114 protein-coding genes and 1 pseudogene (2 of these 115 only partly in view) are annotated in these 114,939 nt (G+C 51.9%); 60 read left to right on the top strand and 55 right to left on the bottom strand.

Translation table 11 applies throughout. The features are described 5' to 3' along the window. The 3 genes in view from GFB57_RS14775 to ycgZ are tightly spaced (at most 41 nt apart) and all read right to left on the bottom strand, a layout consistent with a single transcriptional unit that may run on beyond the window. Positions 1-64 carry the 5' portion of a biofilm development regulator YmgB/AriR family protein gene (locus GFB57_RS14775; protein ID WP_003020849.1) on the bottom strand. The gene continues 203 nt to the left of window position 1, outside the view, so the window shows 64 of its 267 coding nt (coding positions 1-64); it begins with the start codon at positions 62-64; its stop codon lies beyond the left edge, outside the window. A gap of 34 nt (positions 65-98) precedes the next feature. After that, complete coding sequence (locus GFB57_RS14770) at positions 99-371, bottom strand: hypothetical protein (RefSeq protein ID WP_290366826.1); 273 nt, start codon at positions 369-371, stop codon at positions 99-101. Positions 372-412: 41 nt separating this feature from the next. Then, positions 413-649, bottom strand: coding sequence for a regulatory protein YcgZ (ycgZ, locus tag GFB57_RS14765; protein ID WP_003020856.1), 237 nt, complete (start codon positions 647-649; stop codon positions 413-415). Between the two features lie 317 nt (positions 650-966). Between ycgZ and GFB57_RS14760 the strand changes: the two genes are divergently transcribed. The 17 genes from GFB57_RS14760 to GFB57_RS14680 all read left to right on the top strand — a co-directional run bounded on the left by GFB57_RS14760 (position 967) and on the right by GFB57_RS14680 (position 21,635). Then, positions 967-2,196 carry a diguanylate phosphodiesterase gene (locus GFB57_RS14760; RefSeq protein WP_003020858.1) on the top strand — a complete coding sequence of 410 codons (1,230 nt, stop codon included), beginning with the start codon at positions 967-969 and terminating at the stop codon, positions 2,194-2,196. 203 nt (positions 2,197-2,399) lie between these two features. Further along, a complete protein-coding gene (locus GFB57_RS14755) occupies positions 2,400-3,131 on the top strand; it encodes a MerR family transcriptional regulator (RefSeq protein WP_003020862.1) in 732 nt (243 codons plus the stop codon). A gap of 309 nt (positions 3,132-3,440) precedes the next feature. Further along, positions 3,441-3,971, top strand: coding sequence for a spore coat protein U domain-containing protein (locus GFB57_RS14750; RefSeq protein ID WP_290366825.1), 531 nt, complete (start codon positions 3,441-3,443; stop codon positions 3,969-3,971). Between the two features lie 14 nt (positions 3,972-3,985). Beyond that, positions 3,986-4,708 (top strand): molecular chaperone, encoded by a 723-nt coding sequence (locus GFB57_RS14745; RefSeq protein ID WP_003020869.1) that lies wholly within the window; start codon positions 3,986-3,988, stop codon positions 4,706-4,708. Positions 4,709-4,763: 55 nt separating this feature from the next. Continuing rightward, positions 4,764-7,049, top strand: coding sequence for a fimbria/pilus outer membrane usher protein (locus GFB57_RS14740; RefSeq protein ID WP_003020872.1), 2,286 nt, complete (start codon positions 4,764-4,766; stop codon positions 7,047-7,049). Between the two features lie 13 nt (positions 7,050-7,062). Beyond that, positions 7,063-8,031: a spore coat protein U domain-containing protein gene (locus tag GFB57_RS14735; RefSeq protein ID WP_290366824.1), complete on the top strand. Its 969-nt coding sequence runs from the start codon at positions 7,063-7,065 to the stop codon at positions 8,029-8,031. Between the two features lie 321 nt (positions 8,032-8,352). Then, positions 8,353-9,627: a Glu/Leu/Phe/Val dehydrogenase gene (locus GFB57_RS14730; protein ID WP_003020877.1), complete on the top strand. Its 1,275-nt coding sequence runs from the start codon at positions 8,353-8,355 to the stop codon at positions 9,625-9,627. A gap of 325 nt (positions 9,628-9,952) precedes the next feature. Beyond that, complete coding sequence (gene dhaK, locus GFB57_RS14725; protein ID WP_003020880.1) at positions 9,953-11,023, top strand: dihydroxyacetone kinase subunit DhaK; 1,071 nt, start codon at positions 9,953-9,955, stop codon at positions 11,021-11,023. 11 nt (positions 11,024-11,034) lie between these two features. After that, positions 11,035-11,667, top strand: a complete 633-nt coding sequence (dhaL, locus tag GFB57_RS14720) for a dihydroxyacetone kinase subunit DhaL (protein WP_003020881.1) — start codon at positions 11,035-11,037, stop codon at positions 11,665-11,667. Between the two features lie 10 nt (positions 11,668-11,677). After that, a complete protein-coding gene (gene dhaM / locus GFB57_RS14715; protein WP_003020885.1) occupies positions 11,678-13,108 on the top strand; it encodes a dihydroxyacetone kinase phosphoryl donor subunit DhaM in 1,431 nt (476 codons plus the stop codon). 170 nt (positions 13,109-13,278) lie between these two features. Beyond that, a complete protein-coding gene (locus GFB57_RS14710) occupies positions 13,279-14,991 on the top strand; it encodes an alpha,alpha-trehalase (RefSeq protein ID WP_003020888.1) in 1,713 nt (570 codons plus the stop codon). Between the two features lie 207 nt (positions 14,992-15,198). Then, positions 15,199-16,221, top strand: a complete 1,023-nt coding sequence (locus GFB57_RS14705; RefSeq protein WP_003020890.1) for an ABC transporter substrate-binding protein — start codon at positions 15,199-15,201, stop codon at positions 16,219-16,221. After that, positions 16,221-17,207, top strand: coding sequence for an iron ABC transporter permease (locus GFB57_RS14700; RefSeq protein WP_003020893.1), 987 nt, complete (start codon positions 16,221-16,223; stop codon positions 17,205-17,207). Before GFB57_RS14705 ends, GFB57_RS14700 begins: the two co-directional genes overlap by 1 nt. Further along, the gene (locus GFB57_RS14695) at positions 17,204-17,965 is read left to right on the top strand and encodes an ABC transporter ATP-binding protein (RefSeq protein ID WP_003020896.1); all 762 of its coding nucleotides are present in this window, start codon (positions 17,204-17,206) and stop codon (positions 17,963-17,965) included. Before GFB57_RS14700 ends, GFB57_RS14695 begins: the two co-directional genes overlap by 4 nt. 9 nt (positions 17,966-17,974) lie before the next feature. Continuing rightward, complete coding sequence (locus tag GFB57_RS14690) at positions 17,975-18,787, top strand: class I SAM-dependent methyltransferase (protein WP_003020899.1); 813 nt, start codon at positions 17,975-17,977, stop codon at positions 18,785-18,787. Further along, the gene (gene modD / locus GFB57_RS14685; protein WP_008322600.1) at positions 18,784-19,641 is read left to right on the top strand and encodes a ModD protein; all 858 of its coding nucleotides are present in this window, start codon (positions 18,784-18,786) and stop codon (positions 19,639-19,641) included. Before GFB57_RS14690 ends, modD begins: the two co-directional genes overlap by 4 nt. A gap of 23 nt (positions 19,642-19,664) precedes the next feature. Next, positions 19,665-21,635: a TonB-dependent receptor gene (locus tag GFB57_RS14680; RefSeq protein WP_003020905.1), complete on the top strand. Its 1,971-nt coding sequence runs from the start codon at positions 19,665-19,667 to the stop codon at positions 21,633-21,635. A gap of 41 nt (positions 21,636-21,676) precedes the next feature. Here the strand turns inward: GFB57_RS14680 and GFB57_RS14675 are convergent, their stop codons facing one another. After that, positions 21,677-21,931, bottom strand: a complete 255-nt coding sequence (locus GFB57_RS14675) for a GlsB/YeaQ/YmgE family stress response membrane protein (RefSeq protein WP_003020908.1) — start codon at positions 21,929-21,931, stop codon at positions 21,677-21,679. A gap of 201 nt (positions 21,932-22,132) precedes the next feature. Here GFB57_RS14675 and GFB57_RS14670 point away from each other — a divergent pair, with 201 nt between their 5' ends. Further along, a complete protein-coding gene (locus GFB57_RS14670; protein WP_003020911.1) occupies positions 22,133-22,867 on the top strand; it encodes a flagellar brake protein in 735 nt (244 codons plus the stop codon). An 11-nt stretch (positions 22,868-22,878) separates the two neighbouring features. Here the strand turns inward: GFB57_RS14670 and emtA are convergent, their stop codons facing one another. Continuing rightward, positions 22,879-23,490, bottom strand: coding sequence for a membrane-bound lytic murein transglycosylase EmtA (gene emtA, locus GFB57_RS14665; RefSeq protein WP_003020914.1), 612 nt, complete (start codon positions 23,488-23,490; stop codon positions 22,879-22,881). 98 nt (positions 23,491-23,588) lie between these two features. Here emtA and ldcA point away from each other — a divergent pair, with 98 nt between their 5' ends. Continuing rightward, complete coding sequence (gene ldcA, locus GFB57_RS14660; RefSeq protein WP_003020916.1) at positions 23,589-24,503, top strand: muramoyltetrapeptide carboxypeptidase; 915 nt, start codon at positions 23,589-23,591, stop codon at positions 24,501-24,503. A gap of 97 nt (positions 24,504-24,600) precedes the next feature. Further along, entirely contained in the window at positions 24,601-26,334 is a 1,734-nt protein-coding gene (locus tag GFB57_RS14655) for a potassium/proton antiporter (RefSeq protein ID WP_003020918.1), read from the top strand. A gap of 105 nt (positions 26,335-26,439) precedes the next feature. On the opposite strand, the gene dadX is transcribed toward GFB57_RS14655, so the two are convergent. Together dadX and GFB57_RS14645 are read right to left on the bottom strand one after the other, a co-directional pair. Continuing rightward, complete coding sequence (gene dadX / locus GFB57_RS14650; RefSeq protein WP_003020922.1) at positions 26,440-27,510, bottom strand: catabolic alanine racemase DadX; 1,071 nt, start codon at positions 27,508-27,510, stop codon at positions 26,440-26,442. A 12-nt stretch (positions 27,511-27,522) separates the two neighbouring features. Continuing rightward, on the bottom strand, positions 27,523-28,821 hold the full coding sequence (locus GFB57_RS14645) for a D-amino acid dehydrogenase (RefSeq protein WP_003020925.1): 1,299 nt from the start codon (positions 28,819-28,821) through the stop codon (positions 27,523-27,525). 322 nt (positions 28,822-29,143) lie between these two features. Here GFB57_RS14645 and GFB57_RS14640 point away from each other — a divergent pair, with 322 nt between their 5' ends. Further along, positions 29,144-30,676, top strand: coding sequence for a SpoVR family protein (locus tag GFB57_RS14640; protein ID WP_003020928.1), 1,533 nt, complete (start codon positions 29,144-29,146; stop codon positions 30,674-30,676). 102 nt (positions 30,677-30,778) lie between these two features. Here the strand turns inward: GFB57_RS14640 and fadR are convergent, their stop codons facing one another. After that, positions 30,779-31,498, bottom strand: a complete 720-nt coding sequence (gene fadR / locus GFB57_RS14635) for a fatty acid metabolism transcriptional regulator FadR (protein ID WP_003020931.1) — start codon at positions 31,496-31,498, stop codon at positions 30,779-30,781. A gap of 236 nt (positions 31,499-31,734) precedes the next feature. Between fadR and nhaB the strand changes: the two genes are divergently transcribed. The 3 genes from nhaB to GFB57_RS14620 all read left to right on the top strand — a co-directional run bounded on the left by nhaB (position 31,735) and on the right by GFB57_RS14620 (position 34,403). Then, complete coding sequence (gene nhaB, locus GFB57_RS14630) at positions 31,735-33,279, top strand: Na(+)/H(+) antiporter NhaB (protein WP_003020934.1); 1,545 nt, start codon at positions 31,735-31,737, stop codon at positions 33,277-33,279. Between the two features lie 141 nt (positions 33,280-33,420). Further along, positions 33,421-33,951 carry a disulfide bond formation protein DsbB gene (gene dsbB / locus GFB57_RS14625; RefSeq protein ID WP_003020937.1) on the top strand — a complete coding sequence of 177 codons (531 nt, stop codon included), beginning with the start codon at positions 33,421-33,423 and terminating at the stop codon, positions 33,949-33,951. A 110-nt stretch (positions 33,952-34,061) separates the two neighbouring features. Then, positions 34,062-34,403: a DUF1971 domain-containing protein gene (locus GFB57_RS14620; protein WP_003020940.1), complete on the top strand. Its 342-nt coding sequence runs from the start codon at positions 34,062-34,064 to the stop codon at positions 34,401-34,403. 29 nt (positions 34,404-34,432) lie between these two features. Here GFB57_RS14620 and GFB57_RS14615 read toward each other — a convergent pair whose 3' ends face one another. The 3 genes from GFB57_RS14615 to GFB57_RS14605 form a co-directional block, all read right to left on the bottom strand. Then, entirely contained in the window at positions 34,433-34,879 is a 447-nt protein-coding gene (locus GFB57_RS14615) for a YcgN family cysteine cluster protein (protein WP_003020944.1), read from the bottom strand. Between the two features lie 92 nt (positions 34,880-34,971). Then, complete coding sequence (locus GFB57_RS14610; protein WP_003020947.1) at positions 34,972-35,631, bottom strand: fumarylacetoacetate hydrolase family protein; 660 nt, start codon at positions 35,629-35,631, stop codon at positions 34,972-34,974. A 69-nt stretch (positions 35,632-35,700) separates the two neighbouring features. Beyond that, positions 35,701-35,994: a YcgL domain-containing protein gene (locus tag GFB57_RS14605; RefSeq protein ID WP_003020949.1), complete on the bottom strand. Its 294-nt coding sequence runs from the start codon at positions 35,992-35,994 to the stop codon at positions 35,701-35,703. Positions 35,995-36,120: 126 nt separating this feature from the next. Between GFB57_RS14605 and minC the strand changes: the two genes are divergently transcribed. The 3 genes from minC to minE are packed head-to-tail and all read left to right on the top strand — an operon-like array spanning position 36,121 to position 37,934. Beyond that, on the top strand, positions 36,121-36,828 hold the full coding sequence (gene minC / locus GFB57_RS14600) for a septum site-determining protein MinC (RefSeq protein ID WP_003020951.1): 708 nt from the start codon (positions 36,121-36,123) through the stop codon (positions 36,826-36,828). Positions 36,829-36,851: 23 nt separating this feature from the next. After that, a complete protein-coding gene (gene minD / locus GFB57_RS14595; RefSeq protein WP_003020956.1) occupies positions 36,852-37,664 on the top strand; it encodes a septum site-determining protein MinD in 813 nt (270 codons plus the stop codon). 3 nt (positions 37,665-37,667) lie between these two features. Next, a complete protein-coding gene (gene minE, locus GFB57_RS14590) occupies positions 37,668-37,934 on the top strand; it encodes a cell division topological specificity factor MinE (protein ID WP_001185666.1) in 267 nt (88 codons plus the stop codon). A gap of 86 nt (positions 37,935-38,020) precedes the next feature. Here minE and GFB57_RS14585 read toward each other — a convergent pair whose 3' ends face one another. After that, a complete protein-coding gene (locus tag GFB57_RS14585) occupies positions 38,021-38,938 on the bottom strand; it encodes a LysR family transcriptional regulator (RefSeq protein ID WP_003020959.1) in 918 nt (305 codons plus the stop codon). A 103-nt stretch (positions 38,939-39,041) separates the two neighbouring features. Between GFB57_RS14585 and GFB57_RS14580 the strand changes: the two genes are divergently transcribed. Then, positions 39,042-40,127 carry a tartrate dehydrogenase gene (locus tag GFB57_RS14580; RefSeq protein WP_290366823.1) on the top strand — a complete coding sequence of 362 codons (1,086 nt, stop codon included), beginning with the start codon at positions 39,042-39,044 and terminating at the stop codon, positions 40,125-40,127. Between the two features lie 50 nt (positions 40,128-40,177). Here GFB57_RS14580 and rnd read toward each other — a convergent pair whose 3' ends face one another. The 5 genes from rnd to GFB57_RS14555 form a co-directional block, all read right to left on the bottom strand. After that, on the bottom strand, positions 40,178-41,293 hold the full coding sequence (rnd, locus tag GFB57_RS14575; RefSeq protein WP_008322612.1) for a ribonuclease D: 1,116 nt from the start codon (positions 41,291-41,293) through the stop codon (positions 40,178-40,180). An 84-nt stretch (positions 41,294-41,377) separates the two neighbouring features. Continuing rightward, positions 41,378-43,063 (bottom strand): long-chain-fatty-acid--CoA ligase FadD, encoded by a 1,686-nt coding sequence (fadD, locus tag GFB57_RS14570; protein ID WP_003020970.1) that lies wholly within the window; start codon positions 43,061-43,063, stop codon positions 41,378-41,380. 204 nt (positions 43,064-43,267) lie between these two features. After that, complete coding sequence (locus GFB57_RS14565) at positions 43,268-43,852, bottom strand: Slp family lipoprotein (protein ID WP_003020975.1); 585 nt, start codon at positions 43,850-43,852, stop codon at positions 43,268-43,270. Between the two features lie 94 nt (positions 43,853-43,946). Then, positions 43,947-44,642: a tRNA (adenosine(37)-N6)-threonylcarbamoyltransferase complex dimerization subunit type 1 TsaB gene (gene tsaB, locus GFB57_RS14560; RefSeq protein ID WP_003020977.1), complete on the bottom strand. Its 696-nt coding sequence runs from the start codon at positions 44,640-44,642 to the stop codon at positions 43,947-43,949. A gap of 58 nt (positions 44,643-44,700) precedes the next feature. Beyond that, on the bottom strand, positions 44,701-46,611 hold the full coding sequence (locus GFB57_RS14555) for an ATP-dependent DNA helicase (protein ID WP_003020980.1): 1,911 nt from the start codon (positions 46,609-46,611) through the stop codon (positions 44,701-44,703). Between the two features lie 140 nt (positions 46,612-46,751). On the opposite strand from GFB57_RS14555, the gene GFB57_RS14550 reads away from it, so the two are divergent. Further along, a complete protein-coding gene (locus GFB57_RS14550; protein ID WP_003020984.1) occupies positions 46,752-47,096 on the top strand; it encodes a RidA family protein in 345 nt (114 codons plus the stop codon). A gap of 6 nt (positions 47,097-47,102) precedes the next feature. Here the strand turns inward: GFB57_RS14550 and GFB57_RS14545 are convergent, their stop codons facing one another. Then, positions 47,103-47,282 (bottom strand): YoaH family protein, encoded by a 180-nt coding sequence (locus GFB57_RS14545; protein ID WP_003020986.1) that lies wholly within the window; start codon positions 47,280-47,282, stop codon positions 47,103-47,105. An 83-nt stretch (positions 47,283-47,365) separates the two neighbouring features. Between GFB57_RS14545 and pabB the strand changes: the two genes are divergently transcribed. The 4 genes from pabB to GFB57_RS14525 all read left to right on the top strand — a co-directional run bounded on the left by pabB (position 47,366) and on the right by GFB57_RS14525 (position 52,589). Continuing rightward, positions 47,366-48,727 carry an aminodeoxychorismate synthase component 1 gene (gene pabB, locus GFB57_RS14540; protein ID WP_003020988.1) on the top strand — a complete coding sequence of 454 codons (1,362 nt, stop codon included), beginning with the start codon at positions 47,366-47,368 and terminating at the stop codon, positions 48,725-48,727. A gap of 3 nt (positions 48,728-48,730) precedes the next feature. Beyond that, positions 48,731-49,309, top strand: coding sequence for a CoA pyrophosphatase (locus tag GFB57_RS14535; protein WP_003020991.1), 579 nt, complete (start codon positions 48,731-48,733; stop codon positions 49,307-49,309). A gap of 183 nt (positions 49,310-49,492) precedes the next feature. Then, the gene (gene sdaA / locus GFB57_RS14530) at positions 49,493-50,857 is read left to right on the top strand and encodes an L-serine ammonia-lyase (RefSeq protein ID WP_003020994.1); all 1,365 of its coding nucleotides are present in this window, start codon (positions 49,493-49,495) and stop codon (positions 50,855-50,857) included. A 130-nt stretch (positions 50,858-50,987) separates the two neighbouring features. Next, on the top strand, positions 50,988-52,589 hold the full coding sequence (locus GFB57_RS14525; RefSeq protein WP_003020996.1) for an EAL domain-containing protein: 1,602 nt from the start codon (positions 50,988-50,990) through the stop codon (positions 52,587-52,589). Between the two features lie 6 nt (positions 52,590-52,595). On the opposite strand, the gene yoaE is transcribed toward GFB57_RS14525, so the two are convergent. Next, a complete protein-coding gene (gene yoaE, locus GFB57_RS14520; RefSeq protein ID WP_003020999.1) occupies positions 52,596-54,155 on the bottom strand; it encodes a CNNM family cation transport protein YoaE in 1,560 nt (519 codons plus the stop codon). Positions 54,156-54,614: 459 nt separating this feature from the next. Between yoaE and manX the strand changes: the two genes are divergently transcribed. The 5 genes from manX to mntP all read left to right on the top strand — a co-directional run bounded on the left by manX (position 54,615) and on the right by mntP (position 58,818). Continuing rightward, positions 54,615-55,577, top strand: a complete 963-nt coding sequence (manX, locus tag GFB57_RS14515) for a PTS mannose transporter subunit IIAB (protein ID WP_003021002.1) — start codon at positions 54,615-54,617, stop codon at positions 55,575-55,577. Between the two features lie 58 nt (positions 55,578-55,635). Continuing rightward, positions 55,636-56,436 carry a PTS mannose/fructose/sorbose transporter subunit IIC gene (locus GFB57_RS14510; protein ID WP_003021004.1) on the top strand — a complete coding sequence of 267 codons (801 nt, stop codon included), beginning with the start codon at positions 55,636-55,638 and terminating at the stop codon, positions 56,434-56,436. A 12-nt stretch (positions 56,437-56,448) separates the two neighbouring features. After that, positions 56,449-57,300 (top strand): PTS mannose transporter subunit IID, encoded by an 852-nt coding sequence (locus tag GFB57_RS14505; RefSeq protein ID WP_008322630.1) that lies wholly within the window; start codon positions 56,449-56,451, stop codon positions 57,298-57,300. 60 nt (positions 57,301-57,360) lie between these two features. After that, positions 57,361-57,819 (top strand): DUF986 family protein, encoded by a 459-nt coding sequence (locus tag GFB57_RS14500; protein ID WP_003021010.1) that lies wholly within the window; start codon positions 57,361-57,363, stop codon positions 57,817-57,819. A 432-nt stretch (positions 57,820-58,251) separates the two neighbouring features. Next, the gene (mntP, locus tag GFB57_RS14495) at positions 58,252-58,818 is read left to right on the top strand and encodes a manganese efflux pump MntP (protein WP_003021013.1); all 567 of its coding nucleotides are present in this window, start codon (positions 58,252-58,254) and stop codon (positions 58,816-58,818) included. Here the strand turns inward: mntP and rlmA are convergent. From rlmA to mgrB, 6 genes are all read right to left on the bottom strand, one after another. Beyond that, positions 58,815-59,624, bottom strand: a complete 810-nt coding sequence (gene rlmA, locus GFB57_RS14490; RefSeq protein ID WP_003021015.1) for a 23S rRNA (guanine(745)-N(1))-methyltransferase — start codon at positions 59,622-59,624, stop codon at positions 58,815-58,817. The genes mntP and rlmA overlap by 4 nt on opposite strands. 63 nt (positions 59,625-59,687) lie before the next feature. Then, complete coding sequence (gene ftsI, locus GFB57_RS14485; RefSeq protein ID WP_003021017.1) at positions 59,688-61,433, bottom strand: peptidoglycan glycosyltransferase FtsI; 1,746 nt, start codon at positions 61,431-61,433, stop codon at positions 59,688-59,690. Between the two features lie 219 nt (positions 61,434-61,652). Continuing rightward, positions 61,653-61,862, bottom strand: coding sequence for a transcription antiterminator/RNA stability regulator CspE (gene cspE, locus GFB57_RS14480; protein ID WP_001062678.1), 210 nt, complete (start codon positions 61,860-61,862; stop codon positions 61,653-61,655). A 12-nt stretch (positions 61,863-61,874) separates the two neighbouring features. Then, positions 61,875-62,018 carry a DUF2627 domain-containing protein gene (locus tag GFB57_RS14475; RefSeq protein WP_003034983.1) on the bottom strand — a complete coding sequence of 48 codons (144 nt, stop codon included), beginning with the start codon at positions 62,016-62,018 and terminating at the stop codon, positions 61,875-61,877. A gap of 636 nt (positions 62,019-62,654) precedes the next feature. After that, the gene (locus GFB57_RS14470) at positions 62,655-62,939 is read right to left on the bottom strand and encodes a YebO family protein (RefSeq protein ID WP_003034980.1); all 285 of its coding nucleotides are present in this window, start codon (positions 62,937-62,939) and stop codon (positions 62,655-62,657) included. A gap of 74 nt (positions 62,940-63,013) precedes the next feature. After that, positions 63,014-63,157 (bottom strand): PhoP/PhoQ regulator MgrB, encoded by a 144-nt coding sequence (gene mgrB, locus GFB57_RS14465; protein WP_003034977.1) that lies wholly within the window; start codon positions 63,155-63,157, stop codon positions 63,014-63,016. Positions 63,158-63,321: 164 nt separating this feature from the next. Between mgrB and GFB57_RS14460 the strand changes: the two genes are divergently transcribed. Then, positions 63,322-63,561, top strand: a complete 240-nt coding sequence (locus tag GFB57_RS14460) for a YobH family protein (RefSeq protein WP_003034975.1) — start codon at positions 63,322-63,324, stop codon at positions 63,559-63,561. Between the two features lie 111 nt (positions 63,562-63,672). Here GFB57_RS14460 and kdgR read toward each other — a convergent pair whose 3' ends face one another. Then, positions 63,673-64,464, bottom strand: coding sequence for a DNA-binding transcriptional regulator KdgR (kdgR, locus tag GFB57_RS14455; RefSeq protein WP_003034971.1), 792 nt, complete (start codon positions 64,462-64,464; stop codon positions 63,673-63,675). 174 nt (positions 64,465-64,638) lie between these two features. Here kdgR and GFB57_RS14450 point away from each other — a divergent pair, with 174 nt between their 5' ends. Further along, positions 64,639-66,012, top strand: coding sequence for an MFS transporter (locus tag GFB57_RS14450; RefSeq protein ID WP_003034968.1), 1,374 nt, complete (start codon positions 64,639-64,641; stop codon positions 66,010-66,012). A gap of 46 nt (positions 66,013-66,058) precedes the next feature. Here GFB57_RS14450 and htpX read toward each other — a convergent pair whose 3' ends face one another. From htpX to GFB57_RS14430, 4 genes are all read right to left on the bottom strand, one after another. Next, positions 66,059-66,940, bottom strand: coding sequence for a protease HtpX (gene htpX / locus GFB57_RS14445; protein ID WP_003034964.1), 882 nt, complete (start codon positions 66,938-66,940; stop codon positions 66,059-66,061). A 192-nt stretch (positions 66,941-67,132) separates the two neighbouring features. Then, positions 67,133-69,181, bottom strand: coding sequence for a carboxy terminal-processing peptidase (gene prc / locus GFB57_RS14440; RefSeq protein WP_003034960.1), 2,049 nt, complete (start codon positions 69,179-69,181; stop codon positions 67,133-67,135). A gap of 19 nt (positions 69,182-69,200) precedes the next feature. After that, positions 69,201-69,887, bottom strand: a complete 687-nt coding sequence (gene proQ / locus GFB57_RS14435; RefSeq protein ID WP_003034957.1) for an RNA chaperone ProQ — start codon at positions 69,885-69,887, stop codon at positions 69,201-69,203. 96 nt (positions 69,888-69,983) lie between these two features. After that, the gene (locus tag GFB57_RS14430; protein WP_003034953.1) at positions 69,984-70,481 is read right to left on the bottom strand and encodes a GAF domain-containing protein; all 498 of its coding nucleotides are present in this window, start codon (positions 70,479-70,481) and stop codon (positions 69,984-69,986) included. Between the two features lie 128 nt (positions 70,482-70,609). On the opposite strand from GFB57_RS14430, the gene yebS reads away from it, so the two are divergent. The 5 genes from yebS to GFB57_RS14405 all read left to right on the top strand — a co-directional run bounded on the left by yebS (position 70,610) and on the right by GFB57_RS14405 (position 76,627). Then, the gene (gene yebS / locus GFB57_RS14425) at positions 70,610-71,893 is read left to right on the top strand and encodes a membrane integrity lipid transport subunit YebS (RefSeq protein ID WP_003034950.1); all 1,284 of its coding nucleotides are present in this window, start codon (positions 70,610-70,612) and stop codon (positions 71,891-71,893) included. Then, complete coding sequence (locus GFB57_RS14420) at positions 71,862-74,495, top strand: PqiB family protein (protein ID WP_003034947.1); 2,634 nt, start codon at positions 71,862-71,864, stop codon at positions 74,493-74,495. Before yebS ends, GFB57_RS14420 begins: the two co-directional genes overlap by 32 nt. A 79-nt stretch (positions 74,496-74,574) precedes the next feature. Further along, the gene (gene rsmF / locus GFB57_RS14415; protein WP_008322657.1) at positions 74,575-75,996 is read left to right on the top strand and encodes a 16S rRNA (cytosine(1407)-C(5))-methyltransferase RsmF; all 1,422 of its coding nucleotides are present in this window, start codon (positions 74,575-74,577) and stop codon (positions 75,994-75,996) included. A gap of 100 nt (positions 75,997-76,096) precedes the next feature. Then, the gene (locus tag GFB57_RS14410) at positions 76,097-76,333 is read left to right on the top strand and encodes a YebV family protein (RefSeq protein WP_029139506.1); all 237 of its coding nucleotides are present in this window, start codon (positions 76,097-76,099) and stop codon (positions 76,331-76,333) included. A 102-nt stretch (positions 76,334-76,435) separates the two neighbouring features. Next, entirely contained in the window at positions 76,436-76,627 is a 192-nt protein-coding gene (locus GFB57_RS14405) for a YebW family protein (protein WP_003034941.1), read from the top strand. Here GFB57_RS14405 and pphA read toward each other — a convergent pair whose 3' ends face one another. The 4 genes from pphA to yobA form a co-directional block, all read right to left on the bottom strand. Continuing rightward, entirely contained in the window at positions 76,628-77,269 is a 642-nt protein-coding gene (gene pphA, locus GFB57_RS14400) for a protein-serine/threonine phosphatase (RefSeq protein ID WP_003034937.1), read from the bottom strand. It lies immediately after the preceding gene. 412 nt (positions 77,270-77,681) lie between these two features. Further along, positions 77,682-78,020, bottom strand: coding sequence for a YebY family protein (locus tag GFB57_RS14395; protein WP_003034934.1), 339 nt, complete (start codon positions 78,018-78,020; stop codon positions 77,682-77,684). A gap of 20 nt (positions 78,021-78,040) precedes the next feature. Then, positions 78,041-78,913 carry a copper homeostasis membrane protein CopD gene (copD, locus tag GFB57_RS14390; RefSeq protein ID WP_003034931.1) on the bottom strand — a complete coding sequence of 291 codons (873 nt, stop codon included), beginning with the start codon at positions 78,911-78,913 and terminating at the stop codon, positions 78,041-78,043. Between the two features lie 3 nt (positions 78,914-78,916). After that, the gene (yobA, locus tag GFB57_RS14385; RefSeq protein ID WP_003034928.1) at positions 78,917-79,291 is read right to left on the bottom strand and encodes a CopC domain-containing protein YobA; all 375 of its coding nucleotides are present in this window, start codon (positions 79,289-79,291) and stop codon (positions 78,917-78,919) included. Positions 79,292-79,434: 143 nt separating this feature from the next. Here yobA and GFB57_RS14380 point away from each other — a divergent pair, with 143 nt between their 5' ends. The 3 genes from GFB57_RS14380 to exoX all read left to right on the top strand — a co-directional run bounded on the left by GFB57_RS14380 (position 79,435) and on the right by exoX (position 81,114). Further along, positions 79,435-79,665 carry a DNA polymerase III subunit theta gene (locus GFB57_RS14380; protein ID WP_003034925.1) on the top strand — a complete coding sequence of 77 codons (231 nt, stop codon included), beginning with the start codon at positions 79,435-79,437 and terminating at the stop codon, positions 79,663-79,665. Positions 79,666-79,771: 106 nt separating this feature from the next. Next, a complete protein-coding gene (locus tag GFB57_RS14375; RefSeq protein WP_003034921.1) occupies positions 79,772-80,428 on the top strand; it encodes a carbon-nitrogen hydrolase family protein in 657 nt (218 codons plus the stop codon). Between the two features lie 23 nt (positions 80,429-80,451). Beyond that, complete coding sequence (exoX, locus tag GFB57_RS14370) at positions 80,452-81,114, top strand: exodeoxyribonuclease X (RefSeq protein WP_003034918.1); 663 nt, start codon at positions 80,452-80,454, stop codon at positions 81,112-81,114. On the opposite strand, the gene ptrB is transcribed toward exoX, so the two are convergent. The 4 genes from ptrB to yebG form a co-directional block, all read right to left on the bottom strand. After that, positions 81,105-83,159 carry an oligopeptidase B gene (gene ptrB, locus GFB57_RS14365; protein WP_003034916.1) on the bottom strand — a complete coding sequence of 685 codons (2,055 nt, stop codon included), beginning with the start codon at positions 83,157-83,159 and terminating at the stop codon, positions 81,105-81,107. The two genes, exoX and ptrB, sit on opposite strands and share 10 nt — an antisense overlap. Positions 83,160-83,245: 86 nt before the next feature. Continuing rightward, on the bottom strand, positions 83,246-83,905 hold the full coding sequence (locus GFB57_RS14360) for a tellurite resistance TerB family protein (protein ID WP_003034913.1): 660 nt from the start codon (positions 83,903-83,905) through the stop codon (positions 83,246-83,248). A 94-nt stretch (positions 83,906-83,999) separates the two neighbouring features. Further along, positions 84,000-84,353, bottom strand: a complete 354-nt coding sequence (gene yebF / locus GFB57_RS14355) for a protein YebF (protein WP_003034909.1) — start codon at positions 84,351-84,353, stop codon at positions 84,000-84,002. Positions 84,354-84,474: 121 nt separating this feature from the next. Next, a complete protein-coding gene (gene yebG, locus GFB57_RS14350; RefSeq protein ID WP_003034906.1) occupies positions 84,475-84,765 on the bottom strand; it encodes a DNA damage-inducible protein YebG in 291 nt (96 codons plus the stop codon). Between the two features lie 131 nt (positions 84,766-84,896). Between yebG and purT the strand changes: the two genes are divergently transcribed. Beyond that, the gene (purT, locus tag GFB57_RS14345) at positions 84,897-86,075 is read left to right on the top strand and encodes a formate-dependent phosphoribosylglycinamide formyltransferase (protein ID WP_003034904.1); all 1,179 of its coding nucleotides are present in this window, start codon (positions 84,897-84,899) and stop codon (positions 86,073-86,075) included. Positions 86,076-86,141: 66 nt separating this feature from the next. Here purT and kdgA read toward each other — a convergent pair whose 3' ends face one another. The 3 genes from kdgA to zwf form a co-directional block, all read right to left on the bottom strand. Beyond that, entirely contained in the window at positions 86,142-86,783 is a 642-nt protein-coding gene (kdgA, locus tag GFB57_RS14340; RefSeq protein WP_003034901.1) for a bifunctional 4-hydroxy-2-oxoglutarate aldolase/2-dehydro-3-deoxy-phosphogluconate aldolase, read from the bottom strand. 34 nt (positions 86,784-86,817) lie between these two features. Beyond that, positions 86,818-88,629 carry a phosphogluconate dehydratase gene (edd, locus tag GFB57_RS14335; RefSeq protein WP_003034898.1) on the bottom strand — a complete coding sequence of 604 codons (1,812 nt, stop codon included), beginning with the start codon at positions 88,627-88,629 and terminating at the stop codon, positions 86,818-86,820. A gap of 233 nt (positions 88,630-88,862) precedes the next feature. Continuing rightward, positions 88,863-90,338 (bottom strand): glucose-6-phosphate dehydrogenase, encoded by a 1,476-nt coding sequence (gene zwf, locus GFB57_RS14330; RefSeq protein WP_003034896.1) that lies wholly within the window; start codon positions 90,336-90,338, stop codon positions 88,863-88,865. Between the two features lie 367 nt (positions 90,339-90,705). Between zwf and GFB57_RS14325 the strand changes: the two genes are divergently transcribed. Both GFB57_RS14325 and pyk read left to right on the top strand, forming a co-directional pair. Further along, a complete protein-coding gene (locus GFB57_RS14325; protein ID WP_003034893.1) occupies positions 90,706-91,575 on the top strand; it encodes a MurR/RpiR family transcriptional regulator in 870 nt (289 codons plus the stop codon). 118 nt (positions 91,576-91,693) lie between these two features. Then, positions 91,694-93,136 carry a pyruvate kinase gene (pyk, locus tag GFB57_RS14320; RefSeq protein WP_003034890.1) on the top strand — a complete coding sequence of 481 codons (1,443 nt, stop codon included), beginning with the start codon at positions 91,694-91,696 and terminating at the stop codon, positions 93,134-93,136. Between the two features lie 44 nt (positions 93,137-93,180). Here the strand turns inward: pyk and lpxM are convergent, their stop codons facing one another. From lpxM to znuA, 3 genes are all read right to left on the bottom strand, one after another. Beyond that, a complete protein-coding gene (gene lpxM / locus GFB57_RS14315) occupies positions 93,181-94,152 on the bottom strand; it encodes a lauroyl-Kdo(2)-lipid IV(A) myristoyltransferase (protein WP_003034887.1) in 972 nt (323 codons plus the stop codon). 119 nt (positions 94,153-94,271) lie between these two features. Then, complete coding sequence (gene mepM, locus GFB57_RS14310) at positions 94,272-95,591, bottom strand: murein DD-endopeptidase MepM (RefSeq protein WP_003034883.1); 1,320 nt, start codon at positions 95,589-95,591, stop codon at positions 94,272-94,274. A 15-nt stretch (positions 95,592-95,606) separates the two neighbouring features. Further along, the gene (znuA, locus tag GFB57_RS14305; RefSeq protein ID WP_003844151.1) at positions 95,607-96,551 is read right to left on the bottom strand and encodes a zinc ABC transporter substrate-binding protein ZnuA; all 945 of its coding nucleotides are present in this window, start codon (positions 96,549-96,551) and stop codon (positions 95,607-95,609) included. Positions 96,552-96,629: 78 nt separating this feature from the next. Between znuA and znuC the strand changes: the two genes are divergently transcribed. Together znuC and znuB are read left to right on the top strand one after the other, a co-directional pair. Further along, entirely contained in the window at positions 96,630-97,385 is a 756-nt protein-coding gene (gene znuC, locus GFB57_RS14300; protein WP_003034877.1) for a zinc ABC transporter ATP-binding protein ZnuC, read from the top strand. Continuing rightward, entirely contained in the window at positions 97,382-98,167 is a 786-nt protein-coding gene (gene znuB, locus GFB57_RS14295; protein ID WP_003034874.1) for a zinc ABC transporter permease subunit ZnuB, read from the top strand. Before znuC ends, znuB begins: the two co-directional genes overlap by 4 nt. A gap of 78 nt (positions 98,168-98,245) precedes the next feature. Here znuB and ruvB read toward each other — a convergent pair whose 3' ends face one another. The 6 genes from ruvB to aspS all read right to left on the bottom strand — a co-directional run bounded on the left by ruvB (position 98,246) and on the right by aspS (position 103,502). Then, on the bottom strand, positions 98,246-99,256 hold the full coding sequence (gene ruvB, locus GFB57_RS14290) for a Holliday junction branch migration DNA helicase RuvB (RefSeq protein ID WP_003034872.1): 1,011 nt from the start codon (positions 99,254-99,256) through the stop codon (positions 98,246-98,248). 8 nt (positions 99,257-99,264) lie between these two features. After that, positions 99,265-99,876, bottom strand: a complete 612-nt coding sequence (ruvA, locus tag GFB57_RS14285; protein ID WP_003034869.1) for a Holliday junction branch migration protein RuvA — start codon at positions 99,874-99,876, stop codon at positions 99,265-99,267. Between the two features lie 80 nt (positions 99,877-99,956). After that, positions 99,957-100,478, bottom strand: a complete 522-nt coding sequence (ruvC, locus tag GFB57_RS14280; protein WP_003034867.1) for a crossover junction endodeoxyribonuclease RuvC — start codon at positions 100,476-100,478, stop codon at positions 99,957-99,959. Between the two features lie 34 nt (positions 100,479-100,512). Continuing rightward, positions 100,513-101,256, bottom strand: coding sequence for a YebC/PmpR family DNA-binding transcriptional regulator (locus tag GFB57_RS14275; RefSeq protein WP_003034865.1), 744 nt, complete (start codon positions 101,254-101,256; stop codon positions 100,513-100,515). A 28-nt stretch (positions 101,257-101,284) separates the two neighbouring features. Then, on the bottom strand, positions 101,285-101,728 hold the full coding sequence (gene nudB, locus GFB57_RS14270; protein ID WP_003034863.1) for a dihydroneopterin triphosphate diphosphatase: 444 nt from the start codon (positions 101,726-101,728) through the stop codon (positions 101,285-101,287). Between the two features lies 1 nt (position 101,729). After that, positions 101,730-103,502: an aspartate--tRNA ligase gene (aspS, locus tag GFB57_RS14265; protein ID WP_003034862.1), complete on the bottom strand. Its 1,773-nt coding sequence runs from the start codon at positions 103,500-103,502 to the stop codon at positions 101,730-101,732. Between the two features lie 288 nt (positions 103,503-103,790). On the opposite strand from aspS, the gene GFB57_RS14260 reads away from it, so the two are divergent. The 5 genes from GFB57_RS14260 to cmoB are packed head-to-tail and all read left to right on the top strand — an operon-like array spanning position 103,791 to position 107,369. Further along, positions 103,791-104,357, top strand: coding sequence for a hydrolase (locus tag GFB57_RS14260; protein WP_003034861.1), 567 nt, complete (start codon positions 103,791-103,793; stop codon positions 104,355-104,357). After that, the gene (locus tag GFB57_RS14255) at positions 104,354-105,172 is read left to right on the top strand and encodes a DUF72 domain-containing protein (RefSeq protein ID WP_008323693.1); all 819 of its coding nucleotides are present in this window, start codon (positions 104,354-104,356) and stop codon (positions 105,170-105,172) included. Before GFB57_RS14260 ends, GFB57_RS14255 begins: the two co-directional genes overlap by 4 nt. Positions 105,173-105,224: 52 nt before the next feature. Then, positions 105,225-105,620 (top strand): MAPEG family protein, encoded by a 396-nt coding sequence (locus GFB57_RS14250; protein WP_003034689.1) that lies wholly within the window; start codon positions 105,225-105,227, stop codon positions 105,618-105,620. A 40-nt stretch (positions 105,621-105,660) separates the two neighbouring features. After that, complete coding sequence (gene cmoA / locus GFB57_RS14245) at positions 105,661-106,404, top strand: carboxy-S-adenosyl-L-methionine synthase CmoA (protein ID WP_003034686.1); 744 nt, start codon at positions 105,661-105,663, stop codon at positions 106,402-106,404. Continuing rightward, positions 106,401-107,369 carry a tRNA 5-methoxyuridine(34)/uridine 5-oxyacetic acid(34) synthase CmoB gene (gene cmoB, locus GFB57_RS14240; RefSeq protein WP_003034682.1) on the top strand — a complete coding sequence of 323 codons (969 nt, stop codon included), beginning with the start codon at positions 106,401-106,403 and terminating at the stop codon, positions 107,367-107,369. Before cmoA ends, cmoB begins: the two co-directional genes overlap by 4 nt. 243 nt (positions 107,370-107,612) lie before the next feature. Here cmoB and cutC read toward each other — a convergent pair whose 3' ends face one another. Together cutC and GFB57_RS14230 are read right to left on the bottom strand one after the other, a co-directional pair. Next, the gene (gene cutC, locus GFB57_RS14235) at positions 107,613-108,359 is read right to left on the bottom strand and encodes a copper homeostasis protein CutC (protein WP_003034680.1); all 747 of its coding nucleotides are present in this window, start codon (positions 108,357-108,359) and stop codon (positions 107,613-107,615) included. 2 nt (positions 108,360-108,361) lie between these two features. Continuing rightward, a complete protein-coding gene (locus GFB57_RS14230) occupies positions 108,362-108,928 on the bottom strand; it encodes a VOC family protein (RefSeq protein ID WP_003034677.1) in 567 nt (188 codons plus the stop codon). Positions 108,929-109,166: 238 nt separating this feature from the next. Between GFB57_RS14230 and argS the strand changes: the two genes are divergently transcribed. Both argS and mrdA read left to right on the top strand, forming a co-directional pair. Continuing rightward, positions 109,167-110,900: an arginine--tRNA ligase gene (argS, locus tag GFB57_RS14225; RefSeq protein ID WP_003034673.1), complete on the top strand. Its 1,734-nt coding sequence runs from the start codon at positions 109,167-109,169 to the stop codon at positions 110,898-110,900. Positions 110,901-111,128: 228 nt separating this feature from the next. After that, positions 111,129-113,067 (top strand): annotated as a pseudogene (mrdA, locus tag GFB57_RS14220) (penicillin-binding protein 2). On the opposite strand, the gene GFB57_RS14215 reads toward mrdA, so the two are convergent. From GFB57_RS14215 to flhA, 3 genes are all read right to left on the bottom strand, one after another. Further along, a complete protein-coding gene (locus GFB57_RS14215; RefSeq protein ID WP_003034669.1) occupies positions 113,039-114,178 on the bottom strand; it encodes a glycoside hydrolase family 105 protein in 1,140 nt (379 codons plus the stop codon). The pseudogene mrdA and the gene GFB57_RS14215 overlap by 29 nt on opposite strands. A 308-nt stretch (positions 114,179-114,486) precedes the next feature. Beyond that, a complete protein-coding gene (flhe, locus tag GFB57_RS14210; protein ID WP_003034667.1) occupies positions 114,487-114,879 on the bottom strand; it encodes a flagellar protein FlhE in 393 nt (130 codons plus the stop codon). Further along, positions 114,879-114,939, bottom strand: the end of a protein-coding gene (gene flhA / locus GFB57_RS14205; protein ID WP_003034666.1) for a flagellar biosynthesis protein FlhA. Its footprint extends 2,018 nt past the window's final position; 61 of the gene's 2,079 nt are visible here — the last part of the coding sequence; its start codon lies off the right edge, out of view; its stop codon occupies positions 114,879-114,881. The genes flhe and flhA overlap by 1 nt, the downstream gene beginning before the upstream one ends.

Raw genomic sequence — 114,939 nt, 5'->3', positions numbered from 1 at the left:
TATGGAAGTAACTTGATAAAGCTTTATCCGTCATTACGTTGTGGACATTAATTTCATGGAGCATGGTAACCTCGCTTGTATAGTCTGGAAGATTATCTTTAATGTAATTTAAGGTTTTTGCTGGCACTGAATGCACTCTCATCTCTGGTTTTATCCGGTTTTCTGCTTATTTTCCCCGGATTAATGTTTGTAAAGTCATTGATAGCGCTGTCAATTAATTGCTTTCGTGTGCCATCTATTTCACTGGCCTGCATAAGTCGCAATTGCTTAATCACTGCAGCTAACGAAACGTCTCTATGCATTCGCAGAATTTCTAGCACAGCCAAACCTGTAATTTCATGTTTCAAGCGTTCACTATCAGTTTTCTTCATAACGCCTTCACTACTTACCCCTATCATATAAGGGGTTTATTTTATTCAAAGAGCAGGCCAATTAACGCATTGTAATGTTTTTGTTCTTTCTCCCCTGATGCTTTTTCAAGACGACACAAAAGCTTAGTGCAAAGTGATTTGCGGTTCAGATTACGTCCATCTTTGAGTATCTCAGTGACGATTTCTCCCAATGTTTCCTGTTGAGTTGGCAGATGCGCCTTTGCAAAGTAACGAGAAATCGCGCTTGCAGTATCAGTGCGAACGTTATGCTGCTGCATGTCATGCTCCTGTATCAAAATGCTGGTGAATATTAAGTTTTATAACAGTAGCAAAGTTGTACCAAAAATGTGTACAACAAGATTAATTTGTTTTTACCAAAATGTGCTAAATGATACAAATCAATTACCTACAATTGTATCGATTGATATAAACATTAGGATCACTGTACAAATCACGTCGTAACATGGCTAAATTTCATCTTAATCAGACCGTTCAATTGTGAAGTTAAAGTTAGAATAATGTATTAAAATCAGGACATAACCTGGGTTGTCTGATACTGTCATATATCTTCCTCTCCCTTATTCCCGGACTGTCCATGCTCACGACCATTATTTACCGCAGCCATCTACGTGATGACGCCCCCCTCAAAGCGCTTGAGGATATGGTGACAGCTGCAAATATCAAAAACAGGCGATCTGATGTTACGGGAATCTTACTCTTTAACGGTCACCACTTTTTCCAACTGCTTGAAGGCCCTGAGGAGCAGGTAAAAGAGATTTATTGTTGTATTTGTAACGATCCACGGCACCACAATATCGTTGAGCTGATGTGTGATTACGCTCCTGCGAGAAGATTCGGAAAAGTGGGAATGGAGTTATTTGATCTACAAAAACATGAACGCAATGACGTTCTGCAAGCTGTGCTGAATAAGGGAACATCAAAATTTCAGCTCACCTATGATGACAGGGCGTTACAGTTTTTCCGCACATTTGTCCTTGCGACGGAAAAATCGAGCTATTTTGAAATACCAGCGCCGGATTGCTGGAGTTTTATTGCCGACAACTCTTGTACTCTCCTGGATGAAAACACACTCCCATCCGATATAGATTTCAGCTTTGCTTTTCAACCAATTATCGATCCTATGTCGCAACGCGTCATTGCTCTGGAAGCACTTATTCGTGGTAGAGACGGTGAAACGCCCGCAACTTATTTTGACAACTTAAATCCTGAGGAACTGTATACCGCGGATCTGCAGAGCAAAAAGACTGCTTTTGCAATGGCAAGCGCGCTGGGACTTAACGACAAAATGCTGTCAGTCAATCTGCTCCCCATGACCCTGGTAAACAAACCCAATGCAGTCAGCTTTCTTATAAACGAAATCGCTGCGCACGGGCTAGTGCCTGAACAAATCATTGTAGAGTTTACCGAAAGTGAAGTTATTTCTCGCTTTGATACGTTCGCGCAGGCCGTGAAGTCACTCAAGGCTGCGGGGATCTGTGTGGCGATAGACCATTTTGGGGCAGGTTTTGCCGGGCTTCAGCTTCTGTCTCGTTTTCAACCCGACCGAATTAAGATAAGCCGCGAGCTGATCACGGATGTGCATAAAAGTGGACCGCGGCAGGCTATCATTCAGGCAATTATCAAATGCTGCGCGTCACTGGAAATTATGATTTCCGCAGTCGGCGTTGAAAAACCCGAAGAGTGGATGTGGCTTGAATCCGCGGGCATTGAAATCTTCCAGGGTAACCTTTTTGCACAAGCCTGCCTGAATGGTATTCCATCTGTTGCATGGCCAGAGAAAAATGATTTCTCAGCGTCAAAATAACTAACGCATTGTTATAAATCAACAATCACCACAACCGCCCTCATGCTGAACATAAAAAAACAGCATTTACTCCTTGCATGATAGTAAAGTAAATCTTAATTTTGCTAGAATCTTATATATGTTTTGTACAATTTGATGAATGTTGTACAAAGTAGCAGGAACCGCATATCGGTGACGGAGAATCAGGAGTGTCCGGGGGAACTATGGCTTATTACAGCATTGGGGATGTCGCAGAACGTTGCGGGATAAATCCTGTCACCCTTCGGGCATGGCAACGACGTTACGGTTTACTCAAACCCCAACGCAGTGAAGGTGGCCACCGACTCTTTGATGAAGAAGATATTCAGCGTATTGAAGAAATAAAACGTTGGATTAGCAATGGCATACCTGTTGGTAAAGTTAAGGCATTGCTGGAAACCAGTACCCGTCAAGCTGACGACGACTGGAATCAATTACAAGAAGAGATGATGAGCATTCTTCGCATGGCACATCCACCGAAGCTGCGAGCCAAAATTACCGCACTCGGTCGCGTTCACCCCGTAGATGCGCTGATTGATCACGTTTATCTTCCCGTACGTCAACGGCTGATACTTGACCATAATACATCCCGCATAATGAACAGCATGCTTGATGGCGCATTGATTGAATATGTTGCAACACTGCTGTCTGAAACGCGGCGCAAGTCAGGAAAGGATGCTCTCCTGATGGCCTGGGATGTTGAAGACAGAACCCGTCTGTGGCTCGAAGCCTGGCGTTTATCGCAATCTGGTTGGCATATTGCCGTTCTGGCTGAACCCATTGAATCGCCAAGACCTGAACTTTTCCCTGGGCAAACGCTTTTTGTCTGGACCGGTATCGCGCCAACCCGCAGACAAAATGAACTGCTACAACACTGGAATGAGCAAGGTTATAAGGTCATTTTCCACAGCCCGTAGCCAACACGTAATACGTGTAAGATAAATCATACGACTCTCATTTTTTGGATGGTTATTTTGAGTACCATCCAAGGAATATGTTGCCCCCTATTCTCCTGACTTAACACCCGCTATAGCATAAAAACAAAACAACATACTCACCCGTTGGTATTATTTTTTTGTCGACGACATCACCTTTTTCCTAAGTAAAATTCATTAGATCAACTGGCGTACACCTAATACTTATTCTAGGGTTAAATTATGTCTTCTTGTGCCACATTATTGTTTTTCTAAAGTAATAAATGTGGTTATTTGAAAAAGGTAAAGGATATGGCTCTAGTCTTAGACAAACGCTTAATTCTTTGTTGCTGCGCCTTTTCCATTATCTCTGTGGCAAATGCAGCAACCGTTAACGGAACATTTCAGGTGCTGATGACGATTCAAAAGGCCTGTACCGTGACTGCGGGTTCGGCTTCAAATATCACACTTGGTCCGGTGAATACCACGGCGACAAATACCAGTGCAAGCAACACTATTTCAATTAATTGCTCAAAAACCACGCCCTATTTTATCGGGCTGGCGCCGTCGGCCGCTAATGGAGGGACGACGACGGGCTCGGGCGCCATGTCCTCTGTGGCTAACGCTGCTACCAATACCGATAAAGTGCCCTATCAGCTAAATCGCACGTCAGCAACAGGTCCGGTATGGGGAAATACCGCCACCGACACCGCACCTGGGAATGGCGTAGCAGCGACAGGGACCGGCCTGGTGCAAACTTTTACTGTTTATGCCACCGCACCGAGCGCCAACTTCACTCCTGACGACTGTGCCGACACGGTAACGGTTAACGTTAACTACTAACTTCAGGAAGCTATATGAGAGTAAAACTGCCTGTTAAGCAGTGTGCCTGCGCATGCCTGCTAGGGATGGTTGCGAGCGCCAACCTTGCCACTGCCAGTGGGCTGCAAATAGCCCCGGTCACGTTAACGTTGCAAGCGACGCAAAATGCCGATGGTATCTGGTTGAGTAACGCGGGTGAAAATGTGCTCAATGCCCAGGTTCGGGTTTTTCGCTGGAGTCAAAGTGCTTATGACAACAAACTTTCCCCCTCTCAGGGGCTGGTGATAAGCCCGCCGATGTTGGCATTAGCCCCTGGAGAACGTCAGTTGATTCGAGTTATTCGCACAAGCCCTCCCTCGGCACATGCAGAAGACGCTTATCGTTTGTCGATAGATGAGTTACCTCCTGCAAAAGTAGAAAAAAATAAGCTTCAGTTTGTGCTGCATTATTCCGTTCCCGTTTTCATTCAACCAACATCAGCGGCACAAACGCAGGCAAAACTGCAATGGAAATTACAACAACTGGATGGCAAAAAATTTATTGAAGTCAGTAATCAGGGAAATGGGCATGCACAGTTATCTGCTGCAACATTTATAAGCCCTGACGGTACTAAAAAAGTCATTACACCCGGACTATTAGGCTACGTTTTACCAGGCTCAACAATGCGCTGGATAGTCTCCCCGTCGGCCAGTAATAATCATTATGGCGGGAAAATTGAAGTCACAATCAATGGCCAAAAAACAGTACAAGATCTGTAACAGATTCTGGCTTCTGGTGAAATTTTGCTTTCTCAATGGAGTATTAATATCGGGAATGGTTTGCGCACAAACGCTGAATAATAACCAGGGTGAGAATGGTGTTATTAATAGCACATCACAAATTACGGGAGTCGATTTGTATCTCGATGTCACCTTAAATGGGAATCCCGTTGGGCTGGTACATTTTGGCTACGATAATGGAAAGCTTTATGCGGGAGCTAATACCCTGAGTAAAATGGGCTTTCGCTTTGCTCCAGACGCCACTAACGCCGTCTGCCTGAACGATATCCCCCAGTTAACCATTGACTACAACGTTCAGTTGCAAACGCTCTCGCTTACTGCGCCACTTAGTTCACTCGATCTTGCCACCACGCAGCTTAACTCGCCTACCGAAACCGCGCCAACGGCGACAACATCACGCGGAGCGCTGCTCAATTATGATATCTATACCCAGCAGGGGGATGAGAGCGTAATAAATACCTTCAGTGAACTTCGCGCCTTCAATGCTGCCGGCGTGCTCAGCACCACCCAGTTGACGCAGTACTCCACCGAGGAATACGCCGATAACAGCTTTGAGCGCCTTGATACCAGCTGGCGTACCTCATTTCCTGATACGATGTTGGCGTTAACCGTTGGCGATACCCTGACAAGCTCACTCATCTGGTCCCGACCTACGCGTATTGGCGGCATTCAGATAGGCACCGATTTTGGTTTACAGCCCTATATGCCAACCACCCCGCTCCCTGCATATCTGGGATCCGCGACGTTGCCATCAAACGTTGAGCTGTACGTGGACGGTGTCAGGTACTACAACGGAGAAGTCCCCGCAGGTAGTTTTCAGATCAACACCATGCCTAACATCAGCGGCGCGGGAACGGGTCAGGTGATGATGACAGACGCGCTGGGCAGAACGAGCGTACAAAATTTCTCGTTCTACAACGATCAGCAACTCCTGCGGGAAGGATTAACCGCCTGGTCGGCAGAATTGGGCACGGTACGCGAAAATTATGGTTATTCCTCTTTTGACTATGCCAGCGCACCGGTATTGAGCGCTACGTGGCGTCGCGGGTTTAGCAATACGTTGACCGCCGGGGCTCACGCAGAAACCAGCGATGGACTAATTAACGCAGGCTTCAGTAACGACTGGATCCCGGGAACCCGCAGCGGCACATTTTCGACATCACTTGCCGCAAGTAGCGATTCAGGGCAGAACGGATTTCTGTATAGCTTTGGTTATCGTTGGTCCGGCGAACGGTTTAATTTCAGTACCAGCACCACGGCAACTTCTGGCGATTACCGCGATGTCGCCACCCATTATGGTGAGCCGCCCCCAACGCTTAACAGCAACACGGTCATTGGTTATTCGCTGGAATCTGCCGGAAATGTCAGCCTGAGTTACCTGCATTTTCGTTATCCACACGAAAATGCGGTGCGCTACGCCAACGCCAGCTGGTTCAAATCCGTTACAGACAACATCTCACTGAATGCCGGATTCAACCAGAACATTGACGATAACCGCGATCGCAGTCTCTATCTGATGGTAACGATTACCACTGATAACAATCTGAGCGCCAGCAGCACGCTACAACGCACCAACGATGAAACCGGCTATCAGCTCAACGCCAGCAAGACGCCGCCTGCCGACGGCGGTTGGGGCTGGAATCTGGCCGCCAGTCAGCAGGCTTCCCGACAAAGTGGCCAGGGAGAAGTAGGATATCTGGGGCGTTATGGTAAAGCGTACGCGGGATTCAGCCGTTTACCAGATAACCATTACGGCTACGCAGGCGCAACCGGATCGCTGGTGACCATGGGAGGCGGCTTGTTTGCAGCAAGGGAAATCAACAATGGTTTTGCCGTCGTCTCAACTGACGGCGTGCCTGATGTTCCAGTCAAACTGCAAAATAACCTGATTGGTCGCAGCGATGACCAGGGACTACTGCTGGTCACGCCGCTCAACAGTTATCAAAAAAACCTGATCAGTATTGACCCGATGGATCTCCCCACCAATATGCGGATCGCACGCGTTGAGACGAATGCCACGCCTGCAGATCGTTCCGGTACTTTGGTTAGTTTTGGCATCACCCCCGTACGTGCTGCACAGGTTATCCTCGTCGACAATCAGGGTAAGCCAATTCCTGAAGGCAGCATGGCTTACGCCATCAACAGAAAAAGACAATCTTCTGTCGTTGGCTTTGATGGGATGACCTGGTTCGACACACTGGAGCAGCACAACACGCTGCGCGTTGAGACGGACACCGGTAGTTGTCGCGTGCAATTTGACTATCCCGTGTCAGCAAAGGGGATTGTGCAAATAGGCCCGCTGGTTTGTCGCCCACACTAACAGGAGTGCGCTCATGAGGTTAAGACATCTGCTACTCATTGCTGCCGTACTTTTTTGTCCGGCAATTAGCCATGCGGTAACCTGTTCGGTGAGCAATGTGCAACCCATAAATTTAGGTTCGGTCAATCCACTGTCTGCGACAGGCGCAACGTCATCAATGACGTTCAGTTACACCTGCACCAAAGAGCTTGGTGACGCGCTGGCAGGGATCAATCTCTGTTTTAATATTGGCGCCTCGGCCGTCAGTGGCCAGGTGACACCGCGAAATATGTCATTAAGCGGAACGCCTGCCAGAACACTGGCATACCAGCTTTACCAGGATAGCGGGCGCACCAAAGTCTGGGGCAGCCAGTATCAGTCGGGAACCACTTTTCCCATGGTACAGCTTAACCTGCTGAATCTGACGCCAGTGACGGGTTCACTCACGGTATCGGCGCAGATCGTCACACCACAAACCGCAGCCGTCCCCGGAAATTATCAGGATAGCTATACGACGGCAACAGCCCTTGTCACTCTCAATCCCGGATTGCTTTTCCCGCCAACAACCTGTGGCGATACGGTTGCCGCCAGGCTGCCTTTCACCGTATCGGCGACCGTAAGCAAACAGTGCAATATCACCTCTGCAACCGATATTAGCTTTGCGCCAGCCAGGGCGACCGGGCGTAACCTTACGGCGTCAAATACCGTGGGTGTAGCCTGTTCCAATAACACACCTTACACCATCGGACTTCAGCCCTCTAACGGCAATACGGCAGGCAGCGGCGTGATGGTGGGCACGGGGTCAAATACGGATAAAGTCCCCTACCAGCTTAGTTCGACGCCAGGTCCTTCCGGTACGGTCTGGGGCAATACATCACTCAATACCGTCGCGGGCAACGGTACGGGAACAACAACTACCTACCCGGTTTACGCCACCGTCCCCAGCGCGAACTACACGCCAGACAACTATGCCGATACCGTTACCATCGCCGTAACCTACTGACCTCATCTTAACCGCAATAAAGCAAATACATTTTGTTATCAAATTATTTACTTTTAGAGGTGCGTCATAAATCTAACAAATTACGATTTTTATATATTCTGCATATTAAATTACTCACCCTGCAAAACAACCCAATTACAAGCAAAGACACAGAATAACTATTCAATCGCAAGTTAAAGCCCATACTAATCATGGCGATAATTCGTGCTGGTCGGGCAGGCCCTTCTATGAAAAAAATGTTAAATTTAGGTTTATATGGTGAGATTCACTGTATACCACGGCCAAATTAAGAACATATTACTTTTATAACTAAGGTTTATCATGGATAAGTTATCTTACGCTTCAGATAGCAGCACATCTGCCTGGAATACCTACCTGCAACAAATCGAGCGTGTGGCCCCTTACCTGGGCGAACTTTCCCATTGGGTGGATACCCTGCGCCACCCAAAACGCGCGCTGATTGTCGATATCCCGGTGCAGATGGATGACGGCACTATCCGTCATTTTGAAGGGTATCGCGTGCAACATAACCTCTCCCGCGGGCCGGGCAAAGGCGGTGTGCGTTATCATCCTGATGTTGATCTTAATGAAGTGATGGCCCTGTCCGCATGGATGACCATCAAATGCGCAGCGTTGAACCTGCCGTACGGCGGTGCCAAAGGTGGAGTGCGCGTCGATCCGTTCTCGCTGTCTGAAGGCGAACTGGAGCGTTTAACTCGTCGTTATACCAGCGAAATCGGCATTATCATTGGGCCGCAGAAAGACATTCCTGCGCCGGATGTAGGTACTAACGGAAAAGTCATGGCCTGGATGATGGATACCTACTCCATGAACCACGGCACCACCGTGACCAGCGTGGTCACCGGTAAACCTATTCACCTTGGCGGTTCATTAGGTCGTGATAAAGCCACCGGTCGCGGCGTTTTCGTCAGCGGTCTGGAAGTCGCGCGCCGTGCCAACATCGAAGTTGAAGGTGCTCGCGTTGCAGTGCAAGGTTTTGGTAACGTCGGCAGCGAAGCCGCCCGACTGTTCGCGGCAGCTGGTGCACGCGTGGTCGCGATTCAGGATCACACCGCTACGCTGTTTAACCCCACAGGTATCGACATGACCGCGTTGTCTGCCTGGCAGTTAGAGCACAAACAGATTGCCGGTTTCCCGGGCGCTGAAACCATCGCCAGCGAGGCCTTCTGGAGCCTGGATATGGATATTCTTATTCCGGCCGCGCTTGAGGGTCAGATCACCCGTCACCGTGCGGAAACCTTGACCTGTAAACTGGTACTTGAAGGCGCTAACGGCCCAACCTATCCGGATGCCGATGATGTGCTGGCAAGCCGTGGTATCGTGGTTGTGCCTGACGTGGTCTGTAACGCCGGCGGCGTAACCGTCAGCTACTTCGAATGGGTTCAGGATATGGCAAGCTTCTTCTGGAGTGAAGAAGAGATCAACAATCGCATGGACAAAATCATGACTGATGCGATGGTGCATGTATGGGAAAAAGCAGCTGAGAAATCCTGCTCCCTGCGTACCGCAGCCTACATCGTTGCCTGCGAACGCATTCTGCTGGCACGAAAAGATCGCGGAATTTATCCGGGCTAACGCCGAAATCGACCATGCCTACAAACCACCTGTTCTGCAGGTGGTTTGTTTTCCATAAAAAATCGTTCAAAAACTTTCCGCACAAATACCGCCCGACCTCTCACTTTCGCTGTTTTATGCACCATGACGTTCCAATACGGAACATTATTATGCTGCTATGTTTCGTATTGAAACGCTCTTCACAGCAATTTTCTTTTGCAAACCCGTGTGCAAAATTACCTTATCGGCAGCGAGCGGTCGCCGTGGCGTTGTACAAACCGATACCCTACATCAGATGCCTGCCCGAATTTGGCAGCCATCCAGGACTGTCTGCGGAGCATAAATAATGAAAAAATTGATCAACCGTGTTGAAGACGTACTGAATGAACAACTCGCCGGACTGGCGAAAGCGTATCCTTCCCTGGCACTGCATCAGGACCCAGTGTATGTCACCCGCGCAGATGCACCGGTGATGGGCAAAGTGGCGCTGCTTTCCGGCGGCGGCAGCGGGCACGAACCTATGCATTGCGGCTACATTGGTCAGGGCATGCTCTCCGGCGCCTGCCCGGGTGAGATTTTTACCTCCCCCACGCCGGATAAAATGTTCGAATGCGCCATGCAAATTGATGGCGGCGAAGGCGTGCTGCTGATAATCAAAAATTACACCGGCGACATTCTTAATTTCGAAACCGCTACCGAGCTGCTGCACGAAAGCGGCGTCAAAGTCACCACCATGGTGGTGGATGACGATGTGGCGGTGAAAGACAGTTTGTATACCGCCGGACGTCGTGGTGTGGCTAATACCGTATTGATCGAAAAACTGGTCGGCGCGGCCGCCGAACGCGGTGACTCGCTGGAAGCCTGTGCGGCGCTGGGTCGTAAGCTGAATAACCAGGGCCACTCCATTGGCATAGCCATTGGCGCCTGTACCGTTCCGGCAGCCGGACAACCGTCGTTCACGTTACAGGATAACGAGATGGAGTTTGGCGTAGGTATCCACGGGGAACCGGGCATTGACCGCCGCACCTTCACCTCTCTCGATCAGACCGTTGATGAAATGTTCGATACCCTGCTGGAAAACGGTAACTACAGCCGTACGCTCCGCCACTGGGACAACGTCCAGGGCGCGTGGCATGAAGGTAAAGAAAGCAAGCGTGCGTTACAAAGTGGCGATCGGGTTATTGCGCTGGTCAATAATCTCGGTGCGACGCCGTTGTCTGAACTCTTCGGCGTGTATAACCGCCTCGAAAGCCGTTGCCAGGATGCAGGCATCGTCATTGAGCGCAACCTGATCGGTTCTTACTGTACCTCTCTGGATATGACCGGCTTCTCCATCACCCTGTTACAGGTGGATGACGAAACGCTGAACTTATGGGATGCACCGGTTCACACCCCTGCCCTCAACTGGGGTAAATAAGGAGATTCATGATGTCCCTCAACAGAACACAGATTGTTAACTGGCTCTATCGCTGCGGTGAAATATTCACCACTGAAAGTGATTTTCTCACCGGACTTGACCGGGAGATCGGCGATGCCGACCACGGTCTGAACATGCATCGTGGTTTCAGCAAAGTCGTTGAAAAGCTGCCGTCCATCGCGGACAAGGACATCGGCTTTATTTTGAAAAACACCGGTATGGTACTGCTCTCAAGCGTCGGCGGGGCCAGTGGACCGCTGTTTGGCACGTTTTTTATCCGCGCCGCCCAGGTGACTCAGGCTCATCAAAGCCTGACGCTTGAAGAGCTGTATCAAATGATTCGTGATGGCGCAGAAGGTGTGATTAGCCGCGGTAAGGCTGAACCTGGCGATAAAACCATGTGCGATGTCTGGCTGCCGGTAGTGGAGTCTTTACGCCAGTCATGCGAACAGAAGCTGAGCGTCCAGGCGGCTCTGGAAGCGGCAAGCCAACAAGCGGAAGTCGCAGCGCAAAGCACCATCACCATGCAGGCTCGCAAAGGCCGCGCCAGCTATCTAGGTGAGCGCAGCATTGGGCATCAGGATCCCGGCGCAACGTCGGTCATGTTTATGATGCAAATGCTGGCTCAGGCGTCCAGAGAGTAAGGATAAAGCGATGGTAAACCTGGTTATTGTTTCTCACAGCGCCCAACTGGGCGAAGGCGTCGGCGTGCTGGCCCGGCAGATGTTAATGGGTGATGGTTGCAAAATCGCCATTGCCGCAGGCATTGACGATCCTGAGAATCCGATTGGCACCGATCCGATTAAGGTGATGGAAGCCATCGAGTCCGTGGCCGATACGGACCACGTGCTGGTGATGATGGATATCGGTAGTGCATTACTGAGTGCGGAAACCGCGCTGGAACTGCTCGACCCTAACATTGCCGCCAAAGTGCGTTTGTGCGCAGCACCACTGGTTGAAGGCACACTGGCCGCGACGGTTAGCGCCGCCGCAGGTGCTGATATCGATCGGGTCATCCGTGATGCCATGAACGCCCTCGACGCCAAATGTGAACAACTGGGTTTACCTTCGCCATCCGCAGCGAAACCCGCATCCGCTGAACTGTCTCCCGACGCTGATGCCCGTTCTGTTGCCATTGTGGTGAAAAACCCTAACGGCATCCACGTCCGCCCGGCTTCGCGGCTGGTTTCTGCGTTGTCTGGTTTTAACGCCGACATGTGGCTGGAGAAAAACGGCAAGTGTGTGGTCCCTGATAGCCTGAATCAAATAGCCCTGCTGCAGGTACGCTGTAATGACACGCTACGCCTGATTGCTAAGGGCGAACAGGCAGAGGATGCGCTGGCCGCATTTAAACAGTTGGCGGCAGAGAATTTTGGTGAATCGCTCGAGCCCGCGCATACTGATAACAAGGCAACTCTGGCTCCCTCAAAAGTCACGGGGACGGCATTTTGTCACACGCCGTTCTCGCCAAAGGTAAACCCGCAGTCCGCCGCATCACTGCAGGCTGAGCAGCAGCGATTACAGACCGCCATCCAAAGTACGCTGAACGATCTGAGCAAACTCACCGCTCTTGCTGAAGAACGATATTCCGCAGATGTCGCCGCCATCTTCTCCGGTCACCACACGCTGTTGGACGATCCTGAACTGTTTGAAATGGCCTGCGATGTAATGCGTGAAAAACAATGCAGCGCCGCCTGGGCCTGGCATCAGGTGCTGAGCGATCTCAGCCAGCAGTATTTACAGCTCGATGATCCTTATCTGCAGGCGCGATACATTGATATTGAAGATTTGCTGTCTCGTTCACTGCAACATTTGACGGGAGAGAGCGCACAAATTCCCGCGTTCTTGCGCCCCACTATCCTGGTCGCTGATGTCATTTATCCGTCTACGGTACTGCAACTCGATCCGAAGACCATCAAAGGTATCTGCCTGCGGGACGGCAGCGAAGCCTCTCATCCGGCGATTATCGCTCGTGAAATGGGTCTGTGCTGGATGTGTCAGCAAGGCGCTGCTCTCGATAGCATAAAGATGGGCGATACTCTGACCATTGACTGTGTCACACAGCGGATAACCCGCGCAAACTGATACCGAAGCACACCCTTTTCGACAAAGGGTGTGCTTCTTCCCTATTCGCGTCGGGAAATGTCTGTTTGTTCGCAAAATGGGGTGTCGATCACGCGCAACGGTCGATCCTGAACTAAGGTTTTCTCATGGTAAATGCCGCTACTTCGGCACACCGCTAAGGAGATTAACCGATGATAACGCCTGCAACTCGCCATCCAGGCCTGCTTTCTGTTGCAATAAAACTGACTCTCGCCAGTACCTTTTTTGCCCTTTCCTCTTTTGCCGTCAATGCAGAAGACGCGCCAGCCGCTACACCGCAGCCGCCAGATATCCTGCTTGGACCTCTGTTTAACGATGTACAAACGGCTAAACTGTTTCCAGACCAGAAAACCTTTGCTGACGCAGTTCCTAACAGCGATCCTCTCATGATCCTTGCCGATTACCGGATGCAGAAAAATCAGTCCGGATTCGACTTACGCCATTTTGTGGAGGTGAATTTCACCTTACCGAAAGAAGGCGAGAAATACGTTCCCCCGGCCGGGCAATCATTACGCGAACATATTGACGGACTGTGGCCGGTCCTCACCCGCTCGACAACTGACGCTGAAAAATGGGACTCGCTACTGCCACTTCCAGAGCCGTATGTGGTGCCTGGCGGGCGTTTTCGCGAAATATATTATTGGGACAGCTATTTCACCATGCTGGGGCTTGCCGAAAGCAATCACTGGGATAAGGTCTCGGACATGGTGGCAAACTTCGCTTACGAGATTGATTCCTGGGGACACATTCCTAACGGCAACCGCACCTACTACCTGAGCCGTTCGCAACCGCCGTTCTTTGCCTTTATGGTTGAACTGCTGGCGCAGCACGACGGGAATGACGCGCTGAAAAAATACCTCCCGCAGATGCTCAAAGAGTACAGTTACTGGATGGAAGGCGTCGAAACACTCCAGCCCGGTCAGCAAAATAAGCGCGTGGTTAAACTGGATGACGGTACCATTTTGAACCGCTACTGGGATGACCGCGATACGCCGAGGCCAGAGTCCTGGGTCGAGGATATCGCCACCGCTAAAAGCAACCCCAATCGCCCTGCCACAGAAATCTACCGCGACCTGCGTTCAGCGGCTGCGTCCGGCTGGGATTTTAGCTCCCGCTGGATGGACAATCCTAATCAGCTGGGCACTCTGCGCACCACCAGCATCGTTCCGGTCGATCTCAATGCGTTGATGTACAAAATGGAAAAAATGATCGCCCTCGCCAGCAAGGCTGCCGGTGATGATGCCAAAGCGGCGCAGTACGATGGCTTCGCTAATGCCCGACAAAAAGGGATCGAAAAGTACCTGTGGAACGACAAAGAAGGCTGGTATGCCGACTACGATCTGAAAAGCCATAAAGTACGCAATCAGCTCACGGCCGCCGCCCTGTTCCCGCTGTATGTCAATGCGGCGGCAAAAGATCGCGCCAGTAAAGTCGCCACAGCCACCCAGGCACATCTGCTGCAACCGGGCGGCCTTGCTACCACGTCGGTGAAAAGCGGCCAGCAGTGGGATGCCCCCAACGGCTGGGCCCCGCTCCAGTGGGTCGCAGCATCCGGGTTACAGAATTACGGTCAGGATAACGTTGCGATGGATGTGACCTGGCGATTCCTTACCAATGTGCAGCACACCTACGATCGAGAGAAAAAGCTGGTTGAAAAATATGACGTGAGCACCACCGGCACCGGCGGTGGTGGCGGGGAATATCCATTGCAGGATGGTTTTGGCTGGACCAACGGCGTCACGCTAAAAATGCTTGACCTGATCTGCGCCAAAGAGAAGCCCTGTGACAGCGTACCCGCATCGCGGCCAACACCGACAAGTACACCACCAGCCGAGCCTAAAAAACAGACTCAACCGACGCCATAACGTCATTACCTGAGCCGTTTTACTCCCCAAATCCGCGCTTCGTCGCGGATTTTTCTGTCATATTTTTCGCTATTTAAGCTGCCTCTATCCCCTCTAGCCCTTATGGGGTATCCGGTGTTTTCATCCGTGAGAATTTGATTCTGAACATGTTTTTATTCGCTGTATATGTAAATATATAGCGAATTTGTAACCTTCAGGATACTGATAATGGCACTGACAAGACGGATGTTTGCCCAACTCGTGGCATCTGCACTGCTGCTACGCCATCTTCCCGCATTGGCGCAAACGCCGCTAACCGTTGCCGTTGGAGGCTCGCCAGGGCCGAATATAACCCAACGCGTGGTCAGCGCGGGGGCGCCCGCTGACATGCTGCTGCTGGCCGTCGCGCCGGAAAAACTGGTAGGGCTTTCCTCCTTTGATTTATCTCGCCAGACCGCCATCCCGTTCCACGATGATATTCGGGCATTGCCGAAACTGGGCAGGCTGGCAGGACGCGCCAGTACCCTATCACTTGAAGCGTTACTGGCGCTTAAACCCGACCTGGTTGTTGACTGCGGCAATGCCGATGAAACCTGGCTTTCTCAGGCCAGACAAGTGAGCGCACAAACTCACATTCCCTGGCTGCTGATTAACGGCGAACTGCGCCATACCCCAGAACAGTTGCGCGCAGCCGGTGAAGCATTGGGCGTCGTCTCGCGTACCGCAATGCAGGCCGCGCTGGCCCGTCGATTTATCGATAATGCAATAGCTTTCTCGCATACAGCTGCAGCGAATCTGCGTTTTTATGCCGCGCGCGGTGCCAGAGGACTGGAGACAGGTTTACAAGGTTCTTTGCATACCGAAGCGGCAGAACTGCTGGGGCTACAGAATGTGGCGCACATCCCCGGAAGACAGGGGCTCACACAGGTTTCAATGGAAAATCTGCTCAGCTGGCAGCCCGATATTATTTTGGTGCAGGATGCGATGACAGCGCAGCACCTACGAGAAGATCCGGTCTGGCAAGGAGTCAAAGCGGTTGCTGACCGGCGCATTCTGTTTCTCAGCGGTCTGCCGTTTGGCTGGTTGGATGCACCTCCTGGCATCAACCGCTTACTGGGATTACGCCGCCTGCACGCCTGGCTTGATCCGCAGGTTAACGCGAGCTTTAAAGCCGATATGCAGCACTACAGCGAACTGTTCTGGCATACCACGCTAAGCGATGCACAGTATCAACGTCTGGTGGCAGTCTGATGAAAACATCTACCCTCGGTTTTCTGATGATTGCTGCGGTGGTGCTTTGCGCGAGCGTCGCTGCGGTATCGGGCGCGTACCGCCTGGATGCGCAACAGGTTGTGAATCTTATTACAGGTACTGATGACGTCCCGATGCAGGACAAAATCGTCTTCTGGCAAATCCGCCTGCCGCGCATTCTGGCTGCATTGCTGCTCGGCGCGGCGCTGGCAGGCGCAGGAACCACCTATCAGGGCATGTTCCGCAACCCGCTAGTCTCGCCGGATATCCTCGGCGTGGCGGCGGGTGCCGGTTTAGGTGCCTGTACGGCAATCCTGTTTGGATTACCGATCCTGTTCATTCAGCTGTATGCGTTCACCGGCGGTTTATTCGTGGTCGCCGGTGTCTGGTTGATTACCCGGCGAGTCAAGCGCCACGACCCGGTGTTAACGCTGGTTCTGGTCGGGATTGCGCTGGGTACGGTATGTGGCGCGGGGATTTCACTCATCAAAACGCTGGCCGACCCGTATACCCAACTCCCGTCTATCACCTTCTGGCTGCTGGGCGGTTTATCAACGATTACGCTGCACGATCTGTGGTTCTCAGCACCGCTGATCTTCACTGGACTGGTCCCGCTATTGCTGCTGCGCTGGCGCATGAACCTGCTCACCCTGTCGGATGATGAAGCACGATCGCTTGGCATCAACGTCTCCCGACTACGGCTGGGATTGATCGTCTGCGCAACATTAATCACCGCCTGCACCGTCGCCATCGCGGGCATCATCGGCTGGATTGGGCTGGTTGTGCCGCATATCGGCCGACTCCTCAGTGGCAATAACCACCAGCAGCTACTGCCGGTTTCCATGGGGGTCGGCGCCATTTTGCTGCTGCTCACCGATACCCTCGCCCGTACGCTGAGCAGCACGGAAATTCCGCTAGGGATCCTGACTGCATTTATTGGCGCACCGTTCTTTTTGCTGCTTTTGCTACGGGGAAATCGCCCATGACGCTACTGACCGTCCGCCATGCGTCGTTGGGATACCACAGTAACCAGCCCGTGCTACGCGATGTCTCATTTCAGGTTTCGCCCGGCTCCGTTTGTTGTCTGCTTGGTGCCAACGGTTGCGGAAAAACCACTCTGATGCGCACCATTCTCGGCGTTCTTTCGCCACTTCACGGTGACATTCTTCTTGATGGCATCGCCATAAATCATCTCAACGATCGGCAACGCGCCGCCGCTATCGCCTGGGTTCCTCAGGCGCATGACGGTGCGTTTGCCTTCACTGCGCTGGACATGGTGATGATGGGGCTGGCCCCGCAACTGGCGGCATTTGCGGTTCCCGGGGCTAAAGAACACGAAATTGCTCATCAACAACTGGCGATGCTGGGGATCTCTCACCTGGCGCCCCGGCGCTGGAACACTCTGAGCGGCGGAGAGCGCCAACTGGTATTGATTGCCCGCGCTCTGGCGCAACGTCCGCGCCTTTTGTTGCTGGATGAACCCGCTTCCAGCCTGGATTTTGGGCATCAGATCCGTCTGCTCGACACGCTGGTGACGCTGAAAAATTCGGGTATGGCCCTGCTGATGTCGACGCATCATCCGTTGCACGCCCGGGCAATCGCCGACAGCGTGGTACGCGTTGAACCGAACGGTGAGGTTTCGCAGGGGCTTCCTGAACACCAGCTCGCCACCAATCGCCTGGCTGCGCTGTATCACGTTACACCGTCACAAATTGCCCACCACCTCTTTGGCTCTCACAATTAAGGAATAAGAATGCTCATTGACGACATTGATTTTGCCGATCTTTACCGTAAACAGTTACAACTGGCGAACAGAACCGAGAAAAAGCCGGAGCACTGGGATAAACGTGCGGAAAAAATGGCAGAGAATTGCGCCTCATTAACCGACAGCTATTTGCTACAGCTATTGGGGAAAATCGACCTGCAAGGAGCGGAGTCGCTGTTTGATATGGGCTGCGGTCCCGGTACAGTCTCGCTGGCGCTGGCTAAAAAGATACCAATAATTTACGGCGTAGATTACAGCCAGGGAATGCTGAGCGTTGCTGCCCGCCGCGCTGTGCAAATGAACGCCCGTCACGTACAGTGGGTGCAGCGGGCCTGGGAAGAACACTGGGATGATTTACCCCAGTGCGATATCGCCGTCGCCTCGCGCTCTACGCTGGTTGCCGATATGCGCCAGGCGATGACCAAACTGAATAATCAGGCCCGGCTGCGGGTTTACACCACCCATCTCGTCAGTTCATCTTTCGTTTCCCCCACCATTCAACGTGCGCTGGGCCGCGAGGTGATTGAACTTCCCAACTATATCTATGCGCTTAATGTCCTGTATCAGATGGGGATCCACGCGCACGTTGATTTTATCCGCGGGCCCAACTGTCAGCAGGACAATAGTACCTGGATGCGCTTTCTGGAAAACGTGTGCTGGAGTATGGGCGAACTAAGCGCCGACGAGGTCGAACGTCTGGAAACCTGGTATCAGCAGCAGGATCCACGCGCGATTGCCCCTGCCAGCCGTGACTGGGCGCTTATCTGGTGGGACAGCGTCCCACGGGAGGCGCTGCGATGATCTACTTTTCGCAGGCGCAAACCGACGCGCTGCTGCTGGAAGATATTCAGGGCGGCGATCTGACTACCCGCGCGTTGGGAATTGGCGCACAGCCGGGCGTTATGGCGTTTTACCATCGCCAGGGCGGGTGTGTTAGCGGCACCGCCGTTGCCAGACAAATGCTGACGTCATTAGGGCTGACAGTCAGCGACATGGTGGCCGATGGTGAACAGGTAAGTGCAGGACAGCGATTGATTTGTGCGCATGGGAATGCGGCGGCGCTGCACCAGGGCTGGAAAGCGGTACAAAATGTCCTGGAGTGGAGCTGCGGAGTTTCGGGCTATCTTGAGAGCATGTTGAGCCAACTGCGCCAACGCTATCCTGATGGGCAGATTGCCTGCACCCGCAAAGCCATTCCCGGCACGCGTTCGTTGGCGACTCAGGCAATACTCGCCGCCGGGGGCATTATTCATCGCGGAGGATGCGCCGAAACGGTGCTGCTGTTCGCTAATCACCGCCGTTTTCTTACCAACCCAAACGACTGGACAAACGCGGTTGCGCGCTTACGCAGCCATGCGCCAGAAAAAAAGATCGTCGTCGAGGCGGATACGCCAGATGAAGCATTAGCCGCGCTACGCGCCGCGCCCGATATTCTGCAACTCGACAAATTCACCCCTGAGCAGGCGACAGACATTGCCCGCCTGGCACCTTCACTGGCCCCTCATTGCACGCTGGCGCTGACTGGCGGCATTACCCTCGCCTCGCTGGCGAGTTATCTCGACTGTGGCATCAGGCTCTTTATCACTTCCGCACCTTATTACGCTCCACCTGCGGATATCAAAGTTAGCCTGAGCCCGGACGCACGTGGCATATAACATTAAAAAATGGACTAACAATAATGAATTTCAACAAAAGTTGTCTTTACACAGCCCTGTCGTTTGCTTTCGCGCACAGTGCTTTTGCTGGGCAAGAAAGCGAAACCATGACCGTCTGGTCAAGCCCGGCCTCCGCGGCAACAACTACGGTTCTCGGTCAGGAAACGATGCAGCAACTGGATAAGCAAAACGTGGCGCAGGCGCTAAGCGTCGTCCCCGGCGTGGTGCTGCAAAAGTCGGGCAACCGCAATGAGCAGCAGGTGAAAGTACGCGGTTTTGACAGCCGTCAGGTTCCCGTCTTTTTTGACGGTGTGCCGGTGTACATCCCCTATGACGGCAACCTCGATTTAGGCCGTTTTCTGACATCCGATATCGCTTCAGTTGAAGTATCCAAAGGCTACTCATCTCTGCTACAAGGGCCTAACCAGATGGGCGGTGCCATTAATATCACCACCAAAAAGCCCACCAAACCAATTGAAGGCAGCATCGGTTATCGCCAGGGCTGGAGTCGTAGCAAAGACAACGCTCACGATATGCACGCTTCATTTGGCGCCAGTAACGATCTGGGGTACATTCAGCTCAGCGGCAGCCAGTTGAAGCAGGATTTCCTTGGCTTACCGCACGGCGTGGACAATCCGGTTGCGGGTAGTCACGGCAAGATTGCCAACTCGTCCGCCGATGATAAACGCGGCATCGTGAAGCTGGGCTTTACCCCTCGCGGCGATGATGAATATGTCCTGACCTATATTAATCAGGACGGTGAAAAAGATAACCCACCATATGCCGGAACCAGCAGTCAGAAATCACGCTACTGGCAATGGCCACAGTACGATAAAGAGAGCTATTACTATCAGGGCACCACCCATCTGGGCGATCGTTTCACTCTGAAAAGCCGTCTGTATCGCGATACCTTTGAAAATACGTTGATGATGTACAACTCGCTCGCCGATCTGAAAAACAAAAAAGGCAACTACAGTCATTATTCAGACTATAGCGATGGAGCTGGCCTGCAGCTCGCTGCGGATATGCGTGAAAACGACCTGCTCTCTTTCGCCGTTAACTGGAAGGATGATGTTCACCGCGAGAAAGGCGCACCGAATGCGGCTTACGACCGTTACGAAGACCGCACCTGGTCTGTTGCTAGTGAATATCAGTGGGCGGCGGCGGATAATGTCGATGTAGTGGCGGGAATAAGCTATGACTGGCGCGACAGTCTGGAAGGCATGAAGCACGAAAAAAATGGTAGCGTCACCCACTATGATGACAACAATCAGTCGGCCTTCAACTGGCAGATGATGACCAAATATCACTTCGAAAATGCAGACACATTAGCGCTGTCCTATTCTGACAGAACGCGTTTCCCTACGTTGAAAGAACGCTACACGACCTCAAAACCGGCCTATAACCAGGTGGCGCTGGTCAATCCGCAGCTTAAACCTGAACGCGCCCGCAGCGTGGATCTGACCTGGAATGGGTCACTTAGTCAGAGCTGGGGATTCGAAGCCAGCGTGTATTACAACCGCATCAGCGACGCCATCCTTTCACACAATATTGATGCCGACACCATCCAGAATCAGAACAGTGGCCGGGTGGATTACACCGGTCTGGATGCAGGCGTTAAAGGTAAAGTCTTTGATATGCTGGATGTCGGTCTGAGCTACGGCCTTATTCATGCAGACGTCAAACGCAGCGACATCGGCAAGATTACCGACCTGCCAACGCAAACCCTGACTGCCTGGATGACGCTGAAGCCATGGGATCCGCTCAGTATTACGCTGTCAGAAGAGGCCCGTTCGTCGAGCTATAGCAATAGCGACGGCTCACAGAAAGCCGCTGGTTTCGCCATTACCCATTTACGCGCTGACTACGCCATCGGTCACGGATTCAGCGTTAACGCGTCGGTCAATAACCTGTTCGATACGCAGTACGTTTATAGTGAAGGATTTATTGAAGAAGGCCGTAATTACTGGGCGGGGATTGAGTATCAGTTCTGACTTAGCAATACAGAGAAACGGCCCCCGCGGGGGCCGTTCGATTAATCTCGCCGCACCAGTCGGAAGACACCCAGCACAACAATCGCGCCGACCACGGCCACCAGGAAGCTGTGGAGATTAAACCCGCTGACATCGCCGCCGATACCAAACATCGTTGCCAGCCATCCACCGACCACAGCACCGACAACACCGAGAATACAGGTCAGGATAAATCCACCGCCATCGCGCCCCGGCATAATCAGTTTGGCGATAACCCCCGCAATCAGACCAAAAATAATCCAGGCAATAATTCCCATTTTCAGGCCCTCTTTCCAGTGAACGCACGCGCAAGACATTCTTGCGCCAGCCTTTAAAGTATAGGCAAACCATCGCTATATGCTGTTTTCACGCAGACTTAATTCATTGGCGTTGGTAAAAAATTTCATCCATTTGTATTAAGTTCCGTTGATTGATGCCGATAATCCAACGACAAACCAGGCATCCGGGAGTCATTAGGTGTGAGTAACTACAATGAGCAGTTCCTGAAGCAAAATCCGTTAGCGGTGTTAGGTGTACTTCGGGACTTAAAATCGCAGCAGGTTCCACTGCGTATCTCCTGGTCGGGCGGCCAGTTCATCAGCAAAGTTCTGGCCGTCAGCCCGGACGAGCTGGTCATGGATTTTGGTAGCCAGGAATATGAAAACCAGGCCGTACAGCGGGCCAGTCAGATCTCGATTATCGCCGAAACGCAGGGAGCCAAAGTAGAATTCACCCTGCCACAGTTAAAAAAAGGTGAGTATCAGCAACTGCCAGCGTTTATTTCATCCTTGCCGCCTTCCCTGTGGTTTGTTCAGCGTCGGGAATATTTCCGCATCGGCGCTCCGCTGCATCCTCCCTATCGCTGCACGGCAAAAATGCCGGACAACAGCACGCTGTGCTTTCGCTTATTCGATTTGTCGCTTGGCGGTATGGGCGGGCTGTTAGAAACGGCAAAACCAGAAGGACTGGTAGAAGGTATACGCTTCGCGCAGGTTGAACTGAACATGGAACAATGGGGAGTGTATCACGTTGACGCCCAGCTTATTTCCATTAGCGAACGCAAAGTTATCGACAGTAAAAACGAAACCATTACCACTCCCCGCCTGAGCTTTCGTTTTCTCAACGTCGGCCCGGCGGTGGAGCGGAACTTACAGCGGATTATTTTTTCCCTTGAGCGCGAGGCCCGGGAAAAGTCGAACAAAGTGCGCGATTAACATCACCTGAATTACATTACATCCAGCGCTTGCTGAAGCTTCCAGATATAGCGCGGAGCTTGCGGCGCCGGATGATTGTCCGCAACATGTTCAATAAATTCATCCGGGCTGAGATCGTTGATCTTATTGATGGCTTTCTTCCTGTCGGAAGAGAACGTTCGCAGCAATGCTCCCGCTCCGTTAGCGTACGATACTACCAGCGCATACTGCATCACCTGTGGATCCTCAATCCCTGCCAGCGGCCCGGTCTCCAGAATGCTCAGGTATGCGGCCCCCATGGAGATATTGCGTTCGGGGTTTTTCAACTCGCTGGTCGACGGCTCTCCGCTCCATCCCATGCGACGATAAACATCGCGGCCTGAAGTCGAGGCTTTTAACTGCATCAGACCAATCGCATTAGACTTACTGACCGCATTCGGATTACCGCCTGATTCAATGGCAATAATAGCGGTAATCAATTGTGGACTGACACCCCAGGCCGCACCGGCTTTTTCACTGATCGGCATCCATTGCATTGCGCGTTTAACCGGAACTTCAGCATTCCACGGCGGGTTTTTGTAATCATGTTTTGAACTACAGCCCGCAAGTAATACAACCAAAAAAGCAAACCATCTCAATTTCACGTCATCTATCCTTATAGCCGGAACCTGTCGCTGAGGTGACAACGACATACCTACGCGGCATGATATACATTTGGTTTTAGTTGTAGCAAGGAAATGCCATGTCCCGGTTTCACTTAATTGCCCCGTCGGGCTACTGTATCAATCAGCAGGCTGCATTACGTGGGCTTGCACGTCTTACTGAGGCCGGTCATCAGGTCGATAATTCAGCGGTCATTGCGCGCCGCTGCCAGCGTTTTGCGGGTACAGAGGCAGAAAGGCTTGCTGATGTGAACTCGCTCGTTAATCTGAAAACCCCCAATACCATTGTGATGGCGGTACGTGGCGGCTATGGCGCGAGCCGTTTACTGGAAGATATTGACTGGCAAGGGCTGGCAGCCCGCCAGCAACAAGATCCGCTGCTGCTGTGCGGGCACAGCGATTTTACGGCGATCCAGTGTGGTCTACTGGCTCAAGGGAATGTGATTAGCTTCAGCGGCCCGATGCTGGCGGCCAACTTCGGTGCCGAGGAGATGAACACATTCACCGAGCACCATTTCTGGCAAGCATTGCGTAATGCCCAATTTACCCTCGAATGGCAGGGTGACGGTCCGCAGTGCGCGACTGAAGGTACACTGTGGGGCGGAAATCTGGCGATGATCATTTCGCTGATGGGTACACCGTGGATGCCGGCCATCAAAAACGGCATTTTGGTGCTGGAAGACATTAACGAGCATCCATTCCGTGTCGAGCGCATGCTGCTGCAACTGTACCACGCGGGAATACTGGCCCAGCAAAACGCCATTATCCTCGGCAGTTTTAGCGGCAGCGCGCCGAATGATTACGACGCTGGTTACAATCTTGATTCAGTTTGTGATTTTCTGCGCACCAGGCTGTCCGTTCCGTTGATCGGCGGCCTCGATTTTGGCCATGAACAACGCACCGTCACCCTGCCGCTGGGAGCCAAAGCGGTGCTGAAAAACGATAAAAACAGCACTCAGCTCACCTTAAGTGGGCATCCGGTACTAAAATCGTAAAAAAAGCGGCTAATGGGGCTAAGTAAAACGCTGTTTCTGTCGTTATTATGGTAGGGTTTATTAATACGAAACAGCGTAATTCAGGAGTAACCGAACGTTGGATGCCGCAGCAATTATTAGCCTTTTTATTTTGGGTTCCGTTCTCGTCACCTGCAGTATCTTACTCAGTTCATTCTCATCACGTCTCGGTATCCCAATTCTGGTGATATTTCTCGCTATCGGTATGTTAGCGGGTGTGGATGGTATTGGCGGCATACCTTTCGATAACTATCCTTTCGCCTACATGGTGAGCAACCTGGCACTGGCGGTTATCCTACTCGACGGTGGCATGCGCACTCAGGCCAGCTCTTTTCGCGTTGCGTTAGGCCCGGCGCTATCGTTGGCGACGGTCGGTGTGCTGATTACTTCCGGACTCACTGGCATGATGGCCGCGTGGCTGTTTCATCTGGATCTTATCGAAGGGCTGCTGATTGGCGCGATTGTTGGTTCAACTGACGCCGCGGCGGTCTTTTCCCTGCTTGGCGGTAAGGGACTTAACGAACGCGTTGGCTCTACGCTGGAAATTGAATCCGGTAGTAATGACCCGATGGCCGTGTTTTTGACCATCACACTCATCGCCATGATCCAAAATCACGAGACCGGCTTAAGCTGGATGTTCGCGGTGCACATTATCCAGCAGTTTGGCTTAGGAATCGCTATCGGTCTTGGCGGTGGATATATGCTCCAGCAGATGATTAACCGCATTTCTCTGCCTGCCGGACTGTATCCACTCTTGGCGTTAAGCGGTGGGATCCTGATTTTTGCCCTGACCACTGCGCTGGAAGGCAGCGGTATTCTGGCGGTTTATCTGTGTGGTTTCCTGCTGGGGAATCGCCCCATCCGCAACCGATTTGGTATCCTGCAAAACTTCGACGGTCTGGCCTGGCTGGCGCAAATCGCCATGTTCCTGGTGCTTGGACTGCTGGTTACGCCGTCCGACCTGCTGCCTATCGCAATCCCTGCGCTGATTTTGTCTGCGTGGATGATATTCATTGCCCGCCCGCTTTCGGTCTTCGCCGGACTGCTGCCGTTTCGTGGCTTTAATCTGCGCGAGCGTATTTTCATCAGTTGGGTGGGTTTGCGCGGCGCGGTGCCGATCATCCTCGCCGTCTTCCCAATGATGGCGGGCCTGGAGAACGCGCGCCTGTTCTTTAACGTCGCCTTCTTCGTGGTACTGATCTCGTTGCTGTTTCAGGGAACGTCACTTTCATGGGCCGCGAAAAAAGCCAAGGTGGTGGTCCCTCCCGTCGGCTGGCCCGTTTCGCGCATTGGTCTCGATATTCACCCAGATAACCCATGGGAGCAGTTTGTTTATCAGCTCAGCGCAGATAAGTGGTGTGTGGGTGCCGCGCTGCGCGACCTGCATATGCCGGAAGAAACGCGAATAGCCGCCCTGTTTCGTGACAACGTGCTGTTTCACCCCTCCGGCAGCACGCGTCTGCGCGAAGGCGACGTATTGTGTGTTATTGGTCGCGAGCGCGATCTCCCAGCTCTCGGCAAGCTATTCAGCCAGTCGCCACCGGTGTCGTTAGACCAGCGCTTCTTCGGTGATTTTATTCTGGAAGCCAGCGCGAAATATGCCGATGTGGCGCTGATTTATGGCCTGGATGATGGCACAGAGTATCGTGAAAAGCAGCAAACGCTGGGTGAAATTGTCCAGCATCTGCTTGGTGCCGCGCCGGTCGTCGGTGACCAGGTGGAATTCGCTGGCATGATCTGGACGGTGGCCGAGAAGGAAGATAATGCAGTGCTGAAGGTCGGTGTTCGCGTTGCTGAAGACGAGGATGAGTAAAGAGGATGTTGTTTGCCGGGTGGCGGCAGCGCCTTACCCGGCCTGTAAAATGCACTGAATCTACAGGCCGGATCAGTGCAGCGCCATCAGGCAGCCCCGTAAATGTTACACCGTCACAACCGGTACGCGCAGCGCCAAAGAACACATTAACTCGTAGCCCACCGTTCCTGCTGAGGTAGCTACATCGTCAATTTTAATCTCTTTGCCCCACAGCTCTACCGGTGTCCCGATCCCTGCCTGCGGGCACGGTGTCAGATCTACCGCCAGCATATCCATTGAGACTGTCCCCACCGTCCCGGTACGTACACCGTCCACCAGCACAGGCGTTCCGCTTGGCGCATGGCGCGGATAACCGTCTGCATAGCCGGTCGCCACTATTCCAATGCGCTGCTCGCCGCTGGCGGTGTAACGGCCACCGTAACCCACCCGATCGCCAGCTTTCAGCGTTTGTATGCCGATTATCTCGCTGCTCAGAGTCATCACTGGCTTCAGGCCGGTGTTGGCGATGTCCCGCCATTGTCCCGAAGGCGACGCGCCATACAAAATAATGCCCGGACGAACCCAGTCATAATGCGCTTCAGGGTGCCACAGCGTGGCGGCCGAATTCGACAGTGACCGTCTGCACTCCAGTCCTTCTGTTGCCAGCGCAATACGCGCCATTGCTTCCTGGATACCTTCCGGGTGCTCTGCATCTGCAAAATGCGACATCAGCGTCATTTCGCCGACGTTGGGCATCGCCCGCAGCTGTTGCCAGACCGTTGGAACTCTTTCCGGTAAAAACCCAAGCCGGTTCATACCGCTGTTCACCTTCAGGTAAACATCGAGCGGTGCTTTGAGGCGGGCATTCTGCAATGCTTTTAGCTGCCAGTTACTGTGTACACAGGTGGTCAGTCGATAATTGTCATATACCGTCAGGTCTTCAGCGTGGAAAAAACCCTCCAGCATGAGTATCGGGCCTTTCCATCCGCGCTCGCGCAGGGTTATCGCCTCTTCAAGATTGAGCATGGCAAAACCATCGGTTGTGCCCAGCGCATTCCAGACGCGTTCAATGCCGTGTCCATATGCATTGGCTTTCACCACCGACCAGACGCGAGCGTCCGGCGCTGCCTGGCGTGTAATGGTCAGATTTTGTTTCAACGCCTGCAGGTCAATGCTGGCCAGTATCGGGCGGGTCATCTCACGTCCTTATCAGTTATGTGCGCCATGTAAATGTCGTGGACGAGAGGGGGTAAACCCCGGACTGTAACGCGCCACGCTCAGATCGTCATAAGGTATGGCTGGCGTACGGCCAGAAAGGATATCGCTCAGCAACTGACCGGAACCGCAGGCCATGGTCCAGCCCAGCGTGCCGTGGCCGGTATTGAGCAGCAGATTCTTAAAGCGGGTGCGCCCCACCACCGGCGTACCGTCCGGCGTCATCGGACGCAGTCCGGTCCAGAAGGTTGCCTGCTCCACATGACCACCGCACGGGAAGAGATCGCGTACGACCATTTCCAGCGTTTCACGACGAGGTTGTAGCAGCTCTGTATTAAAACCGACAATCTCCGCCATGCCGCCAACCCGAATACGATTGTCAAAGCGGGTAATAGCGATTTTGTAAGTTTCATCAAGGATAGTAGAAACCGGCGCACCGTCGTCTTGCGCTACCGGAATAGTCAACGAATAGCCTTTGAGCGGATAGACCGGGATATCAACGATCCCTTTCAGCATCGCCGTGGAATACGAACCAAACGCCATCACATAGGCATCGGCTTTGATAATCTCTTCGCCGCACTGGACGCCATAAATCTGCTCACCATCGCTCAGCAGCTTATCGACCGGGGTGTTAAAGCGAAACTTAACGCCCGCCTGCTCCGCCATCTGCGCCAGACGCTGGGTAAACAACTGGCAGTCGCCGGTTTCATCATTCGGTAAACGCAGACCGCCGGTCAGTTTGTGCGCCACTTCTGCCAGTGCCGGTTCGACTTCCGCCAGACGATTTGCTTCCAGGAGCTGATATGGCACGCCAGCGTCTTCGAGCACGGCGATGTCGCGTGTGGCGTTCTCATACTGTTGAGCGGTACGGAACAGTTGCAGGGTTCCGCCCTGACGTCCTTCATACTCAATACCGGTAGAGGCGCGCAGCGCTTTCAGACAATCACGGCTGTATTCCGCCAGTCGCACCATGCGTCCTTTATTTTCCATGTAGTGGCTGGTGTCGCAGTTGCGCAGCATCTGCCACATCCATTTCAACTGGAACTGGGTTCCGTCAAGACGAACGGCCAACGGAGCGTGGCGCTGAAACATCCATTTGATTGCTTTAAGCGGTACGCCTGGTGCCGCCCATGGTGCCGCATAACCTGGAGATATTTGCCCCGCGTTCGCCGCACTGGTTTCCAGTGCCGGACCGGGCTCACGATCAATGACGGTGACATCGTGTCCAGCCTGACTTAAGTACCAGGCGCTGGTCACGCCAACGACACCACTTCCCAGTATGACAACTCGCATAGCCACTCCGTTAACAGTAAAAGAACAATCTTCTAATTACATCTTGATAACTCAGTTGAAAATATTATTCAACATATGGCTTTTTTATGGTGACTTATCTCACATATAGCGGTGATGGCGGGGAACTCTCTGCTTTGGCATCTCCTGCTGTGCGTTATTTTTATCCAGCATAAAATTTTGCGGCAATGCCGTTTTTCAACGCCTCGCTAACGAGAAATCGCAAAGAAAAAATTTCTGCCGCAGCACGTTTTTTAACACCATGATCTATGCTTGAAATGAGGTACTCCAGACAGAGAGTGCCGCCAACAATGAGGGTGCGCGAATGGCTACGATTGATTCCATGAACAAGGACAGCACACGGTTAAGCGATGGACCCGACTGGACGTTTGATCTGCTGGATGTCTATCTGGCAGAGATAGACCGCGTGGCGAAACTCTACAGACTGGATACCTACCCGCACCAAATCGAGGTGATCACCTCCGAACAGATGATGGACGCTTACTCCAGCGTCGGGATGCCGATCAACTATCCTCACTGGTCGTTTGGTAAAAAGTTTATTGAAACCGAGCGCTTGTATAAGCATGGTCAGCAGGGACTGGCCTATGAGATTGTTATCAACTCCAATCCGTGTATCGCGTATCTGATGGAGGAGAACACCATCACCATGCAGGCGCTGGTGATGGCGCATGCCTGCTACGGACACAACTCCTTCTTCAAAAACAACTACCTGTTTCGTAGCTGGACGGATGCCAGTTCCATCGTCGATTACCTAATCTTCGCACGAAACTATATAACCCAGTGTGAAGAACGCTACGGGGTCGATGAAGTCGAAAAGCTCCTCGACTCCTGCCATGCGCTGATGAACTACGGCGTTGACCGTTACAAACGCCCGCAAAAAATCTCCCTACAGGAAGAGAAAGCCCGGCAGAAAAGTCGTGAAGAGTATCTGCAAAGTCAGGTCAATATGTTGTGGCGCACGCTACCGAAGAAAGAGGAAGAGAAAAGCGTGGCGGAAGCCCGGCGTTATCCCTCTGAGCCACAGGAAAACCTGCTGTACTTCATGGAGAAGAACGCCCCGCTGCTGGAGTCCTGGCAACGCGAAGTGCTGCGCATTGTACGCAAGGTCAGCCAGTATTTTTATCCGCAGAAACAGACGCAGGTGATGAACGAGGGCTGGGCCACTTTCTGGCATTACACCATCCTGAACCACCTTTATGATGAAGGTAAAGTCACCGAACGGTTTATGCTGGAGTTTCTGCATAGCCATACCAATGTGGTATTTCAGCCACCCTACAACAGCCCGTGGTATAGCGGGATAAACCCTTATGCCCTGGGGTTTGCCATGTTCCAGGATATCAAACGTATTTGTCAGTCGCCGACCGAGGAGGACAAATACTGGTTCCCGGATATAGCGGGTTCCGACTGGCTGGAAACCCTGCATTTCGGGATGCGCGATTTCAAAGATGAGAGTTTTATCAGCCAGTTCCTGTCGCCGAAGGTAATGCGCGATTTCCGCCTGTTCACCGTGCTGGATGACGATCGTCACAACTATCTGGAGATTTCTGCGATTCATAACGAGGAAGGATATCGTGAGATCCGCAACAGGTTGTCGTCGCAATACAACCTGAGCAACCTGGAGCCGAATATTCAAATCTGGAATGTCGATCTGCGTGGCGACCGTTCGCTCACCTTGCGCTATATTCCGCATAACCGCGCACCGTTGGATAAAGGACGCAAAGAAGTGCTCAAGCATGTACACCGGCTTTGGGGTTTTGATGTGATGCTGGAGCAGCAGAATGAAGATGGCAGCGTGGAGCTGTTGGAGCGTTGTCCGCCAAGGATGAACGGTCTGTAAATCTTATTGCCGGAGGCGGTGTAAACACCTTATCCGGCCTACGAAGTGCATGCATTCCAGGCCGGATAAGACGCTTTGGCGTCGCCATCCGGCTTTGAGCGATTAACGGCCCTGAATCGCCAAATCGCCCGGCAGATTCTTCTGCATACGATGCCAAATCTCGCCACTGTCGTGACCGTAGCGGCGCACCGTTTCATACACCTGCTCATGAGCACCCTGCTCGCAGAGTTCTGACAGCTTGTGGTAGAAGCTCAGCGCCAGCGCGCGCGCTTCCGGGTTGGCAAAATAATGGCGGCCAATGCGGGTATATAATCCTTTCATACCGTTGAGGATCAAACCGTAAATCGGATTGCCGGAGGCAAATGCCAGACCGCGGAAAATGTTATAGTCCAGATCGGCAAATGCGTCAGCGTGGTCAGCCACCTGATTTGCCGTCGCCAGAACCTCCTGTGCTTTATCAGGATGCTGGCGAAACGCAGTACGAACAAAGATCGTCGAAATATTGGTACGCACAGACAGCAGATTATCAATCAGCTGCGGAACACTCTCGTGATCGAGGCGCGCCAGCGTTTCAAGAATATTCAGCCCGGAGGTTTCCCAGAAGTTATTTACCTTCGTCGGTTTGCCGTGTTGAATGGTCAACCAGCCATCTCGCGCCAGACGCTGCAATACTTCGCGTAGCGTGGTACGTGTCACCCCAATAAGTTCGGAGAGTTCACGTTCAGCGGGCAAAATAGTGCCAGGTGGGAAGCGGTTATTCCAGATACTTTCAATGATGTACTCTTCCGCGAACCCAGCCGGGCTTTGCGCCTTAATGACCATAGTAAAAATTCCATTACACAGCAAAACATAGTTACACACATCATACCAGATGGGTATCTTAGCTGATAGCTGACGCAATGAAGAAAAAGTGGATCAAGGCTTCATTTTCCAAATAACGCTACAGTACAGCCAACCTTGCCAGTCTTGTGAATAGCTTGCCTGTACTCCCTCCTCCCGCTAAGCTTTGCGGTCAAACATAAAAATATGATTTCATTTTTAAAGGTAGGGAAATCACCATGGAGCTATCATGGGGCCGCGCGATGTGGCGCAATTTTTTAGGTCAATCACCAGACTGGTACAAACTTGCACTGCTTGTCTTCTTAGTCGTTAACCCGATTATTTTTTTCATCAACCCCTTTATCGCCGGCTGGTTGCTGGTGGCCGAGTTCATTTTCACGCTGGCGATGGCGTTAAAATGCTACCCACTGCTGCCTGGCGGGCTGTTGGCTATCGAAGCTGTCATTATTGGTATGACCAGCGCAACGCATGTTCGTGAAGAGGTTGCCGCAAACCTTGAGGTGTTATTGCTGCTGATGTTTATGGTGGCAGGCATCTACTTTATGAAGCAGCTGCTACTGTTTATTTTCACGCGTCTGCTACTCACTATTCGCTCCAAAACGCTGCTGTCGCTGGCATTTTGTGTTGCGGCCGCTTTCCTCTCGGCGTTCCTTGATGCGCTGACCGTCGTGGCCGTGGTAATCAGCGTTGCGGTCGGTTTTTATGGCATCTACCATCGCGTTGCCTCTTCCCGCGCGGAAGACAACAACATGCTCGATGACAGCCATATCGATCAGCACAATAAGGTCGTTCTTGAGCAGTTCCGTGGTTTTCTGCGTAGCCTGATGATGCACGCGGGTGTCGGTACGGCGTTAGGCGGCGTGATGACCATGGTGGGCGAGCCACAAAACCTGATTATCGCCAAAGCGGCTGGCTGGCATTTTGGCGACTTCTTCCTGCGCATGTCGCCGGTTACCGTCCCGGTACTGATTTGCGGCCTGTTAACCTGTGTACTGGTCGAGAAATTGCGCTGGTTTGGCTATGGCGAAACGCTGCCGGAGACCGTCCGTGATGTCCTGCAACAGTTTGACGATCAGAGCCGCCAGCAACGTACCCGCCAGGACAAAATCAAACTGATTGTCCAGGCGATTATTGGCGTCTGGCTGGTAGTTGCGTTGGCCCTGCATCTGGCAGAAGTAGGATTGATCGGTTTGTCGGTCATCATTCTGGCAACCTCCTTGACAGGAGTCACCGACGAACATGCGATAGGTAAAGCCTTTACCGAGTCGCTGCCCTTCACCGCCCTGCTGACCGTGTTCTTCTCTGTTGTTGCGGTGATTATCGATCAACAGCTCTTTTCGCCGATCATTCAGTTCGTATTGCAATCCTCAGAACATGCCCAACTGACGCTGTTCTATCTCTTCAATGGCCTGCTGTCTTCTATTTCTGATAACGTATTTGTCGGTACCATTTACATTAACGAGGCCAAAGCCGCGCTGGAACAGGGGACCATCAGCCTCAATCAGTATGAGCTGTTAGCGGTGGCGATCAATACCGGGACCAACCTGCCTTCGGTAGCCACGCCAAACGGCCAGGCTGCATTCCTGTTCCTGCTGACCTCTGCACTGGCGCCGTTAATTCGCCTCTCGTATGGTCGCATGGTGTGGATGGCTCTGCCTTATACTCTCGTCCTGACGCTCGTCGGTCTGCTTTGCGTCGAGTTCACGCTTGTCCCGGTGACCGAGTGGATGACCCAAACGGGCTGGTTAGCTACACTTTCATAACAATTAACCGGGCAAATCACTGCCCGGTTTGACTTTTTGCATGATAATTATCCGATTACGCAAATTTTCAATTCCCGCTAGTGGCGCATAAAGTGAATTGGTTTAAACTGCGGTCTCTACGCATGTTGCAGGGAAATGATTATGTTGCGATTTTTAAACCAGTGCTCCCGAGGTCGTGGGGCATGGTTATTGTTGGCGTTAACCGCCTTTGCGCTGGAGCTCGTTGCGCTGTGGTTCCAGCACGTCATGCTGCTAAAACCTTGCGTGTTGTGTATTTACGAACGTAGCGCATTATTTGGCGTGATGGGTGCAGGGCTGGTGGGTGCTATTGCACCAAAAACACCGCTGCGTTATGTGGCGATGATAATCTGGATTTACAGTGCCTGGCGCGGACTTCAGTTAGCATATGAGCACACCATGATTCAGCTGCACCCGTCCCCGTTTATGACCTGTGATTTTGCCGCACGCTTCCCAAGCTGGCTGCCACTGGACAAATGGCTGCCGCAGGTGTTTTTAGCGTCCGGTGACTGTGCTGAGCGCCAGTGGTCTTTTTTAACCCTGGAAATGCCGCAGTGGCTGTTGGGGATCTTCGCCGCCTACATGGTAGTCGCCGTGCTGGTGGTGATAGCACAGCCGTTCAAACCGAAAAAACGTGACCTCTTCGGTCGCTAACAGAGACGCTCCTTCGGGAGCGTTTTTTTTGGCTTAAATTCATTGCCTGCTGGCATCTATAAGATGTATATTAAATACATCTTATAGATGCCACACCAAGGAGATGTCTTATGTCCCATTTACGCATCCCGGCAAACTGGAAAGTTAAACGCTCTACTCCCTTCTTTACCAAAGACAATGTCCCCGCAGCACTTCTTTCTCACCATAACACTGCAGCAGGCGTTTTTGGCCAGCTTTGTGTGATGGAAGGTACGGTAACGTATTACGGTTTTGCCAATGAAGACGCAAAAGAGCCTGAAGTAAAAGTGGTGATTAATGCCGGTCAGTTCGCGACCAGCCCGCCGCAGTACTGGCATCGCGTTGAATTAAGCGACGACGCCCAATTCAACATCAATTTCTGGGTTGAAGATGACAACCATGGAGATGAGATGTATCAGGCGAAAAAGTCTTAAGCCCTTACGCCTGCTAATTGATGGGCGGCTTAGTCCGCCCATGAAGGTTTGTTCAAAATATGGTCCTGCCAGTCACGCACTTCCGATTCTTTCACCGCAATATGACGTACTGAAATACGCTCGCCGTGCATTGCCGCTTTGGACCCCGTCAGCAGTGGATGCCACTCCGGCAGCCCTTTACCTTCCGCTAACAGACGATAAGCACAGGTCATCGGCAGCCATTCAAAGGTAGGCAGATTATCGCGCGTCAGTTTGATACAGTCAGGCTCGTATTCGAATCGGCGTTCGTAATTACGGCATTGACAGGTTTTGATATTGAGCTGCTTACACGCGACGTTGGTAAAATAAATTTCGTCGGTGTCTTCATCCATCAGCTTATGCAGGCAGCATTGACCACACCCATCACATAATGACTCCCACTCGGCATCGGTCATTTCATCCAGGGTTTTACTTTGCCAGAAAGGTATGTCGCTCATCAGGGTATCCGCTATTGCAATAAAGCTGCACCTTATAACCAGTCTGGCACGCTGTTGCAAGTTTTGCCGCCCGAAAAGGCGGCAAGAAGAGATTACAGCACGCGTGTCGTCAGCGTTTGACCATGAAAACTGATGGCCAGCTCATCACCGCTGTTTAACGGCCCAACACCTGCTGGCGTCCCCGTCAACACAACATCGCCCGCTTTGAGGGTAAAGAAACGACTCATATAGGCAATCAAAGGAACGATTTGATGGATCATATCCGCCGTGGAGCCGTGCTGGCGTGTTTCACCGTTGACCGTTAACCCCAGCATCGTATCCTGCGGATCGCCGTTAAACTCGGCCACCGGAATAAACCCCGACAGCGGACAAGAGTTATCAAAACCCTTCGCTTTTTCCCACGGCTGCCCCGCTTTCTTCATTTTGCCCTGAATATCACGCAGGGTCAGATCCAACGCGACGCCATAGCCCGCGATGGCTTTGCGCACATGTTCTTCCGTCGCCTGACGTAGGGTCGCGCCAATCAGTACCGCCAGCTCAACTTCATGGTGAACTGAACCCATATCAGATGGGATCACCAGCGGCTGGCGCAAATCGCACAGCGCAGTTTCCGGTTTGATAAACAACACCGGCTCTTCCGGAGGGGTTCCGCCCATCTCTTTAATGTGGTTGGCATAGTTACTCCCTACGCAAACCACCTTACTCACCGGATAATCCAGCAGAGCACCATGCCAGTTATGATGTTGATACATTATTTTCCCCTAACGTAGTTATCGATTTCAGGTACTGCATCGATGGGGCGTGCTGCTGCCGGATGCAGTTTAACGTTTAGCGTCTGGTGTATTTTGTTTCGCCGCAGCCAGATGCTGTTTAAGTAAATCTTCTGGCGGTGGTGGTATTTGTAAATAATAGCCCTGCTCGGTGAGTGCCTGTTTTACTTTTTCCAGATCAGCATTAACGAGCTTTTTACGGCCATCAAGCGGCAACATCATTGCCAGCGTCGGCTGACCAAATCCTTTCATCAGTTCTTCAGGAACTCGCGAGAAATCGTCTTTTTTTTCGACATATAAATAGGTCTGGTCACGTTTACTGCTTCGGTAGATCACACAAAACATATCTTTTACTCTGAATTCACGGAATGGTGGCTTGCCTCAATATAATACTGACTATAACATGCCTTATAGTCTTCGGAATATCACCCCGCGCTGGGGATGATAAATAGCAAATTGAGTAAGGCCAGGATGTCAAACACGCCAATCGAGCTTAAAGGCAGTAGCTTCACCTTATCAGTGGTTCACTTACATGAAGCAGAACCCGAGGTTATTCGTCAGGCGTTGGAAGACAAAATCGCGCAGGCACCTGCTTTTTTAAAACATGCTCCCGTCGTGGTTAACGTGAGTGGTCTTGAAAGCCCAGTAAACTGGTCAGCGTTGCAGAAAGTTGTCGCGTCTACTGGATTGCGCATTATCGGCGTTAGCGGATGCAAAGACGCCAGACTCAAGGCTGAAATCGACGAAATGGGTCTTCCTTTACTGACTGAAGGTAAAGAAAAAGCTATTCGTCCTGCGCCCGTTGAGGCCCCGACTCACGTTGCTCCGCCGCAAAACGTTACTCCCATCACAAAAACACGATTAATAAATGTGCCGGTTCGTTCCGGTCAGCGCATTTATGCACCACAATGTGATCTGATTGTTACAAGCCACGTCAGTGCAGGCGCAGAGCTTATCGCTGATGGCAATATTCATGTTTATGGAATGATGAGAGGCCGTGCGTTGGCAGGCGCTAGCGGTGATCGGGAAGCGCAAATTTTTTGTACCCATCTGACGGCAGAACTGGTGTCTATCGCAGGTGTTTATTGGCTGAGTGATAAAATCCCAGCAGAATTTTATGGCAAAGCGGCACGTCTGCAATTAGCAGAGAACGCTTTGACAGTTCAACCGTTGAATTGATCCCTTTTTAACAAGGAATTTCTATGGCACGCATTATTGTTGTTACTTCGGGTAAAGGGGGCGTTGGCAAAACCACCTCCAGCGCGGCCATCGCTACAGGTTTGGCCCAGAAGGGAAAGAAAACTGTCGTTATTGATTTTGATATCGGCCTGCGTAACCTCGATCTGATTATGGGTTGTGAACGCCGCGTCGTTTATGACTTCGTCAACGTTATTCAGGGCGATGCGTCGTTAAATCAGGCGTTAATCAAAGATAAGCGTACCGAAAATCTCTTTATTCTTCCGGCCTCACAGACTCGCGATAAAGACGCGCTAACGCGTGAAGGCGTCGCGAAAGTTCTGGACGACCTGAAAACGATGGAATTCGACTTCATTGTCTGCGACTCTCCGGCGGGTATTGAAACCGGTGCGCTGATGGCCCTGTATTTTGCCGATGAAGCGATAATCACCACTAACCCGGAAGTTTCCTCTGTACGTGACTCTGACCGTATTCTGGGTATTCTGGCGTCGAAATCTCGTCGTGCGGAAAACGGTGAAGATCCGATTAAAGAGCATTTGTTGCTGACGCGCTACAACCCTGGCCGCGTAAATAAAGGTGACATGCTGAGCATGGAAGACGTACTGGAAATTCTGCGAATCAAGCTGGTTGGCGTGATTCCTGAAGATCAGTCAGTCCTGCGCGCGTCTAACCAGGGTGAGCCGGTTATTCTCGACATCAATGCTGATGCCGGTAAAGCCTATGCTGATACCGTAGACCGTCTGTTGGGAGAAGAACGTCCTTTCCGCTTCATTGAAGAAGAGAAGAAAGGTTTCCTCAAACGCCTGTTCGGAGGATAAGTTATGGCATTACTGGATTTTTTTCTCTCGCGGAAAAAGAGCACAGCGAACATCGCTAAAGAGCGACTGCAGATTATTGTTGCGGAACGCCGTCGTAGTGACGCCGAGCCACATTATTTACCGCAGTTGAGGAAAGATATTCTCGAGGTTATCTGCAAGTATGTACAAATTGATCCTGAAATGGTCACCGTACAGCTTGAGCAAAAAGACGGCGATATTTCTATCCTCGAACTTAACGTGACATTACCTGAAGCCGAAGAATCTAAATAACGGCTTTACTCAGAGAGTCATCGTTACAAAAAAGGCAGATTATTCTGCCTTTTTTATTTTCTGTTTCTTGCCAACCTGTTGCACTTTTATTCCAAAGTAAACTTTGGATAGTTTTCGGTAAAATAGCGGCGCAAATACTCGACCGTAATACGGATTTTTGCAGACGTCGCCAGCCGGGAAACATACACCGCCCAAATATTTGCTGGTTGATAATACTCGGGCAATATGTGTATCAGGTTTCCGCTGGCAATGTTGTCGCAAACGTCCCACCATGACCGCAGGGCTATTCCCTGCCCATCAAGGCACCACTGATGTACCACTTCGCCATGATTAGACGACAGAGGTCCCGTAACTTTAATCGAATGCGCGCCCTCTTTATTGCGCATTTGCCAGATACCAAACGGATGGTCGCGCTCTTTGATGACCAGACAAGGAAGAGTGGCAAGATCGTTGAGTTGCTTCGGCGTCCCATGCTGCGTCAAAAATTCCGGCGAGGCGCACAAAATACGGTAGTTAGTCGCCAGCTTGCGGGCAATCAGGTTCGGCGCGATATCATCCCCGATACGAATATCAAGATCGATGCCCTCATTCACCATATCCACCAGACGATCTTCCACATCGAACCTCAGTTCTAACTGCGGGTACTCTTTTGCCAGTGCCGACAGCGCCGGAGCGACCACCCGGCGGCCAAAACCAAAGCTACTAATAATACGTAGCATCCCCCGCGGGACCTGCCTGGCATCAGAAAGCTCGTCCATCATTTGATCGACATCCTGTAGGATCCGCTGCGCCCATTCGTAGATCCGCTCCCCCTCTTCCGTGATGGTTACGCGCCGCGTTGTTCGATGCAGCAGCACTACATTCAGCGTTTGCTCCAGCAGGGCAACGCGCTTACTTATAAAAGCCGGTGATACGCCCAGTTCCTCGGCAACAGCGGCAAATCCTGCACGACGGGCAACCAGCATAAAGACGCGTAAATCTTTTAGCAGCGGCAGATTATTCATGATCTGTGTTTTATGTTTCACCAGTTAGGGGGATTAACTATTAATCAGTCAATTATAGGATAAGGGGAAAGTCAATTTTGATGGCGCACAAGTGAGAGCTGCTATGAAGAAAACCTGGCGTATCGCCGCTATCCCCGGAGATGGCATTGGTAAAGAAGTCCTGCCTGAGGGCATTCATGTTTTGCAGGCAGCCGCCGAGCGTTGGGGGTTGTCGCTCAGCTTTGAGCAAATGGAATGGGCCAGCTGCGAATACTACGCCCATCACGGCAAAATGATGCCCGATGACTGGCATGAGCAGTTGCAATCCTTCGATGCTATCTATTTTGGCGCGGTTGGCTGGCCGGACACCGTGCCTGACCACATCTCATTATGGGGTTCGCTGCTTAAGTTTCGCCGCGAATTTGACCAGTACGTCAACCTGCGACCGGTGCGCCTGTTTCCGGGAGTTCCTTGCCCACTGGTTGGCAAGCAGCCTGGCGACATTGATTTCTACGTCGTACGCGAAAACACCGAGGGAGAATACTCTGCCCTCGGCGGACGCGTGAGCGAAGGTACTGAACACGAGATGGTGATCCAGGAGTCGGTCTTCACCCGCCGTGGCGTCGACCGAATTTTGCGTTATGCCTTTGAACTGGCACAAGGTCGACCACGCAAAACGTTGACTTCGGCGACCAAATCCAATGGGCTGGCCATCAGCATGCCCTACTGGGATGAACGCGTCGAAGCGATGGCGTCACACTATCCTGAGATCCGCTGGGATAAACAGCATATTGATATTCTGCGCGCCCGCTTTGTCATGCAGCCTGAGCGATTTGACGTCGTGGTTGCTTCCAACCTGTTTGGTGACATCCTCTCCGATCTCGGTCCAGCCTGTACCGGAACGATTGGTATTGCGCCTTCTGCCAACTTAAATCCGGAACGCACCTTCCCGTCCCTGTTCGAGCCGGTACACGGTTCGGCCCCGGATATCTACGGTCAGAATATCGCCAACCCTATAGCGACTATCTGGGCTGGAGCCATGATGCTCGACTTCCTTGGCAACGGTGATGCCAACTATAAAGCCGCCCACGACGGTATTCTGGCGGCAATTGAGCAGGTCATTGCCAGCGGCCCGAAAACGCCAGATATGAAAGGCAGCGCCACCACCCAACAGGTAGGTGAAGCCATTCGTCAGGCACTGTGTCGCTAACTCAAATCCGATTAAAAACGGGAGCGCCAGCTCCCGTTTTTTTAGGTTTTCTACTGTGGGTATTCCTGCAGCAGCGCGTTGAGTCGTTCTGCCATCAACTCGCCACGCCAACCGGAAATCAGTTCCGGCAGGGACTGCTGCGGCTTTAATTTCCAGTGCCAGTTGAGCAACTGGTTAATCTGACGACGCGAAGCAAGCAGCTCGACGCTAAGATTATGTTCCGCACTCACTTCAGTAACCAGCGTCTTAATGGCTTTGAACGCCTTGCGATAGCCTGGCATATCCATCAAATTCAGCAGCGGCTGCGGCAGCGACTCTTCCGGTAAGGCCTGTGCCTTCTCTACCAGGGAGATCAGCGTCTTGCCGTGGAAGCGAATTTCACTGCCGGAAAGTCCCAGACTATCCAGCTCACCCAGACTCCCTGGCATATAACGAGCGACCGACCACAGGTGTTCTTCACGCACCACAAAGTTCACCGCCAGATCGCGCTCACGAGCTTTACGCAGTCGCCAGTCGGCAAGCAGTTGCAGGCAGGCCAACTGGCGGGTACGCAGTTGCCAGGCGTTGGTGATGTCGCGCCATGCGTCTTCAGGTGCCAGAACCTCCTGGCGACGCTGCTGCATTAAGCGACATTCGTCCAGTGCGGCTGGCAGCCAGCCGCTGGCTTCAGTTTCGACCATCAGTTTTGTGGTGATCGGTAATAGATACCAGACATCAGCCGCCGCGTACTCACACTGACGCTCGGTCAGCGGTCTGGCCAGCCAGTCGGTACGCGACTCGCTTTTGTCGAGCGCCACGCCCGTAAACTCTTCCACCATCGCGGCAAAGCCCCACGACAGCGGACGACCGCAAAAAGCAGCCAGAATTTGCGTATCAATCAACGGCTGCGGCAGTTCGCCAAAAGTGTTGAGAAACACTTCCAGATCTTCGCTACCTGCATGTAGGAATTTGGTGATGGCAGTATCACGCAGAATATCGCGCAGCGGCGACCAGTCGGTGATCCCCTGCGGATCAATCAGAGCAACGTGTTTGCCATCAAACAGCTGGATCAGCCCCAACTGCGGATAATAGGTACGCGTGCGAACAAATTCTGTATCCAGGGCTATCGCCGGAAATTCACGGACGGCCTCGCACAGCGTGGCCAACGCGTCGTCCGTGGTGATCATTTGATAATTCAAATCGTGCTCTCTTAGGTTTGCGCCAAAAAAAACGCCGGATTACCCGGCGTTTTCTGCTGGCTGACTTAACGCTCAGCCTTTATTGTCCACTTTGGCGCGCGCTTCGTCACGTAATTCTCGTCGCAAAATTTTACCGACGTTAGATTTCGGCAACTCATCGCGAAACTCCACCAGCTTCGGTACTTTATAGCCCGTCAGGTGACGACGACAGAAAGTGACCAGCGCTTCATCGGTTAACGAGGCGTCTTTCTTCACCACGAAAATTTTTACCGCTTCACCGCTGCTGCCGGACGGAACACCAACCGCAGCCACTTCCTGCACGCCAGGATGTTGCATAACCACGTCTTCAATTTCGTTCGGATAGACGTTAAAGCCGGACACGAGGATCATGTCCTTCTTACGATCGACAATACGCAGGAAGCCTTCATCATCCATCACTGCAATATCGCCGGTGTGCAGCCAGCCGTCTTTGACGATTTCGTCAGTGGCGTCTGGTCGCTGCCAGTAGCCCAGCATCACCTGCGGGCCTTTCACGCAGAGCTCCCCCGGTTCTCCCGGCGGAACTTCGTTGTCGTCGTCGTCCACCAGCTTGACCTCGGTGGAAGGCACCGGTAACCCGATACTGCCGCTGTGGTAGTCGATATCGTGAGGGTTGACGCTTACCAACGGCGCGCACTCCGTCAGGCCGTAGCCTTCCAGCAGATACTGACCTGTCAGCTTCACCCAACGTTCAGCTACCGCCTGTTGAACCGGCATTCCGCCACCTGCCGAGAGGTGCAGTGAAGAGAAATCCAGTTGCTGGAACTCTTTGTTATTCAGCAGCGCGTTAAACAGAGTATTGACGCCGGTCATCGCGGTAAATGGATACTTCGCCAGCTCTTTTACCAGCCCCGGAATATCACGCGGGTTAGTAATCAGCAGGTTTTGACCACCTAGCTCAATAAACAGCAGGCAGTTCATCGTTAGCGCAAAAATGTGATACAGCGGTAGGGCCGTCACCACCAGTTCTTTACCCGGATGCAGCAACGGGCCATAGGTGGCATTAACCTGCTCCAGGTTAGCCAGCATGTTGCGGTGTGTAAGCATCGCGCCTTTCGCCACGCCGGTTGTCCCGCCAGTATATTGCAGGAACGCCAAATCTTCCGACACGACTTCGGGCTTCACATACTGCATGCGATAACCGTTTTGCAGCGCACTGCGAAACGAGATGGCATCCGGCAGGTGATATTTCGGCACCAGACGCTTGATATACTTGACGACGAAGTTAACCAGCGTCCCTTTGGCGGTGGACAGCTGATCGCCCATACGCGTCAGGATCACGTGTTGCACAGACGTTTTGTCGACTACTTTTTCCAGCGTGTGGGCAAAGTTAGATACGATGACAATCGCCGACGCGCCGCTATCGTTGAGCTGATGTTCCAGCTCGCGAGGCGTGTACAGCGGGTTTACGTTCACGACGATCATGCCGGCACGTAAAATCCCAAACAGTGCGACCGGATATTGCAGCAGATTCGGCATCATCAGCGCGACGCGATCGCCCTTTTTCAGCCCGAGCCCCTGTTGCAAATAAGCGGCAAACGCACGACTACGCTCTTCAAGCTTGCGGAAGGTCATCACCTCCCCCATGTTTACGAACGCGGGCTGATCGGCATACCGTCTTACTGAGTGTTCAAAGAGTTCCACCAGGGATTGATAACGGTCAGGATTGATCTCCGCAGGAACACCAGCGGGATAACGGTTAAGCCAAACCTTTTTCAATACATCACCTCTAAAATGCGTATTCGTCGTCATCACAACCCCAGACAATAAACAAACTGTTAACATAATATTAACTCAGCGTACCAGTTTGTTTATTACACAACGACAAGGTTGCGAAGCACGTCACTATTTATTTTTCTTATATCCACGTTAATGCAGAAACAGCGGACGAGCCGCTGTTTCTTTTACCAATAAAACAAAGAGTTACTCTGTTACTATGGTCTGAACCTGTGCCGGGCCGGGATTGTACCAGCCCCATCCGCCATAGCCACCGTAAGGCCAGCCACGCGCACCGTAGAACCAGGGGTCGATAGGCTGAGGCGGCATGACAATCTGCTGAGTAATATGCCAGCGTTTATAACCGGTTACTTGCATCAGCATGAATTTATACGGCGTATTACCGATTTTTCCGTCCACCGTACCGCTAATCGGGCCGACGACGGTGACCAGTTGCCCGCGAAAGTCCACCGGGTCGAGGAAGCCATTTACATCAGCATATATCCGCCCGCGAGAGGCTTCACCCAGCACAGGACGCGCACCACTATCGAGCGGAACGGTGGCAATTTCCAGACGGGATTTTCCCTGCTGGTTCTGAATATCCACCACTTTGCCACCAAAACGCGCTTCCTGGCCGACATACAGCTGCGGCGCATTCATCACCCGCACCAGATCCTGCTGCGGCATCGGGCTCGAACCTTTAATCGCATCCGGGATGGTGACGCAGCCGCTAAGCATTAACGCTAAGGCCCCCGCCAATACACCTTTCAATAACTGCTTTTGCACCGCCATATTGCGACTCCCTTTTCTTAGCTTCTGCCCCGGCCTGTTCACAACGCTGTGCACCGACGTCTATGAAAATAAACCGGGGATGTACTACTAAGATTCATTCTTTACCGGGAAGTTTCTTCCACGCCACGGTGTTACGTAAATAAACCGGTTCCGCGTGTTCGACCGCTACGGTCTTACCCGCAGCCAGCATTTGCATGGCGACAGGCAGCATATCTTCAGCCGCAGGAAGCAGCACGTCACCATCGCTGAGCGTCAGACCGCTGTCTTTACCAAGCTCAGGCCAGGCTGGCCACCCCGTCCCAACAGTTACCCACTCGCCAGAAAGCTGCAGTAAACGCTCATGTACCTGCTCGGGGGTTAACACCGCTTCGGTTTCTTCACCTTGCCAGTTGCCGTTGTCATCACACTGGTATTCGGCCCAGTAGACTTCGCCCATTCGCGCGTCAATCGCCGCCAGTACACGAGTCGCGCCCGACTTACGCCAGGCGCCCTGCGCCATGGTCGCCAAGGTGGAGACGCCGATCATCGGTAAGTTTGCGCCTAACGCCAGCCCCTGAGCAATGCCAATACCGATACGCACGCCGGTGAAACTGCCGGGACCGCGACCAAACGCCAGGGCGTCGATATCGGTTAACGTGAGATCGCCAGCGGCCAGGATTTCCTGAACCATCGGTAAAATTCGTTGGGTGTGTTCTCGTGGGCAAAGCTCAAAGTGAGCCTTGATAGTACCGTCATTCCACAGGGCAACAGAGCACGCCTCTGTGGCGGTATCGATAGCCAGAATTCGCATGGGTGTTTGTGATCAGATCAATAAATTTGGCGCGCATCTTACCACACTCCGTAACAAATTACTCAGTCGTTGGTATGGCAAGAAAGCGAACCGCGCGAGCTATGTCACGCGTCCGCGGCGCAGGAGGAAGACTCGCCAGGAAGGTGGCGCCGTATGGCCGCATAACCAGACGATTGTCGCAAATCACCAGCACGCCGCGATCGTCGGCATCACGTATCAGACGCCCTACCCCCTGCTTCAGGGTGATGACCGCATCCGGCAACTGGACGTCTTCAAACGGATCGCCGCCGCGCAGTCGACAATCCTCCATTCGGGCTTTTAACAGCGGGTCGTCCGGCGAGGTAAACGGCAGTTTGTCGATTATCACCAGCGACAGCGTATCACCGCGCACGTCCACGCCTTCCCAGAAGCTGCTGGTGGCAACCAGTAGCGCATTACCTGCGCTGACAAACTGCTGTAACAGTTGCCCTTTACTGGTTTCGCCCTGCAGCAGAACGGGAAGCGTCATGGTGGCGCGGAATTGTTCCGCCAGATCGCGCATCATCGCGTGCGAAGTGCACAGCATAAAGCAGCGACCGTTGTTCGCTTCAATAATAGGTCGCAGCATGGATGCTAACTGGCGCGCAGCCCCCGGCTGGTTGGTTTGCGGGAGATTACGCGGCACGCACAGCAGCGCCTGGCGCGTGTAATCAAATGGACTCGGCAATAACATCGACTCGGCATCTTCAATCCCCAACCTCGCGGTGAAATGATGAAGGTCATCGTTTACCGACAGCGTCGCGGAAGTAAAAATCCAGCAGCCCGGCTTTTGTTCCATCACTTCTTTGAATTTATCCGCCACAGTGAGCGGCGTCAGCGCGAGAGTAAAATGGCGGGAGGTGCATTCATACCAGTAGCTGAAGCCTGGCTGGTTGATCTCTTTCAGACGCTTCAGGCGCGCACGGTAAAGTGTGGCGCGTTCAAACGCGGCATCCAGCAATGCCGAACGCCCAAGAGACAGCTTCGCCACGTCATAACATAGCTCCAGCGTGTCATCGAGCAGCAAAAACGCGCGCTGTACGCGCTGGTCGGCCAGCAGTTCCCGCAGGTTTCCGCGATAGCCCGGCTCACCAAGTTGCAAGCGGAAGTCCTGAGCGCTTTGTGCAAGGCGATCGGCGCACTTTTGCAACTGCTGAGTGTCTTTCAGCTCGGTGCGATAGGCAATGGTGATGTCTTTCGCCAGGTCTAACAGTTGGCGACTGGAGAGCGATTGACCAAAGTACTGGCTGGCGATATCCGGTAGCTGATGCGCTTCATCGAAGATCATTACATCAGCTTCCGGGATCAGTTCGCCAAACCCGCTCTCTTTTACCACCATATCAGCGAGAAACAGATGATGGTTAACCACGACGACATCGGCATCCATCGCTTTTTTACGCGCTTTCACGACAAAACACTCTTTATACAGCGGGCAGTCGCTGCCCAGACAGTTGTCATTAGTGCTGGTGACCAACGGCCAGGCCTGAGAGTCTTCCGCCACGCTGACGCAGGTGCTGATGTCCCCATCAAGGGTTTGATTTGACCAGGAGCGCAGCAGGATGACGTCGCTTAACGTTTGTACCGGCAAGTCACCACCCGCGAGTGCCTGCTGTTCGAGACGTTCAAGGCACAGATAGTTTGAACGCCCTTTCAGCAGCGCCAGTTTACCGGTGAACTTTAGTGCCTTAGCGACGGTCGGGAGATCGCGGCTGTATAGCTGATCCTGCAACGCCTTCGAGCCCGTGGAGACAATGACCTTCTTTCCGGCACGCAGCGCTGGGGCAAGATAAGCATAGGTTTTACCCGTCCCGGTTCCGGCTTCTACCACCAACGGTTGTGATTTTTCGATGGCATGACTGACGGCGATGGCCATCTGCCGCTGTGGTTCTCGCGGTTTAAAACCCGGTATCGCTTTAGCCAACTGACCGTCTGCTGCAAAATCGTCCGTCACACTGCCCCCTGTTCATTTGAACAGGGATTATGTCAGGCCAGCAGCTCTTTCGCCAGTTGAAGAGGTGACGTGGGCACAACATTATGGCAGTCTTGGCGCAACCCAAAGCCATTTGAAAACACGTAAATGAGGAATGATTTATGACGATTGTGCGCATTGATGCCGAAGCGCGTTGGTCCGACGTGGTTATCCACAACAACACGCTGTATTACACCGGCGTGCCGGAAAATCTGGATGCAGACGCTTTTGAGCAAACGGCAAATACGCTGGCGCAAATTGATGCGGTGCTGGAAAAACAAGGCAGCAACAAGTCACGTATTCTTGATGCCACCCTGTTTTTGGCAGACAAAAACGATTTTGCCGCCATGAACAAAGCCTGGGACGCGTGGGTTGTTGCGGGTCACGCGCCGGTACGTTGTACCGTTCAGGCCGGGTTGATGAACCCGAAATACAAAGTTGAGATTAAGATTATCGCTGCAGTTTAAGCGGCGTTATTCGTCCTCATCTTCAAAACGCGCCACGATCCGCTCGCCGGTATGACTGGCGCGTAACTCTTCAGCAACAAGAGCAATGGCTTGTCCGCTGCTCATCCCCTGCGACATCAGCTCCTGAATACGCTCTACCGCTTTTTGCTGCTGCTCATGACTGAGTGAAGGTAAACCTGCAAACATTGTTAACTCCTGCTAAATTGTCTGCGCTAATTATTTCATGCTACCGGGCAGTTAGCCAGTAGAGTAGCAACGAGTCAGGACTGATGAAGACGTTATCTCCCGCAGTAATCACATTACCCTGGCGTCAGGACGCCGCTGAACGCTATTTTTCGACATTAAGCCATCTGCCCTGGGCGATGCTGCTGCATTCGGGTCAAGCCGACCATCCGCATAACCGCTTTGATATTCTGGTGGCGGATCCCGTCACCACGCTTGTTACGCGAGCTACAGAGACCGTAGTGCAGGACGGGCACGCAACCACGTGCTCGCTTGATGATCCCATGACGGTATTACATTCCGCACTAACCGCACACAAGATTCACCCCGAATATCACCCCGACCTGCCGTTTCAGGGCGGTGCGTTAGGTCTGTTTGGCTACGATCTTGGCCGACGCTTCGAATCTCTGCCCACTATTGCAGAGCGCGATATTACGCTGCCGGATATGGCCGTTGGCATTTACGACTGGGCACTGATTGTCGATCACCAGTTGCAGACCGTATCGCTGCTCAGCCATACCGATGTCGAGGCTCGCCTGAAATGGCTCGACGCGCAACAACCGCCAACGCGTGAGCCGTTTACATTAACTTCGGCGTGGCAGTCTAATATGAGCCGTGCTCAGTACGGCGAAAAATTCCGCCAGGTGCAGAATTATCTGCACAGCGGAGACTGTTACCAGGTCAATCTTGCCCAGCGTTTTCAGGCGCATTACCAGGGCGATGAGTGGCAGGCATTTGTCACTCTCAATCACGCCAACCGCGCCCCGTTTAGTGCATTTATTCGTCTTGAGGAAGGTGCAATCCTCAGCCTTTCGCCGGAACGATTTATTCTGCTGGAAAACCAGCACATACAGACGCGTCCGATTAAAGGCACGCTACCGAGGCTTGGAGATACCGATGCCGATCGTGAGCAGGCCCGACGACTGGCGAATTCGCCGAAGGATCGTGCGGAAAACCTGATGATCGTCGATTTGATGCGTAATGATATTGGCCGCGTTGCCATACCGGGTTCGGTACAGGTTCCGGAGCTGTTTATCGTCGAACCGTTCCCTGCCGTTCATCATTTGGTCAGCACCATTACCGCACGTCTGCCAGAGTCATTATACGCCACCGATCTGCTACGCGCCGCCTTCCCCGGCGGCTCTATTACCGGCGCGCCGAAAGTGCGGGCGATGGAAATTATCGACGAACTGGAGCCGCAAAGACGCAACGCCTGGTGCGGCAGCATTGGTTATCTGAGCTTTTGCGGCAATATGGATACCAGCATTACCATTCGCACGCTGACAGCCACAAACGGACAAATTTATTGCTCCGCAGGCGGTGGTATTGTTGCAGACAGTCAGGAAGACGCTGAATATCAGGAAACATTTGATAAAGTGAATCGCATTTTGCACCAACTGGAGAATTGACACGTGGAATACAGCAGCCTGACGCTTGATGATTTTTTATCGCGCTTTCAACTCCTGCGCCCGCAGGTCAACCATGCCGCGTTAAACCAGCGCCAAGCCGCCGTACTGATCCCCGTCGTGCGTCGCCCACAGCCGGGGTTGCTGTTAACCCAGCGTTCCGTTCACCTGCGCAAGCACGCCGGACAGGTCGCATTCCCCGGTGGGGCAGTGGATAGCAGTGATGCCTCGTTAATTGCCGCCGCCCTTCGCGAAGCGCAGGAGGAGGTGGCGATCCCACCTTCATGCGTAGAAGTGATTGGCGTTCTGCCGCCAGTCGACAGCGTGACCGGTTTCCAGGTCACCCCTGTGGTAGGCATTATCCCGCCTAATCTGCCGTATCGCGCCAGTGAAGATGAAGTTTCCGCAGTGTTCGAAATGCCGCTGGCCCAGGCCCTGCATTTAGGTCGTTACCACCCGTTGGATATTTACCGTCGTGGCGATTCACATCGCGTATGGCTTTCCTGGTATGAGCAATATTTCGTCTGGGGAATGACTGCCGGAATAATTCGTGAGCTGGCGCTGCAAATTGGCGTCAAGCCCTGACTATACTTATCTTTACGCACACAATAGACAACTTGAAACTCAGGTCACAACATTAGTAAAACCGCGGTTATCTATTAGTTTAATTCATGTGAATAGTTAAGCCGATCGCCGCGTTCCCTCTTACACTATGCGCAGTTATAACATTGTTACTGGAAAGCCCAGTCGCCCTGTAGGAGTATTATCGTGATTAGTCTATTCGACATGTTTAAGGTGGGGATTGGTCCCTCATCTTCCCATACCGTAGGGCCTATGAAGGCGGGTAAACAGTTCGTCGATGACCTGGTCGAAAAAGGATTACTGGACAGCGTTACTCGTGTCGCCGTCGACGTGTATGGTTCACTGTCGCTCACGGGTAAAGGTCACCACACCGATATCGCCATTATTATGGGTCTGGCGGGCAATGAGCCTGCTACCGTGGATATTGATAGCATCCCCGGATTTATCCGCGACGTAGAAACGCGTGGACGCCTGCTGCTTGCGCAGGGTCAGCACGAAGTGGATTTCCCGCAGAATGACGGGATGCGTTTTCACAACGGCAACCTGCCGCTGCATGAAAACGGAATGCAGATCCATGCGTACAATGGCGAAACCGTCATTTATAGCAAAACCTACTACTCAATCGGCGGTGGATTCATCGTTGATGAAGAACATTTTGGTCAGGATGCCTCGGGCGAGGTCAGTGTGCCTTATCCGTTCAAATCCGCCACTGAAATGCTGGAATATTGCAACAGCACCGGCCTGTCTCTCTCTGGCATGGCAATGCAGAACGAACTTGCGCTGCACAGTAAGAAAGAGATTGAAGAGTACTTTGGCCACGTCTGGCAAACCATGCAGGCATGTATCGATCGTGGCATGAACACCGAAGGTGTGCTGCCGGGTCCGCTGCGCGTTCCTCGCCGTGCTTCAGCCCTGCGTCGTATGCTGGTTTCCAGCGATAAGCTGTCCAACGATCCAATGAACGTGATCGACTGGGTGAACATGTTTGCGTTGGCCGTTAACGAAGAAAACGCCGCGGGCGGTCGCGTAGTGACAGCGCCAACCAACGGTGCCTGCGGTATCGTGCCTGCGGTACTGGCCTATTACGATCATTTCATTGAGTCCGTTAGCCCGGATATCTATACCCGCTATTTCCTGGCGGCCGGTGCGATTGGCGCGTTGTACAAAATGAACGCCTCTATCTCCGGTGCAGAAGTAGGTTGTCAGGGTGAAGTGGGCGTAGCCTGCTCCATGGCTGCCGCGGGTCTGGCTGAACTGTTAGGCGCAAGCCCGGAGCAGGTGTGTGTTGCTGCTGAAATCGGCATGGAACATAACCTCGGGTTAACCTGCGATCCGGTTGCCGGTCAGGTACAGGTTCCGTGCATTGAGCGTAACGCAATTGCTTCAGTGAAGGCGATCAACGCTGCGCGTATGGCAATGCGCCGTACCAGCGCGCCGCGCGTCTCGCTGGATAAAGTCATTGAGACTATGTACGAAACGGGTAAAGACATGAACGCCAAATACCGCGAAACGTCACGCGGTGGCCTGGCGATCAAAGTTCAATGTGACTAATACTTAATTTTCGCCCATCTGCGACGGATGGGCGAATTTGCCCCCTCTCCCTCGTCTACTGTAATTTTCCCCACTACACTTGCTCTGTTGCTGTTGGCTTCTGTGACCAACGGCTTATCGGGCGGCCCGCATGCAAACAGCACAACGGATCATTAAAAATTATCGCCGGAATCGCTTAATCGTCTGCACAGTATGTGCACTACTGACGCTCATCCTCACATTAACTGTCCGATTTATTTCGGAGCGTAATTTAAATCACCGAAATATCGTCACCTTTGCCAACCATGCTGTAGAAGAACTGGATGACGTGCTTTTACCCTTGCAGACCGGACGGGATGTATTGCTGCCGTTGATTGGCCTCCCCTGCTCAGTGGCGCGTTTACCCTTAAGCAAACATGCCGCAAGGTTGCAAACGGTACGTTCTATTAATCTGATTCAAAGCGGGATCCTCTATTGCTCCAGCATTTTTGGTTATCGTAATGTTCCCATTAGTCAACTGCAGCCCGAATTACCCAGCAGGGAACCGCAACTGCTGCTGTCTACCGACCATTCGTTGATTAAAGGCAGTCCGATTCTGACTCAGTGGTATCCGTCCTCTGCCGATGGTGAAGATGGCGTGCTGGAAATCGTCAATATTGACTTATTGTCGTCTATGTTGCTTGAACCCCAGCCGCCGCAGATCACCGATGCCAGCTTAACCGTTGGTAATCGGCATCTACTGTATGATCAAGGTGTTGTCGATACTCTGCCTAAGCTAAATGATGAAAAACGCTACCAGCTTTCATCTCAACATTTCCCGTTTACCATTAGCGTCACCGGCCCCGGTCCCAGTGAGTTGGCGGTAAAACACCTGCCAACACAGCTGCCGCTGGCGGTGATCCTAAGTTTATTAGTGGGTTATCTGGCATGGCTGGCTACCGCCAGCAGAATGAGTTTCTCATGGGAGATTAATCTGGCCCTAGCTGCTCGGGAATTCGAGCTGTTTTGCCAGCCGCTGCTTAATGCGCAAACCCAGCAATGCATGGGCGTGGAAATCCTTTTACGCTGGAATAACCCACGCCAGGGTTGGATCTCTCCGGAAGTGTTTATTCCCATCGCTGAGGAGCACAACCTGATTGTACCGCTTACCCGTCATGTCATCGCAGAAACCATTCAGCAGCGGCACGTCTTCCCAATGAGCAGCCAGTTTCATATTGGGATTAATGTCGCCGCCAGCCATTTTCGTAACGGCACGTTGCTAAAAGATCTTAATCAGTACTGGTTCAGCCAGCACCCAATCCAGCAATTGGTTATCGAACTGACCGAACGCGATGCGTTACTGGATGTGGATTATCGGATCGTACGCGAATTAAATCGGCTTGGCGTAAAACTGGCGATTGATGATTTCGGCACCGGCAATAGCTCGCTCTCCTGGCTGGAAAAGCTCCGCCCGGATGTGCTGAAGATCGATAAATCATTTACTTCGGCAATAGGAACAGACGCCGTGAACTCAACCGTCACAGACATCATTATCGCTTTGGGGAAAAAATTGAATATAGAACTGGTGGCGGAAGGCGTTGAAACACAGGCGCAAGCTCAGCATTTGCGCCGACACGGCGTACATTTATTGCAAGGTTTTCTGTATGCCAAGCCAATGCCGCTACGCGATTTTCCAAAATGGCTGGCGGGCAGCACGCCGCCGCCCACCCGGCATAACGGGCGACACAGTATGCCCGTCATGCCGTTTCGCTAAACCCGGTTACTCGTCTTCGTCGTGAGCGGGTTGTTCTTTAACAATGCGAACTAAATCCACACGATAGTCATTCGCTTCGACAATCGTAATGCTCAGCGGTGCGACCTCGATAACATCACCTACACGAGGAATATGACCGTTAGCCGCAATGACTAAACCTGCCACCGTAGCGATGTCTTCGTCTTCATTCACTAACGTATCCACGTCCAGCGCCTGTTGCAACGCATGCAGATCGGTACCGCCTTTGACCAACCAACCGCCTGCATCAGCTATAATTTCAGGCGTTTCATCGGCATCAGGGAACTCACCGGCGATGGCTTCTAATACATCCAGCGGCGTGACCAGACCCTGTACTACGCCAAACTCATTAGTGACGATAACAAAGCTACCGCGGGCACGACGCAGAACGCCTAACAGATTGATCGGGTCCAGCGTTTCCGGAACAACAATAGCCGGAGAAGCAGAGGCAATCGCCGCCACATCCACACCGTCTTCCAGCGCCACCAGCAGCTCTTTAGCACGCACGATACCGATGATTTCATCCAGTTCGCCACGGCATACTGGGAACAGGCTATGAGGTGACGAAAGCAACTGCTCGCGAATTTCCTCCACGCTCAGGTCTGCATCAACCCAGCTAATCTCCCCACGAGGCGTCATAATGCCGCGTAATGAACGCGACGCCAGTGAGAGTACGCCGTTGATCATATAGCGTTCCTCTTCTACAAATGCGCCTTCCGGGACGGGAACCGGTACCGGATTGTCGGATTCCATCTGCGCGCTGGCCTGACGTTTACCGCCCATCAGACGGAGAATCGCATCGGCAGTACGCGCACGCAATGGCAGCGTCGACTGGTGGCGAATAAAGTTACGACGGGCAATCTGGTTAAACAGCTCAATGATGATTGAGAAGCCAATCGCCGCATACAGATAGCCTTTCGGAATATGGAAGCCAAACCCTTCGGCAACCAGGCTCAGACCAATCATCAACAGGAAGCTCAGACACAGCACCACCACCGTCGGATGTTGGTTCACAAATCGGGTCAGCGGCTTAGAGGCCAACAGCATCACGGCCATGGCAATCACTACTGCCGCCATCATCACTGGCAGATGGTTGACCATACCGACCGCCGTAATCACAGCATCCAGCGAGAACACTGCATCGAGGATGACAATCTGCGTTACGACAACCCAAAAGCTCGCATACCCTTTCGTCTGCCCGGTATCATGTTCACGGTTTTCCAGCCGCTCATGCAGCTCTGTCGTAGCCTTGAACAAGAGGAAGATACCCCCCAGCAGCATAATCAGATCGCGCCCCGAGAACGCATAGTCCATTACCGTGAACAGCGGCTTTGTCAGCGTCACCATCCACGAAATCACGGACAACAGGCCCAGACGCATAATCAGTGCCAGTGACAAACCGATTAAACGCGCTTTATCTCGCTGTTTCGGCGGCAGCTTATCAGCCAGGATCGCAATGAAGACCAGGTTATCAATACCCAGAACAATTTCAAGAACGACAAGCGTGAGCAAACCCACCCAAATCTGCGGGTCCATTAATAATTCCATGACAAGCTCCTGCTTAAGGAATGACCAAACTGCGCGCTGAGGATCTCAGGCGTTAAAGCGATATGCAGAGAAAATTTGTGGCAAAAAGTGCCAATCTGACAGGCTTGATACGGCCTGAAGGTGAAATGACGTCGGTGACGATCCATATGGTGGGCTACTGCCCTATACTCCTGAGTAATTAAACAGATGCTAAACATAACAGAGAGAAGCGGTTTTTAGCAAAGATTTACCTTCCTTTGCAATAAGTTGTTTCGGAGATATTTTACCCTTCGAAATTTCTTTTAATCGGAAGTTAAATTACGGATCTTCATCACATAAAATATTTTTTTCGATATCTAAAATAATTCACGAAAATCATAGGTTTTTCTTTGTAACCCTTATCTGAATCGATTCGATTGCGGACGACGATTCAAATACATCTTCACGTTGATGTGTTAACGATAATAAAGGAGGTAGCAAGTGACCATTGCTATTGTAATAGGCACACATGGTTGGGCTGCAGAGCAGTTACTTAAGACGGCAGAAATGCTGTTAGGCGAGCAGGAAAATGTCGGCTGGATCGATTTCGTTCCAGGCGAAAATGCCGAAACGCTGATCGAAAAGTACAACGCTCAGTTGGCAAAACTCGATACCAGTAAAGGCGTGCTGTTTCTCGTTGACACATGGGGAGGCAGCCCGTTCAACGCTGCAAGCCGCATTGTCGTCGATAAAGAGCATTACGAAGTTATCGCCGGTGTGAACATTCCCATGCTGGTTGAAACCTTCATGGCGCGTGATGACAACCCGAGCTTTGATGAATTAGTGGCACTGGCAGTTGAAACCGGTAGCGAAGGCGTGAAAGCGCTGAAAGCCAAATCGGTTGAGAAAGCCGCTCCTGCCCCAGTAGCAGCACCCAAAACAGCAGCTCCCGCCAAACCGATGGGTCCGAACGATTATATGCAGATCGGCCTGGCGCGTATTGATGACCGTTTAATCCATGGTCAGGTGGCAACTCGCTGGACCAAAGAAACCAACGTAACACGCATTATCGTCGTCAGTGATGAAGTTGCCGCCGATACCGTGCGTAAAACGCTGCTGACTCAGGTAGCACCTCCGGGTGTGACGGCGCATGTGGTTGATGTCGCGAAAATGATCCGCGTCTACAACAACCCTAAATATGCAGGTGAGCGTGTGATGCTGTTGTTCACCAACCCAACCGACGTAGAACGTATCGTTGAAGGTGGTGTGAAAATTACCTCCGTAAACATTGGCGGTATGGCTTTCCGTCAGGGTAAAACGCAGGTAAACAACGCAATTTCTGTCGATGACAAAGACATCGAAGCCTTCAAGAAACTCAACGAACGCGGTATTGAGCTTGAGGCACGTAAGGTTTCTACCGATCAGAAACTGAAAATGATGGATTTGATTGCCAAGGTGAAATAATTTCCTGGCATTTACTTAGTTTTCACACTTAAGTCTGTATAGCAATAGGAGAAGTACAATGGAGATTACCACTCTTCAGATTGTGCTGGTGTTCATCGTCGCATGTATCGCGGGTATGGAGTCGGTACTCGATGAATTTCAGTTCCACCGTCCGTTGGTGGCCTGTACGCTGATTGGTGCCGTTCTCGGGGACATGAAAACCGGTATTATCATCGGTGGTACCCTGGAAATGATCGCTCTGGGCTGGATGAACATCGGTGCTGCGGTTGCACCAGATGCGGCACTGGCCTCAATTATCTCTACCGTTCTGGTTATCGCAGGTCACCAAAGCATTGGTGCCGGTATCGCGCTGGCTATCCCACTGGCAGCTGCAGGCCAGGTACTGACCATTATCGTTCGTACTATCACCGTAGCATTCCAGCACGCAGCGGATAAGGCGGCCGAAAACGGTAACCTGACGGCGCTCTCCTGGCTGCATGTATCCTCTCTGTTCCTGCAGGCTATGCGTATCGCTATCCCAGCGGTAATCGTAGCGATTTCTGTTGGTACCAGTGAAGTTCAGAGCATGCTTAACGCCATTCCGGAAGTCGTGACCGGCGGTCTGAACATCGCAGGCGGTATGATCGTGGTGGTTGGTTATGCGATGGTCATCAACATGATGCGCGCAGGCTACCTGATGCCATTCTTCTACCTCGGCTTCGTCACCGCGGCATTTACTAACTTCAACCTGGTTGCTCTGGGTGTGATTGGCGCAGTAATGGCGATCCTCTACATTCAGCTGAGCCCGAAATATAACCGCGTAGCCGGTGCACCTGCTGCGGCGGCTGGCAATAACGATCTCGATAACGAACTGGACTAGCAGGTGAGCGAAATGGTTGATATGACTAAAACTACCACCGAGAAAAAACTCACTCCGAGTGACATTCGTGGCGTGTTCATTCGTTCTAACCTGTTTCAGGGTTCATGGAACTTCGAACGTATGCAGGCGCTGGGTTTCTGTTTCTCCATGGTGCCGGCTATCCGCCGCTTGTACCCGGAAAACAACGACGCACGTAAGCAAGCGATTAAGCGTCACCTGGAATTCTTTAACACTCATCCGTACGTAGCGGCTCCAGTACTGGGCGTTACGCTGGCGATGGAAGAACAACGTGCAAACGGCGCAGAGATTGACGATGGTGCCATCAACGGTATCAAAGTTGGTCTGATGGGTCCGCTGGCAGGCGTCGGCGACCCGATCTTCTGGGGTACCGTTCGCCCAGTATTCGCCGCGCTCGGCGCAGGTATCGCGATGAGCGGCAGCCTGCTGGGGCCATTGCTGTTCTTCGTTCTGTTTAACCTGGTTCGTCTGGCAACCCGTTATTACGGTGTGGCATATGGCTACCGTAAAGGTGTCGATATCGTTAAAGATATGGGCGGCGGCTTCCTGCAGAAACTGACTGAGGGGGCGTCAATCCTCGGCCTGTTTGTCATGGGGGCATTGGTTAACAAGTGGACGCACGTAAACATTCCACTGGTGGTTTCTACTATCACCGGTCAGGATGGTCAGACTCGTGTTACCACTGTGCAGACTATCCTTGACCAGCTGATGCCGGGTCTGGTTCCTCTGCTGCTGACATTCGCCTGTATGTGGCTTTTGCGTAAGAAAGTGAACCCGCTGTGGATCATCGTTGGCTTCTTCGTCATCGGTATCGCGGGCTACGCTGTCGGACTGCTCGGCCTGTAAAACTGTTGTACATCACCGGGGGCTTGCCCCCGGTTTTTCTATTTAGAGGGTTGAGGATTCATGACTATCACGGACCTGGTGCTGGTTCTATTTATCTTTTCGCTGCTGGCGTATGCCATTTACGATCAGTTCATCATGCCCCGCCGTAATGGCCCTACTCTGCTTACTGTCGCCCTGCTTCCCCGCAGCAGAGTCGACAGCGTTATCTTCCTTGGCCTGGTAGCTATTCTTATCTACAACAACATCACCAGCCACGGCGCGCAATTTACCACATGGTTATTATGTGCACTGGTATTGATGGGTTTGTATCTGTTCTGGATCCGTACGCCAAAAATCATCTTCAAGCAGAAAGGCTTTTTCTTCGCCAACGTCTGGATTGAATATAACCGCATTAAAGAGATGAATTTATCTGAAGACGGTGTATTGGTGATGCAATTAGAACATCGAAGATTGTTGATTCGCGTACGAAATATAGACGATCTTGAGAGGATATATAAACTATTAATTTCAAATCAATAGCTTATAAATATAGCCTGAACTATGTTTTTATATATCAGTATAAAAACAAACATAGCCAAGGCTATATTTCACTGTCCTCAATGTTATTTATTTTAACGTTTTATTTATAAAAAAATCTAAATGAAAATCGTTTTCAACTAGAAGTCAAATATTATTTCTGCGTTTCTTGTTTTATATTCTCAAAATATGTTAAGGTTGCGCCCGTCGTTGGGGAGTAGCCGATTTCCAGACTCCGGAAATGTACGTGTCAACATACTCGTTGAAAAACGTGGCGCGTACGGACTGAACTTACAGGTTTAGTCAGGCGAGACCATAGGCACATCAACTGCAATGCATATTTGAATGGCGCTGTATTTACAGTGATTCCAGCCTGTATGCATGGTTACTGGGGGCAGTGATATGTTTTATGGATACCCCGGTCAGGACGCTGTTATGAATCTCACCGCTACCGTTCTTCTCGCTTTCGGCATGTCGATGGATGCTTTCGCCGCATCAATTGGCAAAGGCGCCACCCTGCATAAACCCAAATTTTCTGAAGCATTGCGCACCGGACTGATATTCGGCGCAGTTGAAACGCTTACGCCACTGATTGGCTGGGGCATGGGGATGCTGGCCAGCAAATTCGTGCTGGAGTGGAACCATTGGATCGCCTTCATTCTGCTGATCTTTTTAGGTGGGCGAATGATAATCGAAGGTTTTCGCGACAACGGCGATGAAGAGGAAGAACCGCAGCGCCGCCACGGTTTCTGGCTGCTGGTTACCACCGCCATTGCCACCAGTCTCGACGCAATGGCCGTCGGGGTGGGTCTGGCTTTCCTGCAGGTCAATATTATTGCCACAGCGCTGGCCATCGGCTGCGCCACATTGATTATGTCCACGCTCGGCATGATGATTGGTCGTTTCATTGGCCCAATGCTGGGCAAACGAGCTGAAATTTTGGGTGGGGTGGTGCTGATTGGTATCGGTGCCCAGATCCTCTGGGCACACTTCCACGGTTAATTCAGACGCTGCCAGACATGAATACTAAAGTCGGTCTGGCAGTCAAACGTCGTTTTCCCCGTTAACGTTTCCCACACTTCCGGCTTTGCCCGCCAGGCGAACGGCGTCATTTGCAGTAACGCAACGGCCTCGCTGCCCTGAAGCTGCATCTGATATCCAAGCGCAATGCTCTGTTGCAGAACAAAACCGTCCAGTTGCTCAGTATGGGGCGCATGCAAACGCACCTCATCATAAATCAGCCCTTTCAGTTCCATTAAATGACGCGGTCCCGGCGTGGCGGTGATCACCCATCCACCCGGTTTAACCACGCGAGCCAGCTCTTGCGCTTTACAGGGCGCATAGATCCGGATGATTGCATCCATTGACTCGTCTGCGAACGGCAGACGATGGCTGGAGGCAACGCAAAAGATCACCTGCGGATAGCGTCTGGCTGCGGCTTTAATTGCCACTTTGGAGACGTCAAGACCAAAGGTTGTACAGCCCGCCAGCGCGTCGGCAAACGCATGGGTGTAATACCCTTCCCCACAGCCAATATCCAGGATCGCTGCATCTTCTGAATTCGACTTTTCTTTAAGCACATTCACAATCGCATCACGCAACGGTTGATAGTGCCCAGCATCAAGGAATGCCCGTCTGGCTTGCATCATTTCAGCGCTATCACCTGGATCGCGCGACCTCTTATGCTGAACCGGCAGTAAGTTGACATACCCTTCTTTCGCCACGTCAAACTGGTGCCGCCCGGGGCAGACAAAACTGTTATTCGCTTGAGTAAGAGGCTGGTGGCAAAGAGGACAGGAAAACGACATGACAACTCCGGCAGGTGACTTAAGGGCGCAAGTGTAACGCGAATTGCGCCCAGGGAAAATAACTTACAGCGACGGCGAGGATACGTTACTGCCGTGCATCACCAGCAGATGATCAGAGTCGGCAGGCATGCCATCCGGTTTAACGTTCTCCAGACGCAGGACATCTCCCATTATCTGGCTGAAGACAGGCGCAGAGACAGCCCCGCCATAATAAGCACCGTTTTGCGGATTATTGATGACGACCACCAGTGCAAATTTCGGGTCGCTCGCTGGCGCAACGCCTGCCGTGTAGGCCACGTATTTATCGACATACTTACCGTCATCACCAATTTTCTTTGCCGTTCCTGTTTTAACCGCCACGCGATAATCTCTGACCGCGGCTTTAGTTCCCCCACCACCGGGTAACGCGACGCTTTCCATCATATGTTCAACCTGGTGAACCAGCGCCTCCGGCATCACTCTGGTACCGATTACCGGCGGGTCAATACGGGTAATCGAAAGGGGTCGATAGATACCAAAACTACCAATGGTTGCATATACGTGTGCCAACTGCAGCGGCGTTACCATTAATCCATAGCCGAATGCAAAGGTCGCGCGATCCAAATCGCTCCAGTAACGGCGTTGAGGCATTAAACCGCTACTTTCACCGGTTAATCCCAGTCCGGTTGGATCGCCAAAACCAAAGCTCTTATAGGTATCCAGCAACTTTTGAACAGGCATAGCCAGTGAAAGGTGCGACACGCCGGTATCGCTCGATTTCTGCAAAATTCCGGTCAACGACAGCTCCGGGTAAAATCCGACGTCGCGAATGCGATGTCCATCAAGGTAAAAAGGATGGGTATCAATCACGCTGTCCGGTTGTACTATCCCCTGCTGGAGTGCAGTCATGATCACCAGCGGTTTAACGGTTGAACCGGGTTCAAACGTATCGCTTATTGCGCGGTTACGAAAATCATCCAGTACCGCGCCCTCACGGTTATTGGGGTTGAAGTCAGGAAAGCTCGCCATGGACAGTATTTCGCCGGTAGCAATGTTGACCAGCACTGCGGCTCCTGATTCCGCTTTATTCCACGTAACGGCATTGTCCAGCGCATCTTCGGTGACCGTCTGCAGGCGCTCATCGATGCTGAGCTGTAATTGGTGTGCAGGAACAGGCGTGACTTCGGTGATATTCTCGATTACATGGCCAAATTTGTCTTTACGTACCAGACGGGAGCCAGGTTTACCCATCAACTGGTTATTAAAGCTTTTTTCCAGCCCTTCAATGCCTTGTCCATCAATGTTGGTAAAACCTATGAGATTCGCCGCTACGTGGCCTGCAGGATAGAACCGGCGGGATTCCTCGCGCAGGTTAATGCCCGGGAGATTAAGATCATCAACCCACTCAGCCTGCTGAGGGGAAATTTGTCGTGCCAGGTAAATAAAACGTCCGCCAGGATTACTGTTAACGCGTTCCGCCAGCGTACTCAATGACAGATGCAGAGCCCTTGCCAGAGCCTGCCACCGTTCGTTATAACCCACGCCTCCCTTGCTGATGATGGTCTTAGGATCGGCCCATACGGCGTTAACCGGAACACTTACCGCCAGCGGTCGCCCTTCTCTGTCGGTAATCATCCCGCGCGGCGAGGCAATAGTTACCTCACGTAATGAACGCATGTCTTCCTGTTTCACCAGACTTGTCGGCGTAACAATTTGCAGCCATGCAACCCGACCCAGCAGCAATCCCAGACTCAATAATATTGCCACACAAAGCAGGGCAAAACGTACGGGAGTAAAATTGCGCGCGTCGCCGTCGTTTTTCTTTTTCACCTGAACTCCAGCAAGATAGTTTTTCAGGTGTCTGATTTAACGAGAAATGTCGTAAGAAAGCGGGGAAAACTATGCTACGAACATCACGCCTTTGCAACAAAGCGCTAATGGGAGGGCATTTAGAAATATTTAGACGTATTTTGAATTAAAAAGCCCCGCATAGGCGAGGCTTTATATCTGAGATGGTTGCGCATATGCGCTTCAAATCAGTGGTGTCGATCAGATAGCTGTTACGTTAACAGCAGCCGGACCTTTCTGGCCGTCCTGAATTTCGAACTCAACGTTCTGGCCTTCAGCCAGAGTTTTGAAGCCGTTACCCTGGATAGCGGAGAAGTGTACGAACACGTCTTTGCTGCCATCAGCCGGAGTAATGAAACCAAAACCTTTAGACTCGTTGAACCACTTAACTTGACCTTTAATCTTTGCCATTTGCAAAATTCCTTAGAGTATTTTCTTCGCCCGCAGGCATAACATAGATAAAACTGAGACATTACTGCTTGAGGCACTAATATAAGGTTCGGCAGAGAAGCGGTATTCAACGTCAACGTGTTTACTCAGGACTTCTTTACTGAAAATGCCACACATAAACAGAACTGTACCTCGTTTAACCCAAAACGTGTTATCACATACAACGTTAATAATGGCAAGCCATTTTTAAACGTGTCTCGATCGGTCGCACAAATCCTGTCGTTCATCAAACAGCAACTGCACAGTTATGCGCCACACTGAGTAGTGTTATATTCCCGCCGCTCGCCCCATCCCCCGCCAGGCTTGCACCATAGCCGGGACATTTCTACCATAGCTCAATAGCTTCGGTTGTTCCAGATTAGCTGTTACAGGGTGTGCCGAATATCATTTTTTATGCTTAGTAATGCATAAAATGTCACAAGCGTAAAAATGAGATCTGCCTTCTGCTTTTGCACCAAAATAATGAAAGAATGATGACAATGCACAAAAAAAGTAAGAGAAACGTTTCGCTGTTAATAAGACGATCGCTATCACAAAAATGACATAATCATATTTTTATCGTATGGGAAATTATATTTATATCAGACCGGGGATAAGATATTAATTGGCTGGAGCATCTGAAAATACTGAGTTAACACGAGAATCAGAGTGCTAATTACACGACATATGCAGAAGAAAATAATCTGGCATGTTGGCGACAGGATGAAACATCTGAGAACGTAAGCAACAGATCCTCACCCTGTCATACCGTTTTTACCGCTCAGCTACCAGGCGGATGATGTCATCATCTTCGTCCTTCGCTGTGACCACAGCAGGCTCTGCCGATTTTTCAGGTTCGTTAGCTTCGCAAAGGCGACGGAGCAATGCGTTCTGTCTTTTTTGCTGATCTAACAATGCTTCAAGCAACTCAATCTGCTCATTAGTACGCGAACTTGCCCTATTGACGAAAAACCACAGTACAAGCCCGACAACCAGAATCACCACCGATACAGCCAAAGACGCCAAACTCAACGCGCCAGAATTCAAAACTTCGTTCATTTCACCACCTCAATGTAGACAGCGTAGTTTACCACTGCCGCACAAGAAGGTAATCAACTGTGGCAAAAATGCGCTTACCAGGGAATAAATTTATTAATGGCACAAATACCGCTGAAAAATTGTACATCCTGATCGCACATGATGTTGAACACTTGCGCCCACATCAGTATGCATACCAGCACGACAACTATCAGCACTACCCAGCGAATTTTTTTCACTCCAGCTCCACTCTTCGAATCAACATCTTATGCCTATAAATTATCATGCGTTACCTAAACCCAGCGTTAACTGTATCGGCATTCAATCTTTTTAGGAATGATTCACTTGTTTCATCTCATGTACAGGCTAATCTAATAATAACGAGAAAAGATAAGAGGTTGTAATGCGTCTGATAATCCGCGCTATTGTGTTGTTAGCTCTGGTTTGGATCGGTTTATTACTGAGTGGCTACGGAATTTTGATTGGAAGTAAGGAGAATGCAGCGGGCCTGGGCTTGCAATGCCAGTATCTGACCGCCCGCGGAACCAGCACCGCGCAATACGTCCACACAAACAGCGGTATCATTGGCCTGTCGGATTGTCCCTTGTTAAGAAAAAGCACAGTCATTATTGATAACGGTTAATATAGCAATACATCCGCTACGTTATTTGCACCAACTAACGTTATGACTGTTCATAAAAAACCCCAGATACAAAAATACCTGGGGTTTTTACCTTGACGCTATTACATCAGATTAGAACGGATAGTTGTTATAACCCATTTGTTCTGAAATTTTACGCGCAGCCGTATGCAGCATCGCCACATACTCGTGCAAACGTTCTTCTGAGAAACGTAGCGTCGGGAATGAAATACTCAAGCCTGCAATCACTACACCGAAACGGTCAAACACCGGTACACCGATGCAGCGCAGACCTTCTTCCTGTTCTTCGTTATCTTCACCGTAGCCCTGCTCGCGTACTTTATCCAGCAATACCAGCAGCTCATCAGTATTGGTAATAGTACGGTCGGTGCTACGCTTATACTCAATACCATCCAGAATCTGCTTCACTTCATCGCGGTCACGCCATGCCAGCAGAACTTTACCGATAGCCGTGCTGTACAGCGGATTACGGCGACCTACGCGAGAATACATGCGCAGATTGTACATAGAGTCGATTTTATGGATGTAGACGATGCTGTCTTCATCCAGTGCACCAAGGTGCACTGTCTCTTTGGTCAGGCGCGAAAGTTCGCGCATCTGAATATCAGCGCTACGGATAAGATCGACGTTTTGTAACGCGCGAGCACCCAGCTCGAATAGTTTCAGGGTCAGTGAGTATTTCTCCGACTCCCCTTCTTGTGCCACATAACCCAGCGTTTTCATGGTCTGCAAAAAGCGATAAACGGTGCTTTTTGACATCATGACGCGTTGCGACAACTCGGTAATACCAATTTCGCGCTCTTCACCCAGCGCCTGCAGAATGCCAAAAACCTTCAGCACGGAAGATACAGAATCGGGTTGTTTATCCAGATCTGCGATTGCCATTTATCACCCCTTTCGAGTGTTTTATAAAAATCAGAACCGGTTTTTATTATAATTTCACGTATCAGCCCTCGCAATCGCTCTTTGCTTACTTAGTTACAAATCTGCGACCTAACGCCTGAATATCAATGCTAAAATTATTATTCTCATCATAAATTCCAACAGTATTGACTTCCTATGGAAAAAACTCAGACCGATGGTCTGCCATTGCCCCAGCGATATGGCGCAATTTTAACCATTGTTATTGGCATCTCTATGGCAGTACTCGACGGCGCAATAGCGAACGTTGCCCTCCCCACTATCGCCACCGATCTTCAGGCCTCACCCGCCAGCTCAATCTGGATTGTGAACGCCTACCAAATTGCGATCGTTGTTTCGCTGTTATCGCTCTCTTTTTTAGGTGATATGTTTGGCTACCGACGCATTTATAAGTGTGGTCTGGTCGTATTTCTGTTGGCATCGCTGTTTTGTGCCTTGTCTGACTCGCTGCATATGCTGACGTTAGCGCGCGTGGCTCAGGGGTTTGGCGGCGCGGCGCTGATGAGCGTTAATACGGCATTGATCCGACTCATTTATCCTCAGCGCCAGCTTGGCCGCGGGATGGGTATTAACTCCTTTATCGTGGCTGTATCCTCGGCAGCGGGTCCGACTATTGCGGCGGCAATTCTTTCTATTGCCTCGTGGAAATGGCTATTTCTAATTAACGTTCCATTGGGGATCATCGCCCTGCTGCTGGCTATGCGTTTTTTGCCACCCAATTCATCACGTAGCAATAAACCGCGCTTTGATCTGCCCAGCGCAATAATGAACGCCTTAACATTCGGTTTGTTGATCACGGCACTCAGCGGATTTGCACAGGGACAGTCGCTAAAACTGATTGGTGCTGAACTTGTGGGGCTTGTCGTAGTAGGGTTTTTCTTTATCCGCCGCCAACTCGCATTGCCAGTACCGTTATTACCGGTTGATCTGCTACGCATTCCCCTGTTTTCACTCTCTATTTGCACCTCAATCTGTTCATTCAGCGCACAAATGCTGGCGATGGTTTCCCTGCCCTTTTTTATGCAAACGGTTCTCGGACGCAGCGAAGTTGAAACGGGCCTGCTGCTGACGCCGTGGCCGCTGGCAACCATGGTGATGGCCCCACTGGCGGGATATTTGATTGAACGTGTTCATGCAGGTCTGCTTGGCGCGCTGGGCATGGCAGTAATGGCTTGCGGGCTGTTTTCTCTGGTGTTACTGCCCGCATCACCTTCCGATTTTAATATCATCTGGCCAATGATCTTGTGTGGTGCGGGTTTTGGCTTGTTCCAGTCACCGAATAATCACACCATCATCACCTCCGCGCCGCGCGATCGTAGCGGAGGCGCGAGCGGTATGCTCGGAACAGCGCGCTTACTGGGTCAGAGTACCGGGGCCGCACTGGTTGCGCTGATGCTAAATCAGTTTGGTGGCAGTGGAACGCACGTCTCGCTGATAACAGCGGGTATTCTGGCTTCGCTGGCCGCAATCGTAAGTGGCTTACGTATTACACAACCGCGAGTTCAGTCATAAAAAAAGCGCGTCTGTCGACGCGCTTTTTGTTGTTGTCTGCTGCAGATTATTTCAGGTACTCACCGCTGCGCAGCGCTTCAATACGTTTGTCCAACGGGGGGTGAGTCATAAACAGCTCACTCAGCGATTTGGATTTACCGTTGATGCAGAACGCCATCATACTGGTCGCTTCCTGCGGTTCATAGCTGGTTTTCAGGCGCTGCAGCGCGGCGATCATTTTTTCACGCCCCACCAGTTTCGCTGAGCCTGCATCCGCATGGAATTCACGATGACGTGAGAACCACATGGTAATGATGCTCGCCAGAATACCAAACACCAGTTCCAGCACCGTCGCCACCGCGAAGTAGATCAACGGGTTACCGTTGCTACCCTCACCCTCATCACGGTTTCCGCCCATAAAGCCAGCGGCAATTTGCGCCAGAATACGTGAGATAAAGATAACGAAGGTGTTTACTACCCCTTGAATGAGCGTCATGGTCACCATATCGCCATTGGCAATGTGGCTGATCTCATGCGCGATAACCGCTTCGGCTTCATCCGGGCTCATGTTTTGCAACAGGCCAGTACTTACAGCCACCAGCGAGGCATCCCGGCGGGCACCGGTCGCAAACGCGTTAATATCTGGCGCGTGGTAGATTGCAACCTGTGGCATAGCGATCCCGGCCTGGCGGGCCTGATTCGCAACTGTATTCATCAGCCAGCGTTCTCTTTCATTGCGAGGCTGTTCGATCACTTCCCCGCCAACGGACTTTAACGCCATCCATTTGGACATCAGCAGCGAAATGAAGGAACCACCAAAACCAAACAGCAGTGCCATGATCAACAAGCCTTGAACGCTGCTTGACTGGATCCCTGTCAGGCTCAATACCAGCCCGAAAACGACCATCACAGCCAGGTTCGTCAGCAGGAAGAGCGCGATTCGCATCATAATTTTCTTTTAACCTCAATTTAACAAAACGCACTATGCGATTACCCATATCGTATGGGTCTTATGACTATTTTCAAGCATCCATAGGTGCTAAGTCACCAGAAAGACACAACTTTACATTTTATCGTATCAGGCTGACGTCTTCATGCACTTGTTAAAAAAACAGGCACAATTTCTTGTGCCTGTTCGAGGTTATTGACTGGTTGCGGGCTGTTCCGCTGGCTTCTCTTTCTCAAGATGCGCCAGGTCGAGCGCGATTTTTACCGTTTCATCCAGGTACGGATCCGGCTCCTGGTAATCCTTCGGCAGATCGTCCAGTTTCTTCAATGGCGGTTTGCCTTCACGTTTAAACCGATCGTTGATACGCGCCAGACGCATTGCGTCATCTTCGTTATTCTCTTTTTCACGCTGAGCGTAATTCAGAGAAGCGATGTTGCGCTTATCCTTCATCGCATTGAAACGCGCAATGTCCTTCATGATGTACTGGAACTCAGGATCGTTCGCAATACGTGCATTGTGCTCTTTCAGCAATTCAGGTCCGAACGGCGTCAAATTATCTGACTTAGTGTAGGTCGCAGCATCAATGCTGTCCCACGGCAGTGCGTTATCTTCAAACTTCTCGCCGGTTTCAGTTTCTTCATTACCTGTCGGCATGATGATATCCGGCGTAACGCCCTTACGCTGCGTGCTGCCACCGTTTACACGGTAGAATTTCTGGATCGTGTACTGAACAGAACCCAGCGCTGGCCATTCCGGACGCAGCATCTGATCGTAAATACGGTTCAGGGAGCGATACTGCTGGACGGTGCCTTTCCCAAAGGTTGGTTCACCAACAATCAACGCTCGTCCATAATCCTGCATTGCCGCAGCGAAAATCTCTGATGCTGAGGCGCTGAAGCGATCGACCAATACCACCAGCGGGCCTTTGTAGTACACAACGCCGTCGGTATCGCTGTCTTCACGCACTTTACCGTTATTATCACGAACCTGAACCACCGGGCCGGAAGGAATGAACAGACCGGAAAGCGAAACCGCTTCAGTCAGTGCTCCACCACCGTTAGTACGCAGATCGATGATAATACTGCTGACATTTTGTTTTTCCAGTTTCTGCAGTTGGACTTTGACATCATCAGTCAGGCCTACATAGAAGCCAGGAATATCCAGTACGCCAACTTTTTCTTTGCCAACGGTTTTCACGGACATTTTTACGGCGCGGTCTTCGAGACGAATACGTTCACGCGTTAGCGTCACGGTGCGCGTCTTGGTACCTTTACCGGCAGGCAGAATTTCAAGGCGTACCTTGCTGCCTTTAGGTCCTTTGATCAGTGCCACGACGTCATCCAGACGCCAGCCAATAACATCGACCATGCCCTTGCCCGTCTGCCCGACGCCGACAATACGATCGCCAACGCTGATCGACTTGCTCTTGGCTGCCGGACCACCTGCCACCATGGAGTTAATGACGGTGTAGTCATCATCCATTTGCAGAACCGCGCCAATACCTTCCAAAGACAAGCTCATTTCAGTATTGAACTGCTCGGTATTGCGCGGAGAGAGATAGTTAGTATGCGGGTCGATTTCACGGGCGAACGCTGTCATCGCCAGTGAGAACACATCTTCGCTGTTGGTCTGCGCCAGACGGCGAATCGCAAATTTGTAGCGGCGCGTCAGCGTTTCGCGAATTTCCGCATCGGTTTTACCGGTCAGCTTCAGGCTGAGTTCGTCAAATTTAACCTTGCCGTCCCACAGCGCATTTAGCTCTGCTTCGCTCTTCGGCCACGGCGCTTTACTTCGGTCGAGGTTAAACGTGTCGTTACCGGTAAAATCCATTGGACGTGCCAGTACGCTTAATGCGTACTGATAACGTTCAAATCGGCGTTTTTGCGCCAGATTATAGAGATCGTAAAAGACATCCAGCTTGCCGGTGCGCAGTTCATCGCCGAGGACCGTTTTCTTTTTTGCATACTGTTCGATATCGCTCGCCAACAGCACATTGTGGCTGTAGTCGAGCAAATTCAAATAGCGGTCAAAAATTTTTGCCGAAAACGCCTGATCCAGATCGAACTGGCGATAGTGTGATCGCGTAAAACGCGAAGTCACACGTTCGCTTACCGTCGCATGCTGGGTTTCTTCCTTTAAAACGGGGATCTGATCGGCACGCGTGATGTCTTCCACAGCAAGTGCCTGGCCTGCTAATGCAAGCAGACCAGCTAACGCAGTAAGCCTAAAAAAAGTGTTCATGCCAGGCCTGGCCTCCGTTTCAGAACACCAAGTGTTCTGCGCGTACAATCAAAGACATACCCGAATTCAGCTGTACACGGACGCCATCTTTGGTGATTTCTAATACGGTGGCATCCATCGCATTATTTCCTGCTTTCACCTTCAGAGACTGCCCTACCGTCAGTACTGAAATATCAGATACCGGGGTATGCTGTTCTTCGCGAGGAGCACGCGGTGCTTTTGCTGCTGGTTTTTCAGCGCGAGGTTTACGCTCTGCACCTTCTTTACGACGCGGTGCAGGACGCGGCTTACGCTCGCGACGCGGTGCGCCTTCTTTTTCACCGGCAGCAGCAGCCGCTTCGCGTTTTTTCGCCTGTTGCTCTGCGCGTTGCGCCTGAACACGGGCTTTAGCTTCTTCCAGCTGTTTGCGCGCATGTTCAACATGTTGTTCATCCAGCTCACCACAAGGGTTGCCGTCGAGATCAACACGCGTTGCGCCCAATTTAACGCCGTACAGATAGCGCCAGCTTGAAGTATAGAGACGTAAGGCAGAACGGAGCTGAGTCTTGCTGAGGTTCATTTCGCCCTCAACACGCTCTACCAGATCCTGAAAAATGCCAATTTTCAGTGGGCGCGCTTCGCCTTCCGCACTAAAACACTGCGGGAAGCGTTCGGCCAGAAACGCGATGACTTCTTTACTGCTATTCAACTTAGGTTGATTTTCCATGAAATTTCCTGATTACAACGGACGTAGCCAACAAGCGCAGGCATGAACAGGCGACATTATAATGACGTCATCAGTAATTGCTACGTTATCCGTTGATTATCCTGCGACGTGCGCAAAGAATTTTTTGTAATCCGTCGTTGCAAGCACGGTTTCAAGCTGTGCCACCAGTGTACGCAGACCTTGTTCATCTTCCTCAGTAAAGCGGCCAAACGCCGTGCTATCGATATCCAGCACGCCGATTATCTGATTTTCGACGGTGATTGGCAGGACGATTTCAGCGTTGCTGGCGGCATCACAAGCAATGTGCCCATCAAAAGCATGTACGTCCTCAATACGCTGAACCTGGTTCTGCGCCACTGCTGTACCGCACACACCACGCCCTACCGGGATCCGCACGCAGGCAATTTTGCCCTGGAAGGGACCAAGCACCAGCGTATCGTCCTCAAGCAGGTAAAAACCGGCCCAATTCACTTCTGCAAGACGCTCGTACAACAATGCGCTGGTATTCGCCAGCGTTGCCAGAAAACTGGTTTCACCTGCCATCAATGCCTGAAAATCACGGTTCAGATCCGTGTATAGCTCTATTTTGTTCATTATGTAATCACTTAGTTGTCTTACTTAAAACTGCAGCCTACTAAAATAAACATTAAATGCGTTAATGCTCAAGATCATTCCCGTCATGAGTTAAGATAACATTACTTCAACAATTTGATTCGCGATACATGGCCTTAACGACACCACGCATCACGCCAACTAAAAAAATAGCCATCAGGTCCATCGGTGAGGCACTACCTCGTGCACATTATCATCGCTGCCCTGAATGTGACCTGATATTTAGCTTGCCTAAAATGCGTTCGCACCAAAGTGCCTTTTGCCCACGCTGCCAGGCAAAAATTCGTGACGGACGCGACTGGTCATTAACGCGACTTGCGGCAATGGCTTTCACCATGTTGCTGCTGATGCCCTTTGCCTGGGGAGAGCCACTCCTGCACATCTATTTATTAGGCGTGCGCATTGATGCCAATGTTATGCAAGGCATCTGGCAAATGACCCGACAAGGTGACCCCCTCACTGCTTCTTTCGTGCTTTTTTGCGTCGCTGGCGCGCCGCTAATTCTCGTGACCTCAATTGCTTATCTGTGGTTTGGCAATATTCTTGGGATGAACCTGCGCCCGGTGCTGCTGATGCTGGAAAGGCTCAAAGAGTGGGTGATGCTCGATATCTATCTTGTGGGCATTGGCGTCGCGTCAATCAAAGTTCAGGACTATGCTTTTTTGCAACCCGGTGTGGGACTGTTTGCTTTTATTGCGCTGGTGATCCTCAGTATTTTGACGCTGTCGCACCTCAACGTAGAGCAGCTTTGGGACCGATTTTACCCGCAAAGACCAGCCCGTCGCCCTGATGAAAAGCTCCGCGTCTGCCTCGGTTGTCACTTTACAGGTTATCCGGACGCTCGGGGTCGCTGCCCTCGTTGCCATATCCCGCTGCGCTGGCGCAGGAATCAAAGCATCCAAAAGTGTTGGGCGGCGCTACTGGCCTCGATTGTCCTACTTTTGCCTGCTAATCTGCTGCCCATCTCGGTAATTTATGTCAACGGTGGTAGGCAGGAAGACACTATCCTGTCAGGCATAATGTCTTTGGCAAACAGCAACGTCGGCGTGGCGGCGATCGTTTTTATCGCCAGTATTCTGGTGCCATTCACCAAAGTGATTGTGATGTTTACGTTGCTCATCAGCATCCATTTTAACTGCGAGCAAGGATTGCGTACCCGCATAAAACTGCTGCGTATTGTGACCTGGATTGGCCGCTGGTCGATGCTGGATCTCTTTGTTATCGCTTTAACCATGTCGCTGATTAATCGCGATCAGATACTTGCTTTTACTATGGGACCGGCTGCGTTTTATTTCGGCGCGGCGGTAATATTGACTATTCTTGCTGTGGAATGGCTGGACAGCCGCTTACTTTGGGATGCACATGAGTCAGGAAACGCCCGCTTCGCAGACTGAAGCGCAGATTAAAACAAAACGCCGTATCTCTCCGTTCTGGCTGCTGCCGTTCATTGCACTGATGATCGCAGGATGGCTTATCTGGGGAAGCTATGAAGATCGCGGCAATACCGTAACCATTGACTTCATGTCCGCGGACGGCATTGTACCAGGACGCACGCCCGTTCGTTATCAGGGCGTTGAAGTGGGCACGGTGCAGGATATCAACCTCAGCAAAGATCTGCGTAAAATTGAAGTCCGCGTCAGCATCAAATCGAGCATGAAAGATGCACTGCGCAAAGATACCCAGTTCTGGCTGGTCACGCCGAAAGCGTCGCTGGCCGGAGTTTCGGGTCTGGATGCGTTGGTTGGTGGTAACTATATCGGCATGATGCCCGGAACCGGCGAGGAAGAAGATCATTTTGTTGCCCTCGACACGCAGCCCAAATACCGTCTGGATAATGGCGATTTGATGCTGCATCTGCGGGCGCCTGACCTCGGTTCGCTCAATAGCGGTTCGCTGGTTTATTTCCGTAAGATTCCGGTGGGCCGGGTGTATGACTACACTATCAACCCCAACAATCAAGGCGTAACTATCGACGTGCTGATTGAACGTCGGTTTACCAATCTGGTGAAAAAAGGCAGCCGCTTCTGGAACGTCTCCGGTGTGAATGCGGATGTCAGCCTCAGCGGCGCGAAGATCAAACTGGAGAGTCTGGCCGCGCTGGTCAATGGCGCCATTGCTTTTGATTCGCCTGAAGACTCAAAACCCGCCGCAGCCGACGACACGTTTGGTTTATATCAGGATCTCGCGCACAGCCAGCGCGGGGTGATCGTCAAGCTTGACTTACCCAGCGGGGACGGACTCAAAGCTGGCTCAACATCGCTGATGTATCAAGGATTACAAGTCGGCCAACTCACCAAACTGGATTTAAATCCAGGCGGTAAAGTGACTGGAGAAATGACGGTCGACCCCAGCGTCGTAACGCTGCTGCGCGACAACACGCGGATTGAATTACACAGCCCTAAATTATCGTTAAACGATGCCAATCTCAGCTCACTGCTGACGGGTAAAACGTTTGAACTGGTCCCCGGCGAAGGCGAGCCGCGTAGCCAGTTTGTTGTTATCCCCGCAGAGAAGTCGTTGTTACACGATCCAGGGGTCATGACATTTACGCTCACCGCACCGGAAAGTTACGGTATTGATGCTGGCCAGCCGCTGATTCTCCACGGCGTACAGGTCGGTCAGGTGATTGAGCGCACGCTTTCCAGCAAAGGCGTTTCATTTACCGTTGCCATCGAACCGCAGCATCGTGACCTGGTGCAAGGTGACAGTAAGTTCGTGGTCAACAGCCGCGTGGACGTCAAAGTCGGACTTGATGGCGTGGAGTTCCTTGGCGCCAGCGCCAGCGAGTGGCTCAGCGGCGGCATACGTATTTTGCCCGGTACCAAGGGGGAAATGAAAAAAAGCTACCCGCTGTATGCCAACCTGGAAAAAGCGATTGAAAACAGCCTGAGCGATCTGCCAACCACCACGGTCAGCCTGAGCGCCGAAACGCTGCCTGATGTGCAGGCCGGCTCGGTGGTTCTATACCGCAAATTCGAGGTCGGTGAAGTGATCAGCGTTCGTCCTCGCGCCGATGCGTTTGATATCGATCTGCATATTAAACCGGAATATCGCAACCTGTTGACCAGCAACAGCGTGTTCTGGGCCGAAGGCGGAGCAAAAGTTCAGCTTAACGGCAGCGGATTAACCGTACAGGCATCTCCCCTTTCACGCGCGCTCAAAGGGGCAATTAGCTTCGATAATTTAAGCGGTGCCAGCGCCAGCCAACGCAAAGGCGACAAGCGCATTCTGTATGCTTCGGAAACCGCCGCGCGTGCGGTAGGCGGCCAGATAACGCTGCATGCGTTCGATGCCGGTAAACTCGCTGCTGGCATGCCGATTCGCTACCTGGGAATCGATATCGGCCAGATTCAGACGCTTGAGCTGATCACCGCCCGTAACGAAGTGCAGGCAAAAGCGGTTCTGTACCCGGAATACGTGCAGACCTTCGCGCGAAGCGGTACCCGTTTCTCCGTGATCACCCCGCAAATTTCGGCAGCTGGCGTGGAGCATCTGGATACAATCCTGCAGCCGTACATCAACGTTGAACCCGGACGCGGTAATCCGCGCCGTGATTTTGAGCTGCAGGAAGCCACCATTACCGACTCTCGTTACCTCGATGGTCTGAGTATTGTGGTGGAAGCACCGGAAGCAGGTTCACTGAATATCGGAACCCCAGTTTTGTTCAGAGGTATTGAAGTGGGGACCGTCACCGGGCTGACGCTGGGCTCGCTTTCCGATCGTGTGATGGTTGCCATGCGCATTAGCCAGCGCTATCAGCATCTGGTGCGCAACAACTCCGTGTTCTGGCTGGCATCCGGCTACAATCTTGACTTCGGCCTGACCGGCGGTGTCGTGAAGACCGGTACCTTCAATCAGTTCATCCGCGGCGGCATCGCCTTCGCGACTCCACCAGGTACACCGCTGGCTCCTAAAGCGCAGGCAGGTAAACACTTCCTGTTGCTCGAAAGCGAACCGAAAGAGTGGCGTGAATGGGGAACAGCCCTGCCACGATAATCTCTCCACTTGCTCCGGCGTACTCGCGCCGGAGCACTTATGCTACACTGCGCACCTGTTTTTTTGCCGGTGGTACCAAGTGGCTTATTTTCCCGACGCCTTTCTGACTAAAATGCGTGAAGCAATGCCTTCCACGCTCTCATTCGATGATTTTCTCGCTGCCTGTCAGCGCCCGTTGCGCCGCAGCATTCGCGTCAATACGCTGAAAATCTCCGTTGCCGATTTCCTCACACTGACAGCACCTTACAACTGGTCTCTCACTCCGGTTCCCTGGTGTGCTGAAGGTTTCTGGATCGAACGCGATGAAGATGAGTCAGTGCCGCTAGGTAGCACAGCAGAACATTTAAGCGGCCTGTTTTATATTCAGGAAGCCAGCTCAATGCTGCCAGTCGCTGCGCTGTTTGCCGAAGGCAATACCCCTGAACGCGTAATGGATGTCGCGGCAGCCCCCGGTTCCAAAACCACGCAAATTGCCGCAAAAATGAATAATCGAGGCGCCATTCTGGCGAATGAATTTTCTGCCAGTCGCGTCAAAGTCCTGCATGCCAATATCAGCCGTTGCGGGATAGCCAACGTCGCCCTGACCCATTTTGACGGACGAGTATTTGGCGCTGCGTTGCCGGAATCATTTGATGCCATATTGCTCGACGCCCCGTGTTCCGGGGAAGGCGTAGTGCGTAAAGACCCCGATGCGCTAAAAAACTGGTCGCCAGAAAGTAATCTGGAAATTGCCGCGACTCAGCGCGAACTGCTCGACAGCGCCTTCCACGCCCTGCGTCCTGGTGGCACATTGGTTTACTCGACCTGTACGCTTAATCGTGACGAAAATGAAAATATCATGCGGTGGTTGATTGAAACCTACCCGGACGCCGTCGAGTTTTTACCACTCGGCGATTTATTTCCACATGCCGAACGCGCCCTGACGCCGGAAGGATTCCTGCATGTGTTTCCGCAAATTTACGATTGCGAAGGTTTCTTCGTTGCGCGTTTGCGCAAAACAGCCGCCATCCCTCCACTACCTGCGCCGACGTATAAAGTCGGTAACTTCCCGTTTAGCCCGCTGAAAGGACGCGAGTCCGCGCTTATCGCGCAAGCCGCGAGCGCTTGTGGACTGCAGTGGGAAGATAATTTACGCCTGTGGCAGCGCGATAAAGAGATTTGGCTGTTCCCAACAGAAATTGAGTCACTGATCGGCAAAGTCCGCTTTTCCCGACTCGGCGTCAAATTAGCCGAAACGCACAATAAAGGCTACCGCTGGCAGCATGAAGCCGTCATCGCGCTCGCCGACCCAAATCACAGCCATGCGTTTGAACTGACGCTTGCCGAAGCTGAAGAGTGGTACCGCGGCCGGGATGTCTACCCACAAGCCACACCGACGAGTGACGACGTACTGGTTACATTCCAGCATCAGCCTATCGGTCTGGCAAAACGTATTGGATCGCGACTGAAGAATAGCTACCCACGCGATCTTGTCCGGGATGGCAAACTCTTTACGGGATAACGCACGTTTTTACTGGCGCTTTTGCTAACGTTGACTACGCTGAAAAATGGACGACCTAACTGGTCGTACCACAATTAGCAAATTAACGGAGAGCACGATGATGAAAACCAGTGTGCGCATTGGCGCTTTTGAAATCGACGACGCCGAGTTACATGGCGAATCGCCGGGGGACCGAACGTTAACCATTCCGTGTAAATCCGACCCGGATTTATGTATGCAACTGGATGCCTGGGATGCCGATACCAGTGTCCCGGCCCTGTTGAACGGAGAACATTCAGTACTATTTCGCGAACACTACGATCGTAAGTCAGATGCCTGGATCATGCGCCTTGCCTGATTCAAAAAGAACCCGTCGCCAGACGGGTTATTTCTTGGTCAATTTCCCTCATCTATCAACATCTTCTACACTACAGCTATGGCTTTACCATTTGAGGATGGAATGTTCACGCTGGTTCTTTTTGTGTGCTACCTGGATGGCGGTTGTGAAGATATCGTGGTTGATGTCTACAAAACTGAGCAGCAGTGCCTGATATCGATGGACGATCAACGTATTCGTAACGGAGGGTGTTTACCCGCGGATGACTACATCGATAGTTTCTGGCACCCGGCCCAGGAATACAGCGATTTTTGATTATTGCAGTTGTACCAGCGTTAACTCGCCGCCAAATACAGCACCGGTATCAATATAATGCAGATTCTCGCGATCCAGCCGATGGCGCAACGGCGTGTGGCCAAACCAGAAGTGATCCGCACCGCGAATCCCACAACCGTTGTTCATTAGCCTCGAACGATCCCACAGCACACGCTGTAAATCGATCTTTTTTAGCCACTGATAATCATCATCCGGGTAATCGGCATGAGCAATAACGTGTATGCCGTTTTGACAGTGCAGCTCCAGAATCCAGGGTAATTGCCAACACTCTTCAAGAGCGAATTTCGCTGCCGGTTGCTCCGCCTGCGCATACCACGAGCCACCATTCATTAACCACATGAATTTATCCCCCGTCGCCAGCGCGTCCAGCGCCATCTGTTCATGATTCCCCCTGACCGCGACAATCCAGCGTTTACGCAATAATTTCAGGCAACGCAAACTGTCTGGTCCACGGTCAATAACATCCCCCACTGAAACCAGCAGATCCTGCCAAGGATCAAAACGGTACTGGCGCAGTTTAGCCATCAGTATCGAGAAGCAGCCGTGGATATCCCCAACCACCCAGACGTGACGCCACTGCGTACCGTCGATTCGTTGATAGATATTGTCAGGTCGTCCCATGTCGCCTCCAGAGTACAAGGGTACCTGATTATAATTTTAGCAATGATGGTAAAAAAGCCTGGACGATCGTGGGCAGGAGTATGGTATGGTTTATGGAGAATGCAGCATGCGATAAGCCGTGTTTTGCCCTGGATGGCATCGCATTCGCCACATAAAAAGAGACCGAATACGATTCCTGTATTCGGTCCAGGGAAATGGCTCTTGGGAGAGAGCCGTGCGCTAAAAGTTGGCATTAATGCAGGCTAAGTTACCCTGCCATTTAAGAATAGATGACAGCGCCAGGTTTTCCAGTCCGCGACTAAAGTGGCCGGAAAAAAAGGACGTTTGTTACGCATCCAAACGCAAAAACCGCAAGTTCTCGTGTGAGATCCTTGCGGTTTTTTATTGGAAATCAGAGCGCTACATCTGACAATTAGCAGAGCTTTTCTGCACGCTCCACAAACGGTGCCAGGCTCATTTTTTCGCCCGGTTTCGCCGGATCATCAATCTGGATAATCTCGATCGGCTTTGCCGTGGTTTTTCCGCTCTCCATCTGCTGTCTGGCAACATCATTCAACGGGTATTGTACCAGCGTACTGGGATTGATGACATACAGCGCGTTACCCGGGCGGCAGGTCAGCATCACCTCTTCCCGATTAAACGCCCACTTATCTTTGCCAACCTCAAAACGGCTGACGGTAATGACCTGCGGCGCAGCCAGCGCGGCTCCGGAGCTTGCCAGGAGTAATAAAGAGATAATGATTTTTTTCATGCGTTTCGCCAGTCCATCAATCAGAAAGGTTCAAGGGTTGCGAACAGGCTGACAATTGCCAGCACAACGGCTCCTATACCCCATTCCAGCTTGGTCATCCAAATAAAATAGAGAGTCATGCCGCGGTTATCCTGCTGCATGCGTGGTACCAGAACATACCGATTCACCAGCGCAATCGCCACCATTAGCATGACCAGGGCACCTTTTAACAAAAGCAGCCGCCCGTAAGCCATGTGCCAGGGAACAGAAAAACCGACAATAAACAGCGCATTCATAATACCGGTAAGTAAAACACCAATAACAAAAAGATGCCCGTAGCGGGAGAAACGCATCATGGTGCTGATGGCCTGTTCTCGCCAGCGGCCATGCGCCATTCGCATACAGTAAAGTACGGGTAGCAGGCCACCGAACCAGGCGGCGGCGCATATCAGATGCAAGGCATGGTTAACCTGCTGGATTGCCCCAGTAATACCACTATGCAGCGTCGCATGCCCGACGCCAGCCAGCAAAATAAACTGCGCAATCGTCAGCATTAACAGCCGTCGCGGCATGCTACGCGGTACGATAATAACCACCACCAGAGTGACCAGCGCGAGGATAATCTGCCATAACCAGACGCCGCCAAACTGCGTTTGCAACACCGCGCCCCATACATCTGTAGAGATAACATCCCGCCAGCCTGAGCCCATTAACCCACCCTGGATCGCCAGCATCAGCGTCGCGCTGATAAAGCTCCACGTTGCGGCATGCCGTTGCAGACGCAAAAAACGACGCATCATTAAACGACGAACCGAAACGGGAGCCAGCCATGCGCCGTAAAGCGCACAACCAAACACCAGCATCAAAGTGGTAAAATGGATAAACCGTAAAGCAACCCAGGTAAATGCCAGCATCGGTTATTTCACGCTAAAGGTATATTGCCCCTTCGTCTTGTGACCATCCACGGAAACAACGTGCCAGTCGACCGTATATTTTCCTGCTTCAAGTGTTTGATCAAGCGGAACAATCAGCTGCGTTTTGTCCTGCTCACTGCGTGACGCCTTGCCCGTTTTGATCTGTTCTTTGTTTGGACCTGTCAGCTTTGCGCCGCTGAATCCCGGCTCTACGCCTTCAGAAAAATTCAGCGTCAACGCCTGAGGAGATGCCGCAACCTCGGCATTAGCAGCCGGGCTTTGTTTTGTGAGGTGGGCATGCGCCAGGGCGGCGGGCGTTGCCAGCACGCTGGCGAGTACGATGAGAGCGCTGCGAAGCATAGATGCAGATGAAGCCATTTCAACTATTCCTTTTTGTTATGTCTAATCTATAGAGAATAACCTTCTACAATGATCGAGTCGAGAATCATCATTTCGGTCTTGCCATTAATGCACACTCTTAGTAACTTTGCGCGCCGAAAGACAGAGAAAAGGAGAAGCCCATGAACATCAATCTGGCCAAACTTGAGCAGGCGGAGATGGATAAGGTCAATGTTGACCTGGCCGCTGCAGGTGTAGCGTTTAAGGAGCGATACAACATGCCGGTTGTTGCCGAAGTTGTTGAGCGTGAACAGCCCGAACATTTACGCGACTGGTTTCGCGAAAGACTCATCGCGCACCGACTGGCATCCGTTTCCCTTTCACGTTTACCTTACGAGCCTAAAGTTAAATAAAACTTATACTACGTTACGATTCCTTACATGATGGCTGCTACAGTATAAGCATATTCTTAATCTATACTTTCAGGATGATTGTAGACACTATGAAAAGGAAATCATTATGTCACACTGGAAAATCGCAGCAGCGCAGTACGAACCTCTTCACACCTCAGTTACCGAGCATGTCGCACATCACCTGCAATTCATTCAGGCAGCCGCCCAATGCCAATGTGAATTGCTGGTTTTTCCTTCCCTCTCCTTGTTAGGTTGTGTTGATGAACATGACGCGCTTCCTGCCCCACCCGATGAAGCGCTGTTAGAACCTCTCGCCCATGCCGCCGCGATTTATCGTATGACAATCATTGCGGGACTACCGGTGGAACATAACAACCGGTTCGTAAAAGGCATCGCGCTCTTTTCTCCCTGGATGACCTCGCCCTTAACGTTTCATCAAAGTCACGGAGCCTGTATTGCCAGACAGCAAAATGCCATTAGCGTAGTGGATAGCCAGCCGGAAGGTATCGATATCGACCCGGCTTACTCCCTGTTTACCAGTAGTCAGTCCATTAGCGAACCCGAATTGCTCTCCTCCACATCTCGTCTACAGAGTTTCTCGCATAAGTTTGCCATAGCTGTATTAATGGCCAATGCGCGTGGCAGCAGCGCGTTATGGGATGAGCGAGGCCGATTGATTGTTCGCGCAGACAGCGGTTCTTTGCTGTTAACCGGTCAACGCACGCCACGGGGTTGGCAAGGTGATATCATTCCATTACGCTAGTCGTTTTGGGTCAGGAGCATGGCATGTTGCGCATAATAGATACAGAAACCTGTGGTCTACAGGGAGGCATTGTTGAAATTGCTTCTGTCGATGTGGTTGACGGAAAAATAGTCAACCCAATGAGCCACCTGGTACGCCCTGACCGCCCCATCAGCCCACAGGCGATGGCTATCCATCGCATTACTGAAGCAATGGTGGCCGATAAGCCGTGGATTGAAGACGTCATCCCGCAGTATTACGGCAGCAAGTGGTACGTGGCGCACAATGCCAGCTTTGACCGCCGCGTATTACCCGATATGCCCGGGGAGTGGATTTGCACCATGAAGCTCTCCCGTCGTTTGTGGCCGGGGATCAAATACAGCAACATGGCGCTGTATAAATCGCGCAAGCTGAGCGTACAGACGCCAGCGGGTCTCCACCATCACCGCGCCCTGTACGACTGCTACATCACTGCGGCACTCCTGATCGACATCATGCAGACGTCAGGCTGGACAGCCGATCAAATGGTCGATATTACCGGCCGTCCCGCGTTACTCACTACTTTCACTTTTGGTAAGTACCGCGGAAAACCGGTATCAGAAGTGGCTGAACGTGATCCGGGCTATCTGCGCTGGTTATTTAACAACCTTGATAATATGAGCCCGGAACTGCGATTAACGCTAAAACACTATTTGGATCACGCCTGAGCAGGCAGTGTTCCCTGCGCCAGTCCAATCAAAAAAGCGTACTCAAGAGCCACACCTTCGTAAGATTTAAAACGCCCGGATTTACCGCCGTGTCCGGAATCCATATCCGTGCAAAGTAGCAGCAAACGATCGTCCGTTTTCAGCTCACGCAGTTTTGCCACCCATTTTGCTGGTTCCCAGTATTGCACCTGGGAATCGTGTAATCCCGTCGTGACCAGCAGATGCGGATACGCCTGCGCGGTTACATTGTCATACGGGCTGTAGCTTTTCATATAGGTGTAATACTCTTCGTCCTGTGGATTACCCCACTCTTCAAACTCACCGGTCGTCAGGGGAATTGATTCATCGAGCATTGTGGTTACCACATCGACAAACGGCACCTGAGCAATAACACCATGGAAGCGTTCCGGGCGCTCATTAATGGCGACGCCCATTAACATTCCCCCGGCGCTTCCTCCCATTCCATAACATAACTCAGGCGCGCCGTAGCCCATTTTTAGCAGCGCATCACAGACGTCGAGGTAATCATTAAAAGTATTTTTCTTGCGCAGAAACTTACCGTCCTCGTACCACTGTTGTCCTAATTCACCACCGCCACGCACATGGGCAATGGCGTAAACAAAGCCGCGATCCAGTAAGCTTAAACGGCTGCTGCTGAAATCGGCATCCATGCTGGCGCCATATGAGCCATAGCCATAAACCAGTAACGGATTTTTTCCTTTCAGGAAATACTTTTGATGATAAACCAGCGAAACCGGAACCTCGGTGCCATCACGTGCCGTTATCCATACGTGTTCGCTACGGTAATTCGCCGCATCAAATCCGGGGACCTCCGTCTGCTTAAGCACACGACGTTCCCCGGTGTCCATATCCAGTTCAAACAATGTGTCCGGGGTAGTCATGGAGGAATAGCCATAGCGCAGGCGCGATGTCTCCGGCTCTGGATTATAGGCAAGCCAGGTCACATATGCCGGATCGTCAAAGGCGATCCCGACCACTTCGCGCGTTTTACGATTAATCTGCCGCAGGCTGGTTAAGCCCCGCTTCCGCTCTTCTACCACCAGCCAGTCGGTGAATAACGTAAAGCCCTCCAGCATCACGTTGTCACGCGGTGGGATCAGCGTCTCCCAGGCTTGCTCATCACGAACACGGGTACGGTACAGGCCGAAATTTTTCCCCTGACGGTTGGAGCGCAGATAAAAATTGTGCTGATAGTGATCGAGACTGTATTCGTGGTCTTTGCGTCGCGCTAAAAAGACCAACGGTTCGGCATCTGCCAGTTCTGCATCAAGCAACAAAACTTCACTGGTGGTCGCACTGGCAATGTGGATAATCACATAATGCAATGATGTGGTTTTATGCAGACTGACATAAAACATGTCATCGGCTTCTTCATACACCAGCTCATCCAGTGACGATGGCGAGCCGACTGTATGTCGCCAGACCTGATACGGCAATAACGTCGTTTCGTGCTTGCGCACGTAATAGAAAGTCTGAGAATCATTCGCCCATACGAGATCCGCTTCGACGTTTTCCAGCACTTCCGGATACCAGTTGCCGCTTTGCAGGTTGCGAAAACGCACGCCATATTGCCGGCGAGAGAGATAATCTTCGGCCAGTGCCATGATGGTGTTATCCGGTGATATCGCCAGTCCTCCCAGCGTATAAAACTCGCTGTGTGCCGCGCGCTGGTTCCCATCCAACAAAGTGTCCCAATCATCCCACTCTTCACTGAAGGCAGACTGACGCTGATAAATGGCATATTCGCACCCCGGTTCATAAATATGCCGGTAGCGATAACCATTCTTCACATAGGGGGCAGAAGCATCCTGAGGCGGGATACGGTCGATGATCTCTTTCAGGACGCGATCCTGCAAAGCCTGCTGCGAGGCCATAACCTGACGGCCATACGCATTTTCTTGTTGCAGATAATCCAGCACTTCTGGCTGCGAGCGAGTGTCATCTCGCAACCAGTAATAATTATCAACACGAGTATCGCCATGCTGCGTCATGGCGTGGGGAATACGAGAAGCTTTTGGTAGCATGTCATTGTTCTTTTGCTTAAACATCCTATAAGGGTGGCAAAAGACAGCAATGATGCAAGCGAAACATGCGCCTTAGCGGTAAGTAATTAACCCGGTAACGCCTGTTTTTGTTCCTTGAGATCCTGTTCAATGCCTTCACGAACATCCTGCGGGATCTTCAACGCATCGCCCAGCGCATTGAGATAACTACGTTCCATAAAGTGGTCGATATCAATCGCCGCACAGCTGAGGAAGTAAATTTCTAGCGCTTCTTCTTCGTTACGGATCCCATGCGCCAATCGTTGAGGGTCTAACGGTTGTTCGATGGCGCGTTCAATCAGAACGCGGCCCTGCTCTTCCACGCCCGCTTCACGGAGCTGCTGCTCAATGGCGCTACGTTCTTTGGCATCAATATGGCCATCGCTTTTCGCCGCAAAAACCAGCGCCAGAATCAGACGTTCGGTTCGCTCATCCAGCGGTGAGCTTTGTGCACCAAACTGCGGCTCATCCTGATGCGCTGCGCGAACTTTATCCTTGTACTTGTTCCATAACACAGTCCCGGCAACCGCGCCGCCGCCCACCAGAAGCGCGCTGGTGCCGTATTTACTCAGTAATTTACGAGAAGATTTGTTGGCAACCAGTAATCCTGCCAGACCGCCTAACGCGCCTGGAACGAGAAGTTTACTCAGCCCTTGCTCGCCAGAAGATGACGCGGAGGAAGCTTTTTGCCCAAGAAGAGATTGTAGTTGATTTAGCCAGTTAGCCATTTTGCCCCTCAAGTACAGACGAATAATCATCAAAGCGTACCCGAGGGGATGTCAGGAAGTGTTCAGGTCATCAAAAGATGTGCAAATACCTCCGTTACTGCGGCTGATACTCCGCTGTTCCGGCTTTGCAGTCGACTTTTACCTGATAGTGAATATCCGCACTTTTACCGCGAACCGTCAGGGGAACTGACCATTTCCCGTCTTTGCCCGTAATATCGGGCGTGTTTACCCAGGCGACAGGATCGGCTTGCCCGACGCGCTTTTGATCGTCAGCCCAGCGCGCGATGCGATTTTGTTGATAATCACGTTTCACGCTCGCCGCAATACCGTTAGCGTCCAGTCCCTCACACTTGGGAAACTGGACGTTTTTGCTTTCCATATTTGCCGCAAATACAGATACGCTGGCAGACAGCAGCAGCAGGCTCAATAACGTTCTTTTTTTATACATTCTTTTCTCCTTAATCTCCCCTTCGTCATTCAGATTGCCTGTAGCAACGTGAAATAACGTCAGGGATTGCACAATGATTCAGGGAAAAGCATGGTACAAAACGTCAGGAGCGCAAGTCGTTTCAGGCAGCCTGAGTATCATCCCCAGCGTGCGCATCGTTTTCGACAGCCTGCGGCGAAGGCAGCTTGCCATTTTTCAGAATGGCGCTCAGCACATCTTTTTGCTCAGCCAGCCACAGGGAAAGCGCTTCGCGCTGCTCGTCTTCAAGCGCTACCGGCGATTGCTCCAGCCATGTGTCGAGCAGATCTGCTGTATCCAGCATTTTGTCATACGCATCGGCTTCCTTTTTGCTGGTAAACGACATTTTTTCCTCACCTTCCCGAATTACTACGTATTTAACTTCAACCGCCATTTTGCAGCCTCTTAAATTACCTGTATTTATGTACAGTATATTCTTTTTAAGCCCTGAAATCAACCTGGTAATAAAGACAGACGCAAACGTTTTCGTATATACTGCGCCCAGATAAAACAGGGGATTAATTTATGACGTTATTAGGCACAGCGCTGCGTCCAGCAGCAACGCGAGTGATGTTATTAGGTTCGGGAGAACTGGGTAAAGAAGTAGCAATTGAATGTCAACGCTTGGGTGTGGAAGTCATTGCCGTGGATCGTTACCCCGACGCGCCAGCCATGCACGTTGCCCATCGCTCATACGTTATCAACATGCTGGATGGCGAAGCATTACGCCAGCTCGTCGAGCGTGAAAAACCACATTATATCGTGCCGGAAATTGAGGCGATCGCCACGGATATGCTGGTAAAACTGGAGCAGGAAGGCCAGCGTGTTGTGCCATGTGCAAGAGCAACGCAACTGACCATGAACCGGGAAGGAATCCGTCGCCTCGCCGCCGAAGAATTGTCTCTACCGACCTCTTCTTACCGCTTTGCTGACAGTGAAGTCCGCTTTCGCGAAGCCGTCGCTGAAATCGGCTACCCTTGCATCGTGAAACCGGTAATGAGTTCATCCGGTAAAGGACAAAGCTTTATCCGTTCAGCCGATCAGCTCGCTGCAGCCTGGGACTATGCTCAACAGGGCGGTCGGGCTGGTGCCGGACGCGTTATCGTCGAAGGCGTAGTGAATTTTGATTTTGAAATCACCCTGCTAACCGTTAGCGCCGTTGATGGCGTGCATTTCTGCGCGCCGGTTGGACATCGACAGGAAGATGGCGATTATCGCGAGTCCTGGCAGCCGCAACAGATGAGTGAACTGGCGCTGGCGCGCGCGCAGGAGATTGCCCGCAAGGTGGTTCTGGCGCTGGGTGGTCACGGACTGTTTGGCGTGGAGCTGTTTGTCTGCGGTGATGAGGTGATTTTCAGCGAAGTCTCCCCTCGCCCTCACGACACGGGTATGGTGACCTTAATTTCGCAGGATCTGTCTGAGTTTGCCCTGCACGTACGTGCATTTCTCGGTCTGCCCGTTGGCGAAATCCGCCAGTATGGGCCTTCTGCTTCCGCTGTTATTCTGCCGCAACTTACCAGTCAGAATATCACGTTTGATAACGTGCAGGCCGCTGTAGGTGCGGGTATGCAAGTTAGGTTCTTTGGCAAACCGGAAATCGACGGGAGCCGTCGTCTGGGCGTTGTGCTGGCCACAGCACAGAGCATTGAAGATGCGGTGATACGCGCGAAAGACGCGGCCGCACAGGTGAAAGTTACTGGATAAAAAAACGGGCCGAATGGCCCGTTACAGATTCGATGCCCGGTAGTGATTACCGGGCATTTTGCGCAATTATTGCTTCGCGCCTTCAACAGCCTCACGAGCCAGTTTGGTAATGCGATCGTAATCACCTGCTTCCAGCGCATCTGCCGGAACCAGCCAGGAACCGCCGATGCACAGCACGCTTTTCAGTGCCAGGTAGTCGCGGTAATTCGCTGGAGAGATACCACCGGTTGGGCAGAAACGGACCTGTGAGAACGGACCCGCAATCGCCTGCAGCGCTTTAGTACCGCCATTTGCTTCAGCAGGGAAGAATTTGAACTCTTTCAAACCGTAGTCCATACCCAGCATCAGTTCAGATACGGTGCTGATACCAGGGATCAGCGGAATAGTGCCTTCAGTTGCGGCTTTCAGCAACGGCTCGGTCAAACCCGGACTGATAGCAAACTGTGCACCGGCTTCGGTAACTTCAGCCAGCTGTTGTGGATTCAGTACAGTACCTGCACCAACGATAGCGTCCGGAACTTCTTTTGCGATCGCGCGAATGGCATCCATCGCACATGCGGTACGTAGGGTCACTTCCAGAACGCGCACGCCGCCTGCAACCAGCGCTTTTGCCATCGGCACTGCGTGTTCCAGTTTATTAACCACGATAACCGGTACAACCGGGCCAGTGGTCAGGATTGCTTCTGCACTTGTCTTCCAGTTTTTCATCAGAGTTTTCTCTCGCCTGATTACAAAATAAGTCTTAAAAAGTGATACAGGTTGCGCCCTGTTCCGCACCGGACAGCTTTTCACGCAACGCGCTGAACATTTCACGGCCTGTGCCCACGCGCGATGCGCTGAGGTCAGGAATATGAGGCTGACGAGAAGCAAGTTCCTCTTCATCAACCAGCAGCGTCAATTCACCTGTCTGTCCATTCACACGAATGATGTCGCCATCGCGTACTTTTGCCAGCAGCCCGCCATCATAGGCTTCTGGGGTTACATGGATTGCTGAAGGCACTTTACCTGAAGCACCTGAAAGTCGTCCATCGGTAACTAACGCAATTTTGAAACAACGGTCCAATAATACACCAAGTGGCGGCATGAGTTTATGTAATTCTGGCATTCCGTTTGCTTTTGGTCCCTGATGGCGCACAACCACTACGCAATCACGGTCGAGCAGTCCCGCATCGAAGGCAGGTAATACATCATGCTGACTTTCGAAAACAACCGCGGGCGCTTCAATCACCTGATTTTCTACCGGTACCGCCGACGTTTTCATCACTGCGCGGCCGAGGTTTCCACTCAGCACTTTGGTGCCACCGTGGTGGGAGAAAGGCTGGTCAAAGGTGGCTATCACATTGCTGTCCAGCGACTTCGCCGCACCTTCACGCCAGTCCAGCTCACCCTCGTTGAGCCAGGGTTCCATGGTGTAGCGCGATAAACCAAACCCGGCAACGGTGTTCACATCTTCATGCAGCAGACCCGCGTTAAGCAGTTCACGCATTAACACCGGCACGCCACCCGCCGCCTGGAAGTGGTTAATGTCTGCCGGACCATTCGGGTACAGACGCGCCATCAGCGGCACGATATCGGACAGATCGGAGAAGTCGTCCCAGTTAATCAGAATACCGGCCGCGCGCGCCATTGCGACCAGGTGCATTGTATGGTTAGTGGAGCCCCCGGTCGCCAGCAGCGCGACAATACCGTTGACCACTACTTTTTCATCGATCATTTTACCGATCGGCATCCATTCATTGCCGTTGCCGGTCAGACGCGTTACCTGACGAGCCGCAGCGGCGGTCAACGCTTCGCGCAGCGGCGCATCCGGGTGCACGAATGAGGATCCTGGCAGTTGCATCCCCATAAACTCCACTACCATCTGGTTGGTGTTTGCCGTGCCATAGAACGTACAGGTACCCGGTGCGTGATAAGACGCAGCTTCGGATTCAAGCAGCGCCATACGATCGACTTTACCTTCAGCATACAGCTGACGGATACGCACTTTTTCTTTGTTCGCCAGACCACTCGCCATCGGGCCGGAGGGAATAAAGATCGAAGGCAGATGACCAAATGACAGTGCCGCCATCACCAGACCCGGGACAATTTTGTCGCACACGCCAAGGAATAACGCGCCGTCAAACATATTGTGTGAGAGTCCCACAGCAGCCGACATAGCAATCACTTCGCGACTCAGCAGCGAAAGCTCCATCCCATCCTGTCCCTGGGTCACACCGTCGCACATCGCAGGAACACCGCCAGCGACCTGGCCTACCGCATTGGCTTCATGCAGCGCTTTACGAATGATGTCCGGGTAATGTTCGTACGGCTGATGCGCGGAAAGCATGTCGTTATAGGAGGTAATGATCGCGATATTGTTACGCAGCATGCTTTTCAGCGAAGCCTTGTCATCCGGCTGGCAGGCAGCAAAACCATGCGCCAGGTTACCGCACGCCAGTTGTGAACGATGAACGGTAGTCGATTTCGCTTGTTCAATACGGGCAAGGTAGGCGGAACGTGTGTGGCGAGAACGTTCGACGATACGTTGTGTTACGCGTAACAAATTCGGATTCATAGAGGCTCCTAAAATTTATCTGTCAGAGCGTTGGAAAAACAATGTGTTTCAGTTGGGTTAAAAACAGCTGAATCGCTTGTTAGCCGTAGCTCAGGGGCAAAATCGTTTCAGGCAGTGTAATAAAAAAAGCCCCGCGGGTGAATCCACGCGAGGCTTAAAAGTGCAAAAATTATTCTACAATCTGTGTTAGATCATGTTACCGGTAAAATAACACCTATGGGCTAGATGATATTTTACTCGAATTCGTTCCAGGAACGACCATCACGGGTAATCATGGCCACAGAGGCAACCGGTCCCCAGGTCCCGGCCTGATAAGGCTTCGGTGCGTCGTTGTCCATTGCCCAGGCTTCGGTAATAGAGTCGACCCACTTCCATGCTTCTTCAACTTCATCTCGACGCACAAACAGCGCCTGAATGCCGCGCATCGTTTCAAGCAGCAGACGCTCATAAGCGTCGGCCAGATGTGTTTGATTGAAGGTTTCGGAGTAGCTCAGATCAAGTTTGGTAATTTGCAGGTTATGCTTGTGATCCAGGCCCGGCACTTTATTCAGGACCTGGATATCGACACCCTCATCAGGCTGCAAACGGATGGTCAGCTTGTTCTGTGGCAGGTCCTGCCAGGATTCTCTGAACAGGTTCAGCTCAGGCGTTTTGAAGTAAACCACGACTTCAGAGCACTTGGTCGGTAAACGTTTACCGGTACGCAGGTAGAATGGAACACCCGCCCAGCGCCAGTTATCGATATCCACACGGATTGCCACAAACGTTTCCGTATTGCTGCTCTTGTTCGCACCTTCTTCTTCCAGGTATCCCGGAACTTTTTTGCCCTGGGCAAAACCGGCGGTGTACTGACCGCGAACCGTTTTTTCTCGCACGTTCGAACGATCGATGCGACGCAGTGATTTCAGTACCTTCACTTTTTCATCACGGATGCTGTCAGCGCTCAGATCGGACGGTGGAGACATCGCGATCATGCATAGGATTTGCAGCAGGTGGTTCTGGATCATGTCGCGCATCTGACCGGCCTGGTCAAAGTAGCCCCAGCGCCCTTCAATGCCCACTTCTTCCGCCACGGTAATTTCTACGTGATCGATAGTGCGGTTATCCCAGTTGTTCACAAACAGGGAGTTGGCAAAACGCAGTGCCAACAGGTTCAGTACCGTCTCTTTGCCGAGATAGTGGTCGATGCGGTAAACCTGGCACTCTTCGAAATACTCGCCGACCTGATCGTTGATTTCGCGCGATGTTGCCAGTGACGTTCCTAACGGTTTTTCCATCACCACGCGGGCAGGCTTAGCATTCAGCTTTGCTTCACCCAAACCTTTGCAGATTGCGCCAAAAGTGCTTGGCGGCATCGCGAAATAGTTAATAGTGGTACGTGATTTCTGATCCAGCATTTCACCCAGACGGCTAAATGCGGCGGTATCATTGACGTCCAGATTACAAAACTCCAGACGACCGCTGAGGGTCTCCCATAAACCTTCATCGATTTTTTCTTTCATGAAGGTTTCGAGCGCTTCGCGCACAACCTTGGTATAAGCTGCTTTGTCCCAGTCGGCACGCCCAACCCCAATGATACGGGTTTCCGGGTTAATCTGGCCGGCCTTTTCCAGTTGATACAGGGAAGGCAGCAATTTCCGTCGCGCCAGGTCGCCCTTCGCACCGAAAATGACCAGGTCACATGCCTGGGCTGTTTGCGTTACCGCCATGTCATTCTCCTCAATTAAGTGCCTGGTGCTTTTGCCAGACACTGGTTGTAATTTTATTACAGTGCACTGTACTGCTTTTACGTGAATCCGGAAACCGTAAACGCTTATCCAGCCGTGCTGTTACCGCAAACAGCCGCTTTATTGGCGTATAACCCATCAAAATGGATAAAAAAGTCGTATTTTTCGTACCCATGACGAAGTATGAAAATCCGACTCCGATCATGTAATGAAAAAAAACAACAACTATTCTGTCCATTTTGCCCCGTTGCTGCATTAGCAGGGGTAATATCTATACACTAAATTGTGTATCGGTTTCCCCGTATCGCTGAAATCGTTTTTGCCCATGACCCATGAGTCTACCTACATCATGAATATGCTGGAAAAAATCCAGTTAAAACTGGAACATTTGAGCAAGTCAGAGCGTAAAGTCGCCGACATTATTCTTGCCTCTCCCGAGCGGGCAATCCATTCAAGCATCGCCGCACTTGCTGTAGAAGCGAATGTCAGCGAGCCAACGGTGAACCGTTTCTGTCGCAGCATGGACACCCGCGGCTTTCCTGATTTTAAACTGCATCTGGCGCAAAGTCTGGCAAATGGCACCCCTTATGTTAATCGCAATGTGGATGAGGATGACAGCGTAGAATCTTACACGGGGAAAATCTTCGAGTCAGCGATGGCAAGCCTCGACCACGTTCGCCAGTCGCTGGATAACGCGGCGGTAAACCGGGCGGTAGATTTATTAACCCAGGCGAAGAAAATTGCCTTCTTTGGTTTAGGTTCTTCCGCCGCGGTAGCGCATGACGCGATGAATAAATTTTTCCGCTTTAACGTGCCGGTAATTTATTCCGACGATATTGTTCTGCAACGCATGAGTTGTATGAATTGTAGCGACGACGACGTCATTGTGCTTATTTCTCATACCGGAAGAACCAAAAGTCTGGTTGAACTGGCGCAGTTAGCGCGGGAAAACGATGCCATGGTTATCGCCCTCACCTCTCCCGGTACGCCACTGGCACGGGAAGCCACGCTGGCAATTACCCTCGATGTACCGGAAGATACTGACATTTATATGCCCATGGTCTCTCGACTTGCTCAACTGACCGTGATAGATGTGCTGGCTACAGGATTTACTTTGCGCCGAGGGGCAAAATTTAGAGATAACTTGAAGCGTGTCAAGGAAGCGCTCAAGGAATCGCGTTTTGATAAAGAATTACTCATCAAGAGTGATGACCGCTAAAAGCAATAACAATGTTCTACCCTTTTATCATCCGGGTTGTTCATTTACCGTTAATGTTTGAGAACGGCCGGATCAATGTTCACGCAACACCAAGTTGTTTCAGTCAACGGAGTATTACATGTCCAGAAGGCTTCGCAGAACCAAAATCGTTACCACGTTAGGCCCGGCAACTGACCGCGATAACAACCTTGAGAAGATTATCGCCGCGGGTGCGAACGTCGTACGTATGAACTTTTCCCACGGCTCTCCAGAAGATCACAAACTGCGGGCGGATAAAGTCCGTGAAATTGCCGCAAAACTGGGACGTCATGTAGCTATTTTGGGTGACCTGCAGGGACCTAAAATCCGCGTATCCACCTTTAAAGAAGGTAAAGTATTTCTTAACGTTGGCGACAAGTTCCTGTTAGACGCCAACCTCGGCAAAGGCGAAGGCGACAAAGAAAAAGTCGGTATTGATTATAAAGGGCTGCCTGCTGACGTCGTGCCTGGCGATATCCTGCTGCTCGACGACGGTCGCGTACAGCTTAAGGTGCTGGAAGTTCAGGGCATGAAAGTCTTCACCGAAGTCACCGTCGGTGGCCCGCTATCCAATAACAAGGGCATCAACAAACTGGGCGGCGGTCTCTCTGCTGAAGCCCTGACCGAAAAAGACAAAGCCGACATCATTACCGCAGCACAAATCAGCGTTGACTATCTGGCTGTCTCCTTCCCGCGCTGCGGCGAAGATCTGAATTATGCCCGCCGTCTGGCGCGCGATGCCGGTTGCGATGCGAAAATTGTCGCCAAAGTAGAACGTGCAGAAGCCGTCTGCGACCAGAATGCGATGGATGACATCATCCTGGCTTCTGACGTAGTGATGGTAGCCCGTGGCGACCTGGGTGTTGAAATCGGTGACCCTGAGCTGGTAGGTATTCAGAAAGCGTTGATTCGTCGCGCGCGCCAGCTGAACCGTGCGGTCATCACCGCTACGCAGATGATGGAGTCGATGATTACCAACCCAATGCCGACTCGTGCGGAAGTGATGGATGTGGCTAACGCCGTCCTCGACGGCACCGATGCCGTGATGCTCTCTGCAGAAACAGCAGCAGGTCAGTACCCGGCGGAAACCGTCGCGGCAATGGCGCGCGTCTGTCTCGGCGCTGAAAAGATCCCGAGCATCAACGTCTCTAAACACCGCCTTGACGTGCAGTTTGATAACGTTGAAGAAGCGATTGCGATGTCAGCGATGTACGCTGCTAACCACCTGAAAGGGGTCACCGCTATCATCGCAATGACGGAGTCCGGTCGCACTGCGCTGATGACTTCTCGTATCAGTTCCGGCCTGCCGATTTTCGCGATGTCCCGTCATGAGCGTACGCTGAATCTGACCTCCCTGTACCGCGGTGTCACCCCGGTTCACTTCGACAGCGAAACTGACGGCGTCGTTGCCGCCAATGAAGCGGTGAACCTGCTGCGCGATAAAGGCTACCTGGTTTCTGGTGACCTGGTGATCGTGACCCAGGGCGATGTGATGAGCACCATTGGCTCAACCAACACCACGCGTATTCTGACCGTAGAATAAGTCGCTTAAATGTAAAAAAGCCTCTCGTTTTGAGAGGCTTTTTTTTATTTCTTCGGATAGAGATCTTTGCGCTTATAGGGCTCAATCTCGCCGGGTTTACGCGTCTTAAGCAGTTTCAGAATCCAGGTGTATTGTTCGACATGAGGCGTGACAAAAATCTCCACCTCTTCGTTCATCCGTCTGGCAATGGTGTGGTCATCCGCCGTCAGGATGTCATCCATCGGTGGACGAACATGGATCGTCAGGCGGTGCGTTCTCCCATCGTATACGGGGAACAGCGGTACCACGCGCGCGTGGCAGACTTTCATCAGACGTCCAATCGCCGGTAACGTTGCTTTATAGGTAGCAAAAAAATCGACAAACTCGCTGTGTTCAGGCCCATGGTCCTGATCCGGCAGGTAGTATCCCCAATATCCCTGACGGACAGACTGAATAAACGGTTTGATGCCATCATTACGCGCATGCAAACGACCACCAAAGCGACGGCGTACCGTGTTCCAGACGTAATCGAATACCGGGTTCCCCTGATTGTGGAACATCGCCGCCATTTTCTGTCCCTGGGACGCCATCAGCATCGCCGGGATATCTACACCCCAGCCATGTGGAACGAGAAAAATAACTTTTTCATCGTTGCGCCGCATCTCTTCGATGATTTCCAGGCCTTGCCAGTCAACACGGTTTTGAATCTTCTCCGGGCCACGTATTGCTAATTCAGCCATCATGACCATCGCCTGAGGCGCAGTTGCATACATATCATCAACAATGGCTTCACGCTCAGCTTCGCTACGTTCAGGAAAGCAGAGGGATAAATTGATCAATGCTCTGCGACGGGAGCTTTTTCCCAGTCTTCCGGCGAGCCGTCCGAGTTTTGCCAGAATAGGATCACGAAATGACGCAGGTGTTAACGCAATCCCAGCTATCGCCGCCACCCCCAGCCAGGCGCCCCAGTAGCGCGGATGGCGAAATGATTTGTGAAACTCAGGGATATACTCAATATTCTTTTTTTTCGTTTCCATGCTCTTCCAGTGTCTGGTGCCGCGAAAAGTAAATCTGCTGATAGTGTAGCGGCGCACCGTGCGCCGTACAAAATAAAAAAGCCGGCACGCATAGCGTACCGGCTTTGTCAGTGTGCTAATTAATCAAAACGTAGCTGAGGCATAACCTCTTTCACCTGCGCCAGGTAATCGGTGCGATCCGAGCCGGTCAGACCCTCTGTACGCGGCAGTTTCGCCGTCAAAGGGTTCACGGCCTGCTGGTTAACCCATACTTCATAGTGCAGATGCGGCCCCGTTGAACGCCCGGTGTTACCTGACAGCGCGATACGATCGCCACGTTTCACTTTTTGACCTGGTTTCACCAACAGCTTACGCAGGTGCATATAACGCGTGGTGTAGGTGCGACCATGACGAACCGCAACATAGTATCCGGCAGCGCCGCTACGCTTCGCTACAACCACTTCACCATCGCCCACCGACAGTACCGGCGTCCCCTGCGGCATCGCAAAGTCGACACCTTTGTGCGGCGCTACGCGTCCAGTCACCGGATTCAGGCGACGCGGGTTAAAGTTCGAGGAAATACGGAACTGTTTCGCCGTCGGGAAACGCATGAAGCCTTTTGCCAGCCCGGTACCGTTACGGTCATAGAACTTACCGTCTGCAGCACGGATGGCATAATAGTCTTTGCCTTCAGAACGTAAACGCACGCCCAGCAGTTGGCTTTGCTCGCGCTTGCCGTCCAGCATTTCGCGAGACATCAGCACCGAGAACTCATCGCCTTTTTTCAGTTTGCGGAAATCCATCTGCCACTGCATGGCCTTAATCACTGCGCTGATTTCAGAGCTGGTCAGCCCGGCATCTTTGGCGCTGGCGACGAAGCTTCCGCCCACCGTGCCTTTGATACGACTGTTAACCCAATCGCCCTGCTGCATTTCGCTGCTCATTTTGAAACCCGTCGCAGTGCGATCGTAAGTACGGGTTTCACGGCGGGATACTTCCCAGGTCAGACGCTGCAGGTCACCTTCCGCGCTTAAGGTCCATGAAAGCTGCTGACCAATTTTCAGATTACGCAGCTCTTTATCGGAAGCAGCGAGTTGACTGATATCGCCCATATCGATGCCGTACTGATTCAGAATACTGCTCAGCGTATCGCCTGTGGAGACGACATACTCATGCACACCGGCTTCACCAGACGTTTTGTCATCCAGTTCATCCTGTGGAATGGCTTCGTCTTCTTGTGCAGCCTGATCAATAGGTTCGCTTGCCTCAGGCAACAGTGAACGAATCTCGCTTTTTTCCAGCTCGATAGTTTTAACGATGGGTGCAGAATCGGGATGGTAAACATAAGGCCGCCAGACGGCGACGGCCAATGTCAGTACGGTAAGCGACCCCAGCATAACACGATGGGGTCGCGGCAGATTATTAAATGCCAGAGCGACAGAGCGGGCTATCTGTTGCACGTATTCACTTCCTCATTAATCTCCTTTCAGGCAGCTCGCATACTGGTTGGCTAATTGGTTCAAAAACGCTGAATAGCTTGTTTTACCCAGTTTGATATTCGTACCGAGCGGATCCAACGTTCCCATTCGAACGGATGTCCCTCTCGCGACGGCTTCAACGACCGCTGGCCTGAACTGTGGCTCAGCAAAAACGCAGGTTGCTTTTTGCTCAACCAACTGTGTTCTTATTTCATGTAAACGCTGCGCACCAGGTTGAATCTCAGGGTTCACGGTAAAGTGACCAAGCGGTGTTAGTCCGTAGTGTTTTTCGTAGTAGCCATAGGCGTCATGAAAAACGAAATAACCTTTTCCCTTGAGCGGTGCGAGCTCGTTACCTACCTGCTTATCGGTTGCGGCTAATTGTGCCTCAAAATCCTTCAGGTTGGCGTCAAGTTTGGCTCGACTTTGCGGCATAAGTTCCACTAATTTTTCATGGATTGCAACCGCTGAGGCCCGCGCTATCTCTGGGGAAAGCCAAAGATGCATGTTGTAATCGCCGTGATGGTGATGCTCGTCACTTTTTTCACTGCCAGCATCATTGTGTCCATGATCGTCATCGTCGTCGTCAGCACCTTTCATGAGTAACGGTTTCACGTCATTGAGCTGCGCAATCGTTACCTGTTTCGCGTTAGGAATATTCTTGACTGACTTTTCCATAAACGCTTCCATCTCAGGTCCAATCCAAACGACTAAGTCCGCGCCCTGTAAGCGTTTTACGTCTGATGGACGCAGTGAATAGTCGTGTTCGGAAGCCCCGTCAGGCAGCAAAACTTCAGTGTCTGTTACCCCGTCCGCAATGGCCGAAGCAATAAATCCCAGCGGCTTGAGCGAGGCCACCACAGCAGCATTTGCTGCCTGTGTTGCACTACCCCAAAGAGCAGCGGATAATGCTGCGAAAAGAAGCGTATTTTTATGTAACATAATGCGACCAATCATCGTAATGAATGTAAGAAATGTGATATTATAACATTCTATAACTTCTGCAAGACTAAAATTGATATGACGACTTTGGTTTCACTGGAAAATGTCTCGGTCTCTTATGGTCAACGCCGCGTCCTGTCTGACGTATCGCTTGAACTTCGACCCGGTAAAATTTTAACGCTTCTCGGCCCAAATGGTGCCGGGAAGTCTACGCTGGTACGCGTTGTATTAGGACTGGTAGCGGCTGATGAGGGAGTTATCAAGCGTAATGGCCAATTGCGGATTGGCTATGTACCGCAAAAACTGTACCTCGATACTACGCTTCCGCTGACGGTAAGCAGGTTTATGCGCTTACGTCCCGGCACCAAAAAAGAGGATATCCTTCCGGCACTGAAGCGCGTTCAGGCCGGACATCTGATGAATGCGCCGATGCAAAAGCTCTCTGGCGGGGAAACGCAACGCGTCCTGTTAGCCCGTGCTTTATTGAATAAACCTCAGCTACTGGTGCTCGATGAGCCGACCCAGGGCGTAGATGTCAATGGGCAGGTCGCACTGTACGACCTTATCGACCAGTTGCGACGTGAACTGGATTGCGCCGTACTGATGGTTTCCCATGACCTGCATCTGGTGATGGCCAAAACCGATGAAGTACTGTGCCTGAACCATCATATTTGCTGTTCCGGTGCACCGGAAGTGGTTTCCATGCACCCGGAATTCATCTCAATGTTCGGGCAACGCGGCGCCGAACAACTCGGAATTTACCGTCATAATCACAATCACCGCCACGATTTACAGGGTCGTATCGTCTTACGCCGGGGAAATGGTCACTCATGATTGAATTGTTATTACCCGGTTGGTTAGCCGGGATCATGCTGGCCTGTGCTGCTGGCCCACTCGGCTCGTTTGTGGTCTGGCGTCGAATGTCTTATTTCGGTGATACGCTGGCCCACGCTTCGCTGCTGGGAGTCGCCTTTGGCCTGCTGCTGGATGTAAACCCTTTCTATGCGGTTATCGCCGTCACTTTGTTGCTGGCTGGCGGTCTGGTATGGCTTGAAAAGCGCCCTCACCTTGCGATCGATACCTTACTGGGCATTATGGCGCATAGTGCATTGTCGCTGGGGCTGGTTGTCGTCAGCCTGATGTCCAACATCCGTGTGGATCTGATGGCATACCTGTTTGGTGATTTGCTCGCCGTGACGCCTGAAGATCTTATCTCCATCGCCATCGGCGTGGTTATTGTTCTGGCGATTCTGTTCTGGCAGTGGCGTAACCTGCTGTCGATGACCATCAGTCCGGATCTGGCATTTGTCGATGGCGTGAAGCTGCAACGCGTGAAGCTGCTGCTGATGCTGGTTACGGCGTTAACGATTGGCGTGGCGATGAAGTTTGTCGGGGCGTTGATTATCACCTCGCTGCTTATTATCCCTGCGGCGACCGCCCGTCGCTTTGCCCGTACGCCGGAACAGATGGCAGGTGTTGCCGTTGGTGTGGGAATGATAGCGGTTACAGGCGGGTTGACCTTCTCGGCCTTCTATGACACCCCGGCAGGTCCCTCCGTGGTGCTGTGTGCCGCGCTGCTGTTTATTTTCAGCATGATGAAAAAGCAAGCGAGCTAAGCATGCGTTGCCCGGTGGCGCTGCGCTTACCGGGCCTACAAAATCGCCCAGGCCTGGTGAGCGTAGCGACATCATGCATTAAGGCATCTGTGGCGGCGTAATGCCAAAATGGTTCCAGGCGCGTACGGTTGCCATACGTCCACGCGGCGTACGCTGCAGAAAACCTTGCTGAATCAGATATGGCTCAAGCACGTCCTCAATGGTTTCACGCTCTTCCCCGATCGCCGCTGCCAGGTTATCCAGTCCGACCGGTCCGCCGAAGAATTTGTCGATAACCGCCAGCAGCAACTTACGGTCCATATAATCAAATCCTTCCGCATCCACATTGAGCATATCCAGCGCCTGAGCGGCGATATCTGCTGAAATCGTGCCGTCATGCTTCACTTCGGCGAAATCACGTACCCGGCGTAATAAGCGGTTGGCGATACGCGGCGTACCGCGAGCGCGGCGTGCCACTTCCAGCGCGCCTTCATCGCTCATTTCCAGGCCCATAAAACGCGCACTGCGTCCTACAATGTGCTGCAGATCAGCCACCTGATAGAATTCCAGGCGCTGTACAATACCAAAACGGTCACGCAACGGAGACGTTAACGACCCGGCGCGCGTCGTCGCCCCGATTAGCGTAAACGGTGGCAGATCAATCTTGATCGAACGTGCAGCCGGCCCTTCACCAATCATGATATCCAGCTGATAATCTTCCATCGCCGGATACAGCACCTCTTCCACCACCGGTGAAAGACGATGGATTTCATCGATAAACAGCACATCGTGGGGTTCAAGGTTGGTAAGCATTGCCGCCAGGTCACCCGCTTTTTCCAGTACCGGACCGGACGTGGTGCGCAGATTAACGCCCATTTCATTGGCGACAATATTGGCAAGCGTGGTTTTACCAAGACCTGGAGGACCGAAAATCAGCAGGTGATCGAGAGCGTCACCACGCAGCTTCGCCGCCTGGATAAAAATCTCCATTTGCGAACGGACCTGAGGCTGGCCAATATACTCTTCCAGCAATTTAGGGCGGATCGCACGATCCACCAGGTCTTCAGGGGTCGTGCTGACAGCCGAAATCAGGCGATCTGCTTCAATCATCCTTTACCTCACAATGCCGCGCGAAGCGCTTCACGAATCAGGGTTTCACTGCTGGCATCAGGGCGGGCAATTTTGCTCACCATGCGGCTGGCTTCTTGTGGTTTATAGCCCAACGCCACCAGCGCAGCAACCGCTTCCTGCTCGGCGTCGTCCGTTGTCGGACTGGCCGGAGAGGTCAGAACCAGATCCGCCGCCGGGGTAAAGAGGTCACCATGCAGGCCTTTAAAGCGGTCTTTCATTTCAACAATCAAACGCTCTGCGGTTTTCTTACCAATGCCCGGTAATTTCACTAACGCGCCAAGCTCTTCGCGCTCAACGGCATTAACAAACTGCTGCGCAGACATTCCGGAGAGGATCGCCAGCGCCAGCTTCGGCCCCACGCCATTGGTTTTGATTAACTCTTTAAACAGCGTGCGCTCTTGCTTGTTGTTAAAGCCATACAGCAGTTGAGCGTCTTCACGCACCACAAAATGGGTGAAGATAATCGCTTCCTGCCCGGCTTCCGGCAACTCGTAGAAACAGGTCATCGGCATATGCACTTCATAGCCTACCCCACCCGTTTCCAGAAGGACCAGCGGGGGTTGTTTTTCAATAATGATGCCTCTGAGTCTGCCTATCACGTGACGCTCCTGCGTTAAGGGCTAAAAGGTAATGCGCTATCATAAAAAAAGGCTGGATAGATATCCAGCCTCATTTGTCACTAACGTAATCGACCTCGCGCCAAATTCAGCCTCGACTCGCTCATTTGCATGGCATTCTGACTGACATGGCAGTGGGTAATAGCAATCGCCAGCGCATCCGCGGCATCCGCTTGCGGATTCGCCGGGAGTTTTAGCAGCGTGCGCACCATATGCTGGACCTGGCTTTTTTCCGCACTACCGATCCCCACCACAGTCTGTTTTACCTGGCGGGCCGCGTATTCAAAGACCGGTAGATCCTGATTGGTCGCCGCAACGATTGCCACGCCGCGTGCCTGTCCAAGCTTTAGCGCCGAGTCAGCGTTCTTCGCCATAAAGACCTGCTCAATGGCAAAATAGTCCGGCTGGAACTGGGTGATGATTTCCGTCACGCCCGCGTAAATTAACTTCAAACGTGACGGGAGATCGTCGACTTTGGTGCGGATACAACCGCTGCCGAGGTAGGTCAGCTGTCTGCCGACCTGACGAATAACGCCATAACCGGTGATGCGCGACCCCGGGTCAATGCCGAGAATGATAGACATCACGCACCTCCTGTCAGGTTGCGGTACAGCCACCTCATTCTAAGGTAGCTGCAACCTCATCAGAGATCTCGCCGTTATGGTAAACTTCCTGCACGTCGTCGCAGTCTTCCAGCATATCGATCAGACGCAACAACTTCGGCGCTGTTTCTGCATCCATATCTGCTTTGGTGGATGGAATCATAGACACTTCAGCCGCGTCCGCTTTCAGACCCGCCGCTTCCAGCGCGTCACGCACTTTACCCATCTCTTCCCACGCGGTGTAAACGTCAATTGCGCCGTCGTCGAAGGTCACCACGTCTTCAGCACCTGCTTCCAGCGCCGCTTCCATGATGGCGTCTTCGTCGCCTTGTTCAAAGGAGATCACGCCTTTTTTGCTGAACAGGTAAGCCACGGAACCGTCGGTACCGAGGTTGCCGCCCGTTTTCGTGAACGCGTGACGCACTTCCGCAACAGTACGGTTACGGTTGTCAGACAGACATTCAATCATAACGGCTGTACCGCCAGGACCATAACCTTCATAGATGATGGTTTCCATGTTGGAATCTTCATCACCACCCACACCGCGCGCGATTGCACGGTTCAGGGTGTCACGGGTCATGTTGTTAGCCAGCGCTTTATCAACCGCTGCACGCAGACGCGGGTTAGCGTCCGGATCGCCGCCGCCGAGTTTTGCCGCCGTCACCAGCTCACGAATTATTTTGGTGAAAATTTTACCGCGTTTAGCATCCTGCGCTGCTTTACGGTGTCTGGTGTTGGCCCATTTACTATGACCTGCCATAAATAATATCTCCAAAAAGCGCGCCTTTTCAGGCGACGTTAATTACAAACTCTTCAATCGCCTGCCGGTTACTCCACGACTTGGTTAATTGGGCGGCTTCAACCGCATTAACCCAACGATAGGTCAGATGTTCGGTGAACACGATCTCTCGTTCTGAGGGAAGTGCCAGGCAAAACCAGGATTCAGTATTACGTTCAATTCCCGGTGCATAGCGATGACGTAAATGGCTAAAAATCTCAAACTCCACCGTGCGCTGACAGTCAATTAAGGTCAGTTGCTCAGATGCAACATCAATGGCGACCTCTTCCTTTACTTCGCGCATAGCGGCTTGCGACGCGGTTTCACCCTCTTCAAGGCTGCCGGTGACCGACTGCCAGAAATCAGGATCGTCGCGTCGCTGTAACATCAGCACTCTCCCGGTGTCCTTTGCATAAATCACGACTAACACCGAGACAGGCTGTTTGTATGTCATATCAGTTATTCTCGGCCTTCTTAACAACCTGAATGCTCAGTTCCGCCAGCGCAGCTTCGTTGGCAAAGCTCGGCGCTTCAGTCATCAGACACGCTGCAGCAGTGGTTTTTGGGAAAGCAATAACGTCACGAATGTTGTCAGTACCGGTCAGCAGCATAGTCAGACGGTCCAGACCAAACGCCAGGCCCGCATGCGGTGGTGTACCATATTTTAGCGCATCCAGCAGGAAGCCGAATTTCTCACGCTGCTCTTGCTCGTTAATGCCCAGAATACCAAATACGGTCTGCTGCATGTCGCCGTTGTGAATACGCACGGAACCGCCGCCCACTTCGTAGCCGTTGATAACCATATCGTATGCGTTAGCAACCGCGTCTTCCGGCGCAGCTTTCAGCTCAGCAGCTGTCATATCTTTCGGCGCGGTGAACGGATGGTGCATTGCGGTCAGTCCGCCTTCACCATCGTCTTCAAACATTGGGAAGTCGATAACCCACAGCGGCGCCCATTTGGCTTCGTCGGTAATGTTCAGGTCTTTACCCAGTTTCAGACGCAGCGCGCCCATCGCGTCGGCAACCACTTTCTTGTTGTCGGCACCGAAGAAAATCATGTCGCCGTCTTGCGCACCGGTACGCGCCAGAATCGCTTCCACGATTTCTGCGTTCAGGAACTTAGCAACCGGGCTGGTGATACCTTCCAGACCTTTCGCACGCTCGGTGACTTTGATGTAAGCCAGACCTTTCGCGCCGTAAATTTTAATAAAGTTACCGTAATCGTCAATTTGCTTACGGCTCAGTGCGGCACCGCCCGGTACACGCAGAGCAGCTACGCGGCCTTTCGCATCGTTTGCCGGACCAGAGAACACTGCGAACTCAACGTCTTTCACCAGATCGGCAACGTCAACCAGCTCCATCGGGTTACGCAGGTCTGGTTTATCGGAACCGTAACGACGCTCAGCTTCGGCAAAGGTCATGATCGGGAAATCACCCAGATCCACCCCTTTAACTTCCAGCCACAGATTACGCACCAGCGCTTCCATCACTTCACGCACCTGCGGTGCGGTCATGAAGGAAGTCTCAACGTCGATCTGGGTAAATTCAGGCTGACGGTCAGCACGTAAGTCTTCATCACGGAAGCATTTTACGATCTGATAGTAGCGGTCAAAGCCAGACATCATCAGCAGTTGTTTAAACAACTGAGGTGATTGCGGCAGCGCGTAGAATTTACCTTTATGTACGCGAGAAGGTACCAGGTAATCGCGCGCGCCTTCCGGCGTCGCTTTGGTCAGCATCGGTGTTTCGATGTCGAGGAAGCCGTGGTCGTCCATAAAACGACGCACCAGACTGGTAATTTTGGCACGCGTTTTCAGGCGCTGCGCCATTTCAGGGCGACGCAGATCTAAATAGCGATACTTCAGTCGCGCTTCTTCGGTGTTGACGTGGTTAGAGTCCAACGGCAGCGAGTCTGAACGGTTGATGATGGTCAGATCGGAGGCCAGCACTTCAATTTCGCCCGTCGCCATCTCGGCGTTGACGTTTTTCGCGTCACGCGCACGCACGGTGCCCGTAACCTGGATGCAGAACTCATTACGCAGTTCGGAGGCCAGCTTTAACGCGTCCGCACGGTCCGGATCGAAAAATACCTGCACGATACCTTCGCGGTCGCGCATATCGATAAAGATCAGGCTACCAAGATCACGACGACGGTTGACCCAACCACACAGAGTCACCTGCTGCCCCTCGTGGGACAGACGTAGCTGTCCGCAATATTCTGTACGCATGAGATATCCCTTAACTTTGCCGCAGGCGGATTGTCACCTGTCTCGCAGATGACGAAGTCGCAGCTTTAGCTGAATGTCACAACTGAATGAAAAAAGGCGGCTATTATACTGGAAATTCTGCCGCACGATAAGAGCCTACTGGGATAGACTCTTAGTCCGGTACTGACTGTACGCCTGTTTCCTGGACGGGCATTGCGTAATCTCACAAAAAATAACAAAAATTGTCGCCCCTTTCACACTGATTCGCGCTTAAGGTGTAACGGAATTCTATTTTTTACTGGAGTGAACATGCTGGAACTGAACGCAAAAACAACTGCCCTTGTCGTGATTGACTTACAGGAAGGGATCCTGCCTTTCGCTGGCGGACCTCATACGGCACACGCTGTGGTTGCCCGCACCGCGCAGTTGGCGGAAAAATTCCGTACCCACGGTTCCCCGGTGGTAATGGTGCGCGTCGGGTGGTCTGACGATTACGCCGAAGCACTGAAACAGCCAGTAGATGCTCAGACTCCAGCAAAAGCGTTGCCCGAAAACTGGTGGGATTACCCGGCTGCTCTGGGTAAATGCACCAGCGATCTCGAAGTAACCAAACGCCAGTGGGGCGCGTTCTACGGCACCGATCTGGAATTACAGCTGCGTCGCCGGGATATCGATACCATCGTCCTGTGCGGCATCTCTACGAACATTGGCGTTGAGTCGACGGCACGAAATGCGTGGGAGCTGGGTTTCAGTCTTATCATTGCAGAGGATGCCTGTAGCGCCGCCAGTGCTGAGCAACACCAGGGCAGCATGACGCACATTTTCCCCCGCATTGCGCGCGTTCGCAGCGTGGAGGAGATTTTGCAAGCGCTATGATCTATATCGGTTTACCCCAATGGTCGCACCCAAAGTGGGTGCGTCTGGGGATCACAAGCCTTGAAGAGTATGCCCGCCACTTTAACTGCGTGGAGGGCAATACCACGCTGTATGCGCTGCCTAAAGCCGATATTGTTGCCCGCTGGCAGGCACAGACCACCGATACGTTTCGATTTTGTTTTAAGTTTCCGGCGACCATTTCGCATAAGGCCGCGCTGCGGAATTGTGATGACCTGGTACAGGAATTTTTTATGCGCATGTCGCCGCTAGAATCGCGCATTGGACAATACTGGCTGCAATTACCCGCGACTTTTAGCCCACGCGACCTGCCTGCCCTGTGGCAGTTTCTCGATGCGCTCCCCAAATGCTTTACCTACGGTGTGGAAGTTCGCCATCCAGACTTCTTTGCCAAAGGCGAAGCCGAACAGCTATTTAATCGCGGGTTACACGAGCGTGGAGTAAACCGGGTGATTCTGGACAGCCGCCCGGTACATGCCGCAATCCCACATACCGAAGCGATACGTGACGCCCAGCGCAAGAAACCGAAGGTTCCGGTGCATGCGGTGGTGACGGCAAACCATCCGATGGTACGCTTTATCGGTAGCGATGATATGGCACAAAACAGCGCGCTTTTTGCCGTCTGGCTGACCAAGCTGTCGCTATGGCATCACACCACGACGCCGTATCTGTTTTTGCATACGCCGGACATCGCGCAGGCCCCGGAGCTTGTCGATACGCTATGGGCAGATTTACGCAATGCTCTGCCAGAGATCGGATCAGCACCGTCTATTCCACAGCAATCTTCTCTTTTCTGAAAATGCCACCTATCATAGTCAATGCCAGCAGCCATTTTAAAAGGGAGTTTGTATGGTAAGCGCGCTTTATGCCGTATTGGGTGCGTTATTGTTAATAAAGTTCTCCTTTGACGTTGTTCGCCTGCGCATGCAATATCGCGTTGCCTATGGCGATGGAGGTTTTAGCGAACTGCAAAGCGCTATCCGCATTCACGGTAACGCGGTGGAATATATTCCCGTCGCGTTAGTGCTGCTGTTATTTATGGAAATGAACGGCGCAGAGACGTGGATGGTGCATCTTTGCGGGCTGATGTTGATTGCCGGACGACTGATGCATTATTACGGATTCCACCACCGGCTTTTCCGCTGGCGCCGTTCAGGCATGAGCGCAACCTGGTGTTCGCTGTTGCTAATGGTGCTGGCGAATCTTTGGTATATGCCCTGGGAGTTGGTTTTCTCCCTGCATTAGCGCACAATACGCCACTTTATTTTTCCCGGATTTTTACGTTATGTCTCACCGCGACACGCTTTTTTCTGCGCCTATCGCCAGTCTGGGTGACTGGACCTTTGATGAACGGGTAGCTGAAGTCTTCCCGGATATGATCCAGCGTTCCGTTCCTGGCTATTCCAATATTATTTCTATGATTGGCATGTTGGCCGAACGTTTCGTACAACCCAACACGCAGGTCTACGATCTGGGCTGTTCTCTGGGCGCGGCGACGCTCTCGGTGCGTCGCAATATTCATCACGAGAATTGCAAAATTATTGCTGTCGATAACTCCCCGGCGATGGTTGAGCGCTGCCGTCGTCACATCGACGCTTATAAAGCACCGACTCCGGTTGAGGTTGTCGAAGGCGATATTCGCAACATTACTATCGAAAATGCCTCGATGGTGGTGCTGAATTTTACCCTGCAATTCCTTGAGCCACCCGAGCGCCAGGCGTTGTTGGATAAGATTTATCAGGGGCTGAATCCCGGTGGCGCGTTGGTGCTATCTGAAAAATTCAGCTTCGAAGACGCGAACGTAGGCGAGTTGCTGTTCAACATGCACCACGACTTCAAACGAGCCAATGGCTATAGCGAACTGGAAATCAGCCAGAAGCGCAGCATGCTGGAGAACGTGATGCTCACCGACTCGGTCGAAACGCATAAAGCGCGACTGCATCAGGCCGGCTTTGAGCACAGCGAATTGTGGTTCCAGTGCTTCAACTTTGGCTCTCTGGTGGCGTTGAAAGCTGAGGTTAGCGCATGATCGATTTTGGTAACTTTTATCAGTTGATTGCCAAAAATCATCTGTCCCATTGGCTGGAAACACTTCCGGCGCAAATCGCTGCCTGGCAGCGCGATCAGCACGGTCTTTTTAAACAATGGTCAAACGCCGTCGAGTTTCTGCCCGAGCTAACGCCGCATCGTCTGGACTTAATGCATAGCGTTACCGCAGAAAGCAAAGAGCCGCTCAGCGAAGGTCAGCTTAAACGCATAGACACCCTGATGCGTAACCTGATGCCATGGCGTAAAGGACCGTACTCGCTGTACGGCGTCAACATCGATACCGAATGGCGTTCCGACTGGAAGTGGGATCGCGTCCTGCCGCACTTGTCTGATCTCACCGGACGTACCATTCTTGATGTCGGCTGCGGCAGTGGCTATCACATGTGGCGCATGATTGGCGCGGGCGCACATCTGGCGGTCGGTATCGACCCGACCCAACTGTTCCTGTGCCAGTTTGAGGCGGTGCGTAAACTGCTGGGCAATGACCAGCGCGCGCATCTGCTGCCGCTGGGTATTGAACAGCTTCCGGCGCTCAACGCCTTTGATACCGTATTCTCCATGGGCGTGCTTTATCACCGCCGCTCGCCGCTGGAACACCTGTGGCAGTTAAAGGATCAGTTGGTTAAAGATGGCGAACTGGTACTGGAAACGCTGGTTGTCGAAGGCGATGAAAATACCGTGCTGGTGCCGGGCGATCGCTACGCCCAGATGCGTAACGTTTACTTTATCCCGTCTGCACTGGCGCTAAAAAACTGGCTGGAAAAATGCGGGTTTGTTGATGTGCGCATTGCCGACGTATGTGTGACCACTACCGAAGAACAGCGCCGCACCGAATGGATGATTACCGAATCGCTGGCCGACTTCCTTGACCCGAACGACCACAGTAAGACGGTGGAAGGCTACCCCGCCCCACTGCGTGCGGTATTGATTGCACGTAAACCGTAGTCATTTTTGCCAAATGACTATTACGTATAGCACCATTTCTCCAAAATAGTTCGGTTTGCAACAAGGCGGCGACGCAGCAAATCCCTGGGAGCGTAGATAACTACGTGACCGGGGTGAGCGAGGAAAGCCAACACAGTTGCAGACCGAAATATGCAGGAGAAGGAGAAAAAAAGGCCCCTGTTGAAATTGCAGGGGCCTGGTACGAGCAAGCATCATATTGGGCGACATGATGCAACGGTAAAATCAGTTGGCCTGATGGTGTGCAATGATTGCTTTCATTTCAGCAACCGCCGCCCCGTCTACCGCATAGCGAGAATACTCATCCGCCTGCGCATCCGAAGACATCGACAACCCCGAATTGCGATAACGCATTGGTGAAGCCAGCCATACTCCGGCAGAACTGTGGGCTTCCTGCACCCCAGCATCAAGGAACAGGGACAAATTCGAGGCGCGAACCCCCGCTCCGGCCATAATGATTGGAGCACCAGGCTGCGCAATAAGTTCCATTATTTTTGTTAAACCTTGCGCCGCATCTGATTTTTGCCCGGAGGTGAGTACTCTGGCGATGCCCAAATCAGCTAATTTTTTAAGCGTATTGAGTGGGTTAGCACACATATCAAAGGCACGATGAAAAGTGACTTGCAGTGAACCGGCGGCGATCATTATTTTCTCCATGCGCGGCATATCGACATCGCCATTCGCATCTAAAATGCCGGTCACCAGCCCTGAGAACCCCAGTTCTCTGACCATCGCTATATCATCCAGCATTGCAGCGAACTCACCTTCGGTGTAACAAAAGTCGCCTCCACGTGGACGAATAATGGGATTGACGGGAATCGAAATGTGCTGGCGAACAGAACGCAAGACGCCCAGTGAAGGTGTTAAGCCCCCTTCTTTGGGTGCCGAGCAAAGCTCAATACGATCCGCGCCGTTTTGCTGCGCCGTGCGCGCGCACTCCATGCTGTAACAGCAGATTTCCAGTATAGTCATGCTCACTCCTGACGTTCGCTTGCCACAATGGTTTCAATCGACCACGGGTGGAATTTTATCGTCACGCTACCATCGCTAACCGCCAGCGTCGGATTCGGTAAACGTTCACGTTCTCCTTTTGGCGAGCTGGTTTTCACAAATATACCAGGTTGACTCAGACCGTGATCGGAAAGCAGCGCCAGCGCTCGCGCATTCAGCGTTTGTGCCTCACCCGGCAGAACAATTTCAATATGTTCCCAGCCTTCATGTGGGTAACGTTTTTCGCCCGGCCACGGCAGTTCGACGATGGAAAATTGCCAATGTTGCACACAAACCGGCTCATGCAGTTTAAAAAGACAAATAGGTCTGCCGTTAATGATGTTTTCTGACAACAATTCACCGCACTGTTCAAACCCACGACGCCAGCGTTCTGCAGTGGTATTTTGATGGCAACGCAAGGAAATGTGATCGGCTTCCAGACCTGTGATATCCAGCCCAAGACGGGTAGAAAGTTCCGTTAATGCCTGCGTGAAATGCGGTAAATCTGCAGAAATATCCTGTAGTTCTGCAACGGTTTGCCAGTTCGCCATATTAAAAGCTCATATCCATGTTCAAAGTCGCTAATTTACTCTGTTGCGCTGCGCCATCCAACCGCTGTTTTCTCCGAACACATCATGGATAAATTTACGCCATTGCATGGTTTATATTTCAGGCTACTGGCGGTACACACAATGCTGACGGCAACGGGCATTTGCAGTATACTCCCGCCCTTAATTCTTAAACTGGTGCGGTGAATTTTAGACCGCTTCATAAATGTAAGGTATTCCGGTGAATATTCAGGCTCTTCTCTCAGAAAAAGTCAGTCAGGCCATGATTGCTGCAGGCGCGCCTGCAGATTGCGAACCACAGGTTCGTCAGTCAGCAAAAGTACAGTTCGGCGACTATCAAGCTAACGGCATGATGGCTGTCGCTAAAAAACTGGGTATGGCGCCGCGACAACTGGCTGAGCAGGTGCTGACTCATCTGGATCTCAACGGGATTGCCAGCAAAGTTGAAATTGCAGGCCCGGGCTTTATCAACATTTTTCTCGACCCGGCATTTCTGGCGCAGCACGTTCAGCAGGCGCTGGCTTCCGATCGTCTGGGCGTCACCCAACCGACTAAACAAACCGTCGTGGTTGACTACTCCGCGCCTAACGTAGCGAAAGAGATGCACGTTGGTCACCTGCGTTCCACCATCATCGGTGACGCGGCGGTGCGTACGCTGGAATTCCTTGGTCACAAGGTTATCCGCGCCAACCACGTCGGCGACTGGGGAACTCAGTTCGGTATGCTCATCGCATGGCTGGAAAAACAGCAGCAGGAAAATGCCGGAGAGATGGCGCTGGCTGACCTGGAAGGTTTCTACCGTGACGCGAAAAAACATTACGACGAAGATGAAGCCTTCGCGGAACGCGCTCGTAGCTATGTCGTGAAGCTGCAAGGCGGCGACGAATACTTCCGTGAGATGTGGCGTAAACTGGTCGACATTACCATGTCACAGAACCAGTTAACCTACGATCGCCTCAACGTTACCCTGACCCGTGACGACGTCATGGGCGAGAGCCTGTACAACCCGATGCTGCCTGGCATCGTGGCCGATCTCAAAGCCAAAGGCCTGGCTGTTGAAAGCGAAGGCGCTACCGTCGTATTCCTTGATGAGTATAAAAACAAGGAAGGCGAACCGATGGGCGTTATCATTCAGAAGAAAGATGGCGGCTATCTCTACACCACAACCGACATCGCCTGTGCCAAGTATCGTTACGAAACCCTGCATGCCGATCGCGTACTGTATTACATCGACTCTCGTCAGCATCAGCACTTAATGCAGGCCTGGACCATCGTGCGTAAAGCTGGTTATGTGCCGGATTCGGTGCCGCTGGAACACCACATGTTCGGTATGATGCTGGGCAAAGACGGTAAACCGTTCAAAACCCGCGCTGGCGGCACGGTTAAACTGGCCGATCTGCTGGATGAAGCGCTGGAGCGCGCACGTCGTCTGGTCGCGGAGAAGAACCCGGACATGCCTGCCGATGAGCTGGAAAAGCTGGCAAATGCGGTCGGTATCGGTGCAGTGAAATACGCGGATCTGTCCAAAAACCGTACCACCGACTACATCTTCGACTGGGACAACATGCTGGCGTTCGAAGGCAATACCGCGCCGTACATGCAGTATGCTTACACCCGCGTACTGTCCGTATTCCGTAAAGCGGATATCGACGAAAGCGCGCTGGCAAATGCGCAGGTGATTATCAACGAAGATCGCGAGGCTCAGCTGGCTGCGCGTCTGCTGCAGTTTGAAGAAACGCTGACCGTCGTTGCGCGTGAAGGTACACCGCACGTGATGTGTGCTTACCTGTACGACGTTGCCGGTCTGTTCTCTGGCTTCTACGAGCACTGCCCTATCCTCAGCGCTGAAAACGAAGAGATTCGTAACAGCCGGCTGAAACTGGCACAGCTGACGGCGAAAACCCTGAAGCTGGGTCTGGATACACTGGGTATCGAAACCGTAGAACGTATGTAATTACCTCAAGTAATGTGAAAGCCCGCGCTATGTCGCGGGCTTTATTATTTTCCCTGACCCGTCCTCATTGGCAGCGCAATCAGGCCTACGAGAAGCGACTACATCCACTGTAATTTGTAACAACCCACAAGGAATGACACATTTCCCTAGAGATATGGAACATTTTTTGCCTGTCATCCCGTTTAAGCCTCCGTATCATTAGGCGGCGAATTAATCAGGTACGGGTCAATGACATTCAGAGATTTTGAGGCGGAAGAAAAACTCTTTCAGCGGCGTGTGTTGGTGGCCTTTGGCCTGGTGGTCATCTGTTTTGGCATCCTGATTTACAACCTCTACAATTTACAAATTCGCGAGCACCAAGTATTACACCACCCGCTCGAATGCAAACGACATCAAAATGCTACCCGTCGCCCCCACACGCGGCATGATTTACGATCGCAACGGCATCCCGCTGGTGCGCAACGTAACCTGGTACGACATTTCCGTTACGCCTTATAAAATCAGCGATATGAATGCGTTAATCCAGCAGCTCACGCCCATCGTTGACCTCACTCCTGATGATATTGATCAGTTTCGCCATGAGCTGAAAGCCAGCAGCCGCTATCGTCCGGTCGTGCTAAAAAATGCGCTTACCGATGTGGAAATCGCCCGTTTCTCGGTAAACCAGTTTCATTTTAGCGGCGTAAACATCAATAGCTACGAAGACCGCCAGTATCCCTATGGCGCGGCGCTGGCACATGTCCTTGGCTATGTTTCAAAAATCAATGACAACGACCTGAAAGCACTGGATCAAAAGGGTCAGGCAGAGAACTACGCCGCCGATCACAATATCGGTAAGCAAGGTATTGAACGCTATTACGAAAATGAACTGCATGGAAAGACCGGTTATCAGGAGGTGGAAGTAGATAACCACGGACGCATCGTACGCCTGATCAAAGATGTGCCGCCCGTTGCCGGAAAAAATATCCATCTGACGCTGGATTTACATTTACAGCAATATATTGAGAGCTTGTTGGCTGGCCAGCGTGCCGCCGTTTTGGTTGAAGATCCACACGACGGTTCTGTACTGGCGATGGTCTCAAACCCCAGCTATGACCCTAATCCGTTTGTCAAAGGCATTAGCTATCAGGACTATAACAAGCTACTCCAGGATAAAGACCTGCCATTAATCAACCGCGTCACACAGGGATTGTATCCCCCCGCGTCAACGGTCAAACCGTATATGGCGATGTCAGCATTACTAAACGGTGTGATCACGCCGCAGACCAGTTTCTTCGGTGCTCCTACCTGGACGCTACCCGGCACCGAGCGACATTACCGTGACTGGAAAAAAACAGGCCACGGTATGCTGGATGTCACCAAAGCGATAGAAGAGTCTGCCGATACGTTCTTCTATCAGGTAGCGTATATGATGGGGATCGACCGGATTAACAGCATGCTCAGCCAGTTTGGTTACGGTAAACCGACCGGCATCGATCTTGATGAGGAGTATAACGGCCTGCTCCCGAGCCGTGAATGGAAGCAAAAAGTGCATAAAAAAGCCTGGTATCAGGGGGATACTATCTCAGTTGGCATCGGCCAGGGCTACTGGATTGCCACTCCTATCCAGATGGTCAAAGCCATGGTCGCACTGATTAACAACGGCAAGGTTATCGTCCCTCACCTGCTACTCGATGAAGAAAATGGCAAAACTCTCACGCCGTATCAGGCTCCAGAAGCACCGTCACAAATCGCCTCAGCCTCGTCACCCTACTGGGGACTGGTGCGTCAGGCGATGTTCGGCATGGCGAATGAACCAAATGGTACAGGTTATAAGTTCTTTCACACAGCACCTTACGGCATTGCGGCGAAAAGCGGCACCTCGCAGGTCTTTAGCCTGAAAGAAAATCAGACCTACAATGCGAAGATGATCCCTGTCCGCTTGCGCGACCACGTGTTCTATACCGCATTTGCGCCCTATAAGAACCCGAAGGTCGCGGTGGCGTTAATTCTGGAAAACGGCGGCAGCGATGGTGTCACCGCCGCGCCGGTTATGCGTCAAATCATGGATCATCTCTTTGCCCCGCAGGACAACACGGTACACACAATGACGACTCAACCATCAGGTCCGATAGCGTTAGCGCCATCGAATACCGATATCAAAAATACTTACGCAAGTATTCGGTAAGACACAGCATCGCCATCGCTTGTCCGTAAGGCATAGAAGTCCGAGGGATGTTGCGGTAGAAATCGAGATTGTGTCCCATCCCGGTGCCAAACGAGGTGTGCAGCAGTTCACCTTCCGGTGAAATATGCTGCACAATGCCACGAATGGCTTTTTCGGCCACCAGCGTATACTCTTGCCCAACATAACGTTTACGTACAGCTTTGAGGATCCCATAAGCAAATCCGGCAGTTGCCGATGCTTCCAGATACGACTGCGGGTCGTCCAGCAAGGTATGCCACAACCCACTTTCATCCTGGCATTTCGCCAGCGCCGCGATTTGTGCGTTCAGGACCTGTACCAGATAGCGGTGAACGGCATTGTTTTCTGGTAAATCAAGTAATTCGAGGAAGTCCGGGATCACGATAGTTAACCAACTGTTGCCACGCGCCCAGCGGGCATTGGCAAAGTTATGATTTCCTTCATAGCTCCAGCCGTGGAACCACAGCCCCGTGTCTTTATCCATCAGGTTTTGCACGTGCAGCAGGAACTGATACGTTGCCTCTTCGATGTAGTCAGGGCGATTGAGTAACTTGCCAATCTTCGCCAGCGGTAAAACCGTCATCATCAGCGTGTCATCCCACATCTGCTGGTGGTTTTCTTCCGCCAGCGTGATGTGTTGCATACCGCCGAACTCGGTACGCGGCATCTCATGCATTGCCCACTCAGCCCAGCTGTCGAGCCACGGTAGATACGCTGGATTACGCGTCTCTTCATAGCGATACGCCAACGTTAAAAATGGCGCCATGGTGTTAACGTTTTTGGTGGTTGCACCTTCAGCAAAGCGATCGGCAAACCAGCTATCGATGATATCGCGTATCGTTTCATCGCCGGTTTGCAGATAGTACTGATACATCCCGTACAAGCCGACGCCGTGCGTCCACTCCCATCCCGCCCAGCCTTTGGTATCAATTACGCGTCCATCATCCAGACGCAGCAAGAACTCACCAGTTTCGTCATGAATATTGACCAGGTTATGCGTCACCTTTTTTATCAGCGTTTTTAATTCATCCCTGGCAATAAAATGTTCTGGCTGGCGCAACAACGGGCTATGTTTAACCGGGTAAACAATCATTTACTTAACCTCTGTCAATGTCGGATTCAATGCTGTGACCTGCCCCTGTTGCGGCGCAGCAGCTGTATTTGGGAGGCCCCGCAATCCTCGCTTTGACAATGGGCATCCTTATAGGGGCACAGTAAAAGCAAACAGGAAGTGAAACCTTTCTATTTCTGCCAGAAGGATTCGTGAAATGGCAACAATACAAAGAGTCCGGCAACGTACGTCACCTATTTTATAAAACTGCGTTTCTATTTAATTGAATGAGAGACTGAAATGTTGAAACAACCAGCAGTTTCAACTGCTGGTTTGAATGACGGAGGGTGTTAACGGTAGTTCACAATCACCTGATTGCTCTGAATGCGTAACGCGGGGATCAGGCGACCACCGCCGGGGACTTCCCAGACAAAATGCATCGGTTCAATGGCCGGAACATTATTGAACCCGTTGGTGGTCCCACTTTGCCCGTCCAGCTCGACACAGCGGGACTGAGAACATAAACGCACTCGCAGACCTGCGGGCGTGGGGCCATTCAGCTCATAGCGCCAGGCTACCAGCGTCATTAAGCCTGAGACCGGCTGGCCAGGAACCAAAGGCGCAGACGAGGCTGACTGGCCACGGTGATTTAAGGTGATCCCCATACCGCTTGCCTGCCAGGCCCCTTCTCCGGCGGCCTGCGCCACCAGAGGAAAAAACAACAACCACAGTAACTTGCGCATTATTTACCTCCAATGGTCGCCGTCATGCGGATATGGCGGTTATCGGAAAGCTCCATGTTC

The organism is Citrobacter sp. S39, assembly GCF_009495675.1.
Taxonomy (GTDB): domain Bacteria; phylum Pseudomonadota; class Gammaproteobacteria; order Enterobacterales; family Enterobacteriaceae; genus Citrobacter; species Citrobacter freundii.
This window is presented reverse-complemented; position numbering and strand designations above follow the sequence as displayed.

Excerpts from the sequence above, each read along its gene's own strand:
- GFB57_RS14410 (WP_029139506.1), top strand. The coding sequence starts at position 76,097 with ATGAAAACCAGTGTGCGCATTGGCGCTTTTGAAATCGACGACGCCGAG.
- minD (WP_003020956.1), top strand. The coding sequence starts at position 36,852 with ATGGCACGCATTATTGTTGTTACTTCGGGTAAAGGGGGCGTTGGCAAA.
- rnd (WP_008322612.1), bottom strand. The coding sequence starts at position 41,293 with ATGATCACCACGGACGACGCGTTGGCCACGCTGTGCGAGGCCGTCCGT.
- GFB57_RS14380 (WP_003034925.1), top strand. The coding sequence starts at position 79,435 with ATGAACATCAATCTGGCCAAACTTGAGCAGGCGGAGATGGATAAGGTC.
- GFB57_RS14545 (WP_003020986.1), bottom strand. The coding sequence starts at position 47,282 with ATGTTTGCAGGTTTACCTTCACTCAGTCATGAGCAGCAGCAAAAAGCG.
- kdgR (WP_003034971.1), bottom strand. The coding sequence starts at position 64,464 with ATGGCAATCGCAGATCTGGATAAACAACCCGATTCTGTATCTTCCGTG.
- GFB57_RS14640 (WP_003020928.1), top strand. The coding sequence starts at position 29,144 with ATGGCTACGATTGATTCCATGAACAAGGACAGCACACGGTTAAGCGAT.
- prc (WP_003034960.1), bottom strand. The coding sequence starts at position 69,181 with ATGAACACTTTTTTTAGGCTTACTGCGTTAGCTGGTCTGCTTGCATTA.
- minC (WP_003020951.1), top strand. The coding sequence starts at position 36,121 with ATGTCAAACACGCCAATCGAGCTTAAAGGCAGTAGCTTCACCTTATCA.
- ycgZ (WP_003020856.1), bottom strand. The coding sequence starts at position 649 with ATGCAGCAGCATAACGTTCGCACTGATACTGCAAGCGCGATTTCTCGT.
- cspE (WP_001062678.1), bottom strand. The coding sequence starts at position 61,862 with ATGGCAAAGATTAAAGGTCAAGTTAAGTGGTTCAACGAGTCTAAAGGT.
- znuC (WP_003034877.1), top strand. The coding sequence starts at position 96,630 with ATGACGACTTTGGTTTCACTGGAAAATGTCTCGGTCTCTTATGGTCAA.
- GFB57_RS14460 (WP_003034975.1), top strand. The coding sequence starts at position 63,322 with ATGCGTCTGATAATCCGCGCTATTGTGTTGTTAGCTCTGGTTTGGATC.
- flhe (WP_003034667.1), bottom strand. The coding sequence starts at position 114,879 with ATGCGCAAGTTACTGTGGTTGTTGTTTTTTCCTCTGGTGGCGCAGGCC.
- GFB57_RS14565 (WP_003020975.1), bottom strand. The coding sequence starts at position 43,852 with ATGGCGGTGCAAAAGCAGTTATTGAAAGGTGTATTGGCGGGGGCCTTA.
- ruvB (WP_003034872.1), bottom strand. The coding sequence starts at position 99,256 with ATGATTGAAGCAGATCGCCTGATTTCGGCTGTCAGCACGACCCCTGAA.
- GFB57_RS14420 (WP_003034947.1), top strand. The coding sequence starts at position 71,862 with ATGAGTCAGGAAACGCCCGCTTCGCAGACTGAAGCGCAGATTAAAACA.
- GFB57_RS14605 (WP_003020949.1), bottom strand. The coding sequence starts at position 35,994 with ATGTTTTGTGTGATCTACCGAAGCAGTAAACGTGACCAGACCTATTTA.
- yobA (WP_003034928.1), bottom strand. The coding sequence starts at position 79,291 with ATGGCTTCATCTGCATCTATGCTTCGCAGCGCTCTCATCGTACTCGCC.
- ruvC (WP_003034867.1), bottom strand. The coding sequence starts at position 100,478 with ATGTCTATCATTCTCGGCATTGACCCGGGGTCGCGCATCACCGGTTAT.
- htpX (WP_003034964.1), bottom strand. The coding sequence starts at position 66,940 with ATGATGCGAATCGCGCTCTTCCTGCTGACGAACCTGGCTGTGATGGTC.
- dhaL (WP_003020881.1), top strand. The coding sequence starts at position 11,035 with ATGTCCCTCAACAGAACACAGATTGTTAACTGGCTCTATCGCTGCGGT.
- GFB57_RS14755 (WP_003020862.1), top strand. The coding sequence starts at position 2,400 with ATGGCTTATTACAGCATTGGGGATGTCGCAGAACGTTGCGGGATAAAT.
- edd (WP_003034898.1), bottom strand. The coding sequence starts at position 88,629 with ATGAATCCGAATTTGTTACGCGTAACACAACGTATCGTCGAACGTTCT.
- GFB57_RS14585 (WP_003020959.1), bottom strand. The coding sequence starts at position 38,938 with ATGAATAATCTGCCGCTGCTAAAAGATTTACGCGTCTTTATGCTGGTT.
- GFB57_RS14230 (WP_003034677.1), bottom strand. The coding sequence starts at position 108,928 with ATGGCGAACTGGCAAACCGTTGCAGAACTACAGGATATTTCTGCAGAT.
- GFB57_RS14510 (WP_003021004.1), top strand. The coding sequence starts at position 55,636 with ATGGAGATTACCACTCTTCAGATTGTGCTGGTGTTCATCGTCGCATGT.
- proQ (WP_003034957.1), bottom strand. The coding sequence starts at position 69,887 with ATGGAAAATCAACCTAAGTTGAATAGCAGTAAAGAAGTCATCGCGTTT.
- dhaM (WP_003020885.1), top strand. The coding sequence starts at position 11,678 with ATGGTAAACCTGGTTATTGTTTCTCACAGCGCCCAACTGGGCGAAGGC.
- GFB57_RS14475 (WP_003034983.1), bottom strand. The coding sequence starts at position 62,018 with ATGTGTGGCATTTTCAGTAAAGAAGTCCTGAGTAAACACGTTGACGTT.
- GFB57_RS14250 (WP_003034689.1), top strand. The coding sequence starts at position 105,225 with ATGGTAAGCGCGCTTTATGCCGTATTGGGTGCGTTATTGTTAATAAAG.
- lpxM (WP_003034887.1), bottom strand. The coding sequence starts at position 94,152 with ATGGAAACGAAAAAAAAGAATATTGAGTATATCCCTGAGTTTCACAAA.
- kdgA (WP_003034901.1), bottom strand. The coding sequence starts at position 86,783 with ATGAAAAACTGGAAGACAAGTGCAGAAGCAATCCTGACCACTGGCCCG.
- GFB57_RS14710 (WP_003020888.1), top strand. The coding sequence starts at position 13,279 with ATGATAACGCCTGCAACTCGCCATCCAGGCCTGCTTTCTGTTGCAATA.
- znuB (WP_003034874.1), top strand. The coding sequence starts at position 97,382 with ATGATTGAATTGTTATTACCCGGTTGGTTAGCCGGGATCATGCTGGCC.
- yebS (WP_003034950.1), top strand. The coding sequence starts at position 70,610 with ATGGCCTTAACGACACCACGCATCACGCCAACTAAAAAAATAGCCATC.
- GFB57_RS14500 (WP_003021010.1), top strand. The coding sequence starts at position 57,361 with ATGACTATCACGGACCTGGTGCTGGTTCTATTTATCTTTTCGCTGCTG.
- GFB57_RS14395 (WP_003034934.1), bottom strand. The coding sequence starts at position 78,020 with ATGAAAAAAATCATTATCTCTTTATTACTCCTGGCAAGCTCCGGAGCC.
- modD (WP_008322600.1), top strand. The coding sequence starts at position 18,784 with ATGATCTACTTTTCGCAGGCGCAAACCGACGCGCTGCTGCTGGAAGAT.
- minE (WP_001185666.1), top strand. The coding sequence starts at position 37,668 with ATGGCATTACTGGATTTTTTTCTCTCGCGGAAAAAGAGCACAGCGAAC.
- ptrB (WP_003034916.1), bottom strand. The coding sequence starts at position 83,159 with ATGCTACCAAAAGCTTCTCGTATTCCCCACGCCATGACGCAGCATGGC.
- GFB57_RS14760 (WP_003020858.1), top strand. The coding sequence starts at position 967 with ATGCTCACGACCATTATTTACCGCAGCCATCTACGTGATGACGCCCCC.
- GFB57_RS14750 (WP_290366825.1), top strand. The coding sequence starts at position 3,441 with ATGGCTCTAGTCTTAGACAAACGCTTAATTCTTTGTTGCTGCGCCTTT.
- GFB57_RS14735 (WP_290366824.1), top strand. The coding sequence starts at position 7,063 with ATGAGGTTAAGACATCTGCTACTCATTGCTGCCGTACTTTTTTGTCCG.
- pyk (WP_003034890.1), top strand. The coding sequence starts at position 91,694 with ATGTCCAGAAGGCTTCGCAGAACCAAAATCGTTACCACGTTAGGCCCG.
- mntP (WP_003021013.1), top strand. The coding sequence starts at position 58,252 with ATGAATCTCACCGCTACCGTTCTTCTCGCTTTCGGCATGTCGATGGAT.
- GFB57_RS14260 (WP_003034861.1), top strand. The coding sequence starts at position 103,791 with ATGCTGGAACTGAACGCAAAAACAACTGCCCTTGTCGTGATTGACTTA.
- dsbB (WP_003020937.1), top strand. The coding sequence starts at position 33,421 with ATGTTGCGATTTTTAAACCAGTGCTCCCGAGGTCGTGGGGCATGGTTA.
- GFB57_RS14700 (WP_003020893.1), top strand. The coding sequence starts at position 16,221 with ATGAAAACATCTACCCTCGGTTTTCTGATGATTGCTGCGGTGGTGCTT.
- GFB57_RS14450 (WP_003034968.1), top strand. The coding sequence starts at position 64,639 with ATGGAAAAAACTCAGACCGATGGTCTGCCATTGCCCCAGCGATATGGC.
- dadX (WP_003020922.1), bottom strand. The coding sequence starts at position 27,510 with ATGACCCGCCCGATACTGGCCAGCATTGACCTGCAGGCGTTGAAACAA.
- dhaK (WP_003020880.1), top strand. The coding sequence starts at position 9,953 with ATGAAAAAATTGATCAACCGTGTTGAAGACGTACTGAATGAACAACTC.
- pphA (WP_003034937.1), bottom strand. The coding sequence starts at position 77,269 with ATGGGACGACCTGACAATATCTATCAACGAATCGACGGTACGCAGTGG.
- purT (WP_003034904.1), top strand. The coding sequence starts at position 84,897 with ATGACGTTATTAGGCACAGCGCTGCGTCCAGCAGCAACGCGAGTGATG.
- GFB57_RS14675 (WP_003020908.1), bottom strand. The coding sequence starts at position 21,931 with ATGGGAATTATTGCCTGGATTATTTTTGGTCTGATTGCGGGGGTTATC.
- GFB57_RS14745 (WP_003020869.1), top strand. The coding sequence starts at position 3,986 with ATGAGAGTAAAACTGCCTGTTAAGCAGTGTGCCTGCGCATGCCTGCTA.
- GFB57_RS14730 (WP_003020877.1), top strand. The coding sequence starts at position 8,353 with ATGGATAAGTTATCTTACGCTTCAGATAGCAGCACATCTGCCTGGAAT.
- GFB57_RS14620 (WP_003020940.1), top strand. The coding sequence starts at position 34,062 with ATGTCCCATTTACGCATCCCGGCAAACTGGAAAGTTAAACGCTCTACT.
- GFB57_RS14740 (WP_003020872.1), top strand. The coding sequence starts at position 4,764 with ATGGTTTGCGCACAAACGCTGAATAATAACCAGGGTGAGAATGGTGTT.
- zwf (WP_003034896.1), bottom strand. The coding sequence starts at position 90,338 with ATGGCGGTAACGCAAACAGCCCAGGCATGTGACCTGGTCATTTTCGGT.
- GFB57_RS14405 (WP_003034941.1), top strand. The coding sequence starts at position 76,436 with ATGTTCACGCTGGTTCTTTTTGTGTGCTACCTGGATGGCGGTTGTGAA.
- GFB57_RS14770 (WP_290366826.1), bottom strand. The coding sequence starts at position 371 with ATGAAGAAAACTGATAGTGAACGCTTGAAACATGAAATTACAGGTTTG.
- GFB57_RS14695 (WP_003020896.1), top strand. The coding sequence starts at position 17,204 with ATGACGCTACTGACCGTCCGCCATGCGTCGTTGGGATACCACAGTAAC.
- znuA (WP_003844151.1), bottom strand. The coding sequence starts at position 96,551 with ATGTTACATAAAAATACGCTTCTTTTCGCAGCATTATCCGCTGCTCTT.
- nudB (WP_003034863.1), bottom strand. The coding sequence starts at position 101,728 with ATGACATACAAACAGCCTGTCTCGGTGTTAGTCGTGATTTATGCAAAG.
- cmoB (WP_003034682.1), top strand. The coding sequence starts at position 106,401 with ATGATCGATTTTGGTAACTTTTATCAGTTGATTGCCAAAAATCATCTG.
- cmoA (WP_003034686.1), top strand. The coding sequence starts at position 105,661 with ATGTCTCACCGCGACACGCTTTTTTCTGCGCCTATCGCCAGTCTGGGT.
- tsaB (WP_003020977.1), bottom strand. The coding sequence starts at position 44,642 with ATGCGAATTCTGGCTATCGATACCGCCACAGAGGCGTGCTCTGTTGCC.
- GFB57_RS14430 (WP_003034953.1), bottom strand. The coding sequence starts at position 70,481 with ATGAACAAAATAGAGCTATACACGGATCTGAACCGTGATTTTCAGGCA.
- pabB (WP_003020988.1), top strand. The coding sequence starts at position 47,366 with ATGAAGACGTTATCTCCCGCAGTAATCACATTACCCTGGCGTCAGGAC.
- GFB57_RS14680 (WP_003020905.1), top strand. The coding sequence starts at position 19,665 with ATGAATTTCAACAAAAGTTGTCTTTACACAGCCCTGTCGTTTGCTTTC.
- aspS (WP_003034862.1), bottom strand. The coding sequence starts at position 103,502 with ATGCGTACAGAATATTGCGGACAGCTACGTCTGTCCCACGAGGGGCAG.
- GFB57_RS14215 (WP_003034669.1), bottom strand. The coding sequence starts at position 114,178 with ATGATTGTTTACCCGGTTAAACATAGCCCGTTGTTGCGCCAGCCAGAA.
- GFB57_RS14690 (WP_003020899.1), top strand. The coding sequence starts at position 17,975 with ATGCTCATTGACGACATTGATTTTGCCGATCTTTACCGTAAACAGTTA.
- fadR (WP_003020931.1), bottom strand. The coding sequence starts at position 31,498 with ATGGTCATTAAGGCGCAAAGCCCGGCTGGGTTCGCGGAAGAGTACATC.
- ldcA (WP_003020916.1), top strand. The coding sequence starts at position 23,589 with ATGTCCCGGTTTCACTTAATTGCCCCGTCGGGCTACTGTATCAATCAG.
- GFB57_RS14470 (WP_003034980.1), bottom strand. The coding sequence starts at position 62,939 with ATGAACGAAGTTTTGAATTCTGGCGCGTTGAGTTTGGCGTCTTTGGCT.
- GFB57_RS14610 (WP_003020947.1), bottom strand. The coding sequence starts at position 35,631 with ATGTATCAACATCATAACTGGCATGGTGCTCTGCTGGATTATCCGGTG.
- GFB57_RS14525 (WP_003020996.1), top strand. The coding sequence starts at position 50,988 with ATGCAAACAGCACAACGGATCATTAAAAATTATCGCCGGAATCGCTTA.
- GFB57_RS14615 (WP_003020944.1), bottom strand. The coding sequence starts at position 34,879 with ATGAGCGACATACCTTTCTGGCAAAGTAAAACCCTGGATGAAATGACC.
- GFB57_RS14580 (WP_290366823.1), top strand. The coding sequence starts at position 39,042 with ATGAAGAAAACCTGGCGTATCGCCGCTATCCCCGGAGATGGCATTGGT.
- GFB57_RS14505 (WP_008322630.1), top strand. The coding sequence starts at position 56,449 with ATGGTTGATATGACTAAAACTACCACCGAGAAAAAACTCACTCCGAGT.
- yebF (WP_003034909.1), bottom strand. The coding sequence starts at position 84,353 with ATGTATAAAAAAAGAACGTTATTGAGCCTGCTGCTGCTGTCTGCCAGC.
- GFB57_RS14360 (WP_003034913.1), bottom strand. The coding sequence starts at position 83,905 with ATGGCTAACTGGCTAAATCAACTACAATCTCTTCTTGGGCAAAAAGCT.
- GFB57_RS14255 (WP_008323693.1), top strand. The coding sequence starts at position 104,354 with ATGATCTATATCGGTTTACCCCAATGGTCGCACCCAAAGTGGGTGCGT.
- cutC (WP_003034680.1), bottom strand. The coding sequence starts at position 108,359 with ATGACTATACTGGAAATCTGCTGTTACAGCATGGAGTGCGCGCGCACG.
- rlmA (WP_003021015.1), bottom strand. The coding sequence starts at position 59,624 with ATGTCGTTTTCCTGTCCTCTTTGCCACCAGCCTCTTACTCAAGCGAAT.
- nhaB (WP_003020934.1), top strand. The coding sequence starts at position 31,735 with ATGGAGCTATCATGGGGCCGCGCGATGTGGCGCAATTTTTTAGGTCAA.
- copD (WP_003034931.1), bottom strand. The coding sequence starts at position 78,913 with ATGCTGGCATTTACCTGGGTTGCTTTACGGTTTATCCATTTTACCACT.
- GFB57_RS14325 (WP_003034893.1), top strand. The coding sequence starts at position 90,706 with ATGAATATGCTGGAAAAAATCCAGTTAAAACTGGAACATTTGAGCAAG.
- GFB57_RS14550 (WP_003020984.1), top strand. The coding sequence starts at position 46,752 with ATGACGATTGTGCGCATTGATGCCGAAGCGCGTTGGTCCGACGTGGTT.
- GFB57_RS14375 (WP_003034921.1), top strand. The coding sequence starts at position 79,772 with ATGTCACACTGGAAAATCGCAGCAGCGCAGTACGAACCTCTTCACACC.
- GFB57_RS14645 (WP_003020925.1), bottom strand. The coding sequence starts at position 28,821 with ATGCGAGTTGTCATACTGGGAAGTGGTGTCGTTGGCGTGACCAGCGCC.
- exoX (WP_003034918.1), top strand. The coding sequence starts at position 80,452 with ATGTTGCGCATAATAGATACAGAAACCTGTGGTCTACAGGGAGGCATT.
- yoaE (WP_003020999.1), bottom strand. The coding sequence starts at position 54,155 with ATGGAATTATTAATGGACCCGCAGATTTGGGTGGGTTTGCTCACGCTT.
- yebG (WP_003034906.1), bottom strand. The coding sequence starts at position 84,765 with ATGGCGGTTGAAGTTAAATACGTAGTAATTCGGGAAGGTGAGGAAAAA.
- GFB57_RS14705 (WP_003020890.1), top strand. The coding sequence starts at position 15,199 with ATGGCACTGACAAGACGGATGTTTGCCCAACTCGTGGCATCTGCACTG.
- GFB57_RS14275 (WP_003034865.1), bottom strand. The coding sequence starts at position 101,256 with ATGGCAGGTCATAGTAAATGGGCCAACACCAGACACCGTAAAGCAGCG.